This is a genomic window from Bacillus sp. 2205SS5-2 (assembly GCF_037024155.1).
GTDB lineage: Bacteria > Bacillota > Bacilli > Bacillales > Bacillaceae_K > Bacillus_CI.
The window spans coordinates 57,672-169,206 of the sequence record NZ_JAYKTS010000007.1; the positions used below are offsets into that span (position 1 = coordinate 57,672).

The 111,535-nt window shown below is 38.2% G+C and carries 112 protein-coding genes, 2 pseudogenes and 1 other annotated feature (1 of these 115 running past the window's edge); of the genes and pseudogenes, 95 read left to right on the forward strand and 19 right to left on the reverse strand.

The features are described 5' to 3' along the window. From U8D43_RS06930 to lpdA, 3 genes are all read left to right on the forward strand, one after another. Positions 1 to 546, forward strand: partial view of an alpha-ketoacid dehydrogenase subunit beta gene (locus U8D43_RS06930; RefSeq protein WP_335870450.1) — the 3' portion only. Its footprint begins 432 nt before the window's first position; 546 of the gene's 978 nt are visible here — the last part of the coding sequence; its start codon lies beyond the left edge, outside the window; the stop codon is at positions 544 to 546. A 76-nt stretch (positions 547 to 622) separates the two neighbouring features. Beyond that, positions 623 to 1,963 (forward strand): dihydrolipoamide acetyltransferase family protein, encoded by a 1,341-nt coding sequence (locus tag U8D43_RS06935; protein WP_335870561.1) that lies wholly within the window; start codon positions 623 to 625, stop codon positions 1,961 to 1,963. A gap of 4 nt (positions 1,964 to 1,967) precedes the next feature. Further along, on the forward strand, positions 1,968 to 3,377 hold the full coding sequence (gene lpdA, locus U8D43_RS06940; protein ID WP_335870451.1) for a dihydrolipoyl dehydrogenase: 1,410 nt from the start codon (positions 1,968 to 1,970) through the stop codon (positions 3,375 to 3,377). A gap of 157 nt (positions 3,378 to 3,534) precedes the next feature. Here lpdA and U8D43_RS06945 read toward each other — a convergent pair whose 3' ends face one another. Continuing rightward, positions 3,535 to 3,909, reverse strand: coding sequence for a hypothetical protein (locus U8D43_RS06945; protein ID WP_335870452.1), 375 nt, complete (start codon positions 3,907 to 3,909; stop codon positions 3,535 to 3,537). Positions 3,910 to 4,234: 325 nt separating this feature from the next. Here U8D43_RS06945 and U8D43_RS06950 point away from each other — a divergent pair, with 325 nt between their 5' ends. Together U8D43_RS06950 and U8D43_RS06955 are read left to right on the forward strand one after the other, a co-directional pair. Then, entirely contained in the window at positions 4,235 to 5,077 is an 843-nt protein-coding gene (locus U8D43_RS06950; RefSeq protein ID WP_335870453.1) for a polysaccharide deacetylase family protein, read from the forward strand. 612 nt (positions 5,078 to 5,689) lie between these two features. Next, on the forward strand, positions 5,690 to 5,806 hold the full coding sequence (locus tag U8D43_RS06955) for a GapA-binding peptide SR1P (protein ID WP_335870454.1): 117 nt from the start codon (positions 5,690 to 5,692) through the stop codon (positions 5,804 to 5,806). 317 nt (positions 5,807 to 6,123) lie between these two features. On the opposite strand, the gene U8D43_RS06960 is transcribed toward U8D43_RS06955, so the two are convergent. Continuing rightward, positions 6,124 to 7,593 carry an aminotransferase class I/II-fold pyridoxal phosphate-dependent enzyme gene (locus U8D43_RS06960; protein WP_335870455.1) on the reverse strand — a complete coding sequence of 490 codons (1,470 nt, stop codon included), beginning with the start codon at positions 7,591 to 7,593 and terminating at the stop codon, positions 6,124 to 6,126. Positions 7,594 to 8,026: 433 nt separating this feature from the next. Between U8D43_RS06960 and U8D43_RS06965 the strand changes: the two genes are divergently transcribed. Both U8D43_RS06965 and U8D43_RS06970 read left to right on the forward strand, forming a co-directional pair. Beyond that, complete coding sequence (locus U8D43_RS06965; protein ID WP_335870562.1) at positions 8,027 to 8,986, forward strand: NAD(P)H-dependent flavin oxidoreductase; 960 nt, start codon at positions 8,027 to 8,029, stop codon at positions 8,984 to 8,986. Between the two features lie 21 nt (positions 8,987 to 9,007). Further along, positions 9,008 to 9,289, forward strand: a complete 282-nt coding sequence (locus U8D43_RS06970) for a UPF0223 family protein (protein ID WP_335870456.1) — start codon at positions 9,008 to 9,010, stop codon at positions 9,287 to 9,289. 68 nt (positions 9,290 to 9,357) lie between these two features. Here the strand turns inward: U8D43_RS06970 and U8D43_RS06975 are convergent, their stop codons facing one another. Next, positions 9,358 to 9,978, reverse strand: coding sequence for a YktB family protein (locus tag U8D43_RS06975; protein ID WP_335870457.1), 621 nt, complete (start codon positions 9,976 to 9,978; stop codon positions 9,358 to 9,360). Between the two features lie 191 nt (positions 9,979 to 10,169). Between U8D43_RS06975 and U8D43_RS06980 the strand changes: the two genes are divergently transcribed. After that, positions 10,170 to 10,364: a YkzI domain-containing protein gene (locus U8D43_RS06980; protein WP_335870458.1), complete on the forward strand. Its 195-nt coding sequence runs from the start codon at positions 10,170 to 10,172 to the stop codon at positions 10,362 to 10,364. Between the two features lie 214 nt (positions 10,365 to 10,578). Beyond that, positions 10,579 to 11,367, forward strand: coding sequence for an inositol monophosphatase family protein (locus U8D43_RS06985; RefSeq protein WP_335870459.1), 789 nt, complete (start codon positions 10,579 to 10,581; stop codon positions 11,365 to 11,367). Between the two features lie 361 nt (positions 11,368 to 11,728). Here U8D43_RS06985 and U8D43_RS06990 read toward each other — a convergent pair whose 3' ends face one another. Beyond that, a complete protein-coding gene (locus tag U8D43_RS06990) occupies positions 11,729 to 11,908 on the reverse strand; it encodes a YlaF family protein (protein WP_335870460.1) in 180 nt (59 codons plus the stop codon). 120 nt (positions 11,909 to 12,028) lie between these two features. Here U8D43_RS06990 and typA point away from each other — a divergent pair, with 120 nt between their 5' ends. Together typA and U8D43_RS07000 are read left to right on the forward strand one after the other, a co-directional pair. Next, the gene (gene typA / locus U8D43_RS06995; protein ID WP_335870461.1) at positions 12,029 to 13,876 is read left to right on the forward strand and encodes a translational GTPase TypA; all 1,848 of its coding nucleotides are present in this window, start codon (positions 12,029 to 12,031) and stop codon (positions 13,874 to 13,876) included. Between the two features lie 21 nt (positions 13,877 to 13,897). Next, complete coding sequence (locus U8D43_RS07000; RefSeq protein ID WP_335870462.1) at positions 13,898 to 14,209, forward strand: YlaH-like family protein; 312 nt, start codon at positions 13,898 to 13,900, stop codon at positions 14,207 to 14,209. A gap of 663 nt (positions 14,210 to 14,872) precedes the next feature. Here U8D43_RS07000 and U8D43_RS07005 read toward each other — a convergent pair. Further along, on the reverse strand, positions 14,873 to 15,073 hold the full coding sequence (locus tag U8D43_RS07005) for a YlaI family protein (RefSeq protein WP_335870463.1): 201 nt from the start codon (positions 15,071 to 15,073) through the stop codon (positions 14,873 to 14,875). A gap of 420 nt (positions 15,074 to 15,493) precedes the next feature. Between U8D43_RS07005 and U8D43_RS07010 the strand changes: the two genes are divergently transcribed. Further along, on the forward strand, positions 15,494 to 15,946 hold the full coding sequence (locus U8D43_RS07010; RefSeq protein ID WP_335870464.1) for a PNPOx family protein: 453 nt from the start codon (positions 15,494 to 15,496) through the stop codon (positions 15,944 to 15,946). 62 nt (positions 15,947 to 16,008) lie between these two features. On the opposite strand, the gene U8D43_RS07015 is transcribed toward U8D43_RS07010, so the two are convergent. After that, a complete protein-coding gene (locus U8D43_RS07015; protein ID WP_335870465.1) occupies positions 16,009 to 16,608 on the reverse strand; it encodes a YhcN/YlaJ family sporulation lipoprotein in 600 nt (199 codons plus the stop codon). A gap of 172 nt (positions 16,609 to 16,780) precedes the next feature. On the opposite strand from U8D43_RS07015, the gene U8D43_RS07020 reads away from it, so the two are divergent. Next, complete coding sequence (locus tag U8D43_RS07020; protein ID WP_335870466.1) at positions 16,781 to 18,109, forward strand: PhoH family protein; 1,329 nt, start codon at positions 16,781 to 16,783, stop codon at positions 18,107 to 18,109. A 64-nt stretch (positions 18,110 to 18,173) separates the two neighbouring features. On the opposite strand, the gene U8D43_RS07025 is transcribed toward U8D43_RS07020, so the two are convergent. Further along, complete coding sequence (locus U8D43_RS07025) at positions 18,174 to 18,671, reverse strand: peptidyl-prolyl cis-trans isomerase (RefSeq protein ID WP_442893574.1); 498 nt, start codon at positions 18,669 to 18,671, stop codon at positions 18,174 to 18,176. Between the two features lie 223 nt (positions 18,672 to 18,894). Here U8D43_RS07025 and glsA point away from each other — a divergent pair, with 223 nt between their 5' ends. From glsA to pyc, 6 genes are all read left to right on the forward strand, one after another. Beyond that, positions 18,895 to 19,824, forward strand: coding sequence for a glutaminase A (glsA, locus tag U8D43_RS07030; protein WP_335870467.1), 930 nt, complete (start codon positions 18,895 to 18,897; stop codon positions 19,822 to 19,824). A 101-nt stretch (positions 19,825 to 19,925) separates the two neighbouring features. Continuing rightward, positions 19,926 to 20,069: a hypothetical protein gene (locus U8D43_RS07035; protein ID WP_335870468.1), complete on the forward strand. Its 144-nt coding sequence runs from the start codon at positions 19,926 to 19,928 to the stop codon at positions 20,067 to 20,069. Next, the gene (locus U8D43_RS07040; RefSeq protein ID WP_335870469.1) at positions 20,044 to 20,241 is read left to right on the forward strand and encodes a hypothetical protein; all 198 of its coding nucleotides are present in this window, start codon (positions 20,044 to 20,046) and stop codon (positions 20,239 to 20,241) included. The genes U8D43_RS07035 and U8D43_RS07040 overlap by 26 nt, the downstream gene beginning before the upstream one ends. A gap of 76 nt (positions 20,242 to 20,317) precedes the next feature. Beyond that, positions 20,318 to 20,599, forward strand: coding sequence for an Fpa/YlaN family protein (locus U8D43_RS07045; protein ID WP_335870470.1), 282 nt, complete (start codon positions 20,318 to 20,320; stop codon positions 20,597 to 20,599). Positions 20,600 to 20,739: 140 nt separating this feature from the next. Beyond that, a complete protein-coding gene (ftsW, locus tag U8D43_RS07050; RefSeq protein WP_335870471.1) occupies positions 20,740 to 21,951 on the forward strand; it encodes a putative lipid II flippase FtsW in 1,212 nt (403 codons plus the stop codon). Between the two features lie 58 nt (positions 21,952 to 22,009). Next, positions 22,010 to 25,450: a pyruvate carboxylase gene (pyc, locus tag U8D43_RS07055; protein WP_335870472.1), complete on the forward strand. Its 3,441-nt coding sequence runs from the start codon at positions 22,010 to 22,012 to the stop codon at positions 25,448 to 25,450. Positions 25,451 to 25,865: 415 nt separating this feature from the next. Here the strand turns inward: pyc and U8D43_RS07060 are convergent, their stop codons facing one another. Beyond that, positions 25,866 to 26,768 (reverse strand): COX15/CtaA family protein, encoded by a 903-nt coding sequence (locus U8D43_RS07060; protein ID WP_335870473.1) that lies wholly within the window; start codon positions 26,766 to 26,768, stop codon positions 25,866 to 25,868. Between the two features lie 454 nt (positions 26,769 to 27,222). Here U8D43_RS07060 and cyoE point away from each other — a divergent pair, with 454 nt between their 5' ends. From cyoE to U8D43_RS07095, 7 genes are all read left to right on the forward strand, one after another. After that, positions 27,223 to 28,140, forward strand: a complete 918-nt coding sequence (cyoE, locus tag U8D43_RS07065; RefSeq protein ID WP_335870474.1) for a heme o synthase — start codon at positions 27,223 to 27,225, stop codon at positions 28,138 to 28,140. A 95-nt stretch (positions 28,141 to 28,235) separates the two neighbouring features. Next, positions 28,236 to 29,306: a cytochrome c oxidase subunit II gene (gene coxB, locus U8D43_RS07070; RefSeq protein WP_335870475.1), complete on the forward strand. Its 1,071-nt coding sequence runs from the start codon at positions 28,236 to 28,238 to the stop codon at positions 29,304 to 29,306. Between the two features lie 28 nt (positions 29,307 to 29,334). Next, positions 29,335 to 31,209 carry a cytochrome c oxidase subunit I gene (gene ctaD, locus U8D43_RS07075; RefSeq protein WP_335870476.1) on the forward strand — a complete coding sequence of 625 codons (1,875 nt, stop codon included), beginning with the start codon at positions 29,335 to 29,337 and terminating at the stop codon, positions 31,207 to 31,209. Beyond that, on the forward strand, positions 31,209 to 31,841 hold the full coding sequence (locus U8D43_RS07080; protein WP_335870477.1) for a cytochrome (ubi)quinol oxidase subunit III: 633 nt from the start codon (positions 31,209 to 31,211) through the stop codon (positions 31,839 to 31,841). Before ctaD ends, U8D43_RS07080 begins: the two co-directional genes overlap by 1 nt. 4 nt (positions 31,842 to 31,845) lie before the next feature. Beyond that, positions 31,846 to 32,178 carry a cytochrome c oxidase subunit IVB gene (gene ctaF / locus U8D43_RS07085; protein ID WP_335870478.1) on the forward strand — a complete coding sequence of 111 codons (333 nt, stop codon included), beginning with the start codon at positions 31,846 to 31,848 and terminating at the stop codon, positions 32,176 to 32,178. Positions 32,179 to 32,570: 392 nt separating this feature from the next. Then, positions 32,571 to 33,482 (forward strand): cytochrome c oxidase assembly factor CtaG, encoded by a 912-nt coding sequence (gene ctaG, locus U8D43_RS07090; RefSeq protein WP_335870479.1) that lies wholly within the window; start codon positions 32,571 to 32,573, stop codon positions 33,480 to 33,482. Positions 33,483 to 33,516: 34 nt separating this feature from the next. Further along, on the forward strand, positions 33,517 to 33,978 hold the full coding sequence (locus U8D43_RS07095) for a DUF420 domain-containing protein (protein WP_335870480.1): 462 nt from the start codon (positions 33,517 to 33,519) through the stop codon (positions 33,976 to 33,978). Between the two features lie 1,051 nt (positions 33,979 to 35,029). On the opposite strand, the gene ytvI is transcribed toward U8D43_RS07095, so the two are convergent. Beyond that, positions 35,030 to 36,091 (reverse strand): sporulation integral membrane protein YtvI, encoded by a 1,062-nt coding sequence (gene ytvI / locus U8D43_RS07100; RefSeq protein ID WP_335870481.1) that lies wholly within the window; start codon positions 36,089 to 36,091, stop codon positions 35,030 to 35,032. A gap of 127 nt (positions 36,092 to 36,218) precedes the next feature. Next, positions 36,219 to 36,578, reverse strand: coding sequence for a YugN family protein (locus tag U8D43_RS07105; RefSeq protein WP_335870482.1), 360 nt, complete (start codon positions 36,576 to 36,578; stop codon positions 36,219 to 36,221). Positions 36,579 to 37,396: 818 nt separating this feature from the next. On the opposite strand from U8D43_RS07105, the gene U8D43_RS07110 reads away from it, so the two are divergent. Then, on the forward strand, positions 37,397 to 38,344 hold the full coding sequence (locus U8D43_RS07110; protein WP_335870483.1) for a CAP domain-containing protein: 948 nt from the start codon (positions 37,397 to 37,399) through the stop codon (positions 38,342 to 38,344). A gap of 247 nt (positions 38,345 to 38,591) precedes the next feature. Here U8D43_RS07110 and U8D43_RS07115 read toward each other — a convergent pair whose 3' ends face one another. Then, the gene (locus U8D43_RS07115) at positions 38,592 to 39,080 is read right to left on the reverse strand and encodes a PaaI family thioesterase (RefSeq protein ID WP_335870484.1); all 489 of its coding nucleotides are present in this window, start codon (positions 39,078 to 39,080) and stop codon (positions 38,592 to 38,594) included. Positions 39,081 to 39,349: 269 nt separating this feature from the next. Here U8D43_RS07115 and U8D43_RS07120 point away from each other — a divergent pair, with 269 nt between their 5' ends. The 4 genes from U8D43_RS07120 (at position 39,350) to U8D43_RS07135 (ending at position 41,279) form a co-directional block, all read left to right on the forward strand. Beyond that, the gene (locus tag U8D43_RS07120) at positions 39,350 to 39,760 is read left to right on the forward strand and encodes a YlbD family protein (RefSeq protein WP_335870485.1); all 411 of its coding nucleotides are present in this window, start codon (positions 39,350 to 39,352) and stop codon (positions 39,758 to 39,760) included. 302 nt (positions 39,761 to 40,062) lie between these two features. Then, a complete protein-coding gene (locus U8D43_RS07125; RefSeq protein ID WP_335870486.1) occupies positions 40,063 to 40,305 on the forward strand; it encodes a YlbE-like family protein in 243 nt (80 codons plus the stop codon). A gap of 76 nt (positions 40,306 to 40,381) precedes the next feature. Further along, positions 40,382 to 40,765 (forward strand): membrane lipoprotein lipid attachment site-containing protein, encoded by a 384-nt coding sequence (locus U8D43_RS07130; protein ID WP_335870487.1) that lies wholly within the window; start codon positions 40,382 to 40,384, stop codon positions 40,763 to 40,765. 70 nt (positions 40,766 to 40,835) lie between these two features. Continuing rightward, positions 40,836 to 41,279, forward strand: a complete 444-nt coding sequence (locus tag U8D43_RS07135; protein WP_335870488.1) for a YlbF/YmcA family competence regulator — start codon at positions 40,836 to 40,838, stop codon at positions 41,277 to 41,279. A gap of 76 nt (positions 41,280 to 41,355) precedes the next feature. Here U8D43_RS07135 and U8D43_RS07140 read toward each other — a convergent pair whose 3' ends face one another. Next, positions 41,356 to 41,667, reverse strand: coding sequence for a hypothetical protein (locus U8D43_RS07140; protein WP_335870489.1), 312 nt, complete (start codon positions 41,665 to 41,667; stop codon positions 41,356 to 41,358). 89 nt (positions 41,668 to 41,756) lie between these two features. On the opposite strand from U8D43_RS07140, the gene U8D43_RS07145 reads away from it, so the two are divergent. Beyond that, positions 41,757 to 42,032, forward strand: a complete 276-nt coding sequence (locus tag U8D43_RS07145) for a YlbG family protein (protein ID WP_335870490.1) — start codon at positions 41,757 to 41,759, stop codon at positions 42,030 to 42,032. 33 nt (positions 42,033 to 42,065) lie between these two features. On the opposite strand, the gene U8D43_RS07150 is transcribed toward U8D43_RS07145, so the two are convergent. Beyond that, a complete protein-coding gene (locus U8D43_RS07150; RefSeq protein WP_335870491.1) occupies positions 42,066 to 42,455 on the reverse strand; it encodes a DUF7147 family protein in 390 nt (129 codons plus the stop codon). A gap of 105 nt (positions 42,456 to 42,560) precedes the next feature. On the opposite strand from U8D43_RS07150, the gene U8D43_RS07155 reads away from it, so the two are divergent. From U8D43_RS07155 to coaD, 4 genes are all read left to right on the forward strand, one after another. After that, positions 42,561 to 42,869, forward strand: coding sequence for a hypothetical protein (locus U8D43_RS07155; RefSeq protein ID WP_335870492.1), 309 nt, complete (start codon positions 42,561 to 42,563; stop codon positions 42,867 to 42,869). A gap of 109 nt (positions 42,870 to 42,978) precedes the next feature. After that, a complete protein-coding gene (locus tag U8D43_RS07160; RefSeq protein ID WP_335870493.1) occupies positions 42,979 to 43,101 on the forward strand; it encodes a hypothetical protein in 123 nt (40 codons plus the stop codon). Between the two features lie 57 nt (positions 43,102 to 43,158). Further along, positions 43,159 to 43,716, forward strand: a complete 558-nt coding sequence (gene rsmD, locus U8D43_RS07165) for a 16S rRNA (guanine(966)-N(2))-methyltransferase RsmD (protein WP_335870494.1) — start codon at positions 43,159 to 43,161, stop codon at positions 43,714 to 43,716. An 18-nt stretch (positions 43,717 to 43,734) separates the two neighbouring features. After that, positions 43,735 to 44,214, forward strand: coding sequence for a pantetheine-phosphate adenylyltransferase (coaD, locus tag U8D43_RS07170; RefSeq protein ID WP_335870495.1), 480 nt, complete (start codon positions 43,735 to 43,737; stop codon positions 44,212 to 44,214). 321 nt (positions 44,215 to 44,535) lie between these two features. Here the strand turns inward: coaD and U8D43_RS07175 are convergent. The 3 genes and pseudogenes from U8D43_RS07175 to spoVV all read right to left on the reverse strand — a co-directional run. Beyond that, positions 44,536 to 45,036, reverse strand: a pseudogene (locus U8D43_RS07175) (potassium transporter TrkG); the annotation flags it as partial. Positions 45,037 to 45,166: 130 nt separating this feature from the next. Beyond that, positions 45,167 to 45,691 (reverse strand): potassium transporter TrkG, encoded by a 525-nt coding sequence (locus tag U8D43_RS07180; RefSeq protein WP_335870497.1) that lies wholly within the window; start codon positions 45,689 to 45,691, stop codon positions 45,167 to 45,169. A 930-nt stretch (positions 45,692 to 46,621) separates the two neighbouring features. Beyond that, the gene (gene spoVV, locus U8D43_RS07185) at positions 46,622 to 47,833 is read right to left on the reverse strand and encodes a dipicolinic acid transporter SpoVV (protein ID WP_335870498.1); all 1,212 of its coding nucleotides are present in this window, start codon (positions 47,831 to 47,833) and stop codon (positions 46,622 to 46,624) included. Between the two features lie 304 nt (positions 47,834 to 48,137). On the opposite strand from spoVV, the gene U8D43_RS07190 reads away from it, so the two are divergent. Together U8D43_RS07190 and U8D43_RS07195 are read left to right on the forward strand one after the other, a co-directional pair. Then, on the forward strand, positions 48,138 to 48,917 hold the full coding sequence (locus tag U8D43_RS07190; RefSeq protein ID WP_335870499.1) for a patatin-like phospholipase family protein: 780 nt from the start codon (positions 48,138 to 48,140) through the stop codon (positions 48,915 to 48,917). A gap of 5 nt (positions 48,918 to 48,922) precedes the next feature. After that, a complete protein-coding gene (locus U8D43_RS07195; protein WP_335870500.1) occupies positions 48,923 to 49,990 on the forward strand; it encodes a SepM family pheromone-processing serine protease in 1,068 nt (355 codons plus the stop codon). A 54-nt stretch (positions 49,991 to 50,044) separates the two neighbouring features. On the opposite strand, the gene U8D43_RS07200 is transcribed toward U8D43_RS07195, so the two are convergent. Next, a complete protein-coding gene (locus tag U8D43_RS07200; protein WP_335870501.1) occupies positions 50,045 to 51,271 on the reverse strand; it encodes a nucleotidyltransferase in 1,227 nt (408 codons plus the stop codon). Positions 51,272 to 51,410: 139 nt separating this feature from the next. On the opposite strand from U8D43_RS07200, the gene U8D43_RS07205 reads away from it, so the two are divergent. The 5 genes from U8D43_RS07205 (at position 51,411) to U8D43_RS07225 (ending at position 53,868) form a co-directional block, all read left to right on the forward strand. Then, on the forward strand, positions 51,411 to 51,953 hold the full coding sequence (locus tag U8D43_RS07205) for a YceD family protein (RefSeq protein ID WP_335870502.1): 543 nt from the start codon (positions 51,411 to 51,413) through the stop codon (positions 51,951 to 51,953). A gap of 65 nt (positions 51,954 to 52,018) precedes the next feature. Then, complete coding sequence (gene rpmF / locus U8D43_RS07210) at positions 52,019 to 52,192, forward strand: 50S ribosomal protein L32 (RefSeq protein ID WP_335870503.1); 174 nt, start codon at positions 52,019 to 52,021, stop codon at positions 52,190 to 52,192. Positions 52,193 to 52,438: 246 nt separating this feature from the next. Next, positions 52,439 to 53,053, forward strand: coding sequence for an enoyl-CoA hydratase/isomerase family protein (locus U8D43_RS07215; protein WP_335870504.1), 615 nt, complete (start codon positions 52,439 to 52,441; stop codon positions 53,051 to 53,053). 6 nt (positions 53,054 to 53,059) lie between these two features. Further along, positions 53,060 to 53,182 carry a hypothetical protein gene (locus tag U8D43_RS07220; RefSeq protein ID WP_335870505.1) on the forward strand — a complete coding sequence of 41 codons (123 nt, stop codon included), beginning with the start codon at positions 53,060 to 53,062 and terminating at the stop codon, positions 53,180 to 53,182. Positions 53,183 to 53,253: 71 nt separating this feature from the next. Next, positions 53,254 to 53,868 (forward strand): RsfA family transcriptional regulator, encoded by a 615-nt coding sequence (locus tag U8D43_RS07225; protein WP_335870506.1) that lies wholly within the window; start codon positions 53,254 to 53,256, stop codon positions 53,866 to 53,868. A 353-nt stretch (positions 53,869 to 54,221) separates the two neighbouring features. On the opposite strand, the gene U8D43_RS07230 is transcribed toward U8D43_RS07225, so the two are convergent. Beyond that, a complete protein-coding gene (locus tag U8D43_RS07230; protein WP_335870507.1) occupies positions 54,222 to 54,692 on the reverse strand; it encodes an N-acetyltransferase in 471 nt (156 codons plus the stop codon). A 177-nt stretch (positions 54,693 to 54,869) separates the two neighbouring features. Between U8D43_RS07230 and U8D43_RS07235 the strand changes: the two genes are divergently transcribed. From U8D43_RS07235 to pyrE, 47 genes and pseudogenes are all read left to right on the forward strand, one after another. Then, positions 54,870 to 56,210 carry an acetyl-CoA carboxylase biotin carboxylase subunit gene (locus tag U8D43_RS07235; RefSeq protein ID WP_335870508.1) on the forward strand — a complete coding sequence of 447 codons (1,341 nt, stop codon included), beginning with the start codon at positions 54,870 to 54,872 and terminating at the stop codon, positions 56,208 to 56,210. A 15-nt stretch (positions 56,211 to 56,225) separates the two neighbouring features. Beyond that, positions 56,226 to 56,441 carry a biotin/lipoyl-containing protein gene (locus tag U8D43_RS07240; RefSeq protein WP_335870509.1) on the forward strand — a complete coding sequence of 72 codons (216 nt, stop codon included), beginning with the start codon at positions 56,226 to 56,228 and terminating at the stop codon, positions 56,439 to 56,441. A gap of 216 nt (positions 56,442 to 56,657) precedes the next feature. After that, positions 56,658 to 58,175 (forward strand): acyl-CoA carboxylase subunit beta, encoded by a 1,518-nt coding sequence (locus U8D43_RS07245; protein ID WP_335870564.1) that lies wholly within the window; start codon positions 56,658 to 56,660, stop codon positions 58,173 to 58,175. 200 nt (positions 58,176 to 58,375) lie between these two features. Beyond that, positions 58,376 to 59,284 carry a 2-dehydropantoate 2-reductase gene (locus U8D43_RS07250; RefSeq protein ID WP_335870510.1) on the forward strand — a complete coding sequence of 303 codons (909 nt, stop codon included), beginning with the start codon at positions 58,376 to 58,378 and terminating at the stop codon, positions 59,282 to 59,284. Continuing rightward, positions 59,281 to 59,667 carry a DUF3397 domain-containing protein gene (locus tag U8D43_RS07255; protein ID WP_335870511.1) on the forward strand — a complete coding sequence of 129 codons (387 nt, stop codon included), beginning with the start codon at positions 59,281 to 59,283 and terminating at the stop codon, positions 59,665 to 59,667. Before U8D43_RS07250 ends, U8D43_RS07255 begins: the two co-directional genes overlap by 4 nt. Positions 59,668 to 59,748: 81 nt before the next feature. Beyond that, positions 59,749 to 61,368: a bacillithiol biosynthesis cysteine-adding enzyme BshC gene (gene bshC, locus U8D43_RS07260; RefSeq protein ID WP_335870512.1), complete on the forward strand. Its 1,620-nt coding sequence runs from the start codon at positions 59,749 to 59,751 to the stop codon at positions 61,366 to 61,368. Positions 61,369 to 61,822: 454 nt separating this feature from the next. Next, positions 61,823 to 61,954: a hypothetical protein gene (locus U8D43_RS07265; protein ID WP_335870513.1), complete on the forward strand. Its 132-nt coding sequence runs from the start codon at positions 61,823 to 61,825 to the stop codon at positions 61,952 to 61,954. A 309-nt stretch (positions 61,955 to 62,263) separates the two neighbouring features. After that, positions 62,264 to 62,695 carry a division/cell wall cluster transcriptional repressor MraZ gene (mraZ, locus tag U8D43_RS07270; protein ID WP_335870514.1) on the forward strand — a complete coding sequence of 144 codons (432 nt, stop codon included), beginning with the start codon at positions 62,264 to 62,266 and terminating at the stop codon, positions 62,693 to 62,695. 32 nt (positions 62,696 to 62,727) lie between these two features. Next, on the forward strand, positions 62,728 to 63,663 hold the full coding sequence (gene rsmH, locus U8D43_RS07275) for a 16S rRNA (cytosine(1402)-N(4))-methyltransferase RsmH (protein WP_335870515.1): 936 nt from the start codon (positions 62,728 to 62,730) through the stop codon (positions 63,661 to 63,663). Positions 63,664 to 63,695: 32 nt separating this feature from the next. Next, positions 63,696 to 64,061, forward strand: coding sequence for a cell division protein FtsL (ftsL, locus tag U8D43_RS07280; protein ID WP_335870516.1), 366 nt, complete (start codon positions 63,696 to 63,698; stop codon positions 64,059 to 64,061). Next, a complete protein-coding gene (locus tag U8D43_RS07285) occupies positions 64,058 to 66,262 on the forward strand; it encodes a penicillin-binding protein (protein ID WP_335870517.1) in 2,205 nt (734 codons plus the stop codon). The genes ftsL and U8D43_RS07285 overlap by 4 nt, the downstream gene beginning before the upstream one ends. A gap of 326 nt (positions 66,263 to 66,588) precedes the next feature. Further along, complete coding sequence (locus U8D43_RS07290; protein ID WP_335870518.1) at positions 66,589 to 68,502, forward strand: stage V sporulation protein D; 1,914 nt, start codon at positions 66,589 to 66,591, stop codon at positions 68,500 to 68,502. Positions 68,503 to 68,633: 131 nt separating this feature from the next. Then, entirely contained in the window at positions 68,634 to 70,112 is a 1,479-nt protein-coding gene (locus U8D43_RS07295; protein WP_335870519.1) for a UDP-N-acetylmuramoyl-L-alanyl-D-glutamate--2,6-diaminopimelate ligase, read from the forward strand. Next, entirely contained in the window at positions 70,099 to 70,560 is a 462-nt protein-coding gene (locus U8D43_RS07300) for a hypothetical protein (RefSeq protein ID WP_335870520.1), read from the forward strand. The genes U8D43_RS07295 and U8D43_RS07300 overlap by 14 nt, the downstream gene beginning before the upstream one ends. 2 nt (positions 70,561 to 70,562) lie before the next feature. Continuing rightward, positions 70,563 to 71,537 (forward strand): phospho-N-acetylmuramoyl-pentapeptide-transferase, encoded by a 975-nt coding sequence (gene mraY, locus U8D43_RS07305; RefSeq protein WP_335870521.1) that lies wholly within the window; start codon positions 70,563 to 70,565, stop codon positions 71,535 to 71,537. After that, complete coding sequence (gene murD / locus U8D43_RS07310; protein ID WP_335870522.1) at positions 71,537 to 72,889, forward strand: UDP-N-acetylmuramoyl-L-alanine--D-glutamate ligase; 1,353 nt, start codon at positions 71,537 to 71,539, stop codon at positions 72,887 to 72,889. The genes mraY and murD overlap by 1 nt, the downstream gene beginning before the upstream one ends. Positions 72,890 to 72,971: 82 nt before the next feature. After that, on the forward strand, positions 72,972 to 74,072 hold the full coding sequence (spoVE, locus tag U8D43_RS07315; RefSeq protein ID WP_335870523.1) for a stage V sporulation protein E: 1,101 nt from the start codon (positions 72,972 to 72,974) through the stop codon (positions 74,070 to 74,072). A 407-nt stretch (positions 74,073 to 74,479) separates the two neighbouring features. Further along, positions 74,480 to 75,262, forward strand: coding sequence for a cell division protein FtsQ/DivIB (locus tag U8D43_RS07320; RefSeq protein ID WP_335870524.1), 783 nt, complete (start codon positions 74,480 to 74,482; stop codon positions 75,260 to 75,262). Further along, a complete protein-coding gene (locus U8D43_RS07325; RefSeq protein WP_335870525.1) occupies positions 75,252 to 75,947 on the forward strand; it encodes a DUF881 domain-containing protein in 696 nt (231 codons plus the stop codon). Before U8D43_RS07320 ends, U8D43_RS07325 begins: the two co-directional genes overlap by 11 nt. A gap of 19 nt (positions 75,948 to 75,966) precedes the next feature. Beyond that, positions 75,967 to 76,698 carry a DUF881 domain-containing protein gene (locus U8D43_RS07330; RefSeq protein WP_442893575.1) on the forward strand — a complete coding sequence of 244 codons (732 nt, stop codon included), beginning with the start codon at positions 75,967 to 75,969 and terminating at the stop codon, positions 76,696 to 76,698. A 4-nt stretch (positions 76,699 to 76,702) separates the two neighbouring features. Beyond that, on the forward strand, positions 76,703 to 77,065 hold the full coding sequence (locus U8D43_RS07335; protein WP_335870527.1) for a small basic family protein: 363 nt from the start codon (positions 76,703 to 76,705) through the stop codon (positions 77,063 to 77,065). Positions 77,066 to 77,185: 120 nt separating this feature from the next. After that, the gene (gene ftsA, locus U8D43_RS07340) at positions 77,186 to 78,466 is read left to right on the forward strand and encodes a cell division protein FtsA (protein WP_335870528.1); all 1,281 of its coding nucleotides are present in this window, start codon (positions 77,186 to 77,188) and stop codon (positions 78,464 to 78,466) included. Positions 78,467 to 78,507: 41 nt separating this feature from the next. Beyond that, positions 78,508 to 79,659, forward strand: a complete 1,152-nt coding sequence (ftsZ, locus tag U8D43_RS07345) for a cell division protein FtsZ (protein WP_335870529.1) — start codon at positions 78,508 to 78,510, stop codon at positions 79,657 to 79,659. A gap of 465 nt (positions 79,660 to 80,124) precedes the next feature. Further along, complete coding sequence (spoIIGA, locus tag U8D43_RS07350) at positions 80,125 to 81,051, forward strand: sigma-E processing peptidase SpoIIGA (protein WP_335870530.1); 927 nt, start codon at positions 80,125 to 80,127, stop codon at positions 81,049 to 81,051. Positions 81,052 to 81,105: 54 nt separating this feature from the next. After that, positions 81,106 to 81,825 (forward strand): RNA polymerase sporulation sigma factor SigE, encoded by a 720-nt coding sequence (sigE, locus tag U8D43_RS07355; RefSeq protein WP_335870531.1) that lies wholly within the window; start codon positions 81,106 to 81,108, stop codon positions 81,823 to 81,825. Positions 81,826 to 82,067: 242 nt separating this feature from the next. Further along, the gene (gene sigG, locus U8D43_RS07360; protein ID WP_335870532.1) at positions 82,068 to 82,844 is read left to right on the forward strand and encodes an RNA polymerase sporulation sigma factor SigG; all 777 of its coding nucleotides are present in this window, start codon (positions 82,068 to 82,070) and stop codon (positions 82,842 to 82,844) included. Positions 82,845 to 83,376: 532 nt separating this feature from the next. Then, entirely contained in the window at positions 83,377 to 83,658 is a 282-nt protein-coding gene (locus tag U8D43_RS07365) for a YlmC/YmxH family sporulation protein (protein ID WP_335870533.1), read from the forward strand. Positions 83,659 to 83,719: 61 nt separating this feature from the next. Beyond that, entirely contained in the window at positions 83,720 to 84,541 is an 822-nt protein-coding gene (gene pgeF / locus U8D43_RS07370; RefSeq protein WP_335870534.1) for a peptidoglycan editing factor PgeF, read from the forward strand. Continuing rightward, positions 84,538 to 85,212, forward strand: coding sequence for a YggS family pyridoxal phosphate-dependent enzyme (locus U8D43_RS07375; protein WP_335870535.1), 675 nt, complete (start codon positions 84,538 to 84,540; stop codon positions 85,210 to 85,212). Before pgeF ends, U8D43_RS07375 begins: the two co-directional genes overlap by 4 nt. A 134-nt stretch (positions 85,213 to 85,346) precedes the next feature. Next, positions 85,347 to 85,670 (forward strand): annotated as a pseudogene (locus U8D43_RS07380) (cell division protein SepF); the annotation flags it as partial. A 7-nt stretch (positions 85,671 to 85,677) separates the two neighbouring features. After that, entirely contained in the window at positions 85,678 to 85,938 is a 261-nt protein-coding gene (locus U8D43_RS07385) for a YggT family protein (protein ID WP_335870537.1), read from the forward strand. 67 nt (positions 85,939 to 86,005) lie between these two features. Further along, positions 86,006 to 86,779 (forward strand): YlmH family RNA-binding protein, encoded by a 774-nt coding sequence (locus U8D43_RS07390; RefSeq protein ID WP_335870538.1) that lies wholly within the window; start codon positions 86,006 to 86,008, stop codon positions 86,777 to 86,779. A gap of 91 nt (positions 86,780 to 86,870) precedes the next feature. Then, positions 86,871 to 87,386 (forward strand): DivIVA domain-containing protein, encoded by a 516-nt coding sequence (locus U8D43_RS07395; protein WP_335870539.1) that lies wholly within the window; start codon positions 86,871 to 86,873, stop codon positions 87,384 to 87,386. Positions 87,387 to 87,431: 45 nt separating this feature from the next. Next, positions 87,432 to 87,658 (forward strand) — a binding site (T-box leader). Positions 87,659 to 87,753: 95 nt separating this feature from the next. After that, positions 87,754 to 90,519, forward strand: a complete 2,766-nt coding sequence (gene ileS / locus U8D43_RS07400) for an isoleucine--tRNA ligase (protein ID WP_335870540.1) — start codon at positions 87,754 to 87,756, stop codon at positions 90,517 to 90,519. A gap of 114 nt (positions 90,520 to 90,633) precedes the next feature. Beyond that, positions 90,634 to 90,897 (forward strand): hypothetical protein, encoded by a 264-nt coding sequence (locus U8D43_RS07405; RefSeq protein ID WP_335870541.1) that lies wholly within the window; start codon positions 90,634 to 90,636, stop codon positions 90,895 to 90,897. A 52-nt stretch (positions 90,898 to 90,949) separates the two neighbouring features. Continuing rightward, on the forward strand, positions 90,950 to 91,441 hold the full coding sequence (gene lspA, locus U8D43_RS07410; RefSeq protein ID WP_335870542.1) for a signal peptidase II: 492 nt from the start codon (positions 90,950 to 90,952) through the stop codon (positions 91,439 to 91,441). After that, positions 91,413 to 92,339 (forward strand): RluA family pseudouridine synthase, encoded by a 927-nt coding sequence (locus tag U8D43_RS07415; RefSeq protein ID WP_335870543.1) that lies wholly within the window; start codon positions 91,413 to 91,415, stop codon positions 92,337 to 92,339. The genes lspA and U8D43_RS07415 overlap by 29 nt, the downstream gene beginning before the upstream one ends. 194 nt (positions 92,340 to 92,533) lie before the next feature. Continuing rightward, positions 92,534 to 93,073, forward strand: a complete 540-nt coding sequence (pyrR, locus tag U8D43_RS07420; protein WP_335870544.1) for a bifunctional pyr operon transcriptional regulator/uracil phosphoribosyltransferase PyrR — start codon at positions 92,534 to 92,536, stop codon at positions 93,071 to 93,073. Between the two features lie 135 nt (positions 93,074 to 93,208). Further along, complete coding sequence (locus tag U8D43_RS07425; RefSeq protein WP_335870545.1) at positions 93,209 to 94,531, forward strand: solute carrier family 23 protein; 1,323 nt, start codon at positions 93,209 to 93,211, stop codon at positions 94,529 to 94,531. Between the two features lie 188 nt (positions 94,532 to 94,719). Beyond that, positions 94,720 to 95,616, forward strand: a complete 897-nt coding sequence (locus U8D43_RS07430) for an aspartate carbamoyltransferase catalytic subunit (RefSeq protein WP_335870546.1) — start codon at positions 94,720 to 94,722, stop codon at positions 95,614 to 95,616. Next, positions 95,613 to 96,893: a dihydroorotase gene (gene pyrC, locus U8D43_RS07435; RefSeq protein WP_335870547.1), complete on the forward strand. Its 1,281-nt coding sequence runs from the start codon at positions 95,613 to 95,615 to the stop codon at positions 96,891 to 96,893. Before U8D43_RS07430 ends, pyrC begins: the two co-directional genes overlap by 4 nt. After that, a complete protein-coding gene (locus tag U8D43_RS07440) occupies positions 96,890 to 97,978 on the forward strand; it encodes a carbamoyl phosphate synthase small subunit (protein ID WP_335870548.1) in 1,089 nt (362 codons plus the stop codon). The genes pyrC and U8D43_RS07440 overlap by 4 nt, the downstream gene beginning before the upstream one ends. Further along, on the forward strand, positions 97,971 to 101,180 hold the full coding sequence (carB, locus tag U8D43_RS07445; RefSeq protein WP_335870549.1) for a carbamoyl-phosphate synthase large subunit: 3,210 nt from the start codon (positions 97,971 to 97,973) through the stop codon (positions 101,178 to 101,180). Before U8D43_RS07440 ends, carB begins: the two co-directional genes overlap by 8 nt. Then, on the forward strand, positions 101,177 to 101,953 hold the full coding sequence (locus U8D43_RS07450; protein ID WP_335870550.1) for a dihydroorotate dehydrogenase electron transfer subunit: 777 nt from the start codon (positions 101,177 to 101,179) through the stop codon (positions 101,951 to 101,953). Before carB ends, U8D43_RS07450 begins: the two co-directional genes overlap by 4 nt. Beyond that, positions 101,950 to 102,885 (forward strand): dihydroorotate dehydrogenase, encoded by a 936-nt coding sequence (locus U8D43_RS07455; protein WP_335870551.1) that lies wholly within the window; start codon positions 101,950 to 101,952, stop codon positions 102,883 to 102,885. Before U8D43_RS07450 ends, U8D43_RS07455 begins: the two co-directional genes overlap by 4 nt. After that, positions 102,857 to 103,570 (forward strand): orotidine-5'-phosphate decarboxylase, encoded by a 714-nt coding sequence (gene pyrF, locus U8D43_RS07460; RefSeq protein WP_335870552.1) that lies wholly within the window; start codon positions 102,857 to 102,859, stop codon positions 103,568 to 103,570. The genes U8D43_RS07455 and pyrF overlap by 29 nt, the downstream gene beginning before the upstream one ends. Continuing rightward, complete coding sequence (gene pyrE / locus U8D43_RS07465; RefSeq protein WP_335870553.1) at positions 103,567 to 104,199, forward strand: orotate phosphoribosyltransferase; 633 nt, start codon at positions 103,567 to 103,569, stop codon at positions 104,197 to 104,199. Before pyrF ends, pyrE begins: the two co-directional genes overlap by 4 nt. 220 nt (positions 104,200 to 104,419) lie before the next feature. Here pyrE and U8D43_RS07470 read toward each other — a convergent pair whose 3' ends face one another. Further along, positions 104,420 to 106,123 carry an Rqc2 family fibronectin-binding protein gene (locus U8D43_RS07470; protein WP_335870554.1) on the reverse strand — a complete coding sequence of 568 codons (1,704 nt, stop codon included), beginning with the start codon at positions 106,121 to 106,123 and terminating at the stop codon, positions 104,420 to 104,422. Between the two features lie 179 nt (positions 106,124 to 106,302). On the opposite strand from U8D43_RS07470, the gene U8D43_RS07475 reads away from it, so the two are divergent. The 5 genes from U8D43_RS07475 to rpoZ all read left to right on the forward strand — a co-directional run bounded on the left by U8D43_RS07475 (position 106,303) and on the right by rpoZ (position 111,213). Next, on the forward strand, positions 106,303 to 108,981 hold the full coding sequence (locus U8D43_RS07475) for a calcium-translocating P-type ATPase, SERCA-type (protein ID WP_335870555.1): 2,679 nt from the start codon (positions 106,303 to 106,305) through the stop codon (positions 108,979 to 108,981). A 190-nt stretch (positions 108,982 to 109,171) separates the two neighbouring features. Continuing rightward, the gene (locus U8D43_RS07480) at positions 109,172 to 110,047 is read left to right on the forward strand and encodes a YicC/YloC family endoribonuclease (protein ID WP_335870556.1); all 876 of its coding nucleotides are present in this window, start codon (positions 109,172 to 109,174) and stop codon (positions 110,045 to 110,047) included. Positions 110,048 to 110,099: 52 nt separating this feature from the next. Continuing rightward, positions 110,100 to 110,372: an extracellular matrix/biofilm regulator RemA gene (gene remA / locus U8D43_RS07485; RefSeq protein ID WP_335870557.1), complete on the forward strand. Its 273-nt coding sequence runs from the start codon at positions 110,100 to 110,102 to the stop codon at positions 110,370 to 110,372. Beyond that, positions 110,372 to 110,986: a guanylate kinase gene (gene gmk, locus U8D43_RS07490; RefSeq protein ID WP_335870558.1), complete on the forward strand. Its 615-nt coding sequence runs from the start codon at positions 110,372 to 110,374 to the stop codon at positions 110,984 to 110,986. Before remA ends, gmk begins: the two co-directional genes overlap by 1 nt. Before the next feature lie 2 nt (positions 110,987 to 110,988). Further along, a complete protein-coding gene (rpoZ, locus tag U8D43_RS07495; protein WP_335870559.1) occupies positions 110,989 to 111,213 on the forward strand; it encodes a DNA-directed RNA polymerase subunit omega in 225 nt (74 codons plus the stop codon). Positions 111,214 to 111,535 lie beyond the last annotated feature (322 nt).

Sequence of the window (111,535 nt, forward strand, 5' to 3'; positions counted from 1 at the left end):
GTGGTTATTCCTTCGACACCTTACGATGCTAAAGGACTATTAATTTCCGCAATTCGTGATAATGATCCTGTCATTTTCTTAGAGCATATGAAATTATATCGTTCATTCCGTCAAGAAGTTCCAGAAGAAGAATATACGATTCCACTCGGAAAAGCAGATATTAAACGTGAAGGAACAGATTTATCGATTGTCGCTTATGGGGCAATGGTTCATGAATCTATTAAAGCGGCAGAAGAGTTAGAGAAAGAAGGTCATTCTGTTGAAGTGATCGATCTTCGTTCAATTGTTCCTTTAGATATTGAAACAATTATTTCATCTGTTGAGAAAACAGGTCGCGCTATCGTCGTTCAAGAAGCGCAAAAACAAGCGGGTATAGCAGCAGATGTTGTCGCAGAAATTACAGAGCGCTCCATTTTAAGTCTTGAGGCTCCAGTATTACGTGTTGCAGCACCAGATACTGTGTATCCATTCTCGCAAGCTGAACCTATTTGGCTACCTAACTATAAAGATGTCCTTGAAACTGCGAAAAAAGTTTTAAATTTCTAGCAATATTAATTGGAAGGAAATCACGTCCTTCCTCTTCCTAATTTATTCGAACTACATTACAGGAGGTTGAATGTCCTTGTCATTTCAATTTAAATTACCCGATATCGGTGAAGGTATCCATGAAGGTGAAATCGTTAAGTGGTTTGTTAAACCAGGCGATAAAGTAGAAGAAGACGATGTGCTTTGTGAAGTACAAAATGATAAAGCGGTCGTTGAAATTCCTTCTCCAGTTGCAGGTACTGTAGAGGAAGTCCTTGTTGAGGAAGGAACAGTAGCGATCGTTGGTGATGTCCTAATAAAGTTTGACGCTCCAGGTTACGAAAACTTAAAGTTTAAGGGCGATCACGAAGAAGATGACAACCAAACGGAAGAGCAGGTTCAAGCTACTGCAGAAACTGGACAAGATATAGAAAAAGCTGATGCGCCTGAACAAAAAGAAACAACTGAGGCTGTAACAGAGGAACTAAATACGAACCGTCGTGTGGTAGCGATGCCTTCTGTGCGTAAATATGCTCGCGATAAAGACATTAAAATCCAACAAGTTACAGGCACAGGTAATAATGGTCGAGTTCTTAAGTCTGACATCGACACCTTCCTAGAAGGTGGAGCAACTTCTGAATCAACTCAATCAACTAAGCCAAGTTCTGTACAAGAGGAACCTAAAACAGAGACACCTTCAAAACAAAAGACAGCTCCTATTGTTTCTGAGGGTGAGTACCCAGAAACTCGTGAGAAAATGAGTGGAATTAGAAAAGCTATTGCTAAAGCGATGGTGAACTCTAAACAAACAGCACCACATGTCACCCTAATGGATGAAGTCGATGTAACTGAACTATGGGCACATCGCAAAAAGTTTAAAGAAATTGCAGCAGAAAAAGGGATTAAATTAACTTTCTTGCCTTACGTTGTTAAAGCGTTATCAAGTGCATTAAAAGAATTCCCTGTTTTGAATACGTCTATTGATGATGCTGCAGGCGAAATCATTCAAAAGCATTACTATAATATAGGAATCGCTGCTGATACTGATAAAGGACTTCTAGTTCCTGTAGTAAAGAATGCGGATCGCAAATCCATGTTTGCCATTTCTGATGAAATTAATGAGCTAGCGTCAAAAGCACGTGATGGTAGATTAGCTCCTGCTGAAATGAAAGGTGCATCTTGTACTATTACAAATATTGGTTCTGCTGGTGGTCAGTGGTTTACCCCTGTAATTAATCACCCTGAAGTAGCAATTTTAGGAATTGGTCGAATTGCGCAAAAGCCAGTCGTTAAAAATGGTGAAATTATTGCTGCACCTGTGTTAGCATTATCATTGAGCTTTGATCATCGAATTATTGACGGTGCGACAGCTCAGAATGCACTTAATCATATTAAGCGTTTGTTGAACGATCCAGAATTATTATTAATGGAGGCGTAATGCTATGGTAGTAGGAGATTTTCCAATTGAAACAGATACTCTCGTCGTAGGAGCAGGTCCTGGTGGATATGTAGCAGCAATTCGTGCTGCTCAACTCGGACAAAAAGTAACAATCGTGGAGAAGGGGACTTTAGGTGGTGTATGTCTAAATATTGGATGTATCCCTTCAAAAGCATTAATTTCTGCAGGACATCGCTATGAAACAGCTCAACATTCTGAGGACATGGGAATCACTGCTGAGAATGTAAAAGTGGATTTCTCGAAAGTTCAAGCTTGGAAATCAAGTGTTGTAAATAAATTAACAGGCGGCGTTGAAGGATTGTTAAAAGGAAACAAAGTTGACATCGTACGGGGAGAAGCCTATTTTGTTGATGCGAATACAGTACGTGTAATGGATGATAATTCAGCACAAACGTATAAGTTTAAGAATGCGATTTTAGCAACGGGATCTCGTCCAATTGAAATTCCAACATTTAAATACTCCAAACGTGTGTTAGATTCAACGGGTGCGTTAGCATTAGAAGATATTCCAAGTAAATTGGTAGTAATCGGTGGTGGATACATTGGTACTGAATTAGGGACAGCGTATGCCAACTTTGGGACCGCTGTAACCATTCTAGAAGGTACAGATGAAATTCTTGGCGGTTTCGAAAAACAAATGTCTTCTATTGTAAAGCGTAACTTAAAGAAAAAAGGCGTTGACATTGTTACAAAAGCAATGGCTAAAGGCGTGGAAGAAACTGACTCTGGTGTTGTCGTAACCTATGAAGTGAACGGAGAAAGCAAAACCGTCGAGGCTGATTATGTGTTAGTGACTGTCGGGCGTCGTCCAAACACGGATGAACTAGGTTTAGAGCAAGCAGGAGTTGAGCTAACAGACAGAGGTGTCGTGAAAATCGACAAACAATGTCGTACAAATGTTTCTAATATCTTTGCGATTGGTGACATAGTAGAAGGCCCTCCACTTGCTCATAAAGCTTCTTATGAGGGTAAAATTGCTGCTGAAGTCATTTCTGGAGAAAAATCAGAGATTGATTATCACGGTATTCCTGCAGTTGTATTCTCAGAACCTGAACTAGCCTCAGTAGGCTATACAGAAAAAGAAGCAAAAGAAAAAGGTATTGAAGTAGTTGCAGCAAAATTCCCATTTGCAGCAAATGGCCGTGCACTAGCTCTTAATAATACTGATGGATTCTTAAAACTTGTCACAAGAAAAGAAGACGGATTAATTATTGGAGCTCAAATTGCGGGAGCAAGTGCTTCAGATATGATTGCGGAATTAGGTCTTGCAATTGAAGCGGGAATGACAGCTGAAGATATTGCCATGACAATTCATGCTCATCCTACTCTAGGCGAAATCACAATGGAAGCAGCAGAAGTAGCAATGGGTAGCCCTATTCATATTGTTAAATAATGAATAAATAAAACGATGTCTATAAATAGGCATCGTTTTTTCTATGCTGTAATACATATTTAAGAGAGTCTTTTCCGAGTTATTCTTAAAGGAAGACTTTCCCTTTTATTCGGCTTCAGTCAAATGGATTGAGGTATCTACCACGGTTACATCAAGCTTATTTGACCGTATCAAGGACAGCACTTATGGGGTGGATTATGTCTTCTTTTGAAGATTGAAGTCCATCAATTTTATAGATGATTGTGTGATCAACTATGATGACGAGAGCTGGATAAGAATGGTTAATGGACTGTTCTTTTGTTTTCATCTCAGGATTAACTACTTTCATTTTCTTCAGTTGTTCAGGATATTGACGCTTAAGTTCAATTAAGGCATCGTAATAGGGACTTTCCTTATGTAATTCTTGTTCATTTGAGTAAAATAGAATGTGGTTTTCTTCAAAAAGTTCGGTCGTTAAATTGTTCGTGCTTTGACTTACAAAACAAGCACAAAAGAGTATGATACCTATTAATATGGGAGAAAAGACTTTCATGGAAACTCCTCACTTCTGGAATCAAAATGTAAAAAAATGTCTTCGTTATTGTCTATAATAGCACATAATGAGATTGAATCTATCCGGGTAAACAATTTGTTATGAAAATGAAAAGTAGTAATACAATTCGTAAAAAAATACAAGCAGGAGACGGGGAGGGTGACAACGTTTTGAAAACAGGATTATGGAATTTAGTTCGGTAGTGGAAACGTGTTAAAACGCATAAAAGTTTTTTGGAATCTGCTTCCTTACAGATGAAATTTTCCAAAGGCTTGTTTCTTTATGATAGAATCAAATGGAACAATTAGAAAAGGATGGTCGAATAATGAAATTATTTTTAAACATGTGTTGCCTTAGCTTAATTTTGATTGTTGCATCTTGCAGTAATGAAGAAGCTGGGACGAAAAAAACAGAGTCTGATGTGAATGTTGAACAAGAAACAGAGAAAGATATTGAGGAAAACACAATAGAACAAGAAACTATCTCAGAACCTGAGGAATCTGTAGAAGAAGTGATTAGTACACCTCAATATAGATTAAATTCTAATGATTGGTCAATTGAGCCTATTTCTGAGGCCAATGATAAAATTGTTTTATTAACAATTGATGACGCACCAGATCAACATGCACTTCAAATGGCTAAAACACTAAAAGAATTAAATGCACCTGCAATTTTCTTTGTCAATGGACATTTTCTAGACACTCCTGAAGAAAAACAAGTACTAAAAGAAATCTATGATATGGGTTTTCCGATTGGAAACCACACATATTCTCATAGTAATCTACGAGATTTGAGTGAAGAGAAACAAAAAGAAGAGATCATTTCCATAAATAATATGGTTGAAGAAATTACAGGAGAACGTCCAAGGTTTTTTCGAGCTCCCTTTGGTGTGAATACAGATTATAGTAAAACGGTTGTCTCCGAAGAAAACATGTTATTAATGAATTGGACGTATGGTTATGACTGGGAAAAAGAATACCAAAATAAAGAGGGGATAGCAGATATTATGGTGAATACTCCATTATTAAGAAACGGAGCTAATCTCCTCATGCATGATCGAACATGGACGAATGAAGCTCTTGCTGAGATCGTGGAGGGGCTAAGAGGGAAGGGTTATGAAATGTTGGACCCTAATTTAATTGAAACCCCTGTCACCGATCCTGCTTGAATAGTAAAGAAGCCAATGAAGAACGTTCTTCATTGGTTTTTTAAGTTGATTAATTAGGCTGTATTCGCAAAGATTGTGGCTTTTCGAATTAGTCCCTATTTTGTGATGAAGAATGACCTCGGGCATCTTTTTGTCTATTTTAGATGAGGATCAACAGCAAAATGGAGGGTTCCATCTAACATTAGTCTTAAGGAGCCAAAATGTATCCCAAAAGAGCTATTCATATTAGGTAGCCTTAGGGCAATTTTTTTCGTATCATTTCGAATGGAATCCTACCCAAAATGGCTGTTTCTATTCGAAATTTGATTCGTTAGCAACAAAAAATACAATTAGAAGCACTAAGACAGAATAAATAGCGATTTCGAGAAAGGCAGTCCCAGGTAGCGAATCATTTCTGTTTAACTTGAAATTGTAGCAAATGGTTGTTCTATATTAAGTAGAAAAGAATATCCTATATATACTTGAATGTACTACTTTTGATTTTGAACCTGAAAAGGGATGGAAAACGTTAATATGTTATACTATTTGGGCTTGATAATCTTAATGTGTTATATTATTATGTAATTAGAAGGTTAAGCGCTTTCACATCACATGAAAAAGGGGTGTCCGAATATGGGTACAATCGTTTGTCAATCATGTTTAGGAACGATGGAACACTATGATGATGAAAAAGTAACGGTTTTATATTCAGAATGTGGTTGTGATCACGAAGCAGAATTAGATGATTAATAAATAGATAGCGGGATGAATAAAGGGGATTTTAAATAAAATTAGAAACGAGGTGATCTCAGATCACCTCGTTGTTTTTATTAGGCTGATTTCTTCGCAATGAATAGTTACTTTTCGTATCAATTTATTACTTATGATATAGCATTGTTTCGAGGCATCATTTCGTCTATTTTTGACGGAAATCAACAGTGTAATGAAGGACTTAATCAAAAATAGATGAAATAGCCACAATGTATTCGAAAAGAGCCTTATTAAGAGAAGAAATAACAAAAATTCTACACTTTTCTTCGTTGAGATTCAGGCGCGTTGGGTATTTCTTAACGAATGGCTTTATGTTCTTTAATAACACGTAGATGTTTTAAATCAAAATCCTCCGGCCCTTGTACAGGTAAGCCAGCTTCGACATTCTTTTCGATATACGTAAGATTGTCTTTTGTAATAATTTCACCTGGGATGAAAATTGGTATACCAGGGGGATAGACCATAATAAACTCAGCGATAACTCTACCAACAGATTCATTAATTGGAACCACTTCAGTTTCGGAATAGAAGGCATCTCTGGGTGTAACCGATAGTAACGGGATATCAGGTAAGAGGACAGATATAGCTCGCTGTCCTGAGTGATGTTGAAAATTGGTCGAAAGCTCTTTCAAAGCGTTCACAATAATGTCCGCTTCTTTTTGTGTGTCACCAGGGGTAATAATGCACAATATATTGTATAAATCTGACATTTCCACTTCGATATTATGCACTTCACGTAGCCATTTTTCTGCGTCGAATCCAGTGAGACCAAGGTCTTTAACAGAAATTATTAATTTAGTTGGATCATAATCGAAGGTAGCCTTAGTCCCCAGAATCTCTTCTCCAATACAATAAATATGTTCCATTTGATTAACTTGGTCTCGAATAGAGTTAGATAGTTGGATTGACGCTTCAATTAATTTTCTTCCCTCAGTGGCAAGTCTTTTTCTTGCTACATCCAGGGAGGCTAGCAAAAGGTATGAAGTGGAGGTAGTTGTTAACATGCTCAATATTGATTGGACTCGTTTAGGTGACACAAGATTTCCTTTTATGTTCAATATGGAGCTTTGAGTCAAGGATCCACCAAGCTTATGCACACTCGTGGCAGCCATATCTGCTCCAGCTTGCATTGCAGAAAGGGGCAAATCGTCATGAAAATGAATGTGAACACCGTGGGCTTCATCCACTAATACTGGGACATGATAGGAATGTGCAATTTCAACGATTTCCTTTAAGTTAGCAGAAATCCCAAAGTAGGTAGGGTTAATGACTAAGAGACCTTTGGCATCTGGATGCTGTTCTAATGCTCTAGAAACAGAATCAGTTGTAATACCATGAGAAATCCCCAGGTCTTTGTCAACTTCTGGATAAATAAAAATCGGTGTAGCACCAGAAAACACGATGGCAGACATGACTGATTTGTGAACATTTCTTGGAACGATGATTTTGTCCCCCGGTCCACAGACACTCATCACCATTGTCATGATTGCTCCAGATGTACCTTGAACAGAGAAGAAGGTATAATCTGCACCAAAAGCTTCGGCTGCAAGATCCTGTGCATCTTTAATCATGCCTTTCGGTTGATGGAGATCGTCAAGGGGAACTATATTAATTAAATCAATGGATAAAGCATTATCACCAATAAACGCGCGGAAATCAGGATCCATTCCTGCTCCTTTCTTATGTCCAGGGATATGGAATTGTACAGGTTCTTTTTTACTATGTTCAACTAATCCAGTGAACAAAGGAGTGTTGAGTTGTGACATTGTAGGACACCTCATTATTAAATAATTAGTTTTTTAAGAATTAAATGAATATTTTTTCGTTTTATGCAGGAATTTATTGAGTCAACGAGTAATCAATAGAATATCGAATGAAATTATAGCATTTAAGTTTTTTTTTGCATAGTCATATTAGTTTGTGTGAAGGGAGAGAATTTATCCTGTGCGAAAGGGTAGAAAAAAGCAATGGGTGAAGAAGTAGGGGGAATCAGTATGAATTGGATAGAACATACAAGCATTTAGATAAGGAAATAACACTCATAGGATAGGCGTTTTTTCGTATACATTGTGGCTAGCTCATAGGCTATAGACTGATACGAAAAGTAACATACTTTGCGAAAACAGCCCTCCACTAAGATAGATACTATTTTTGGTGGCAAAGCGACGGCAAACACAAAGGAGAGGGGTTGTTGGTATGATGAATTTGGAAACACCCATCACAAGGATGTTGAGGATTAAATATCCAATAATTCAGGGAGGATTAGCATATTTAGCGTATTCAGATTTAGCAGCGGCGGTTTCTAATGCAGGAGGATTAGGTCAAATAACGGCGATGAGTTTATCAACTCCGGAAGAGCTTCGTCAGGAAATTCACAAAGCTAAGCAACTTACATCGCACCCATTTGGTGTTAATTTTGCGATTGGTCAGCACGGACGACCATTTGAATCCTTTCTTGAAATAGCAATGGAAGAGAAAATACCGGTTATCACAATGACTGGAGGCAACCCAGCTCCTATTTTTGAAAGGCTAAGCGGAAGTTCAGCCAAAAAGTTAGTTCTCGTAGCATCAAAACGGCAGGCAGTAAAAGCCGAAGAACTAGGTGCTGATGCGGTAATGGTCGTAGGACAAGAGGGTGGAGGACATTTAGGCAAAGATGATGTAGGGACTATGGTTCTAGTGCCTCAGGTAGTGGATGCTGTGTCGATTCCGGTTATTGCTTCAGGCGGTATTGGGGATGGTCGAGGGTTAATGGCTGCGCTTTGTTTAGGAGCAGATGGAATTGAAATGGGTACACGTTTTATCGCTACAAAAGAATGCGTTCATGCTCATTTAAGTTACAAAGAAGCCTTGATTGACGGGAAAGAAAATGATACAGTCGTAATCAAACGGAAAATTGGTGCCCCGGCCAGAGTCATTCGAAATGAATGGGCAGATCAAATCTTAAACCTAGAACAAACTAACGCTGACTATCTGGTGCTAAAAGAGCTTATTAGCGGTGAAGCGAATAGAAGATACATATATGAGGGAAAACAAACCGAAGGATTTGCATGGGCTGGGCAAGTAATGGGCTTAATAAAAGATATCACAACAGTTCAAGAGTTGTTCGATAACATTCTCTTTGATGTGGAGAAGATTCGAGCGAGGTGGAGATTATAGCAAAGTGAAGGTGTTCAAGAAATGGAATATCAATACCCGTTTTCATTAGAATGGTCAACAGAAGAGGTAGTAGAAGTCATTCGTTTTTTTGAAACGATTGAAAAAGCATACGAAAAGGGTTGCGATCGAGAAAACGTTATGGCTGTTTACCGTCGATTTAAGGAAATAGTACCAGGGAAATCTCAAGAAAAACAGCTTTTTAAAGAATTTGAAGAAGCGAGCGGATATTCTTCCTATCATGTTATAAAAAAAACAAAAGAAGAGCCAACTGCATCACGAATAAGAATGAATCAAAAAAAGTAAGTCGGTGTCCTAGGACACCGACTTACTTTTTTTAAAAGGATGATAGGATAGATGGGCGATTAACATGTTTAGGTCATTTGGTAAAGGGGTAGTAACTTTACAAATGCATGATTTATTACATTCATCCAGTCATCCGAGCTCATTGAAACGGCTTTATTTCGTGAAATGGAAACACCGCATAATAGTTCTGCTTTCTTTACTGTTTGCAATCGATGAAATAAGTGAATTAATTCAGTTTCATTCATATCAGACATCTTGATTACATTTGGTTTTGTGTGATCGCTAGACCAGACAAAATCGGACGGAATGCTAGAGTTGATCTCATTGATTTTCTGAAGAAGGGTTGATGCGTATTCTTTTTTAAAGGGTGCTTCATAAATGACAGCAAACCAAATGAAAACATGGGTTCCCCATAACCCGATTTGAAAATGAGGGTGTTGCTTATAACCTCGTTTATTGTTAGCAAAAGCCACCCATGTGTCTTGTGGAGGATTGATTGTACGGCGTGCATGCTTAGCGACATGATAATACATATCATTCCCTGTTAAAGAGCTTAAAGTAGGTGCAAAATGCTCTCCTAAGGCTTCTAATTTGGGACGAATGGTCGATATTAACGCCTCCATTCGCGGCTCTAAACCTTCTAGTTGAAAAACGTCAAAATCTTCTTCTTTAAATCCATTAAAACTCATACTTGTGGTGTCCTCCTACGATCGAATTCAATCATCATTGTAGCATATTTCTATACTTTCGAAAAAAGAGAGGAAAACTAGGTAAATACACATTTTTGTTACCACTTCACCATAACCTCATAGTATATAGTAACTCTAGTCCTCTAAGCTCACGAAAAAAAGATCTTAACGTGGAAGGGGTGGAAAAATCCATGAAACAAGTTTTAAATAGTTCAATTAGAAAAGATTACCACAAACAAAAATTAGCGGTACTTCGTTTAGAAATGGATTATGAACTCGCAGTTTTGTTTGAAGCGATTCAACAGAAGAATGAAGTGAACAAATCAAAGTCGAAGAATAAGTTGATGAAAATCCGAAATGAATTAGTAAAACTGAACGAATTGTAAATAGAAAACGAGCCTATGGCTCGTTTTCTTGCGTATCAACTGAAATTATGTGCATGTGAGATCGAATTGAGGTGAGTATATGGAAAGAGGGTGTCAAGAAATGAAGAGATGTTACTTGAATGAGTGCCTCGTTTCTTATAAGCTTGAGCAAAGAGGTCCAATCAATTCTTTCCTATAAGGAAGAGGAAATACTATGATCGTTGGAGGGAATTCTATGTCAAACTGGAACGAAATTGATACATACGCTAAGAGATGGATCGAAGAAGCAGGGAAAATCATCAAACTATCTTTTATACAGCAGTTGAAGATTGAGACAAAGTCGAATGCAAATGATTTAGTAACAAATATGGACAAAGATACTGAACAATTTTTTATTGAAAAGATTAATGAACACTTCCCCGACCATCGAATTTTAGGAGAAGAAGGATTTGGAAATCAAATAGAAGATACAAAAGGGGTAATTTGGATAATTGATCCGATTGATGGGACGATGAATTTTGTCCATCAACAGCGAAATTTTGCTATCAGTATCGGTATCTATGAAGATGGTGTTGGTATGGTAGGCTATATTTATGATGTAGTGCACAACGAATTATATCACGCTCAAAAAGGAAAAGGGGCGTATATGAATGAGGAAAAACTACCCAATCTTCCATCGGTCGAACTTAATGAAGCGGTAATTGCCTTTAACGCATTGTGGTTAACGACCAATAAACATATGGAACCTTCTAGGCTTGCCCCTCTTGTTAGAGATGTGAGGGCAACAAGGTCTTATGGCTCGGCAGCACTAGAAATGGCTTATGTGGCTGCTGGGAGATTAGATGCCTACTTAACGATGAGGTTAGCACCATGGGATTTTGCCGCAGGGAAAATTCTTATTGAAGAAGTGGGAGGCAAGGTGACAAACTTATCGGGAGAACCTTTAGCTGTTGTTGAAAAAAGTTCATTAATCGTAGGAAAAGCCAACTTACATCACGAGATTCTTCATAATTATCTATCATGATAGACCTTGGTGCAAAAAAAGACAGCTTCTTTCTCAAAAATTTAAACAAACGAATGACTCCTTGTACTAGGGAGATTCATCTAAATCCATAAAGTGAACGATTGACTTATTAGTAAAAAATCAACTAACTAAAGAATAGGAACTTGGCATTGATATAGGATCTTCTCGTATAAATTGTTGCTACAAAACAAACTGTAAATGGAAAAATCCATTTTGACAAATTCTAACCAAGCCCCGAATTCTACCTTTTGGATAGGTTGTATGATGGTGTAAAAAACAATATTCTTCTTGAAACAGCCTAAAAAGGTCGCCAAAATATTGGCGACCTTTTGGTAATGTTAGGAAATGAATTACTAGAAGCTCATTTACTTTCTCGAAGTTTTTTTTTCGTTTTAAAACCAAAACCCATAATAAAAATCAACGAAACAATACATAAGAGTATACCTAAAAAGCTTTCTTCGCTAATGAAAATCCCAATGCCAATAATAAAAGCTGCAGCTAAAGTGGCAAAAAGGACAAATACCCATTGAATATTTTTCAAAATCAATCACCCCTTTTTTCATATTGTACATAATATATTTCAGCTTTTCTACTGTCTGTGATATAATAATCAGGTTAATAGAATGCACGTTAGAAAATCATGCAAATCAGGAGTGAAAAAATGAAACTTAGACAAGATTTACGAAATATAGCGATTATTGCCCACGTTGACCACGGGAAAACAACGCTAGTTGATGAATTGTTAAAACAATCCGGCACTTTCCGTACGAATGAACATGTCGAAGAGAGAGCAATGGATTCCAACGATTTAGAAAGAGAACGTGGAATTACTATCCTTGCAAAAAATACGGCAATTCAATATAAAGATACGCGTATTAATATTTTAGATACGCCAGGTCATGCTGATTTTGGTGGAGAAGTAGAGCGTATCATGAAAATGGTAGATGGTGTCCTTCTAGTAGTAGATGCCTACGAAGGATGTATGCCTCAAACTCGTTTTGTGTTAAAAAAGGCATTAGAACAGAAATTAACGCCAATTGTAGTTGTGAATAAAATTGACAAAGATTCTGCTCGTCCGGAAGAGGTAGTAGATGAAGTTTTAGAATTATTTATTGAACTAGATGCGAACGAAGATCAATTAGAATTTCCGGTGTATTATGCCTCGGCAATCAGTGGAACAGCTAGCGTAGATCCCGATCCTGCAAAACAAGATGAAAACATGCAGTGTTTATATGAAGGTATCATTGAAAATATTCCTGCTCCCGTAGATAACAGCGAAGATTCATTGCAATTCCAAGTAGCTCTTCTAGATTACAATGATTATGTAGGAAGAATTGGAATTGGACGTGTTTTCCGTGGAACCATGGAAGTTGGCCAACAAGTGTCATTAATGAAATTGGATGGTTCTTTTAAGAATTTTCGTGTAACGAAAATGTTTGGTTTCTTGGGGTTAAAGCGTGTTGAAATTGAAAAAGCTAATGCGGGTGATTTGATTGCCGTCTCCGGCATGGAAGATATTAACGTAGGTGAAACGGTTTGCCCAATCGATCAACAAGATCCACTACCTATTTTGCGAATTGATGAACCTACTCTTCAAATGACATTTTTAGTTAATAATAGCCCATTCGCTGGGAGAGAAGGGAAGTTTGTTACTTCTCGTAAAATCGAAGAGCGGTTGTTAGCGCAACTTCAAACGGATGTTAGTTTACGTGTTGAAAATACAGAATCACCAGATGCATGGGTTGTTTCTGGACGCGGAGAACTACACCTATCCATTTTGATTGAAAACATGAGACGTGAAGGGTATGAGCTTCAAGTATCTAAACCTGAGGTAATTGTACGCATGGTTGATGGTGTAAAAAGTGAACCAGTAGAGCGCGTTCAAATCGATGTTCCTGAAGAATATACAGGTAGTATTATTGAATCTCTTGGTTCCCGTAAAGGTGAAATGCTTGATATGGTTAATAATGGAAACGGACAAGTTCGATTAACATTTACCGTTCCTGCACGAGGACTTATCGGATATTCAACTGAATTTATGACGTTGACAAGAGGATATGGTATTATTAACCACACATTTGATAGTTATCAACCAATGCAACAAGGTCGTGTTGGTGGACGTCGTCAAGGTGTAATCGTTTCGATGGAAACGGGTAAATCTTCTCAATACGGCATAATGCAAGTAGAGGATCGCGGGACAATTTTTGTTGAGCCTGGAACAGAAATTTACGGTGGAATGATTGTTGGAGAGCATACTCGTGAAAATGACATTACAGTAAATATTACCAAAACAAAACAAGCGACAAATGTTCGTTCAGCAAATAAAGATCAAACTGTTACAATCAAAAAACCACGTATTATGTCATTAGAACAATCATTAGAATATCTAAATGATGATGAATACTGTGAGATTACTCCAGAATCAATTCGTCTACGTAAGAAAGTTCTAGATAAAAATGAACGTGAACGAGTGACGAAAAAAATGAAGCTTGCGGATAAGAACGACTAATAATAAAGGAGGGGATGAATAATGGTAGAAGATAGATTATCATTTTTTGCTTCCCTGTACCAAGTAAATGAAAATACAGAAATAGGTATGTGGCTACTGTACTTGACGATTGTGGCTCTATCCATTCTTGTTTTCAAACTAGGATTTGCCAAGAGGTTACCGGTACTTAAAGCGGTCGTTATCTACCTCTTTCTTATTTTAGGGTGTACTGTCCTTACTTTTTTAGGTATTTTCTTGCCAATTGCAGAAGGGCTTGTTGTAGCTGCGATCATTTTGATAATTTATAAAATTCGTTTGCATAACGAAAAAAAACTGCAATCAGAAGCTAAATAATACAAAAAAACTCGCCGATTTTTCGGTGAGTTTTTTTGTGAGGTAAGAAATTAGTAGTATTTGGAGGGATTTGTATCTAGCACAAAATGTGTGCGCTTTTCATATTTTCGATTCATTACAGACCCTATGTGAAGTTGTTTTCGTTTACAATGGTGCTATTGCAGTAAATATTCTATATGGGCATTTATTTCGTTCAAAATGACATTCTTTGCAAAACACATTTTAGTTAAAGAGCCTTAGGTTCACGGTGATAAGTAAATCTCTTTCGGAAGTTGATGTATAAGCTACTCAAGAAAAAAGAAAAAAATTAGTGTCCTGTCAACCAAAATAAGATGACAACTAGGTCTAAAAGGGGAGGCACAGGCTTGTTGGCTAGATATACTAATGGGGAATGAATTCCTATCGTAGGTAATGTAACCAATGGCGCAATGATGATATGGGGAAAATCAGCTTTTAGAGATAGAAAGGTAATTCCACTCGGAAGAACTGAATGAAAGAAAAACTCGATACTTTCATGGCCATTAGATGTGTTCAATGATGGGAATGAAATCAAAGGTAAGTAAAAGTGTATACACTTTCTTACTCTTAAGAGACTCCATCCCTTTCAAAAGAACACTAAAGGTGTACCGGGAAAAATACCAAGAATAAGTCCGAATAATATCATTAAAATTCTTTTGCTTCCTTAGGCGTTGCATGAAGACGAAAATTTCCTGTTTTCCTTCTCTCTTCCGTTCTCTCACTGATACGTTCACTGCAGGGAGAACACATATATGTATGTATTGGACGGTTTCTTAATCGTTTAGCTGCTAAGGTATCATCTTCGATTTGATTGATCTGATCGCAAAGAACACATTTGACTCTCATGGTAAAACCTCCATCCTTTAAGATCATTAAACATAAATAAGTATAGCATGTTTTACGAAAATACGAAAAGCAAGATCTTCTGCATGAGTCTATATTTCACTCTCAGCACATAGTATAGTATACTTAAGCTATAAGATTTTTTCTTTTAACTAGGTTGTATTCGTAATAAAAGTTTATGTAACACCTAGAAAAAACCCAAGAAAGCATGTTTTCTTTTACATTTTCTCTTGTAATTAAATTACAATGATTCTATTTGTTGGTGAAGAGCTTGTAGACTTATCTTCTTAGACTAAATTCCTTTCCTGAAAAATTCTTTTTTGGATGAAGCATCCTGCTAAATGAGTGGCATATGCTTCTTGGAACTTGTCAGATTAAATGAGAACTAAAGAGTTAGAGGATTACAATGAGAGGGGGAGAAAAATGGCTAATCGTAGTGAACCAAAATTAATACCTGCCCTATATGATGTGCTTCAAAATGAAACGTTTATCACGATCTCCTCAATGGATAGAGAGACATGTGCACCTGTTTTTCATGCGATTTCATGGGTCTATGCGAAAGATGAAGGGACATTATTAATGGCAGTTGATCAAAGATCGAGGTTGGTTGAAAATGTGATGGAAAACGCAGCTGTTACAGTGTGTTTGTTAGCAAATGAATCAACCTACTCCATTTCAGGAAAAGTTGTTGAAGTAGAACAACTGCAAGATGTACCTTTGAAACTTAGCTTATTGAAATTGAAGATAACAGAGGTTAGAGACGTAATGTTTTATGGATCGAAAATTGTGCAAGCTCCAAAATATGATAAAACCTACGATAAAGATGCAGCTGCAAGGCTGGATCGACAAGTAATGGAAGCCTTGAAAAAAGCATAGAGCTTATTTCAGGCTTCTTTTGTATCCTGAATCTAAGAACATCATCTGGAGTACTATGAAAATTAGTTTTGTTTCAAGTGGTCATTTGATTGATCTTCTTGTTCCTTATCTAATTCATTTTCTTTTTGATTATTCAATTTTTTATCTTGTTCTTCTGGTGCTTTTTCAGGGTCTGGTGTTTGAAGTAATTTCGGAATCTCGGGCATTAATCTACCGGCTATGTCGGCTAATTCATTCATAACTCCTTGGAGTGGATGACCTTCTTGAATATCTTGCCCGAGTTCTTTAAGTCGTGCAGTGATATCTGGATCTGCAACAACTATCGCTTCAGCACCATAAGGATCGTTTTTTAAGCTTTCAGCCACTGAATATTTAAGACTCCCGACATCTGACCGTTCTAAATCTTTATCAACATCAATCCCAACAATGGCATATCCTCCTAGAGCCACAGCAGTAGCACTCTTCACGTTTGGAATAGAAACGGCTAATTCTTCTAAGTGTTTTGACACCTTTCTACTTTGTTCACGGTCTTCCACCTTAATATTGCTATCATTGACGGATATTGGCTGTTTGTTATCCTTTACTTGGTTTTCTTTGCTTTGGCTGGTTGAACACGCTGTTAATAAGATTAGCGCTGTTATCAAATATAAACAAACTTTCATCTTTTTCCTCCTAATAGAAACTTTAATCTATATGATTAGTGTGTAATTATCTTCTATCTTTATTCGTTGTTTCATATATTTTAACAAGTCGTCCAAAAGCTACGAAAAAAATAACCTGTTAGAAAGGGGCTACATACACTAGTAATAGAAATGAGGAGCAGGGGGCATCGATTTGAGTAAAATTTATGTATTAGATACCAATGTCTTGTTACAAGATCCTTATGCGATCTTTTCCTTCCAAACAAATGAAGTCGTTATTCCAGCTGTAGTACTTGAAGAAGTGGATTCCAAAAAAAGGTATATGGACGAAATCGGTAGAAACGCAAGACATGTATCCAAGTTAATTGACGGTTTTCGAAAGCAAGGAAAACTTCATGAAAAAATACCACTTCATAATGGTGGAACGATTAGAATAGAATTAAATCACCGCTCTTTTCAAGAATTGGAAGATATATTTGTTGAAAAAACGAACGATAATCGCATCTTAGCAGTGGCGAAAAACTTATCGAATGAAGAAGGAGATAAACCGAACGGGAAATCCGTCATTCTTGTGAGTAAAGATACTTTAGTTCGTGTAAAGGCAGATGCGCTTGGGTTACAGGCGGAAGATTTTTTAAATGATCGTGTTATTGAAGATAGCGACAGTTACTTTGGATTTAAAGAAATTTATGTACAAAGAGAATATTTAGATAAATTTTATGAAAAAGGGGAGCTCTTAATCAGTAAGATCAGTGAAATTCCCTTTTATTCACAGCAATTTTTACTATTGAAAGATTCACTAGGTAGTTCTTCCTCAGCTATCGGGATTGTTGATCCTAGTGGAAAAACACTGAAAAAACTCGTCTATGATCATGATCCTATTTGGGGGATTAAACCGAGGAACGTACAGCAGACGATGGCCCTTGAATTGTTGCTGCGAACAGATATACCGCTCGTGACTCTAGCGGGTAAGGCAGGCACAGGGAAGACGCTTCTGGCGCTAGCTGCAGGTCTTTTGCAAACGGAAGACTTTCAGGCATACAAAAAACTCCTTGTTGCTCGGCCAATTGTTCCAGTGGGAAAAGATATTGGATTTCTTCCAGGAGAAAAGCAAGAAAAGTTACGCCCTTGGATGCAACCGATTTTTGACAATTTAGAATATTTATTCAACACGAAAAAACCAGGAGAACTGGATAATATTTTGGCAGGAATGGGCTCAATTGAAGTTGAAGCCCTCACCTATATTCGAGGGAGAAGTATTCCGGAGCAGTTCATCATAATCGATGAAGCTCAAAATTTAACGAAGCATGAAGTGAAAACCATCTTAACGCGAGTAGGTGAACGAAGTAAGATCGTGTTAATGGGAGATCCAGCGCAAATAGATCATCCTTACCTGGATGAATACAATAACGGTTTAACTTATGTGATTGAGAAGTTTAAAGAGCAGCAAATTGCAGGTCACATTAAGTTACTTAAGGGTGAACGTTCAGGTTTAGCACAGTTAGCAGCCGATTTATTATGATGGCAAACCACCCTTCATATTTATATGAAAAAACCGTCTCATTGTGCATGAGCCGGTTTTTTGGTTAGGCTATAATGAAGGATTTTACATTTTTTATCGGTTTTTCTTGGTTAGTTCCGTCTTTAAAATAAACATGTACAGGACCATCCTCTGTTAGAGGTTTTCCTTTATTCGAAAAACAAAGAATAAAGTCCATAGCAGTTTGGAGCGGAAAACTAACCGAGTCGTTATCGGTTTCGATAATAAATGTTTGAGCACCTTCTTGTGGAGACGCATTTTGAATAAAGGGCTTTAATGGTATTCCGAAAGTTGAGGATAATAATCGTTGTTTTTCGTATTTTTTTTCTGATTTTAAGGTCGGGGGATAGGTCGCCCCTTCCTGAATTTCTCGTGACCAATGCTTTGAAATGGCTTTCGTATATTCTTCTAGCTCATCTTTTTCCTCTAGACTCTTTTCAAAGAAATCTTCGAGCTCTTTTTTTCGATCATCAAAGATCCACACAGTCGGATCAAGTGTGATCGGATAATCCACTTTTCCAGTAAAACGAATGATCATTTCCAAATCAAATCTCTTCCTTTCTTGATGTCACTCATGAGACGGGGGTGGGCTTTTAAGCGGTTACTTATTGACAGAACAAGCATAACATAGGCAGAAATCAATGTATGTGTTATCTATAGAATTATAGCGCGTTTTTAGGGAAGAGAAAAGGGAAGTATCTCTTTATCATAATAGGGTAAAAGAAAGGAGAGTATGAATAGTTCTGAATGGAGAAAGGTGGTAAATAATGGATTGTCAAACAAATGAAGAACTAAAAAGACTGGTGGAAAAGGCTAAACCTTTTGCGGAAAGAGGAAAGGTAGCTGATTATATTCCAGCTTTAATGGAAAGTAATGCTTATGATCTAGCGGTATCGATATGTTATCTAGACGGTACGACCTTTTTTGCAGGAGAGTATTTAAAAAAATTTACTTTACAAAGTATTTCGAAAGTGATTACCTTAGCATTTGTATTGATGGACAATGGCCCGGCAGAGGTGTTTCAAAAAGTGGGAATGGAGCCGACAGGTGATCCCTTTAATTCCATAGTAAAGCTAGAGGCGAATAAACCTTCTAAACCACTAAATCCGATGATTAATGCAGGAGCATTAGCCGTTACAAACATGATCAACGGAAAAGACCACGAAGAAAGATGGGAACGGTTGATCCAATTTGTTCAGTGCTTAATCGGAAGTGAAGGAGTAACGTACAATGAAAAAGTGGCAAAATCTGAATTCGAAACGGCTTTCTTGAACCGTTCTTTAGGATATTTTATGAAACAATATGGCGTAATTAGAGGGAATATTGAGGACCTCCTTTACCTTTATACAAAACAATGTGCAATTGAACTCAATTGTTTGGAATTAGCAACTATAGGGGCTGTATTTGCTAATGATGGAAAAGACCCTGTTACGGGAGAGGTGAAAATACCAACTAGTATTGCTAGGATATGCAAGACCTTTATGGTGACATGCGGTATGTACAATGCTTCTGGTGAATTTGCTATTAAAGTAGGGGTTCCGGCAAAAAGCGGTGTTTCAGGAGGAATCATGGGTGCGGTTCCACAACAATGTGGGATTGGAATTTTTGGTCCAGCACTAGACGAAAAAGGAAACAGTGTTGCGGGATTAGAAATGTTACGACTAATGAGTCAGCGTTATCAATGGAGCATCTTTTAAGAAAGCTGTTTTCGAAAAGATTGTTGCATTTGACCCCGAGTCCCTAGCCACTGAAGCTGGATCGAGAAAAGCGGAAGTGGCTGTCCTGCGGCGTCAGGCAAATGAAGAACTCGGAGGTGATGCCTGAATCGCTGGAGGGTTATTCATTTGACCCCGAGCCGCAAGCCACTGAAGCTGGATTGAGAAAAGCGGAAGTGGCTGTCCTGCGGCGTCAGGCAAATGAAGAACTCGGAGGTGATGCCTGAATCGCTGGAGAGTTATTCATTTGACCCCGAGCCGCAAGCCACTGAAGCTGGATACGTCTGTTTTTTATGGAAATCAGCAGTACAAAGGGTATTCCATCTACAATCAGATGAAAAAGCCACAATGTATACGAAAAGAGACTTTAAGAATAACTGTAGATTTTACCCTGTCTAGCTCTTGCAATTTTATTCGTTTCAGGATAAAATTTTGATATGATTGGCTATTTGCTCGGAAACAAGGGGGGATCACTGTGGCGTCTGAAATGACAATAAATCATCGAGAGAAAGCCTACGAATTATTAAAGCTCGATGCAGATAAAATTTTACAGCTAATCAAGGTCCAGATGGACAACTTAACGATGCCTCAATGTCCTCTTTATGAGGAAGTGTTAGATACGCAAATGTTTGGGCTATCTCGCGAAATTGAGTTTGCCGTTCGCCTTGGCTTAGTGGATGATACAGATGGAAAAGAATTGATGGGTTCACTAGAACGTGAATTGTCTATTTTGCATGAAGCTTCAACAAAAAAATAATCCTATTTAATAAAAAACTCAAACAGTGCAATGTGGTTGTTTGAGTTTTTTTGTACAAAAGGAGAAGGAATTAAAAAAGAAAGCAGGATATCAGCGAAAATTATAGAATTATAATATTTAGAAAAGGGAATGAAATCTGAATGTTTAAAAAAATAATGAGATCCTATGACTACTCACTTGTGATCGTTTATGCCCTTCTTTGTATTTTTGGTGTGGTAATGGTTTACAGTGCAAGTATGGTCACTGCTGTCACGAAATATGAACTTCCTAGCAGCTTTTTTTACCAAAGACAGTTGCTGTTTGTCATTGTAGGGTTTTTGGCTTTTATCGTAGCCGCTATTTTCCCTTACAAAGCATTTAAGTTTAACAAAGTCCTGATACCGGTCCTATTGTTAACCGTCTTATCATTAGTGGCCGTACATTTTGTCGGCGACAACACTAATAATGCACAGAGTTGGATTTTGATAGGTTCTTTTAAGCTACAGCCTTCAGAATTTGCGAAACTTTCTATTATTATTTATCTATCTGTTGTTTATGCTAAAAAACAGAACTATATTAATGAGTTTAATAAAGGAGTAGCACCACCGATTGGGATTCTCATTTTTATTTGTACGCTCGTCTTTGTACAGCCTGACTTTGGTACAGCGGCAATTATATTTTCTATAGGGTGTTCTGTTATTTTAGTGTCAGGTGTAAATGGGAAATCTTTGATTAAACTGATTGTGTTAGCAATTCTTTTCGCTGTGGCATTTTCACCTATTATTCTATTGAAAAAAGATAGTATCGTTACAGAAGAACGATTAGGAAGAATAAGTGCGTTTGTAGATCCCTTTTTAGACCCAGAAGATAACGGCTATCAATTGATTAATTCCTATTTTGCGATTGGAAATGGTGGGGTCGAAGGAGTAGGTTTAGGAAAAAGTGTTCAAAAGCTTGGTTATCTACCTGAGCCACATACAGATTTTATTATGGCAATTATCTCAGAAGAACTCGGATTGTTTGGAGTAGCATTCGTTTTACTAGGGATTGGGTATATAGTGTTGAAAGGTATATACATAGGGTTTAGGAGTAAAGACCCGTTCGCAACTATGCTGGCCGTTGGTATTAGCTCAATGATTGGGATTCAAACCTTCATAAACCTAGGGGGGGTCTCTGGGCTGATTCCCATTACCGGTGTTCCGCTCCCTTTTATTAGTTACGGAGGCTCGTCCTTGCTCCTTCTCTCATTATCAATGGGTCTATTAGTAAATGTGTCGATGTTTATCAAGTATGAAGAAAAATATAAACCAGTCAAATCTCAAGAGAAAACGGTACCGCAACCAAGTCTTGAACGATTTACGCGTAATTCTTAAAAATCTAAATTGGAAGAATTGTATTTTCTTCAAGAACTTACACAGGGGAGAGGATTAAATGAGTACATTCAAAAAAGTATTAGTTGCTAACAGAGGTGAAATCGCTATTCGTGTCTTTCGGGCGTGTACCGAATTGAATTTACGAACGGTCGCCATTTATTCAAAAGAAGATTCAGGTTCTTTTCATCGATATAAAGCCGATGAAGCGTATCTAATCGGAGAAGGGAAAAAACCAATTGATGCATATTTAGACATCGAGGGTATTATCAGAATCGCCAAAAAGGCAGAAGTTGATGCGATTCATCCTGGTTACGGATTTCTATCTGAGAACATCCTATTTGCAAGAAGATGTGAAGAAGAGGGAATCACTTTTATTGGCCCTACGAGTCAGCATTTGGATATGTTCGGAGATAAGGTGAAAGCCCGTAAACAAGCGGAGTTGGCAGAAATTCCTATTATTCCAGGAACAGGAGGACCGATTAAAGGTTTAGAGGATGTCGTTTCATTTGGAAAAGAACACGGATATCCAATTATCATTAAAGCAAATCTTGGCGGTGGTGGCCGAGGGATGAGAATTGTTGAGAGTCTGGAGCAAGTACGTGAATCATATGATCGAGCCAAATCAGAAGCTAAAGCGGCATTTGGAAGTGATGAAGTTTACGTTGAAAAGTTCATACAAAACCCTAAGCACATCGAAGTTCAAATCATTGGAGATATGGAACAAAACCTTATCCATCTATATGAGCGAGATTGTTCCGTTCAGCGCCGCCATCAAAAGGTCGTGGAGGTTGCTCCTAGTGTAAGTCTTCCTGTCGAATTACGTGAACGAATTTGTGAAGCTGCTGTTAAACTCATGAAGAATGTAGATTATTTAAATGCAGGAACCGTTGAGTTTTTAGTATCAAACAATGAATTTTATTTTATTGAAGTCAATCCACGGGTTCAAGTAGAGCATACGATAACTGAAATGATTACTGGAGTCGATATTGTCCAAACGCAGATTTTAGTTGCACAAGGATACTCTTTACACGGAAAGGAAGTAGGTATCCCCCATCAAAAGGACATATCGACACATGGCTTTGCAATTCAGTCACGTGTGACTACAGAAGATCCACTCAACAATTTCATGCCAGATTCTGGAAAAATTATGGTATATCGATCAGGAGGAGGGTTTGGTGTTCGGCTTGACGCAGGAAATGGATTTCAAGGAGCGGTGATAACACCTTTCTATGATTCCCTTCTTGTAAAAGTGTCGACGTGGGCCCTAACCTTTGAACAAGCATCATCAAAAATGGTACGTAATTTACAAGAGTTTAGAATACGGGGAATAAAAACTAATATTCCATTTTTAGAAAATGTCGTGAAACATGAGAATTTTCGAACGGGAAATTACGATACATCCTTTATAGATGACACACCTGAATTATTTATCTTTGCTAAACGTAAAGACCGCGGAACGAAGATGCTAAATTATATTGCAAATGTAACAGTTAATGGGTTCCCAGGAATTGAAAAACAAAAAAAACCGGTATTTACTAAACCAAGAATACCTACTATTCCTGCAGGTAAAACAATCACGAAAGGTACGAAGCAAATCCTGGATGAACAAGGTCCTGATGGATTAATGAACTGGGTTAGAAATCAAGAATCCGTGCTATTAACGGATACGACGTTTCGGGATGCTCATCAATCGTTATTGGCTACTCGAGTACGAACTAGTGATTTAACTCATATTGCGAATGAAACTTCTCATTTATTGCCGAATCTCTTCTCAATGGAAATGTGGGGGGGAGCGACCTTTGATGTTGCTTATCGTTTTTTAAAAGAAGACCCATGGATGCGGTTGTTAACCCTTCGCGAACAAGTACCAAATGTTCTTTTTCAGATGCTCCTTCGTGCTTCTAATGCTGTTGGGTATAAAAATTATCCTGATAACGTCATTCGTGAATTTGTGGAAAAATCCTCTCTTGCAGGAATTGATGTATTCCGAGTGTTTGATAGTCTAAACTGGGTTAAAGGGATGGAAGTAGCGATCGATGCAGTTCGTCAATCAGGAAAGGTTGCAGAAGCAGCGATTTGTTACACAGGAGATATACTCGATCCTACCCGGTCAAAATACGATATTCAATATTATAAGCATTTAGCAAAAGAGTTAGAAAATCAAGGCGCACATATGTTAGCTATTAAAGATATGGCGGGATTATTAAAGCCAGAGGCAGCATATCGATTGGTAACTGAATTGAAAGAAACCGTCACATTACCTATTCACTTACACACGCATGATACGAGCGGAAATGGAATTTATATGTACTCAAAAGCGATTGAAGCAGGCGTAGATGTCGTAGATACAGCGCTTAGTACGATGGCAGGATTGACTTCTCAACCTAGTACAAACACTCTTTATTATGGACTGAAAGGTTCTAATAGGGCACCTCAGGTAGATATTCAGTCACTCGAAAGTCTTTCTTACTATTGGGAGGATGTTCGGAAATATTATAAAGATTTTGAAAGTGGTATGATGTCTCCTCATACGGAAGTGTATGAGCATGAAATGCCTGGTGGTCAATATAGTAACCTCCAACAGCAGGCAAAAGCTGTTGGACTGGGTGATCGTTGGGAAGAGGTAAAGGGGATGTATGCTCGTGTCAACCACTTGTTTGGAGATATTGTGAAAGTAACTCCTTCCTCAAAAGTAGTAGGAGACATGGCACTTTTTATGGTTCAAAATGATTTAAGTGAGAATGATGTGCTTGAGAAAGGTGAAAAAATCAATTTCCCGGACTCTGTTGTTGAACTGTTTGAAGGATACTTAGGACAACCATATGAAGGTTTTCCAGAGGAATTACAAAAAGTCATCCTAAAAGGAAAGGAACCAATAACGGTTCGTCCAGGAGAGCTGCTGGAAGATGTTGATTTTTCAGCTATTAAAGAGAAGCTCTTCCATGATCTTCAACGCCAAGTAACAAGTTTTGATGCCTTAGCCTATTCATTGTACCCAAAGGTATTTATGGACTACTGTCAAACAGTTGACCAATTCGGAGATGTGTCGGTCTTGGATACACCAACCTTTTTGTACGGAATGAAGTTAGGTGAAGAAATAGAAATAGAAATTGAAACGGGTAAGACGTTGATTGTCAAGTTAGTTTCAATTGGACAACCACTTGCAGATGGTACTAGAGTGGTTTATTTTGAACTAAATGGGCAGTCCCGAGAGATCATCATAAAAGATGAAAGTGTAAAAACAACAGCTGTTTCAAAATTAAAAGCAAATCCAAAAAATGAAAATCATATTGGAGCCACCATGCCGGGAACAGTCATTAAAGTGATTGTGGAAAAAGGAGATGAGGTAGACAAAGGAGAACATTTAGTTATTACTGAAGCCATGAAAATGGAAACAACAGTTCAAGCTCCTTTCAGAGGGAAGGTTCGTGACGTGTTTGTGAAAAGTGGAGATGCAATTTCACCAGGAGACCTTCTGATTGAAATTGAAAAAGCATAAGAAAAAAGGACCCTTATTATATTAATAAGGGTCCTTTTTTGCTTCTTCGCTATTTAGTATTTAGTTCAAACAACTATGTAGGTTTCAGAACTCAATCAATTATTCTTGTAACAGGTGGTGAATGCTGAGCGAGCAATTGAACTCATTCCCTTGTCCGGTTTGGTTTTTCGCTTGTTTTAATCAATATGTAGAATCCTGACATTAAGCTAAAATGGTAGCATCAATTGAACCCTAGAAAATTGTCTTGTCAACACTAAATAGCGAAGAGCCCCTTTTTTCTTATGCTTTTTTTCATGATAAGGCATAACTGTGACTTCGAGCCGATAGTGTCTAGTAAGACAATTGCTTAATGAACAAGTCGTACCTCCTTACTATTAAAAAAACACGTGGAATTTATTCCTCGTGTTTGAAAAAATTATGAGCTTTTACTTCGTGATGCCAGTAAAATAAAGTAACACAGTAGCCCAAATAACAATGAAATAAATAATGCGTGCGCAAGAGCAATTGGGAGTAATAGTTTCGTTAATACAACGAGCACACCAGCTATAGCTTGGAGTGACACTAGAATAAATGCGATGATCCAACCCCAATAAATTACTTTTTGGTTTTTATATTGTTTGATTGCGACAATCATGATATATAAAATCCAAAGAAAAATCAGACTTGCTGCTGTTCTATGCCCCATCTGTACCCACTCATACATATTAGATGGAAATGAAGGCGAGGTATTATCACATAATGGGACATCGGGACAAACGAGACTAGACTTAGTGTGTCTAACTAGAGCGCCTGTATACACTACTAAATACGTGTATATAGTGAGAGCAAAAATATGAAATTTCATTTTTTTATCGATCACTAATTTGTGAGCATCGAATTTTTGATCCACTTCAAAAATAAGAAGGGTTAATAATAGTACCGCAGCAAATGAAATTAGTGAAATACCAAAGTGAAGAGCAAGCACAAAGTCATTTTGCCCCCACATAACCGCAGCTGCACCAATTAATCCTTGAAGCAAAAGGAATGAAAATGAGAGAATAGAAAGAAATTTCGTTTCTCTTTTATATCCAATCGAACGCCAAGAAAAGACAGATAGTGCTAACACTAGAAGTCCTACGCCGCCGGATACTACACGATGAGCTAACTCGATGATGGTTTCAATTGGGATCTCTTCTGGTATAATCTGTCCATGACATAACGGCCATGATTTTCCACACCCCATTCCAGAATCCGTTTTGGTTACCAAAGCACCCCCAAGAAGCACGAATAGCATACCAACAGTTGTAATGACAGAAAGCCATTTGATACGTTTATTCAAATAGAGTCACCTACTTATAATTGAGTTTGAAAAATAGTTTGCTAGAAAAATAAAATGTCGCTTTTAAGATGATACCTAATCTACATAAGAAACACAACCAATAAAATGTGACAGTTGTCAAAAAAACATTGCCAAGGCAACTACTCAAAAGAGATGATAAAACTAGAAATCGTTCAGCACTCCTATTTTTTGTAAGCGTTTTAATAGAACGTATGTTAAAATGAGGATTGTAATTTATATAAAACCCTCTATAATATATCGAAGACACAGTTTCGCCATAATTATTTCATCATCTCTTCACAAATAAATCTTTATATATGGTTTAATAAGTTCACAATGGTGGATTGTGCACTATTTATTAAGTGTACTTTTTGGAATTTAGCGTTCTTCCTAGAAAAGAATGCTATAATCCATTATAGTATAGGTAGAATGCCTAAAGGAGAGGGGGGAGAAAATGTCAAACAGCCGTTTTGTGACAACTTCCATACAGGAAACAGATATACCTCATTCAAGTGCTTGGCAGGATTTTTTAGCACTCATCAAAATAGGAATTGTTAACTCCAATTTGATAACCACTTTTACAGGACTATGGTTAGCTCTCCATTTTTCAGGAGCTCACTTCTTAGAGTCACTAGATATCATGTTTCTTACATTGATAGGTTCTTCCTTCATCGTAGCGGGTTCATGTAGTATTAATAACTATTATGACCGAGATATTGATCACTTAATGGAAAGAACAAAGGAAAGACCAACTGTAACTGGGAAAGTTAGTGCTGGGAAGGTTTTGACCCTTGGATTCGCTTTGATTATTATTGGATCAGTTCTTTTGTTTATGACAACAATTATGGCAGGTATCATAGGATTAATTGGTGTTTTCAGCTATGTTGTTTTATATACTATGTGGACAAAAAGACAGTATGTGAGTAATACAATAGTTGGCAGTGTGTCTGGAGCAGTTCCTCCATTAATTGGTTGGGCGGCTGTAGATGGAAATTTAGATATTATGGCTTGGGTGTTGTTTTTAATCATGTTTATTTGGCAACCACCTCATTTTTACGCGATTGCGATGAAGCGTTGTGAGGAGTATAGAAAAGCCAAAATACCAATGCTTCCAGTCATTAAAGGGTTTGCAGTAACGAAGAGACATATCGTGTTATGGGTACTCGCTCTGCTACCGTTACCATTTTTTCTATTAGATCTCGGTGTTGTTTTTGTCACATTAACCACCGTTTTAAATATTGGATGGCTAATAATTGCCTTAATGGGGTACAAAATGAATGATGACATTAAGTGGGCAAGAATCAATTTTGTTTATTCATTAAATTATTTAACAATTGTTTTTGTTTCCATGGTCATCGTAACCGTTATTTAAATAAGGGAATTCTTTCTACCAAGAAATCCATATACATTCTTTCAGTCCTTGTTAACCAAACAGAACACATTACGAAAGAGGGGTTTGATTAAGCTATGAAAGCAAGGCTACCAAAATGGCGTTTAATGGCAATGTTAACGACATTATCGCTACTTTTATCAGGCTGTGGTGAACCATTTCTATCCACATTACAGCCCGCTGGTGAAGTTGCTCAAACACAATATGATTTAATGGTTTTGAGCACACTCATTATGGTTGGCGTTATTGTAGTTGTTACTATCATCTATGCAATTGCAATTATCCGTTTCCGTCGTAAAAAAGGGGACGAAAACAAAATTCCTAAGCAAGTAGAGGGAAGTCACACTTTAGAGTTAGTGTGGACGATTATTCCAATCATTCTACTACTTATTCTTGCAGTTCCAACAGTTGCAGCAACATTTAAACTTGCTGATACTTCAGGCATTGACGCTGTTGATGAAGAAGGTAATAAAGAAGCACTAGTAGTAAATGTGCGTGCTAATCTTTATTGGTGGGAATTTGAATACCCAGATTTAGGAATAGTGACAGCGCAAGATTTAATCGTTCCAACAGATGAAAAAGTCTATTTCAACATTGAAGCATCGGATGTAAAGCACTCCTTCTGGATTCCGGCTGCAGGTGGAAAAATTGATGCAAATGTGGACGGTGTCAACACGTTCTATCTAGAATTTGATGATGCAAAAGCGAATGAAGCTGGAAACCTTTTCTACGGAAAATGTACTGAGCTTTGTGGACCATCACATGCCATCATGGACTTTAAAGTGAAAGCACTGGATCGCACAGAGTTTAATGAGTGGACGACAGCGATGCAAAATTCGGAAGAAACCGTACCAACTTCAAAAGTTGCACAACAAGGACAAGAAATCTTCCAAAATAATTGCTTAGGATGTCATGCTACCTCATCTACTGCGGGTGCTGGAGCTGTTGGACCAAACTTAGCGAACTTTGGAGAACGTACTCAAATTGCAGGTTGGTTAGATCATGATAAAGAAACGCTAAAAGACTGGATTAAAAATCCACAAACACTAAAACCAGGAAACAAGATGCCTGGATTTGAAAAAACATTAAATGATCAAGAATTAGAAGCTCTTTCAGAATATTTAATGGGCTTAAAAGTTTTAGATTAATCAAGGTAGTGAAAAGGGAGGTAAAATTGTGAGTAGCTATGCACAGAAAAAAGGCTTCCTTGGTACCATTTGGGAATTCCTGACGACGGTTGACCATAAGAAAATTGCGATTTTGTATCTAATTGCAGGTGGATTCTTCTTCGTCGTAGGTGGTATCGAAGCTCTTATTATTCGCATCCAGCTTGCTGTTCCTAACAGTGATTTTATAAGTGCGAATCTTTACAATGAAATCTTAACAATGCATGGAACAACGATGATTTTCTTAGCCGCCATGCCTCTTGTATTTGCGTTTATGAATGCCGTTACTCCTTTGCAAATTGGGGCACGTGACGTTGCATTTCCATTCTTAAATGCACTAGGTTTTTGGCTGTTCTTCTTCGGAGGAGTGTTTTTAAATATGTCTTGGTTCCTGGGCGGGGCTCCTGATGCGGGTTGGACATCTTATGCATCACTTTCGCTTGCTTCTCCAGGTCATGGAATCGATTTTTATGTTTTAGGATTACAAATATCTGGGGCAGGTACTTTGATAGGGGGAATCAACTTCCTCGTAACAATTATTAATATGCGTGCACCTGGGATGACGTATATGCGTATGCCGTTGTTTTCTTGGACAACTTTTGTCACATCTGCGTTAATTTTATTTGCATTTCCGCCGCTAACAGTCGGATTATTTCTTTTAATCTTTGACCGGATGTTTGGGTCGAATTTCTTTGTTGTGAACGCAGGAGGGAACACGATTATTTGGGAGCATTTCTTCTGGATATTTGGTCACCCTGAAGTATACATCCTTGTATTACCTGCTTTCGGGATATTTTCAGAAATCATCCCAGTGTTTTCTAAAAAACGCCTATTTGGTTATTCTTCCATGGTTTTTGCTACAGTTTTGATTGGTTTCTTAGGTTTCATGGTATGGGCTCATCATATGTTTACAGTGGGGCTTGGTCCAATCGCAAATGCAATTTTCGCGGTGGCGACTATGGCGATTGCCGTACCTACAGGGATTAAAATCTTTAACTGGCTATTGACAATGTGGGGAGGAAGTATTTCTTTCACAACACCTATGCTTTATGCAGTGGCCTTTATACCGTCATTCGTAGCTGGTGGAGTTACAGGAATCATGCTATCTGTTGCAGCAGCTGATTATCAATATCATGATACGTATTTCGTTGTTGCGCATTTCCACTATGTAATCGTTGGGGGAGTAGTATTTGCTTTACTAGGAGGCGCCCATTTTTACTGGCCGAAAATGTTTGGAACTATGTTAAACGAACTTCTTGGGAAGATTTCTTTCTGGTTGTTCTTTATTGGTTTCCATTTCACATTCTTCATCCAACATTTCTTAGGTTTAATGGGAATGCCGCGTCGTATTTGGAAATTTTTACCTGGACAAGGATTGGATTTTGGAAATTTAATTAGTTCAATTGGTGCAGGGTTTATGGGCGTTGCCGTCATTATCTTGTTAGTCAACGTTATCATGACTTCTGTTAAGAATGAAAAAGTTGGCAATGATCCATGGGGAGATGGTCGTACAATTGAATGGGCGATCCCATCGCCACCACCATTTTATAACTTCAAGCAACTCCCATTAATTCGTGGTCTTGACGCTTGGTGGATTGAAAAAATGGATGGAAAAACGGAATTAACACCTGCAGAACCAATTGGTGATATTCATATGCCAAATAACTCGTTTTTACCGTTTGTCATTTCTTTTGGCTTATTCGTCGCTGCATTTGGTGCAATGTATCAAGTGGATGATAAAGTTTGGGCGATTCCGGTTCTTATTATCGGCATGCTCATTACTCTTGGAGCAATGTTTGTTCGCTCTATTAAAGATGATCATGGCTATCATATTCATAAAGAAGATTTGTTAGATGATACTAATGACAAGGGAGGTAAGGCATAATGCATGTAGATGAAAAATTCACGCCAAGGACTTGGCCTGCATCGCCTGAGAAGCAAACCCTTGAAGCTAAAAATAAATTTTTGGGATTTTGGTTCTTTCTTGGAGGAGAAACAGTATTATTCGCCTCATTATTTGCAACTTACCTTGCATTAAAGGATAAAATTGTTCCTGGAAGTGATCAACATCTTGCTGCAGAGCTATTTGATTTACCACTAGTTTTTGTCGCAACGATGCTTCTTTTGACCAGTTCCCTAACGAGCGTATACGCTATGTATCACATGAAGAATTATAACTTCAAAGGGATGCAAGCATGGTTGTTGGTGACGGTTCTTCTAGGATTTGGTTTCTTATGCTTAGAAATTTACGAGTTTTATCATTATGTACACGAGTACCATCATACCTTTACTAGTAGTGCATTTGGTTCGGCTTTCTACACGCTAGTGGGCTTTCATGGTGGGCACGTTGTTTTCGGTTTGTTATGGATCATTACGTTAATGGTGCGTAATGCTAAGCGTGGATTGAATCTTTATAATGCACCCAAATTCTATCTAGCTTCTCTATACTGGCACTTTATCGATGTTGTATGGGTATTTATCTTTACAGTAGTATATTTAATGGGATTGGTGGGATAAACTGATGGCGAATTTACAATCAAACTCAGGTAACCCAAGTGTTGACTATGAATATCGTCGAAAGAAAAATGCAGAAGATATGAGAATGCAGGTAATTTCCTTTGCGATTATGATTTTTTTAACACTGATTGCCTTTATGACAGTAGCTGCTGATATGTCTAAATGGTTCATCATTCCATTTATCTTATTACTAGCTGCAATTCAAGTCATTTTCCAGTTGTATTATTTTATGCATATGAGTCATAAAGGTCATGAAGCACCTTCTTTATTCCTTTTTTCAGGAGTATTTGTTGGCTTTGTTACGATTCTTGCTTTTACTACAATCATCTGGATTTAATAAAAAAGCCAACCGATTGAGGTTGGCTTTTTTATTTGGAAATACACCTTTTATCTGTTATTTCATAGGAAATATCTTAAAACGTCTAGCGAGCCGTAAAGAAGATTACAAGTTGAAAGGAGGAGGAAAAGTTATATAAGTGTTTAGGTACAATGTTTGAAAAGAGCCCCTACAATCCCGCTAGAAGCCGTGTTTAGTAACTATGCGCAGGTAGTGAGCCGGTAACGTTAAAGCTCAAAACTTCTTTGATGTTCATCCGGATGCTTGCCGCCTCAGTGAGAGACAAATCTGCATTCTAAGTGTTCATGATTTTGTCATCTGCTTTTGTTGAAGTGCGTGACCTTGGAGGGTATAATAGTAGGGAATGATTTTAGAAGAAGAGGTGAAGATCAATGCCTTTAGAGATATTTGGATTTTTGGCTTTATGGAGTCCTTTCTTTTTGGTAGCGGTTATTTTTGTAACGGTCGTGTATTTTTTAATTACAACGGTTTGGAGAAAGGATTTTAAAGATAGTGAGCCGTTAATGAAGAGTCAAGCAATTACGTTTGTTCTGGCAATGGTCTTATTATATACTCTCAAGGGGTCTCCGCTTGATTTATTAGGACATATTATGTTTTCTGTTCATATGATTCAAATGGCCTTTTTATATTTAGTTATACCGCCATTATTAATTGTTAGTATTCCTAATTGGTTGTGGAAGGCTATTATTCAGCTTCCTGTCATAAATAAGCTTTTCCCATTTTTCACTAAGCCAATTCTAGCATTAATTTTGTTTAATGGAATGTTTTCTTTTTATCATATTCCTCTCATATTCGATACAATTAAGCTAGATGAAACTCTTCACGGAATTTATACGACTGTTTTGTTCTTATCTGCTATTTTTATGTGGTGGCCAATGATGAACAAATTGCCAGGTCACTATCAATTGAGTGGTCTGAAAAAAGTAGGCTATTTGTTTGCAGATGGAGTCTTACTGACGCCGGCTTGTGCTCTTATTATTTTTGCAGACACACCAATGTATCAAACTTATTATGATGCTTCAGTTTGGATGCAAGCCCTAGCCTTATGTGTGCCGACAAGTACACTTGATGGATTGAGCTTGGCAGGTCCTGAACTATTCACTAATATGCCTGTTCAAGAAGATCAACAACTAGGCGGTGTACTGATGAAGATTATTCAGGAAATTGTTTATGGCGTTGTTTTAGCTCAGCTTTTCTTTCAGTGGTTCCAAAAAGACCAAGAAGAAGCAGCTAGACTAAATGAGGAAATTGCTTCCGGGGACAACCCTGAAATTATTCGATAAGAAATAGGATTTATAGAGAGAGAGGAATTTTAATATGGATTTACCTATTCTTCCAACGATAAGCACAACATTTATTGTTTTAAGTGCTATCACTGTGGCAATTGGTTGGGTACAAATTAAGCAAAGAAAAATTGAACAACATAAAAAAACGATGTTCACAGCTGCCATTTTTGCTCTTACCTTCTTTATTATTTACTTAAGTAGAACTATTTTTGTAGGAAATACTTCGTTCGGAGGTCCAGACTCAGTTAAAATCTATTATACAATCTTTTTGATTTTCCATATTTTCTTGGCGACAAGTGGAGCAGTGTTCGGCATTGTTACTATATGGTCAGGTTATAAAAGTAATTTAACTCGTCATCGGAAATTAGGACCTATCACTGCTATTATTTGGTTTTTTACAGCAACAACTGGAGTGATGGTCTACTCCTTGCTTTACCTATTGTATAAAGGTGGGGAAACAACTTCCGTATTAAAAGCTATATTAGGGTTTTAGCAAGGCTTGTCTTTTACAGACAAGCTTTTTTCTATACTTAGTTCGGTAGTTTTCAAGCGTGAGTTACACGGGAGAATTTTCACGAAATATTAAGGTTGTTTTCACAGGTATATAGACTGAAAAAATATTAGGTATCAGTGTTTCATATCGTATTTCTTTAAATAAGGCTGTTTTCGCAAAGTTTGTTGCTTTTCGAACCAGTCAATAAACAGTGATATAGCTTTGTTTCGGGTATCATTTCGTATATATTTGATGGAAATCAACGTGTAATGGGCGATTTCATCAAAAATCAGGTGAAATAGCCACAATGTATACGAAACCCCCATGTCCTCTCAGACACCGCAATTGATGAAAATAGGGATATAGCGGTTTAATCTTAATCGATTCAGTCAAGCATGATGAGGCAGGTACTAAGAAGATCTTAGTACCTGAAAGAGACACAAGGTGACAACCATTACCGACTGTAAGACGATGACATGGCGATGCATCAAGCGGAAATATGTATTGTAATGAGTGTTTATCTTTCACAATCAACATTATGAAAGTGCAGGTGAAAATCAAGAGAGCTACAAAAAAGAATTCTGTCTACTTTTTAAAAGATGGATTAGCCATTTTTGAGAGGAGGCTTTTTTGTGCCAAAATCAGCATCAAATCCCGTTTTCGTATAAAAAGAGCCTTAAATAAAATCGGAAATAAAATGTAGTATTCTACTGATTAGTAAATTAATTTGCATCCTTTTATAGGAAAGGCTGTTTTTGCAAAATTTGTGGCTTTTCGGGTCAAGTTTTTATCTATGATATAGCCTTGTTTCAGGCATCATTAGATCTATTTTTGATAGAAATCATCATTGAGATGGAGGGATTAATCAAAAATTAGTTCAAAAAGTCATAATGTGTACGAAAAGAGCATTTATAAACAGGAATAATGGACATCTAGGGTAGGAACGGAGAAAAAGAATGTTAAATTCTACATATTTTACATGCATTTAAACTCAATCTCGGATACAACCGTAAATAATACACCAAAAAAAGGAGCTTTTTTAAGCTCCTTTTTAGATTTTAAAATTAAATTTAATAATGCCAGCTTCTTTAGAGGAATTGAAAATAATGAGAATCAACGGCCCTATAATGAACCCAAGAACCCCAAAGAGTTTTAATCCTAGATACATTGCTATGAGTGTTGCTAGGGGTGATAGGCCGATATGGCTTCCCATTACTTTTGGTTCGACTGTTCGACGGATAATCAATAAGAGTGTCGCCAAAATAGCAAGTTTTGTTCCCAAAGCGATATCTCCAGTCATTAAATGAAAGAGCGACCACGGTCCTAGAATGACAATTGAGCCTATTATTGGAACGAAATCCACTAACCAAATGATAACAGACATGACTAAGGCCACTTCTGGTGATATGAAGAGTAAGCCGATAAAAGAAACAAAAAAGATTATTATACTAACTAAAAATTGTGCTTTAAAAAATCCAAACACAACATAAGATAATCGCGAGGTCATAAAACTAACTTTGTCAGCTGTACGCTCTGTTAAATGTGAATAAATACTCTCTCTAATTCTTGGCAAATCAATCATGAACAAAAATAGAGCAATTAAATAGACAATAAAATTCACTAAATAATTTGGGATATAGGATAAAAATGCACTTATCTTTTCTAGGTTTAAGTAATCTTGTGTTAAGTTAGATTGGAGATCCTTAAGAAAAGTCTCAATGTCTGTTTGTACACGATCGATAATTTCAGTCGGAAAGTCCTGTGATGCTTTTTCAAATTTTTGACCATAGTCCACCCAAATGTTTGAAAGTTCATTCAAGTAGATGGGGGCATCTTCCACTAGTTTTATACCTTCGCCAATGACTTTTGTTGCCAAAAAGAAACCAGAAAGACCAATGAAAAAAATAAAAAGTAAAAAAACAAGTAAAACCGCTAGTCTTCTTTTTATGGAAGTTTTTCTTTGAAGTAGGTTGACGGCTGGTTCTAACAACAAAGCGGTTATACTAGCTGTTAATAAGGGCACAGAAACAGGTAGAATATAATAAAGGACAATGACTGCAAATACAATCAATACTGTCACAAAAAACGTTTTTTTTGTAAATAATTTGGTCAATAGGAGACCCCTCTCTAAACAGTCGTTCTATTTCTTATTATAGTAAATAGAAAGGATCTTGAACAGTGTATTAATACTATATTGTAATAAAAATGCAACACAGCTAAAAACTGTGTTGCAAAATTGATTAATGGGCGATTTCGCTAACTTCTTTGACTACTGCATCAATTAATTGTTGACATGATTTTTGGAGGTGCTGTGGGAAATGTTCATTTTCACCGTACTCAACACCATGAGGATAATAATGTTTTCCGAGTAATGGGGTCATTAGTTGAATGGATGCTTCATGGGCACCAACGTCACCTTCAACGGTGTGACCTTGTACACGGAAGTAAAACGTACCTTCTTTGATTTCGAATTTACGATCATAAGTTACTCGTTCATAATCCCATTGACCTTCTCTTAATAGTCCGTGTGAACGCATAATTTCATCTAAGCGATTCATGTCCGCTTTAAGTGTCTCAATGCCGGTATTTTCAAATTTCATGGCTTTCCCTCCTACAATGGTTAGAAAAGATTTCTATTGATTAATATAAAATCATCACTACTAATAATAGTGTATAATTCTCTATCTTGCAATGGTGAATCGTTTCAAGACGAGCAAGAGTATGAAAAAGATAATGATAAACTTGATAGGTATAATGTTAAAAAGGCTCAATCTAACTATTAAAATTCATTCGTGGTTGGAGTATGAACAACACATTAAGAAGTATGAAGGATTATAGAGAAAAATGTCGAATAATAAAATAGTGGATATAGAAAGGCCGATTCGATAGACATTTAACCATAGAAGCTCTAAGATGTCCTGAATTTCGTTTTAGTTATTTTGGGATAATGATAGGAATGGTAATTGCCATAGTTGTTGTTTGATTTAGACCTATCCGTATCTATTCACCTAAAAAAGTGAATGTTATAATATTATATAAGTTCATGACTTTTTGATGAAAGTTAATGTACTTGGATATTCCAATATAACGTTTACGTCCGCAGTGATTGTTAACAAAGGCACTTTTTGTATACATTGTCGCTGTTCCACTTGCTTTTTGATTGATTCCTCCATTTCTCTGCTGATATTCATCAGAACAGACGAAAAGGTCCGTCACAAATCAGGTAAATATTAACCTTGTTTAATTAACCACCCTTGGAGAAAATAAGGAATTCCACGAATGGATATTTCATTAATAATGAAAGGAGTGAGTTCCGTTTAAAAGATTTATTAGAATTTTATTTGCACTAATAGTAATTATTTTAATTAGTATTTATTTAAATATTCAATCCAATAATGATGCAGTAATTCTAGATCCGTTGTTAACAATACCGAAAGAAGATAGTACTTTAGAAATTGACAAACAAAGACCAGAAGAATTAAGACCCCAAAAAGGTATTTCTACTTTTATTGGAAAAGATATTTCTACTTTTACGAAGCAATACGGTGAGCCAGTACGAAGGGATCGTTCTGCATATGGTTATCAGTGGTGGGTGTATAGCGAGGATCCTTATCAATATAAGATGGTCGGAGTCGAAGAAGACAAAATTGTCACAATTTATGCCCTTGGCCCAGAAGTAGATGTTGCTCCTTTTACTTTAGGGCAAAATCTTGAGGACATATATCGTTTTACAATTATTGAGACCGAGATTTTTCTAGAAGGGAAAGAGGGCTCTTATCGTTTTGATTTATCAGAAGAAGATTTAACGACAAGATTATTAATTGATTTCGGAGAAGTTTTTGCTCAAGTTTATGTAGATAAATTGAGTGGAACCCTAACTAGTGTCCGATACATGGATAAAGAAACGCTAATTAATCTACGTCCTTATGAAATGGTTTATCGGGGGAGTTTAGTTGAAACAACACTTGAGGTTGATGAGTGGGGGATGGTTGAATTAGGAAATGAAAAGCAAATTTATGAAATTACAAATATTGTACGCTCTCTTTATGATGTCTCATATGTCCAATGGGATGAAGTGGCTGCAAGTGTAGCTAAACAACATAGTCAAGATATGTTTCAAGAGGAGTATTTTGATCATATCTCTCCGACGTTTGGGAGCCTTGGAGATCGGTTGAAAGCAGGAGAGGTTGAATTTCAATCTGCTGGAGAAAATATTGCAAAACTTTACATGGATGGGGCAGATGCAGTACAAGGCTGGTTAAACTCACAGGGGCATCGTGAGGCATTACTAGAAGAAGATTTCACCCATTTAGGAGTTGGAGTATATAGAAAGTACTACACGCAAAATTTTATTCAAAAGGAATGATGAAATCTAACCAATCCTGATTGGAGTCGAGTTATCATCTTTCTTCGGCTCATTTCCTTTACACAGAGTCAATTTCATCTGATTTTTGATTGAACCCTCTATTTCTCTTTTGATTTCCATCAAAAGTAGAGGAAAAGCTACCCCGAATCAAAGCTGTATCATTGGTTACAGACTGGTATGAAAAGCAACAAACCTATTAAAAACGCTTGGATATATCCAAGCGTTTTTAATATATATTAGTGAAGAATTATTTTCTCTTTTTTAGAATAAAAAAAGAAGCAGTACTATGTGCTATGACTTTATCTTCGTCATTCAACACCTTCCCTTCAACCATCATTGTGTTTTTCCCTTGATGAATGACGTGAGCTTTTGCTCTCAGAGATCCATATTTTCCTGGAGATAAATAATGAATTTGTAGACTAGAAGTAACAGCACCATAGTCTTTAGGAAGAAACTGATTGGCTAATGTTCCCATGGCTGAATCGACTAAGGTGGCTGTAATTCCCCCATGAACGATACCTAAAGAATTATGGGTTAAAGCTGTAATTGGTATAGATACCTCACAGCTTGTTTCATCAAGGCTAGCGTTCATTTGTAAAAGCCCACCGATATACGTAACATTTTTTTGTCTCTTTTTATTCAAAAATCCTTCCAATAGAAGGGATAGAGCTTTCTGTTCTTCATTATTCGCATCTTTCAAACAATCTTCAAATTGTGAGTGTAATTTATTCTCCATATTTCCTCCAATATACATTTCGACATCATCCTACATTATCATATCAGAGATTTTAACATGTTGCTAAGACCAAACCTATCTGTTTAATACACACTATTGTGTAAGGATAATAAAAAATTCTGAAGAGGATAAGATTTCATCCTCACTCGTTTAATGTCCCTGGAAAACTTGGATGCATAAACGGATCGAGATGAGGTTACTGGGCACCATTTATCTTCATTGTCATATGCTAAAGTAATGATAATTTATAGAGTAAGGAGGCAGAGATGATGGGAAAAAAAGAATTGCATCCCTCTGTTTTGGAGTTCAAAAAATTTGTGCAAAATCATCCCTCTCTTGCAAAAGAGGTTCACAGTGGTCGATCTACTTGGCAGGAGCTATTTGAAGATTGGTATTTATTCGGGGAAGAAGACCCAAAATGGGATCCTTTTAAGAAGGAGGGGAGTAGCGAGAACCAAGCTAAAGAAAAAAATGAAAATAAGGGATTGATGGATCAGCTTTCTGGAATACTTCAAAAAATGGAACCCGATCAAATTCAAAATCATATCTCCAATTTAAGTCAGGCATTAGGTGCGATTCAGGGCGTTTTGACTCAATTTTCATCGTCAAACTCTTCGTCTACACAGGTAAAAACAGAGCCAAAATCTCGTCCCAATCCTTTTTCCTTTAACAAAGATTGATCACGTATAAAAAACAGACGCTTTTGGATACCGTAGATCGTCTAGTGCAATTGGAGAGGGATAGGGTTGTTTCAGCATCCTTTCAAAAATGATCCCCTGGAATCTGTGGATGAGAAATTCCACCCTTTTAGCTGATAAGAAGTGCCTCTTGTTTTTTTGCACGATAGTAATCCTCTTTTCTTTGGCGAGAGATGACTCCATTGAATAAAAACTCTAGGCGCTGGAATGAATACCTTCAGCTAGGGATTATATCTGTATGTGCCAAGTTCTCGAAAAAAAGTCAGATAGTAAGAGGTGATTAGATGAGAAAAGATGTCCTCGAGGTTATATATTCTAGTGGAGACTTAAAAAACTACTTAAGGGAACAACCAAATTGGTATCGTAAACTGACAAGAAACCCTGAAGAAATAAATCTATTTCAAGTATCTGCCATCCAGTATTATAAAAAAACGATCCCCCATCAAGTTGAAAAATTTTCGAATGGTGTCCAAATGGCTTCGATGATGATGGGGATGTTTCAAGCAATGAATACGCCAGGAGAGTAAACGTTACTTCTTAGCGATTTTTTTGGAGAGTATTTTATCTATATTTTGCACACCATAGAAAGAAGGAGTGGTGCAATTGAAGAAAATATTCTTCATATTTATTCTATTAGTCCTCACAGGTTGTCAACAAAGGGTTCCTGAACCAGAATCAGTTGCTGCACAAACGGTAATAAATCGCAATGTACAGAATGATAGGGCAAACTTTCAAGTTTCACATATTGTACAACAAAATAATGTTTATATTGAATGTAGGTTAAAAAATATTTCCTTCTCTGGACAGAAAGGAAAACAGGCAGGGAAAATTATTGTTAATGTAAATGGAAAACGAACTGGTGAGTACCGTACTGCGGCGTTCGTGGTGAAAAATTTACCGAAAGGGAACCATTTCTTGAAGCTAAATGTCCTATCACTTGATGATAAATTGCTGGCACAAAAGCAGTTTTTTGTCTGGGTTCCCTGATGAGTACTCTAGAAAAATTCGCTAATCTATTGAAAACATGCTAAAATATGTGGCATGGAGGTGAGCACCTTTGCTTGCTACATTAGAAAGAGTAGAAATTCTACAATCATCAGAAGCGTTAGCAGAAATGATTTTGCAATCAGCAGAAGCGGATTCCTTTCGTGCATGTTATTATAGACTAAATAATACAACTTCTAGCCAAAGAAGGATTCGTAAATTTACTGAATTGAAGGAATTATATGAAGAAGTTCAGCGTTTTGGTCGCTACCATCCAGATTATCAGCGTGTTATGAAAGAGATTAGAGAAGTAAAACGTGAGATGGACCTTGACGAACATGTAGCGAACTTCCGAAAAGCTGAAAACGACCTTCAACATTTATTGGATGAGGTAAGTTTGCTAATCGGTCGTTCTGTTTCTGAACATATAAAAGTACCAACAGGCAACCCTTTTTTCCAAACTTCTTCTTGTGGAGGAGGATGTGGAACTGGAGGAGGATGCAGTTGTTCTGCTTAAGAGAAGAGCTATCTTCTCTTTTTTTTCTTCTCTATTCTTTTGGAGAAAAGAATAGGTTGTAAGTGGATAAAAATAACTATCTTAAACGAATACAATCATCGCATAAATTACCACAACAAAACATTTTTTCTTGTGGTACGTAAAAACGGTGACGATATACATAGAGTTCTATCTTTTTCCGGACGAAAATCGTGTCGCAATGTAAACGAAATCCTTTCATAGTCCGCCCCGCACATCTTTTAATCCCTCTTTCTAATTTCGCTTGTTCAAGCTCCGTTTTGATATAGAGAAAGGGGATACCTGCAGCTTTTTTCCAGTAAACTTCTTCAATAGATTCTAGATTTTTGAGATGAAGGATAAACGCTTCCCATATTGGTTCTAAATCCATGAGTTTCATTCCTTTCAGTTAGTTGCAGTTTAGTATAAAGCTATGCTAGACTAAATGAAAAATAGACAGTTCGGTAAGGGGTTAAGGTCATGTTGACTGAAAGACAAGGAATCGTTGTTTGGTTATATAATTTAAAACATGCCAAAACGCTGAGAAGATTTGGTCATGTTCATTATGTATCTAAAAAATTAAAGTATGTAGTCATTTATTGTGATCGGGAAAGCGTAGAAAGTGTGATGGATAAACTTTCACATTATTCCTATGTAAAAAAAGTAGAACCATCTTTCAAACCGTATATTAATACAGAATATGAAAATTCCAAGCCAGATAAAGCAAAGGAATATGATTATAAAATAGGACTGTAAGAAAAAGGAGAGGTTGCCCTCCCCTTTTTTACTTTATTTTAATGGAGATAAGTAATGATTAAGTCGTAAAATTCCGATTAGATATTGATAGAATAACTCTGTCTCAGCAAACTGAGTAGACGACTTAACTTCTAATTCGATAATGTGTTTACCGATCTCTTGTGATAATTCTTCAAATAATTGAAATCGTTTATTTTGTAACTCATGAGGACTTGGAATGCCTTCACGACATGTATATAGTGGCTGGAATTCACCTTCAATCGTGGGCTTTAAGATGGTCACTAACGAACATACCGCCCGGTTATTTACGATGGTATGAAGTGCAAGTAAGTGCTGAACGCGGTGTTGATTGGCTTTTGTTAATTCAATTAACTCATATATATCTGAATAACCTTCTCCTAACTCAATAAAACGTTGAATCAATGATGTTCTCTCCTCTATCCATTCTTTTTTGCAATGCTAATGATTAATACTTTATCATTCCCTACATAAAATGAGAAGTAAGATCATTGAAAGGTTGTGGTAAAAATGGTTTGGGTTTTTCTTTTTCTTTTACTGGCCCTAGGAATTGGTTATGTATGGCCACTTTCAACAGTTTCCGTACAACAAACTCATATTCCACATTCTTTTCTTTTTACATCAATATTGTCCACTCTTGCCATTCACGGTATCCTTTCTTACGTCCAAGAGGAAGACCTAGAGGAAGCAACTGTGGCATCGTTAGAAAACCTTCTTGTTGAGAAAGAAAAAAATTTCACACAACAAGAATGGCGGGACCTGGTTTTTGATCATTGTTCAATAAATCAATTTGTTGATGATGTCGAATTGGATCTCTAAGACCAAAGTGAGTAAACATTAAAAAACCCTGCAGAAAATTCTGCAGGGTCCTTCCATTTCCTTTTCAGGACAGAAGGCAAAGGGAGAGGAGAAACCGGAGGAAGAACTTATGGGGAAACGTAAGTCTTCTCCGCGGTTGGCAACAACATCAGTTTGGATGTTGTTACTGTTAGTATGGCCTTTTGAACCGTATTTATACGTAAAGTTTTTGATTTTAGAGAACCGTGGCTAAAATTAATTATATATGGTAGGATATATAAGAAATCTGATAGGTTGTGGTGAAGAATGAATGAGAGTAATAGCTGGAACATGTAAAGGAAGGCCATTAAAGAGCGTACCAGGCATAAGTACTAGGCCGACCACTGATAAAGTAAAAGAATCAATTTTTAATATGATTGGCCCTTATTTTTCTGGTGGAACAGCTTTAGATTTATTTGCTGGAAGTGGTGGTCTTGGAATTGAAGCACTTAGTCGTGGAGTAAATCAGGCTATTTTTGTCGATCGTGAACCGAGAGCTATCACGACGATTAAATCGAATGTAAGCCTCTGCTCCTATGAAAATCAAAGTGAAATCTATCGCAATGATGCAACAAGAGCATTAAAGGCGATTCTAAAACGAGAAATAACGTTTGACTACATATTTTTAGATCCACCCTATAAAAAACAGAAGCTTGAGGAACTCCTTGCTTTTATCGATCATCATAAATTGTTAAATGAAAACGGTTACGTTGTGTGTGAGCATAGCAATGAAGTCAGTTTACAGGAGCAAATAGAAAGACTTGAGCTAAGTCGTTTTGAAAACTATGGACTTATTTCTGTCTCGATATATAGAATTCAAGCAGAGTAGTTGGGAGGAAGCGGAAAAATGGGGAGCATTGCAGTATGTCCAGGAAGCTTTGATCCTGTGACATTGGGGCATTTAGATATTATTTCTCGGGGAGCAAAAGTGTTCGAGAAGGTTTATGTCGTTGTTTTAAATAATTCATCGAAAAACCCTTTGTTTACCGTAGAACAAAGAATGGAACTTATACGAAAGGTAACGAAAGACCTTCCAAATGTTATAGTTGATTCTTTTCAAGGTCTATTAATCGATTATGCCAAGAGCGTTCAAGCTAATGCCATTATTCGGGGGTTGCGAGCGGTCTCTGACTTTGAATATGAGATGCAAATTACTTCGATGAATCGGGTCTTAAATGATGAAATCGAAACCTTTTTCATCATGACAAATAATCAATATTCCTTCTTAAGTTCTTCTATTGTAAAAGAAGTGGCCAAGTATAAAGGTGATATTTCCGTGCTAGTTCCAGAGCCAGTAGAAGCAGCTTTAATCGAAAAATTCAAATAGAGAGGAAGGAGTCTAAACTCCTTCCTCTCTATTTGTTTAAAAAGCTACTGAATCTAGAAGTCTTTTCCACTAGTAAGATTTAACCTCAATCGGCAAGAAGAGATAATTTTTATTATGGTCAAAGGCTGTTAATTTTGGCCATCGACACCCACCAGTCATCTCCACAAAACTGTTGGGCTTAATCCCAGGTCTGTTTAAAGAGAGAGTCATCAGTCCGAAAACAAAAAATGTTATTTAAACAGCAATTTAGCCCTTTTTTAGCCAATAATCACATTTTCTTTAGGAAAGCGATAGAACCTTTTGTAGGTTCGCCACGAAGTATCAACAAAAATGAAAAGATTCCAATCCTTCCGACAAACATAAAAAAATGATAACAAGTTTACCTAAGACAGATAAATAGGGGGTTATCCCTAAGGATAAGCCTGTCGTTCCAAAATCAGAAAACACTTCAAAGGTAATTGCTAAGATGAAGAAAGGTTCGATTGCAACTAATATAAGAATCGAAATAATACAAATAAAAATTGCAGTATTAACGATAATAAAGGATTTAAAGGCATCTTCATTATCGATTTCTCGATCGAATACTTTTATTCTATCTTTGCCTCTTGCAAACTGAAAAATACTTAGGATCACAACGGCAAATGTTGTTGTTCGAGTTCCACCTCCAACAGAACTAGGTGAAGCCCCAATAAACATCAATATGCAGAGAAAGAGAAGTGTTGCAGGAGAAAGTAAACTAATATCCATGGTTGCGAGCCCTCCATTTCTTGCGGTGATGGATTGGAACAATGCATAGAAAAATGTCTCTTGCCACGTTTTACCTTCAAAAAATAAGGTTGTTTTCGCAAAATTTGTTGCTTTTCGAATCAGGTTACAATCTATGATATAGCTTAGTTTCGGGCATCATTTCGTCTGTTTTTGATGAAAATGAACAGTGGGATGGATCATATAGTCAAAAATCAGATGAAATAACCACAATGTATACGAAAAGAGCAAAAAATAAAGAGTATTCAAGCAAATAGATTCCAAGTCCTCCGAGAACAACTAATAAATAGAATGTTGCGGTCGTTAACTTTTCATAAAGTGAGAAGCGATAAGGAATCTTCTCTTTGTGAAAAAGATATTCTTTTGTTGCAATAAGAATTGAAAAACCTATCGCTCCTAGAATAAGCAATAGGATATTGATGAATTGTACAAAGTAATCATGTGCATACGGAACTAGAGAAGATCCAGTAATATCAAATCCGGCATTGGTTGTTGCACTTATAGAAGCGAATAGACCTTGTAAAAAGGCTTCCTGCCATGATGAATAATATTGAAGAAAATAATCACCTAAGACCACTCCGCCAAATAATCCAATGGAAACGAATAGAAGTAAAATCCATCGAATTAATTTTACAAGTCCAGATAAATCGGATCGGTTTTGGTCTGTCATAATGAGTTGACGTTCTTTTAAGCCACTCTTTTTTCCAAACAATAATCAAACCAATGTCCCAAGAGTCATGATGCCGGTTCCTCCAAATTGAAGAATAATCAGTAGGAACACAATTCCAACGAAACTAAATGTGTCCTCTGTAGGAACGACGGTAAGTCCTGTCACGCTAAATGGCACTCACACTGGTGAAGAGTGCATCAATGAAACTCCAGGATGCAGCTGGTTTGCGGGTAATTAGAAGACTTGTAAAGTCATTGAAACAATAATGGCCAACAAATAAATAAAAACGATCATTTGAACTGTAGGTATTCTAGAAATATTTTTCTTTTTCACTGACAAAAATGACATGGTTATTCCTCCGCTTTAGCTTTATTTATGCAAATGAATTTTTCTCCAAGGCTGTTTTGGCAAAGATTTTGACTTTTCTTATAAGAATGAATCCTTTGACTTGTATGACTTCGTGCTCTTTTCCTAATGAATAACCCTCCATTTTAAGATAAACAGTAAGAAAGGAATCGAAAAAACCTTATTGCCTGTTTTTTCTTGTGCCGATAGCAACAAAGTTTACGAAAAGAGCCTACTCCAAATAGCTTATTGAGAAAGTATCCAATTTGCTCTGATTGAAATCTATAAAAAAAATCAGAAAAATTATCGTAGTCCTATTGTTTTCGTAAGGTTGTTTTCGCAAAGGTTATTGCTTTTCGAATCGTTAATTATCTAGGATATTGCTTTGTTTTGGGAATCATTTCGTCTGTTTTTGATTGAAATCAACAGAAAAATGGAGGATTGAGTCAAAAATAAGGTGAAGTATCGACAATATATGAGAAAAGAGTAAAATAAAAGAGGCGGGAGTTTTTATCATGCTAAATTCAAGAGCCCCATTCCAAAGAAAATAGCAGGAAGACTGATCGATAAGGTAGAATTTCATATTCGAAGAACAAAGAACTTTGCTAAAATCAATATCGTAAAGGGCTAGCCCTTCTTTAGAAAGTTACGATAATAGTATAGAAAAACATATCCTATCAAGAAAATAATGGTTACTAGGGGTCCAATAGTAAGAAATGTATCCATCAATGCGGGAATGTTGAAAGTCGTATTTTTAAACACTGGGATAATTAGAGGGGAGTCTATTCCAAAATAATGTTGATAGACTGGTTTCCACAGAATCCATGAGATGATGGCGGCAAAGAATCCATGAAGAATACGAGCAATGAAAAAGGGTTTAAAACGAATGTCTGTTTGAGCCAAAATACTGGCAACTTGAGCTTGGACACTAAATCCACTGAAAGCAAGCAGGAAACTGACAATTGTAACCTGATACATTAATGCCACGGAAGTTTTGCTTGTTAATTGACTGCCTAATGTAATTTCAAATAAACCAGAGATAAAGGGAGCACTCAATGCACTTGGAAGCTGAAAAAGAGAGAAAATATACGTAATAAAAATGGCCAGAATCGTTGTTATTTGAATGTGAAGTAATATAGCATTGAGCACTGAAAATAGGATGATAAATCCACCAATCATTAACAAGGTTTGAATGGAGGACATAACCGCATCTCCTAAAAGCTTTCCGAATGGACGCTGATCATTTAATCGTGTCTGATGGAGAGTGAGAATGGCACTCCTTATGGAAAGGGTTTGTTTGGCATAGCGAATTTGCCGGTCTTCCTTAGCTCCATAGAATCGCATAACCACACCGACAAATATATTACCTATGTAATGAGATAAGGCTAAAATGACGCCAATATGGACATTGTTAAAAAAACCAACGGATACGGCACTAAATATGAACAATGGGTTAGACGAATTGGTAAACGATACTAGGCGTTCAGCCTCTATTTGAGAAATCTGCCGTTCCTGGCGGAGGCGAGCGGTTAATTTTGCCCCTGAGGGAAAACCGGAGGCCATCCCCATTGCCCAAACAAATCCACCAGCTCCAGGTACTCGAAAGATAGGTCTCATCAATGGTTCCAAAAGTACTCCGATAAAGCGAACTACTCCAAAACCAATTAGGAGTTCAGAAACAATGAAAAAGGGTAACAAAGACGGGAACACAATTCTCCACCACATGTCTAATCCTCTAAGGGAAGCATTAAATGCTACTACTGGAAATGCAATGAGAGATACGGCTAAACCAGTTGCCGATATCGCAAGAAAGAGCGTTTTTGCTAAAGACCTATTCAAAAGGAGTGCCTCCTCTACATATTCGTTGTGGATTAGGAAAACAATGATAAAATAAAACTAATAAGTGATATTTTTAGCAGGATAGGGATTGCTTTCCTGCTGATGGTAATTGAATCAATCAGCTCAGACTAGCACTTGAATTCCTGTTTCATCATATTATTTAAGTATAGAAAGACTTATTGGAAATGTGCATAGATCTAAAAATAATGGGGGATACTTGTCCCCATATTATTCAATATACTCATATCCAACTGAAATAGACCATAAGATGAAGTGGGTAAGTGCAAATAGGGGAGTGATAAACATGACTAGGCCCCAAATCGGGCTTGCATTAGGATCAGGTGGAGCAAGGGGATTTGCTCATTTAGGGGTACTCAAGGTACTTAAGGATCATCATATCCCAATTGACTACATTGCCGGAAGTAGCATGGGGGCATTGGTAGGTGCTTTTTATGCAACAGGTCATCAGATGGAAGATCTATATAAGCTCTCTACTGCGTTCAAACGAAAATATTTTCTTGATTTTACGGTCCCAAAAATGGGCTTTATCTCTGGGAAACGTATAAAAGAATTCATTCATTTATTTACTCATCAGAAAAATCTTGAAGATCTATCGATCCCGGTTTCGGTAGTGGCAACAGACTTAACACACGGAAAGAAAGTGATTTTTACTGAAGGTTCAATTGCTGAAGCAGTGCGTGCAAGTATTTCTATTCCCGGAATTTTTGTTCCAGAAAAAAAGGATGGCAGGATACTGGTAGATGGTGGTGTGATCGACCGGGTGCCGGTATCTGTTGTAAAAGAAATGGGTGCGGATATTGTGATTGCAGTGGATGTATCTCATGTGAATAAGGAAGCAGAGTTGAATAATATTTATGATATTATTATGCAAAGCATAGATATACTTCAACTTGAAATTTTAGAAAATCGGGTCATCCATTCGGATGTAATGATACGTCCTCATGTGGAGATGTTCAGTTCCAAAGCATTTACCAACATAGAAGAAATGATTGAGGTTGGGGAACAAGAAGCAAAGAAGCACATCCCTCAAATTCAAACTTTAATTGCAGCATGGAAGGGGTGAAAAAAATGTCAAAAAAGAATTGGAATCGAGTCATTATCGTTGGATTGGTCTTTTTCGTCTTTTTATCTTTCTATCAGTTGCCTTTTTATATTACTAAACCGGGTGGTGCTCATGAATTAAGCGAGATTGTTGAAGTAACAGAAGGATTTGAAGAGAAAGGAAGCTTTTACATAACGACGGTTCGAATGGGGAAAGCAAATGTGTATTCGTACCTTGCTGCGAAAGTCATTCCTTATCAAAAAATTTATGAAGAAGAAGATATTAGAAGACCAGAAGAATCGGATGAAGCTTATTCGACGAGACAATTATACTATATGGAAAATTCAACCCTAAACGCCGTAGTGACAGCTTTTGAGGCTGCTAATAAACCTTATGAGGTTTTGTATCAAGGTGTTTATGTATTAAATGTATTACCAGATTTTAACGTATCAAAAGTGCTGAGACCGGGCGACCGAATTACAGAAATTGAAAATCAAGCTTTTTCATCTTCCCAAGAATTAATTCAGTTTGTCAAGAGCAAAAAAGCTGGAGACACTATTAAAGTAACCTTTACTCGAGAGGAAGATTCCTACGAAGAAATTGTGACATTGCAAAGCTTACCAGATGGAAGTGTAGGGATGGGTATTGAATTGGTTGATGATAAAAACCTTACATCTACACCCGAAGTGATGTGGAACACAAATTCGATTGGCGGTCCATCGGCAGGACTATTGTTTAGTTTAGAAATATATAATCAACTTGTTCCTTCTGATATTACCAAAGGGTATGAAATAGCGGGAACAGGTACAATATCCCAAGACGGTGTTGTTGGGAGAATTGGTGGAATTGAACAGAAAATCGTGGCAGCAGATGAAGCAGGAGCGGATATTTTTTTAGCGCCTAATGATGTATTATCTACTGAGGTACAAGAGAAGTACCCAGATCTAGAATCCAATTATGATGCTGCTGTAAAGACGGCTAAAGAGATAGACACTAATATGAAAATAATACCCATTAAAACGTTTCAAGAGGCGTTAGAATTTTTAAAAACTTTAGAAGATAAAAAAGAGTATTCTAGAAAAAGGGAACATTAATCAACTTGTTCGTTAATTGATTTATCCCCCTTCCTGAACAGGAAGGGGATTTTTTTAGAGACGTTCTTTAAGGTAAATAGGAGGTTGAGAAAAATCTTTTAAAATCATTTGTTTCTGAACTTGAGCTTGATGGTAACCAAGTGCATACAATTTAGATGCACGAATATCTAAGGAGGCATCTACCGCTTTCACAGATGAAAGTTTACTAATCAGTGGTAGAGCCAAGCTCTTTTTGACAGAGTTCAAATACTTTCTGCCATTCTCAGACATGCCGAGTAGTCGAATGTAAGAGGGGGTTTGATTTGTTTTCCTTATTTCTTCTTTTGTTGCGTTCATCAGCGTATGAAGAAAAATGCGTTGAAGGCGGGTCCATGTATAGCGTTTCGTTTTTACCTTCTCCATTAAATGGTGAAAATTATTTGCCGTAGTGACTTCTCTTAGGATTCGATGCTCAATCCCTTCTTCCATTTCATAAATGTATGAAAGCTCTTGGGCGTTTGTAGTCAAAAGTTTATACTGAAGTAAAGGCCAAAATTCTTCCCAGCTTAGTAGTTGATTGTAGTTTCTGAGGTAACGGTTGAGCTCTTCTTTTGTTTCTATCGGAACAAAATTTTCAACAGAATCTATAGAAAAAGAATTTTCTTTTAATGCTTTTCGAATTGATGTGGCTGAAGCAATTTTAGAAGAATTGAATTCTTCATCATGATACCCAGCCTTCGTTCGCTGAATGGTTAAAGGTTCAATGTTTGCGCCAATCTTTCGCTTCGCTTCAATATAATGATACCCTAAAATATTATTAGGTTGGGAAAGATCGACAGCTCTTTCATGCAAATTCAATGAATGAAATGCAGCCGATAGAGCAGAAGGGTAGCTCATACCCTTCGATACATTTGTTGCAATATGATCGTCATATTTTGACCGCTGTAGTTGAATTTGCTCAGCGGTATAGATAAAGGACTCTAAATTACCAGATTCACTTCCAAAACAGAAACTTTCGCACTTCATAGCTTCTAAAATGGAGATTGCTCCAAAGGCAAAAGTCTCGGCCTTTTGCGTAGCAAACGCATAAGGCAACTCTATGACAATGTCGACTCCTGCTTTTAAGGCCATATTTGTTCTTGACCATTTTCCGACTAATGCCGGTTCTCCTCTTTGGAGAAAATTCCCACTCATAACTGCAATTACGATATCTGCGTTTGAGCTTTGTTTAGCGGATTGTAAGTGATGTAAATGTCCATTGTGAAATGGATTATACTCGACAACTACGCCAGTTGCTTTCAAAAAAATCACTTCCTTTAAAATATTTGACAAACCCTAATAATTACACGTTATAATTTCTATACTAGTGTTGTAAAGAGTGTAAAGAAAAAATATTGACAAAGTGTATTTAGAAAGCTATAATTACCTTTGTTGCCTTGAGGTGAGTATATTGAAGTGGTCAACAATTCAACTACAAAAGTTTCGCGACAAGGGCTTACATCTTAATGATGAAGTAGTAGTGGAAGAGGTAAAGGATATACAACCAGATATTCGTAGTATATCACCAATCCTTGTAACTGGAAGAGCGGATATTAGCTCAGAAAAAGTTACCTTTCATTTACACTTAACCGGTAAGATGATATTACCTTGTTCTCGTACATTAGAAGATGTTCAATTTCCAATTGATATCTCAACGAATGAAACCTTTTTACTTCGACCATCTGATTATGTTGGATCGGATGAAGAAGAAGTGCATATGATTCAAGGAGATTTGATCGATTTAAAACCGGTCATTCAAGAGCTTATTGTCCTTGAGGTTCCTATGCAAGTGTTCAGCGATAAAGCGTTAGAAAAGGATTTACCTTCAGGGAAGGATTGGGATCTAGTGATTGATGAAAATCAACAATATGCTCCTGATTCAGAACAGAAAAAAGTAGATCCCCGTCTGGCAGACTTAGCGAAATTTTTTGATAAAGACTCTTAATTAGCGAAGAACCAGCAAGAACTGGCCTTCATAACAACACGAATCTCTTTAAGGAGGTGGGAAGAATGGCTGTACCTTTCAGAAGAACATCCAAAACTGTTAAACGAAAGCGTCGTACACATTTCAAATTGCATGTACCAGGTATGGTAGAATGCCCAAACTGCGGTGAAATGAAGCTTGCTCACCGAGTGTGCAAAGAGTGCGGAACGTATAAAGGAAAAGACGTTGTAAGTAAATAATGTCTGAAAAAACCGTAAAGAGACCATGGCTCTTTGCGGTTTTTTTTCTTTGTTAAAATAACAAAAAATTTAAAATAATTCATGTGTTTAACGCCAATAGTTCTGCGCCTGCTTAAATAAATCGATTTTTGGATTTATTCTCCTGATTCAAAAGTAGAAAAAAACTATTGAAAGGGCAATTTGTTTATAAGGAGTAAGCAGGGTAGTGGGTTAAGGTTCGTAAACATTTCGAAAGAGGGAATAAGTATGGGAGAGTATGTAATCGAAACAGACAAGGGAATTTTGCAATTTACAATTAATCGCGAGAAAAAAAGAAATGCGATAAATTATGAAGTCATGAGGGGACTAGAGCAAGTTTTAGACAAGGCAAAGAATCCATCTATAAAAGCACTTGTAATTAAAGGGTCTGGAACGAAAGCTTTTTGTTCAGGTGGAGATTTGTCTGCGTTTCATCAGCTATATTCCAAGGAAGATGCTTTTGGAATGTTATCAAAGATGGGGAAAATACTTTATTCATTAGCGACGCTTTCAAAACCGACTTTTTGCTACATAAACGGGCTAGCAGTCGGTGGAGGGGCGGAAATTGCCACTGCTTGTGACGTCGTAGCTATACATGAAAATGGAAAAGTTGGATTTGTGCAAGGAACCTTAGGTATCACAACAGGGTGGGGGGGAGGAACACTCTTATTTCAAAAACTACAACAAGAGAAAGCGATGGAGATGCTACTATCTTCTACCTTATACGAGCCTAGTGACCTAAAGAAGATGGGCTTTGTCCAACAAATAGTAGAGTCTGAAAACGAGGCACTGGAATATTTTTCAGTTTTTTTGCATCATTCTGCCCAAGTCTTGGAGGCATAAAAAAAAATGAAGAATGGAAATAGAGAAGACCCATTCGGGAGAATGATGAAAGAAATTGATCGTTGCTCCGTTCTCTGGTCTAGTGACGAACATCATGAAGCGGTTGTGAAATTTATGAATAAAAAATAAATTCCTTCGTCTATCTACTCTAGTAGCTGCATATTTATAAGATATGAAGCAGAGAGAAGGAGTGATAGACATTGTCATCCACTAGACAAGACGCCTGGAGCCAAGATGAGGACTTGTTATTAGCTGAAGTGGTATTGCGTCATATTCGCGAAGGAGGAACTCAACTCCAAGCATTCGAAGAAGTTGGTCAGAAACTATCCAGAACAGGAGCAGCTTGTGGATTTCGTTGGAATTCTTTTATTCGAAAACAATACCGCTCTGGGATTGAGTTGGCAAAAAAGCAAAGAAAAGAGCAAAAAATGAAGGGAATTCCTTTGTCTGGTGTTCAAGAAACACAAGACAAGGAAAGTAGTCAGCCTATTAAGAGCACTAGTTTTCCTTCGCTCGGCGAAATTACTTCGTACTTAAACTATCTTGAAAGTACAAAGGATCGAGAACAACAACTTGCAAAGGAAAAAGCACTTTTAGAAGAACAGGTGCAGTCATTAACAGATGAGTACACACTTTTACAAAAAGACTATCAACAAGCGAAGCATGAATTGAGTATGTTAAAAGAAGACCACCTCTCTCTCCTATCTTTCTTAGAAAAAGCGAGGAAAATGGCCATTCACTCCGAAGAAGAAAGTGAAAAAGTGAAATTCCAAATGGATAAAAACGGAAATTTGCAACGGTTATCCAAAAAATAACTACACCTGAGGGGTTCTAGGGTGTAGTTACCTGTTTATACAATATGATTCTCTATCCTTTCGTTCATGAAAAACAATGAATACTGTACCTAGAATCCTGTTTCGTTAAGAACGGGATTTTTTTGTTGTGAGAGAAAACGGTGTGTCTAATCGAAAGGCCGTTTTTGCAACAGAATATCCCATTAAAATTATAGGTGTCAGTGAGTCTTTTTGTGTTTTTTATGGCAACTACCGAAGAAATAAGGGATCCCCTCGAAAATAAATGAAATATCAATAATGGAAACGAAAAGAGCCTACCATAAAGAATAGCTAATTCGCCCTGAAGTCTCTTTGAATTTTTGGAAGGAAGTAAATTAAAGCTCTGATACACCTTTGGGGTCCCAAACGATAGGGTTCTCTCCTCGATCTCGTTCTAAATCATAGGAAATTGTTTTGAATCCCATATGCTCCCAAAAAGCTTTCGATTGATTGCGAGAATTTGTTTTAATGGGCAATTTATAGGATTTTGCAAAATCAACAAGTTCTTTTCCGTAGCCTTTTCCTTGATAGAGTGGAAGGACTTCTAATTTCCATAACTCCAGAAAATTTTGTGGAGGATCGAAGTATTGATCAAATCGCTCATTTCTTTGGTATAAGCTCATTCTTGCGATTAGAGTATCTCCAAAATAGATTCCATAGAAGGGAGATTCACTATCATTTTCGATGATGTTCTCTTGTAAGTCATCAAGCATGGAAAGTTCTTGTAACCCATATTCTTTAAATTTTTTAAATTCTTCTAAAGTTTTATAATTAATTTTTAATTTTTCAACATGCACTTGGGTCATTGTTTTTCCTCCATTCTTCTACCAAACTTTCCTATTTCTCTTTTATTATAGTACAAATAAACAAAAAATTCTGCAATATTTTCGGAAAGCGTTTACAATAAAAGAAGGAATTTTGATTTAAAGGAAGAAAAGTTATAGAGGGGTAGATTTTTTGAAAGATAAAAAGGAGGATGTACCTTGCGAAAAGTGTTAGTTGCCAATCGAGGAGAAATAGCTTCAAGAATTATCTCAACCTGTAAAGAAATGGGTATGGAAACAGTAGCGGTGTATTCTGATGCCGATAAAGACCTTCCGTTTGTAGGGCAAGCAGATAAGGCATACCGAATTGGAGAAGCTCCTGTCAATAAGTCTTATCTGAATATGGAAGAGATATTAAGAATAGCGATAGAAGAAAAGGTGTGGGGCATTCATCCTGGATATGGCTTGCTATCTGAGAATGCGCTTTTTGCCCAAAAAGCAGCAGAACTTGGTATTGTATTCATTGGTCCTCATTTTAAAACGCTCGAAAAGATGGGTGATAAAATACAATCTCGTAAAGCGATGAATGAGGCTGGTGTACCTGTTGTACCTGGAAGTGAAGAGGGGATATCTTCTCTTGCAGAAGCGAAAGGGTTTGCTGAAACAATCGGTTACCCTGTCATGTTGAAAGCTAGTGGAGGCGGTGGGGGAATTGGGATGATTCGCTGCGAGAATGAACAAACGCTCACTCAAAATTTCCAGTCCACTAAAACAAGAGCCAAAGCTTATTTTGGAAACGAAGAAGTTTTCATTGAGAAGTGTATTGAAAATGGGCGTCATATTGAGGTGCAAATTTTTGCAGACCAGCACGGTAATGTCGTTCACCTGTTTGAGCGGAACTGTTCCATTCAACGTCGAAACCAAAAGGTGATTGAAGAATCTCCCTCACCATGTCTTTCCGCTACTACTAGAGAAAAAATGTTCGATGCTGCGGTTAAAGCAGCTCATGCTGTTGATTATCTCAATGCAGGAACGATTGAATTTCTAGTAGATGAAGCAGAGAATTTCTACTTTTTAGAAATGAACACAAGACTACAGGTTGAACACCCAGTGACGGAAATGATTACAGGGCTGAATCTAGTGAAATGGCAGTTGCTCGTGGCAATGAATGAACCTTTGCCTCAACCGTCTCAGCAAGCCATTATGGAACAAGGTCATGCGATGGAATTTCGCGTCTACGCGGAAGATCCTCGAACTTTCATGCCTTCTCCTGGGAAGATTGTCAATATCAAATGGGGGGAAATGGATGGTATAAGGATCGATGCGGGGTATCGATCAGGCAACACAGTCACCCCTTTCTATGACCCGCTTGTAGCCAAATGCATCGTCTTTGCAAATACAAGAGAAGGCTGTTTAGACAAGGCTAAAGAGTTTTTTAGAAGCACAAGTATAGAAGGTATTAAAACGAATTTGCCTCTTTTTCAGGAAGTGTTACAAGAAGAAGCGTTCACTGATGGGAACTATACAACGAGTTGGTTAATGAGTCATAAAAATCAATAATTGGAGGAAATAAACATGAAAGAAATTACAGCAACGATGGCAGGAACAGTCTTAGAAGTGAATGTGACGAGTGGAGAAGAAGTTTCATTTGGTCAAGAAGTCTTAAAAATAGAATCCATGAAAATGGAGATTCCTATTGAGTCGACTTTGGGTGGAAAAGTGGAGGAAATTAAAGTTAATATTGGGGATTTTGTAAATGAAGGGGACGTTTTATTTTTAATTAAAAGCTAAGGCTCTTTTCGCATACTTTGTTGCTGCCGTATACAAAAAGGATGGAAACACTCTTTTCATTCCTCATTTCGGGTTGAAAATGATGCGAAAAGATGCCCGAAGTCAATCTTCAACACCAATTGAGGGATAATTCGAAAAGCCACAATCTTTGTGAAAACAGCCAAAGCTAAAGAGAACAAAGGGGGAATTTAGGTGACAACTTCTAAGTTGGAAGAAATGACTTTGAATGAAAAAAGAGAGCAAGTAAAAGCAGGAGGACACCCGAAATATCATGAAAAACTAAAAGAACAAAACAAACTCTTTGTGCGGGATCGTCTTTCACTTTTATTCGATGGTGGGGAATACGAAGAAGATGGTATATTGGCTAATTTTAAAGAATCAGATCTTCCAGCTGACGGTGTGGTAACCGCAATAGGCGAAGTAAAGGGCCAAACCGTTTGTGTGATGGCAAATGACTCCACGGTAAAAGCGGGATCTTGGGGATCTAGAACGGTTGAGAAAATTATTCGGATTCAAGAAACCGCTCTAAAATTGAAAGTACCGATGTATTATTTGGTGGATTCAGCAGGGGCACGAATTACCGACCAGCTTGAAATGTTTCCTAACAGGCGTGGAGCCGGTAGAATCTTTCATAATCAAGTCAAGCTCTCAGGAATGGTGCCTCAAATCTGTTTGTTATTTGGACCATCAGCTGCTGGTGGTGCCTATATTCCAGCTTTTTGTGATATTGTCATCATGGTTGAGGGGAATGCCTCGATGTATTTAGGGTCCCCACGTATGGCAGAAAAAGTTATCGGTGAAAAGGTAACCTTAGAGGAAATGGGCGGAGCACGGATGCATTGCTCGATAAGTGGTTGCGGTGATATGCTTGTTTCATCTGAAGAAGAAGGGATTTCGGCGGCCAGAAAATATTTAACATACTTTCCGGCTAATTTTCATGAACGAGCTTCTGAAGTGGATAGTGTCTCTCCAAAAGAAGGGAAGCATCTTGAAAACATTATTCCTAAACATCAAAATGCCCCTTTTGACATGTATGAGTGTATTGATACAATAATTGATGAAGGAAGCTTTTTTGAAATCAAAAAACTTTTTGCGCCTGAAATGATAACAGGGCTAGCTAGATTGAATGGAAAGGTTGTTGGAATTGTTGCAAATCAGCCTAAAATGAAAGGTGGCGTCCTCTTCGTGGATTCTGCCGATAAGGCGGCCAAATTTATAACCTTATGTGACGCTTTCCATATTCCGCTTCTCTTTTTAGCAGATGTACCAGGGTTTATGATTGGTACTAAGGTAGAACGAGCTGGTATTATTCGTCATGGTGCTAAACTTGTTGCTGCCATGAGTTCAGCAACGGTTCCGAAAATTTCGGTTGTCGTTCGAAAAGCGTATGGAGCAGGCTTGTATGCAATGGCAGGTCCGGCTTTTGAACCTGATTGCTGTATTGCATTGCCGTCGGCTCAAATCGCAGTAATGGGACCAGAGGCTGCGGTTAATGCGGTGTATTCAAATAAAATTGAAGCGATCGAAGACCCAAAAGAAAAAGTACAATTTGTTCAGGAAAAGCAAAAGGAATACCAAGAGCACATTGATGTTTATAAATTAGCATCCGAATTAATCATCGATGACATTGTTGAACCGAATGAGTTAAGAAGTGTTCTTAGTCGCCGCTTTGCATTATATTCGACAAAAGAAGTGGTATTTAGTGAGCGGAAACACCCTGTTTATCCTGTCTAATTAAAGCCTCAACGTATGATATGAACTTTCATATCATGCGTTTTTTTATTTATGCACAAGACAAAGAAAGCTAAATATGTCTATAATTAGAGTATTAAGAATAATTAAGAATCAATCAGGTCAAGTTTTTAGTAAGATTAATTGAATGAACGTCATGGGTTCGTTACATTACCTATAGATTATAAAAAAGGAAGAGAATGATGTTGAAAATTGCCATTGTTGGTTCTGGAGCGATTGGAATGCTCTATGCCGCGTATTTACAAGAAAGACATTCAGTTACCCTCTTTACCCGCAGACAAAATCAAGCTAAGCAATTGAATGAAAAAGGACTGACACTTACGGTTTCAGATACCTCTAGAAAAGTAAGGATTACAGCTATGCCGTTTTCTACAATGCTTCAACAAAATGACTTTGAGGTGGTGTTTATTACTGTAAAACAGTATCAACTCGATCAAATTCTCCCTACTCTTCACGACTTAGCTCCTGAGACGACGTTAATTTTTTTGCAAAATGGAATGAATCATTTGCAGAATTTGAGCAACCTTCCAGCTCGAAGTATTTTTGTTGGGACTGTGAGTCATGGAGCAACACGTCTTGATGATACGTCTGTATCTCATAGAGGGGAAGGGAAGACGAGCCTTTCCGTCTTTAAAGGAGAGAAGGACCCCGTTTATTCGTCCATAAATCTTTTTGAGAAGGAGTTCCCTTTTGAGTATGCGTCAAATTACAACACTCTTCTACTCGAGAAACTGGTTATCAATTCGGTAATCAATCCATTGACAGCGCTTTTTAAAGTCTCTAACGGTGAGTTAGTTGAGAATCCGCATTTTTTTTCAATTGCTCAGGATTTATATAGGGAACTTGAGGTAGTGTTTGGGGATTTATCAGATCTATGTTCAATGGAGAAAATTGTTACTGTGTGTCAAAATACGTATCACAATCGTTCTTCCATGTTGGCAGATCTTGAGAACGGAAGGCAAACAGAAATCGATGCAATTCTTGGATTTGTTCTTCTACAAGCAGAAAAGAATAAGAGCACTCTTCACCTCATTCCGCTATTAGTGAAAAGTATTCAAGGAGAGGAGTTAAAGAGGGGGAAGCGAATATGACACTTATTTTTTCATCTGTTGGTGGTTTTTTGGTTACGATGCCCTTTTTGGTGTATTTTTTTGTCTTTATTATTATGAAACAATCCACTAAGAACCACCGAAAAGCTGTTAATGTTGCGATTGATACATCAACAGTGTTTTTGTTCTTTTCTGTTCATTTTATCATTTTGACTATTTGGGAGCGTTCTTATATATGGTTGCTTGTGCTGATGATGCTAGTGATGGCAACCTTGTTCGTTTTGATGTATTGGAAAGTGAAAAAAGAAATAATATTTCCTAAATTATTTAAGGGATTATGGAGAGTGAGTTTTTTGTTGTTAAGCTTAGCATATGTTTTTTTGCTTTTATACGGGGTAGTGTCTAGAATTCTCATGACCATTTAAGCAAGTTTTTTTCTTTTATTAATAGAGAATGCTATACTGATATTTAGCATTTTAGAAGCAAAGTAAAGGAGTTACAACACTATGGAACTGGAGAAGTTCTCAATTCCGGCAACAAATCGTTTTGCCTCACTATACTTACACCAGGAAAAGCCTGTTACCGATTATTTTCATTATGACCTAAGTCAATCTTCTCTTTATGAACAGAGGGTCAAAGACCTAGAGATGCGGGATTTTCAACGAAGAAAACTAGCAAAATGTATCGAAGATTATATGAACCCCTTTCCTTCGTCAGAAAAAGTGAATGATTCCTTACGGAAATTAAAAACAAATGGAGTTGTTGTGATAGGTGGCCAACAGGCCGGTCTCTTAACTGGTCCACTTTATTCTATACATAAGATTATTTCTATTATTGTGCTTGCCAAACAACAAGAGCAAGCGTTGAATGTACCAGTTATCCCAGTCTTTTGGATTGCTGGTGAGGACCACGATTATCAAGAGATTAATCATGTGTTTGCCTTTGATGAAGGAAAGTCTTTTAAACTGAGTTATCCGGAAAGCAACTTGGAAAAACAGATGGTCTCCTCGTTAGAATTTGATAAAGATAAAATGAGTAATTGGATTCGGTCCGTATTCGAGCACTTCGGCGAAACATTCTACACGAATGATTTATTGAAGTTTATTGAAGTTGCGATTGAATCGACAACTTCAATCGTCGACTTGTTTAGTTATATTGTTATGGAACTTTTTAAAGATGAGGGACTATTGATTATTGATTCTGCAAACCCATCATTACGTGAAATAGAAGCCCCTTTCTTTCGACAATTACTTGAAAAACATTCAGCCATTACGGGCAAACTTCTCCTTCAACAAACCCAAATCCAAGACGATGGATTTCAACCGATGATTGAAGCGTCCAAACAAAGTATGAATTTGTTTGTACAACATAAAGGAGAGCGGCTTTTGCTAGAGATGACTCCAAATGGGGGTGTAGGGAAAAATACTCAGATAAACTGGAGTATGGATCAGTTGCGTTTACTTTTAGAAGAGAGTCCTCATATGTTTAGTAATAATGTTGTTACTCGACCATTAATGCAGGAATGGTTATTTCCGACATTGGCCTTCATAGCAGGACCAGGGGAAATCGCTTATTGGGGAGAATTAAAGAAGAGCTTCGAAGAAATGGACTTAAAGATGCCTCCGATAGTCCCGAGGCAAAACATTACATTTGTAGAGCGGGAGATTCAACAGCTGTTAAGAGAACTTGATAAAGAAGCGGACTTGGTTATTCGTGACGGATTAAAGAAAGACAAAGCTGCGTTCATTGGAAGTATAAAAGATGAAGAGTTACAGACTTACCTTGATCAAACAAAACAATTTCTTGCTCAACAGTATGAGAATATAACCTTGAGAGCTGAAACAATAGAAAAAGGCCTGATTCCGTTAGTTGAAAAGAATCTTGCAATTCATCTTAATCAACTTCATTTTTTAGAGAACAAGATTGAAAAGAGTATTCTATTCAGAGAAAAGGTAGTTCTCGACAAATATGACCGGATTACTGCGGCACTTCTTCCTGAGGATGCGCCACAAGAAAGAGTTTGGAATGTATTTTACTTTCTTAACAAATATGGAGAATCTTTTGTTACAGATTTGTTAGATTTACCTTACACATGGGACGGAACGCATAACTTGATTCATGTTTAATCAAGTTTGAGGGAGATGCCTGCGCATTTTATTCAAAGATTGAATTCGTATAAAATGTTGCTATTGAATTCAATTGTCGATATTCGTACTGTTTTCGTTCGGAAAAAATTCATAGAAATCATTCAAATTAATAGAAGATACCCATCTGTGAAAAGCAAGAATTTTGCGGAAAAAGCGCTAATTAAAGAGGGTGTTCTTTCGTTCTTTTTCCATGTCATCCCGTTATAAACAAGTGAACTAGATCGGTGAAAAGATAAAAACTTATCCACAAGTGGATAAGTTTTTTGTTTTACATAAGGCTGTTTTTGCAAAGATTGTGGCTTTTCGTTTCAGTTAATCATCTGTGATAGCTTTGTTTCGGGCATCATTCACGAAAAGTGGAAGTGGCTGCCCAGGGACGGCAGGCATCTGGCAGAACACGTAGTGAAGCCTGCTTCACGCAGTGGTCTGACAAATGCCCGAGTCCCTAGCCACCGCAGCTGGATCACGAAAAGCGGAAGTGGCTGCCCAGGGACGGCAGGCATCTGGCAGAACACGTAGTGAAGCCTGCTTCACGCAGTGGTCTGACAAATGCCCGAGTCCCTAGCCACCGCAGCTGGATCACGAAAAGCGGAAGTGGCTGCCCAGCGGCGTTAGGCAAATGAAGAACTCGGAGGTGATGCCTGCATCGCTGGAGGGTTATTCATTTGACCCCGAGCCGCAAGCCACTGCAGCTAGATCCGTCTGTTTTTGATAGAAATCAACAATGAAATGGAGGATTTAGTCAAAAATTAGATGAAAAAAGCCAGAATGTATACGAAAGGAGCCTTACATAAAAATGCCAAGATATTCACAAAAAGAAGTGGTGAAAAGTGGGGGGATGTGGTAAAGTTATGGGTGAAAGTGGGGGTAGCTTATGTTCATGGGAGAATACCATCATTCGATTGATCAAAAGGGACGACTTATTGTTCCCGCGAAATTCCGTGACCACTTAGGTGATTCTTTTGTGATAACTCGTGGATTGGACCAATGTTTGTTTGGATATCCTCAGGATGAATGGAAGCTACTAGAAGAAAAGTTAAAAGTATTACCACTTACGAAGAAAGATGCTCGTGCTTTTACTCGATTTTTCTTTTCAGGTGCTACAGAGTGCGAATTGGACAAGCAGGGAAGAATTAATTTGCCGTCAACTCTCACAACGTATGCGAAACTTGAAAAAGAGTGTGTGGTTCTTGGTGTTTCCAATCGAATTGAGATTTGGAGTAAGACATTATGGGAAGACTACTTTACACAATCAGAGGACTCCTTTGCAGAGCTTGCCGAAAATATGATTGGAATTGATATTTAAGGCGAATTATTCGATTGGAAAGGTTGAAAAACATGTTTACTCATACAACAGTGTTATTAAAAGAGACAGTAGATGGTTTACACGTTAAGCCAAATGGGATTTATGTGGATTGTACGTTAGGCGGAGCAGGTCATAGTGAATACTTACTTTCTCAACTAAATCCAGATGGACATTTATTTGCTTTCGATCAAGATGAAACGGCCCTTAATTATGCCAAGATGAAATTAGCTCCTTATGAAGCTAAAGTGACTTTCATTCAGTCGAATTTCCAGCATATTAAAAGAGAATTAAATGATAGAGGAATTGAAAAAGTTGATGGGATTTTATATGATCTTGGAGTTTCATCTCCTCAGTTAGATACCCCCGAGCGTGGATTTAGCTACCATCATGATGCCCCGTTAGATATGCGAATGGACCTTGAAGGAGATGTGTCTGCTTTTGATGTGGTGAACGAGTGGTCATACGAGAAGCTCGTTCGAATCTTCTTTCAGTATGGAGAAGAAAAATTTTCTAAACAAATTGCCCGGAAAATTGAAGCAGCTCGAGAACTAGCTCCGATTAATACCACAGGAGAATTGGTGGATTTAATAAAAGAGGGAATACCCGCTCCAGCAAGGCGAAAAGGTGGCCATCCAGCGAAAAGAGTCTTTCAGGCAATTCGAATTGCAGTAAATAATGAATTGGGTGTTTTTGAAGATTCTATTAAGCAGGCTATTGATCTCCTGAAAAAAAACGGAAGAATCAGTGTAATTACTTTCCATTCATTAGAAGACCGAATTTGTAAATCGGTATTTAGAGATTTAGCAAAAGGTCCAGATCTTCCGCCGGGTTTACCCATCATACCTGAAGGGTATCAGCCAACAGTAAAGCTCGTAACCAGAAAGCCGATTTTACCCTCGGAAGAAGAGTTAGAGAGCAATAATCGGGCTCGGTCTGCAAAGTTAAGAATTGCAGAAAAAAATAAATGATAGCGAAAATGGAGGAGAGAGGGGAAATCTAAATGAGTAATCTTGCGAGAAAATATCAAGATCAAACCGTCACTCATGTTCAACCATCTAAACAACCAACCTCAAAACCCCGAGTTGCAAAAAGATTGTTTACAGCCGGAGAAAAACTACTTTTCTCGATTCTAATTGCCATTGTCAGTTTTTTGGCTGTTCAAATAGTGACTACTCAGGCAGCGATTTATGAGGTGAATAAAGGCATTCAAGAGGTGGAATCCTCGATTGAATCACAACAAAAGGTTAATGAAAATCTTAAAGTTCAAATAGGTGAACTAAGCGAGTATGACCGAATTTTAGAAAAAGCAAAGCGGTCAGGATTAGATTTAAAGGAAGAAAATATTAAGGTTGTTGAATCACGATGATGAAGAGAAGAGTTGCGAGGAAAATAGGAGCAGGAATATTGTTTTCGATATTCGGTCTGCTCTTTTTTTTATTAATTGTTAGGTTTGTAACTATACAAGTAACAGGAGAAGTGGAAGGCCGAGTGCTTTCTGCTGAAGCGGCAGAGAAATATGCGAAAAACCGCATATTGGAATCAAAACGCGGAACGATTTACGATCAAAATGGTCAAGTGATAGCAGAAGAATCCACTTCCTACAAATTAATTGCGGTTTTAGATAGTTCTTTAACAGCAGATATTGAGAACCCAAATCATGTGACGGATCCACGAAAAACTGCTGAGATTTTATCTCAATATATTGAGATGAGCGAAACCGGAATTTTTGCGCGTTTAACAAAAAAAGGTGCAAAACAAGTTGAGTTTGGGGCTGCTGGAAGGGACATTCCTTCTTTCATTAAAAATGAATTAGCTGAGAAGAACCTTCCGGGAATTTCATTTATTGAAGAATCAAAACGCTTCTATCCAAATGGTACATTTGCCTCTCACTTAATTGGATTTGTAATGAGCGAAGAAGTCGACGGCAAGATGGTCACGTCAGGGAAGATGGGGATAGAAAGCAGCTTGAACGACATGCTCTCGGGTGTAGACGGAAAAATTCAATATGATTCGGATAAATGGGGGTATCTTCTTCCAAACGGAGAAGAATTAATGACTCCACCTCAGGATGGGTTTGATGTTCATTTAACACTTGAAAACAAAATTCAGACCTTTTTAGAAGACGCCTTGAGCCGAGTTGAGGCAGAGTATAAACCAGAAAAAATGATCGCTATTGTCGCAGACCCAAAAACAGGCGAGATTTTAGGAATGGGTCAGCGTCCAACCTTTCATCCTGATACAAGGATTGGGTTAGATAATTGGAAGAATGAAGTTGTCGAAGCTTCCATTGAACCTGGTTCGACGATGAAATCATTTTCTTTAGCTGCAGCTGTTGACTCAGGTTCGTTCAACCCAAATGCAACGTATCAATCGGGTACCTATTATGTTGGGGACGTACCAATTCGGGATCATAACTACGGAAATGGTTGGGGCGTAATCACGTTTCTTGAAGGTGTGCAACATTCTTCTAACGTTGCCTTTGCGTATTTGCTGGAATTAATGGGCGAAGAAACTTACCGTGAATATTTAGATCGTTTTCATTTTGGTGTGCCAACAGGAATTGAATTACCGAATGAAGCATCAGGTCAAATACTCTATCATTACCCAATAGAGAAAGTGACCACCGTCTTTGGGCAAGGAACAACATTGACACCGCTGCAAATTATACAAGCGGAATCGGCAATCGCAAATGATGGAAAAATGATGAAGCCCTATGTCATTCGAAAAGTTGTGAACCCTAGCTCCAATGAAATTGTTAAGGAAAACAAACCTACTGTTGTTGGAGAACCTATTTCACCTGAATCAGCTAAATTAGTTCGTGAATACCTTGAAACGACTGTGACCTCTCCTGATGGGACTGGGAAATATTTTGATATTGAAGGTTATCAAGTTTCAGGGAAGTCAGGGACCGCACAAATTGCAGATCCTAATACCGGGAAATATCTAGATAAAAGTGGATCAAGAACAGATTACTTGTTTTCTTTCCTGGGGATGGCTCCGTCAGAGGATCCACAGTTGATCGTGTATGTTGCGATTCAACAACCGAATTTTCCTGGTGATGAATTTGGTTCTATTCCAGTGTCGAAGGTGTTTAATCCTGTAATGCAAAACTCTTTAAAATACTTAAACATTGAACCTGATGAGTCTGTTGATACGAATGAAGTCACTATTCCAGACATTCAGCGACGCTCGGTTAAAGATATCTCGAAAAAACTAACTGACCTTTCATTAGAGCCAGTTATTATTGGGAAAGGCTCAACGATTAAAGACGTCTATCCAAGTAGTGGGGAGAAGGTTCTATCCGGAGAAAAAGTGATTATCAAAACAGAAGGTGAGGCTATCATTCCCGATATGACGGGTTGGGCATTGCGTGATGTATTAAAAGTAGTGAACGCAACGGGACTACGCTTTAATATGACCGGAAGTGGTTTCGTCGTAAAGCAGAATTTAGCTAGTCAATCAACTATACAAAAAGGAGATTTGTTGACAGTAACCCTAGAAACACCTCTGCAAAGTATGCAAAATTCAAGTAGTGAAGTAGATTTGGAGTCTGCTCCACTTAACTAAAAGCTGCCTTTCATTAGGTAGCTTTTTTGCTTGGATATTAGTGAGGGTGAGGTCATTACAAGGTTGGGCGGACGGTTATAAATTTCTATATGTAGATGCGGCTTCTAGAGGCTTAAGGCATGTGTAACTACATAGGATCTACTCCGTGAAAAGCCATTTGTCTAGCACGCCAGGGAAACTACTTCCACTTTTCGTTAGTCTAGTTGTTTTGCTGTTTTTTGTCTTCGACGAATAGTGTTTCACAGTATCGGTAACTTACACCGTTCCTTTTTCATATCTCATTTGGTACAAGCATATATTGAACTGATAGGATGAGGAGGGACAAGATGAAGAGAGTATCAAATGTTACTGTTAGAAAGCGGTTGACTTATACGTTTCTGATAGGGATTATGATCTTTGCTGTGATTGATTTTCGGCTTGGGTATGTTCAATTTTTCTTAGGAAATGAACTGACCGGTTTAGCGAAGGATTCGTGGAGTCGGAATATTCCTTTTGAACCGGAGCGAGGAAAAATACTTGATCGGAATGGAGCAGAATTAGCGACTAATCAAAGTTCTCCGACGGTTTACGTGGTGCCGAGACAAATTGAGGACCCCGTCAAAACAGCGGAAATTTTGGCTGCTACCTTAAATATGTCAAAAGAAAAAGCTTACGGACATATCACGAAAAAGACTAGTATTGAACGTATTCCAGAAGGAAGAAAAATTTCTTATGAAAAAGCGCAAGAAGTTGAAGATTTAAAATTGAAAGGTGTTTATATTGCCGAGGATTCAACTAGATACTATCCAAATGGTAGTTATCTTTCTCATGTTCTAGGTTTTGCGGGAATAGATAATCAAGGGTTAATGGGTTTAGAGAAATACTACGATAAAGAATTGAGCGGGGAAAGAGGGTCGGTTCAATTTTATGCCGATGCTAAAGGGAAAGGAATGCCAAACATGGCAGACGATTTTGCTCCACCGGTTGATGGTCTAGATTTGCGATTAACGATCGATAAAAAAGTACAAACCATTATGGAACGGGAATTGGATAATGCGCAAGCGCTATATGATCCCGATGGTATCATCGCCATAGCGATGAACCCTAACACCGGTGAGATAGTAGCAATGTCTTCTCGACCGACTTTTGATCCGGCTAACTTTCAAGAAGTGCCCCAAGAAGTGTATAATCGGAATTTACCGATTTGGAGCACATACGAGCCGGGCTCCACCTTTAAAATTATCACGTTAGCAGCAGCGATTGAAGAAGATTTGGTGGACTTAGAAAATGAACATTTTTATGATCCGGGTTATACCGAAGTCGCAGGATCAACCCTGCATTGCTGGAGTCGAGGAGGTCATGGGGATCAGACATATTTAGAAGTTGTCCAAAATTCATGTAACCCAGGTTTTGTTGAACTAGGGGAGCGGCTAGGGAAAGAGACGCTATTTAAGTATATTGAAGATTTTGGTTTTGGAGAAAAAACCGGCATTGATTTACAAGGGGAAGGGACGGGCATATTATTTGACCTTGACCGAGTAGGTCCTGTTGAACTTGCGACAACCGCATTTGGGCAAGGGGTGGCTGTAACGCCGATTCAACAAGTAGCGGCCGTTTCTGCGGCTGTAAATGGTGGCACCTTGTATCAGCCTTATATTGCCAAAGAATTAGTGGATCCTCAAACAGGGGAAGTGGTGATGAGAAATTCGCCAATTGCCAAACGACAAGTCATTTCAAAAGAAGCTTCCGATGAAATTCGCCATGCCTTAGAAAGTGTTGTAGCAGTTGGAACTGGTCGTGGTGCGTTTGTCGATTCTTATCGGGTAGGTGGAAAAACGGGAACCGCACAAAAAGTCGACGAAGGAAAATATCTTGAGAATAATCATATTGTTTCATTTATGGGAGTCGCCCCAATGGATGACCCTCAAGTGGTGGTCTATTTAGCGGTCGATAACCCGAAAAATACCGTTCAATTTGGAGGCGTTGTTGCGGCTCCAATCGTAGGGAATATGATTGAAGATATAATGTCTGCCCTTGAAGTTCAGCCACGTAAAGATCAAATTGAAAAAAAAGCAAAATGGGATGATGTCCCACTAGTGGAGGTTCCTGACCTCAAAGGCTTAACGAAAAAGGAATTGTCTCAACAACTTTACAATTTAAATTTAGATATTTCAGGAGAGGGGGATAAGGTAGTCACGCAATCTCCTCTTCCCGGTGTAAAGGTAGAAGAGAGAAGTACTATTCGAGTTTTTCTCCAATAGATAAGTTTATGGGATAATGCCTAGCCCTTTCCGAATAAGCTATAAGTAAAATATGAAAATGCATCATAGCTTTCAAGAACGTTTTTTTGTAAAATAGAATGGGCTGCTTTTTAAAATGAGGAGTTGAAACGATGAAACTGCATACTTTGATCAAAGTATTGCCTTTGTACTCTCTGCACGGAGCAGGAAACCCCCTTATTCATCAACTTAAAGACCATCATTCGGATGTAAAACAAGGCGACCTCTTCTTTTGTATAAAAGGTGAAAAAATCGACAGTCATGATTTTGTGAATGAAGCGGTTGAGTCTGGAGCGGTTGCGGTTGTAACTGAGAAACCTCTACTCAACAACGTTCCTTGTCTCGTTGTTGAGAATACAAGAAAAGCCATGGCTATTTTGGCAGATCACTTCTATGGGCAGCCAAGCAAGAAGCTATCCTTAATCGGCATTACCGGAACAAATGGCAAGACCACCACGTCGCATATGATTGAAAAAATATTACGCGATGCATCCAAGAAAACCGGATTGGTCGGTACTTTGTATAGTCGAATCGGTTCAGAAGAAACGACTATGTCGAATACCACACCTAATAGTTTGTATTTACAACCCTTTTTTTCAAAGTTAGTACAAGAACAGGGGACTCATGCCATAATGGAAGTGTCCTCCCACGCTTTAGTTCAAGGTAGGGTGCATGGGTGTGATTTTGATGTGGCAGTGTTTACGAATTTATCACAAGATCACCTCGATTATCATGGTACGATGGAAGAGTATCGATATGCAAAGGGGTTATTATTTTCTCAATTAGGGAATTCCTATAGCACGAGTCGTCCGAAGTATGCGATATTAAATATAGATGACCCAGAGGCTGGTTTCTTTTACCAATCAACAGCCGCTCATGTCCTCACCTATGGTATTCGGAATAATGCGGACTTTATGGCGAAGAATATCGATATGAATCAATATGGTACAACGTTTACGTTGCAAACACCTTCTGAGGAAAGAAACGTGACGGTTCCGATCGTTGGTGAATTCAACGTTTATAATCTACTAGCTGCCATAGCCGCGGGGTATATCGAGAAAATTCCTTTGGGGAAAATGGTTGAAAGCATGAAATCCTTCAGTGGAGTAAAAGGTCGTTTTCAATTAATTCAAGAAGGCCAAGACTTTATGGTTATCGTGGATTATGCGCACACACCTGCCGGGTTAAAAAACGTACTTGAAACGATTAAAAAGTTTGTAAAAGGGAAAGTATGGGTTGTCGTTGGTTGTGGAGGAGATCGAGACAAACTAAAAAGACCTCAAATGGCTCTAGTTGCCTGTCAATTCGCTGATCATGCCATTTTCACCACAGATAATCCTAGAACTGAAGATCCACTCCGTATTATCAAAGATATGGAAAGGGGAGGAATTGTAGGGAAGTATACGTCAATCGTCGATCGGAAACAGGCGATAACCACTGCCATATTACAAGGGGAAAAATCCGATGTAATTATTATCGCAGGAAAAGGTCATGAAAGTTATCAGCTCATTGGAACAGATGTTTTAGAATTTGATGATGTGTCCGTGAGTCAGGAAGCTCTTAAAGAGCTTGTAGAGTATGATCGGAATTGAACAAATACGAAAATTTTCAGTGAAAGAACATGGGTTGAAAGAGCAGAGAATTTGCTTTCATACCCTTTCACTAGATGAAGAGACAAAGATGCCGAAAGGATTATTTTTATCGAATGATTGTACAAAGATAAAAACAGCAATGGAAAATGGCTGTATTGCAGTTGTTATTTCGGCAGATCAAGCCCTTCCGCGGTGGCTTCCTAATCACTTTCCAGTCTTTATTGTTGAACATCCAGTAACATTTCTATTCTTATTATTACAAGACTATAAGAAAATATTGCAGAAAGAAAAGTGGGAGAAGATGACGAAATTGGTTGTTAATAAACAAGTTTTACTAAAATTAAACAGAAATACAAACAATAAACAAAATACAAACAATAAACAAAATACAGTGGACGAAGTCATTACAATGATGAACTTAGTTACTCAGCTAGAAAGGAGGGGGTAGACATGTTAGAGCAAGTGATCATTTTTTCCATTGTGATGGCGTTTTTAATCACTGTTGTCTTATCCCCTCTCTTTATTCCTTTTTTACGACGACTAAAGTTTGGCCAAAGCATTCGGGAAGAAGGACCGAAATCACATTTGAAAAAAACGGGTACTCCAACGATGGGTGGCGTCGTCATTCTCTTATCGATTGTGATTACGACCTTCGTTATGACGTTGAAATTTTCAGCTCCAGGAGTAGAAATGTATTTACTCTTATTAGTAACTTTAGGTTTTGGCTTACTAGGATTTTTAGATGACTTTATCAAAGTGGTAATGAAGCGAAATCTTGGGTTAACCTCTAAACAAAAATTAGTTGGTCAAATTGTGATCTCAATCATTTTCTATGTGGTGTTTGTGCAAAATAGTTTTTCAACTGAAGTAAGTATTCCATTAACGAATATGTCGCTCGACTTGGGATGGTTTTATGTCCTATTCATTATATTTTGGTTAGTCGGATTTTCAAATGCTGTGAACTTAACGGACGGTCTCGATGGTTTAGTATCAGGCACGGCAGCCATTGCCTTCGGCGCATTAGCGGTATTAGCGTGGAGCCAGTCGCAATATGATATTGCAGTCTTTTCTGTGGCTGTAGCTGGTGCTGTACTTGGTTTTTTAGTGTTTAACGTTCACCCTGCAAAAGTATTTATGGGGGATACAGGATCACTCGCGCTTGGTGGTGCCTTTGCCACGATAGGAATTTTATTAAAAGTTGAAATCTTATTAATCTTGATTGGTTTAGTGTTTGTAGTTGAAACGATGAGTGTCATATTACAAGTAATTTCCTTCAAAACTACTGGAAAAAGGATTTTTAGAATGAGTCCTCTTCACCATCACTATGAGCTTGTAGGATGGTCTGAATGGCGGGTTGTAGCCACGTTTTGGTTAGTAGGGTTAGTATGTGCAGTGTTAGCTATTTATATCGAGGTGTGGTTGTGATGAGAGAAACGACAAAATATCAGCACAAAAAAGTATTGGTTTTAGGATTGGCGAAAAGCGGTGTCAGTGCGGCTAGATTGCTTCACAAGCTCGAAGCGTTTGTTACAGTCAATGACTTTAAAACATTACCAGAAAATCCAGAAGCAAAAGGGTTGTTAGCTGAAGGAATAAAAGTCATTTGCGGCGGACACCCGATTGACTTATTGGATGAAGGATTTGAGTACATAGTGAAGAATCCAGGAATTCCCTATACCAACCCTATCGTTGCGGGTGCACTGGCTAAAGGGATTCCTATTTTAACAGAAGTTGAGTTAGCCTACGAAGTATCAGAAGCACCGATGATTGGCATTACAGGGACGAATGGGAAAACGACAACAACTACTCTTATTTATGAAATGTTACAAGAAGCTCAAAGAAGTCCGTTAATAGCGGGTAACATAGGTACAGTTGCCTCTGAAGTTGCTCAAGAGGCAACTGAGAAGAATACGATGGTGGTTGAATTATCATCCTTCCAATTGATGGGAATTGAATCATTCCGTCCCAAAATTGCAGTTATGACAAATTTGTATGAAGCACATTTAGATTATCATGGAAGCAAAAGGGAGTATGCGAAAGCCAAAGAGAATATTACTAAAAACCAGACGGAAGAAGATTTTTTGGTCCTGAATGCAGACCAACCCGCCTTGAATGAGTTATTTCAAGGAAGTCTTGCTAAAACAGTGTTTTTCTCAACGGAAACAACTTTGAAGCGAGGAGGCTATATAAAAGACGGATCGCTTTTTTATAACGAAGAAGAAATTATTGAATTAGAGAATGTAGTTCTGCCAGGAAAACACAACTCAGAAAATATTCTGGCCGCTATTTGTGTTTGTAAAATCCTAGGGGTGGAGAATGAGGCGATAGTCTCAATCTTAACCCAATTTGCCGGGGTGAAACATCGAACTCAATTTGTAGCAGAACGATTCGGGAGAAAATTTTATAATGATTCAAAAGCAACAAACTCGCTCGCAACCAAAAGTGCTCTCTTAGCATTTGAGCAACCAGTCATTTTACTAGCAGGTGGATTAGATCGTGGTCAAAGTTTTGACGAACTGATTCCCTATTTAAAAAATGTAAAGGGAATGATCACCTTTGGTCAAACATCAAAGAAATGGGAAGAAACTGCAGTGAAAGCAGGGATAGATCAGATTATTTCTGTCGATAATGTAGGAAGTGCCGTCCCTGCAGCTTATAATTTATCTGCAGAAGGAGATGTCATCTTATTATCTCCAGCTTGTGCTTCGTGGGATCAATACAAAACTTTTGAAGAACGTGGTGACATGTTTATTCAAGCGGTGCATAAACTAAAATAAGGGCTTGTCTCTATTTTCTTATTCTATTTTTAGTAGGAAGGGACATTAACCTGGCTCTAATCTGTGTATAGAGGTGTTTATTGTGCCCGTAAAAAAATCAAACCCAGATTTTGTTCTACTTCTTGTAACACTTGGATTATTGTCTCTTGGTTTAATCATGGTTTATAGTGCTAGTGCAGTATGGGCAGAATTTAAATTTGGGGATGAATTCTTTTTCGTAAAACGTCAACTATTGTTTGCAGGGGTAGGGCTTGTTGCCTTGTTCTTTGTTATGAAAATAGACTACTGGACTTGGAGAAATTGGGCAAAAATCGCAGTGATTGTTTGTTTTATCTTATTGGTTGCGGTATTAATACCTGGAATTGGAATGGAGAGAAATGGATCGAGAAGTTGGATTGGGGTAGGTGCTTTTTCCATTCAACCTTCAGAATTTATGAAACTTGCCATGATTGCCTTTTTAGCTAAATACTTGTCTCAAGACCAAAAATATATCACCTCTTTCCGAAAAGGTGTTCTTCCTTCGCTATTGTTAGTTTTTACAGCTTTTGGACTAATTATGCTCCAACCTGATTTAGGTACAGGCACGGTAATGGTAGGGACTTGTGTGGTTATGATTTTTATTGCTGGTGCCAAAATTTCTCACTTTGCTTGGTTAGGTGTGCTTGGTTTACTTGGATTTGTTGGGTTGGTCGCATCAGCACCATATAGAATGAAGCGAATTACTTCATTTTTAGATCCGTGGGAAGATCCTCTAGGAAGTGGTTTTCAAATGATTCAATCCCTATATGCAATCGGACCGGGAGGGTTATTTGGCTTAGGATTAGGTGAGAGCAGGCAAAAATATTTTTACCTTCCTGAACCTCAGAATGACTTTATTTTTGCAATCATTGCGGAGGAATTAGGTTTCATTGGAGGTAGTTTCGTTCTCTTGTTGTTTGCCCTATTGTTATGGAGAGGAATTCGGATCTCCTTAGGTGCAACAGATTTGTTTGGAAGCTTTCTTGCAGTAGGAATCGTTTCCATGGTTGCCATCCAGGTTATGATCAATGTAGGAGTAGTAACCGGATTAATGCCAGTCACAGGGATAACACTTCCATTTTTAAGTTATGGTGGTTCCTCCTTGACGTTGATGCTGGTTGCAATAGGTGTTTTGTTAAATATTAGTCGGTATTCACGTTTCTAGGAAGGGGGCTAAATTGTTCCCTTTTTCTTTTTTTGTTCGACGACAATCATTACATTTCGGTTACATTCGTCAAAAACCACTATAGTCGGGTTTAAATTATAGTAAGATAAGGAACATATTAGAGGTTGCTCATCTGATTTGATTCTTTTTATAGCATGATTGGGATTCCAACAGCTATGAAATCCCTATTCTTATATACTCAAGTAGATCAATTGAAGTAGACAGAAAGAAGTTTTATAGGAAAATACATAAATCCTCTTTTAACCTTATCCTCCTTCATATAAAATAAAGGTAATTACACTAAAAAAGTACGTGTTTATTGCCAATAAGCAAAGGTCAACTTTCGAATATTGTTGTCCTTCCTTTTTTTAGAGGTAGGAAGAACTTTTTTAGGTGGAGGGAACAAGATGGAGAAAGGAAAAATTGTTTCTCTTGAGGATCGAATTCCGAAATTAAAACAAGCAAGAAAAAAGAAAACGAGTCGACGCTTAACTTTTTTATTAACTTTGTTTTTTCTTCTTATTGCATCAGTTGTTTATATACAGTCTCCCTGGAGTCAAGTAACTGATATTTCAGTTGAAGGGAACAAGATGGTAGATGCTGCCTTTATAAGGGACGAGTCAAGCATAGAAATTGGATCGAGCGTGTGGAAAGTGAATAAGAAGGAAGTGGCCAAAGAAATCGAATCTTTGTCTGAAGTGAAAACAGCTTATGTTGAATTTAATCTTCCTAATTCGTTTACGATTGTAGTCGAAGAATATAAGCAAGAGGCGGTCTTATTAAAAGATAATGTTTTTAAGCCTGTCCTAGAAAGTGGGCAAGTTCTAGACGTTGAGTATGAAATGACAGTGCCAATGCCTGTGCTTCGTCAATTTGATAAGAAAGAAATTATTAATGATATTGTGCGCCAGTTACAGCAAATTCCTCAGGATATTAAATACCGTATTTCAGAAATTATCTACTCGCCTAAGGAAACGGATACGTATCATATCACATTGTATATGAATGATGGATACGAAGTTAGTGCTACGATTCGCACACTTGCAGAGAAGTTAGTGCATTACCCGTCAATTGTAAATCAAATTGATGCAGGAGCACAGGGGGTCATTGATTTAGAGGTAGGTTCGTTTTTTCAAGAATATGAACAAGAAGCACCACAAGAAGATGAGGGAATAAGTAATGAAGAGTAAGTATGTTATTTTGTCTTTTGTTTGTCTAGTATTAGGGTTTATGCTGTCTTTTTCTTATAGTCAAACTCGCCAAAATGAAGAAGAGCACCATTCTCCGACCAGTTTGCAATGGAGAGAAGAAGATAATTTAAGAACTCAAATTATCTCTCAGTCAGAAACCAATAATATGTTACAAGATGAGCTTTTTCAAAAGCGAAATGAAGTTAGCGAGCATGAAAATGAATTATCAGAAGAAGAAGAAATCTTTTTCAATTTAGTAGAGGATGCGAATAAGTACCGTCTTTTTTTAGGGGAAGTAAAGGCGAAGGGACCTGGTGTAAAAGTTATTTTAGCTGATGGCGATTATAACCCTAGCGAAGAAAATGTTAATAACTATATTGTTCATGAACACCATGTATTTAAAGTAATAAATGAACTATATATATCAGGGGCCACTGCGGTTGCGATTAATGGGAAACGATTATCTCATAGTTCTTATATTATTTGTAATGGTCCTGTTATCACGGTTGATGGTGAACAGTTCCCTGCTCCTTTTGAGATTACGGCGATTGGAGAGCCTGACTTTTTGCAATCGGCCTTAAACATCGTAGGCGGTGTAAAGGATCAACTAGTAAATGATAATATTGTTTTTAGTTTAGAGATGAAAAGTACTATTGTAATGGATCCCGTTATTACAGAGTCATGAGGGTTTAGATAAGGGCAAGGTGAACCATTTGGGACAAAGAAATAAGCTTAGTTTTACAGTTATATCGATTATCATTGGCTTTATGATCGCCATTCAATTTCGCACTGTTAAGGAACCACCCATACGAGATACGCGTGATATTTGGGAATTAAGAGAAGATCTCGTGAAGGAAAAGGAAATGCACTCCACGCTTTTACGTGAAATGCGTTCCATTGATGAAACAATTGAAAAGTATGAAACGGAGAGACAAACAAGTAAAGAGTTGGCCTTACGCGACACTTTGAATGAATTAAAAATAAAAGCAGGCTTGACGGATATGATAGGTCCAGGTATTCTTCTTTCTGTCGAGCCAGTGATGAAAGATATGATACCTGGGCAGAAAGTGTTTTCCGTTTCGCCTCAATTATTAAAAAGGTTGATCAATGAGTTAAATCAATTTGGTGCTTCTCATTTGGCGATAGATGAACAACGGATTATTAATACATCGGTGATTCGAGACATCAATGGAGATACAACGGTTAATGGTGTATCCCTTTCTTCCATTCCATTTGAGATAAAAGTGATAACAAAAGATTATGAAAGTGCAGAGAAATTGTTTAAGCAAATGCAGGTTTCCAAGGCAATAGAAGATTTTTTTATAGATAATCTTCAAGTCTCTATTTCCTCACCAAAACAGGAAATTAAATTACCTTCATATGACAAGTCGATTCGTATTCGGTTAATGGAACCAGTCGAACAAGGAGGAAATTAGTTACATGTGGTTACCCTTCATTGGGCTTCTGCTTGGAGTGTTTTTTGGTCTCCTGACTGACTTACGCATTCCGGAGGAGTATTCAAATTATTTATCAATTGCTGTTTTAGCGGCATTAGATACTCTATTTGGTGGTTTACGAGCATACTTACAAAACACGTATGATGAAAAAGTATTTGTATCAGGGTTTTTCTTTAATATCCTATTAGCTGCAAGTTTAGCTTTTCTAGGGGTTCATCTTGGTGTAGACTTATACTTAGCAGCAGTTTTTGCCTTTGGAGTAAGACTTTTTCAGAATATTGCTGTGATTCGAAGATTGCTTTTAAGTAAATGGGGTACAAGTAGTCAAAAATCAGAAAAAAATTAACGATTTTAAAAGGGAAAATTCTATATATGACGAATATTTGTAATGTAAGATATACTCAATATGGAAACTTGTGAATTGTTGTTCAACGTTTCTCAGAATTATTAAGGAGGTGCCATAAGAATGAACAGCAATGAAATATTTATTAGTCTAGACATCGGTACATCCGCAGTGAAAGTAATAATTGGTGAAATGGCGAATGATGCGTTGAATATTATCGGTGTTGGGAATGTTGAATCGAAAGGAATCCGTAAAGGCTCTATCGTCGATATAGATGAAACCGTGCAGTCGATTAAAAAAGCAGTCGAACAAGCTGAAAGAATGGTTGGAATGAAGATTAACCAAGTGATTGTCGGAATCTCAGGAAATCATGTAACTCTTCAATCTAGCCAAGGTGTTGTAGCCGTTTCAAGTGATAACCGAGAAATTACCAATGAGGATGTAGCGAGAGTTTTAGATGCTACTCAAGTAGTATCGATTCCTCCTGAAAAAGAAATTATTAATACGATCCCTAAACAATTTATTGTGGACGGATTAGATGAAATTAATGATCCAAGAGGAATGATAGGTGTTCGCTTAGAAATGGAGGGCACAATAATTACGGGGAGCAAGACGATTTTACATAATACACTGCGCTGTGTTGAAAAAGCAGGCCTCGAAATTACCGACATCGTTCTCCAACCTCTTGCTGCAGGTTATGTGGCACTTTCAAAAGATGAGCAAAACTTAGGCTCCGTTCTAGTTGATATTGGTGGTGGATCAACTTCCGTAGCAGTTTTTGAAGGAGGGCATTTAAAACAAGTGCTGGTTCTTCCGGTTGGTGGTGAACATTTAACAAAGGATCTGTCTATTGGACTTCGGACCTCAACAGAAGCTGCCGACCAAATTAAGAAAAAGCATGGACATGCTTTTTATGATATGGCAAACGAGGAAGAAGTATTTAGTGTTCCGATAATAGGTAGTGATCAACATCAGCAATTTAACCAACTAGAAATTTCTGATATTATAGAAGCAAGACTGGAAGAAATCTTTGAGTTAGTCATTCATGAGCTGAAACGAATGGGAGTAAACGATTTGCCTGGTGGGATCGTTTTAACAGGTGGTTCGGCAAATATTCCTGGTATTCTTGAACTTGCTCAAATTATTTTTCAGAACTCAGTTCGAGTGGCTGTTCCTGACTATATTGGCGTGCGTGATCCGCAGTACACAACTTCTATAGGTTTAATCAAGTATTCGTATAGAAGTGCAAAATTACAAGGAAGAAGTGTGAGTGGAGCAACAATGCCAGTAGAACAGAGTGAGAATAGACAAGTGAAAGCACATGAACCAACTAAACAACCAAAGCAAGAAGAAGAAAAGATCTCTTCTCGAATGAAGAAGTTATTCGGATATTTCTTTGAATAGGTTTTTATATAGGAAATATCAACGAATTAGGAGGATTTGTCATGCTGGAGTTTGATACAAATTTAGATCAATTAGCGACAATAAAAGTGATTGGGGTTGGCGGCGGCGGGAACAATGCTGTAAACCGTATGATTGAGCATGGAGTACAAGGGGTAGAGTTTATTGCCGTTAACACTGATGCCCAAGCGTTAAACCTTTCAAAAGCAGAGATTAAAATGCAAATTGGTTCAAAACTAACAAGAGGATTAGGTGCAGGAGCAAATCCAGAAGTTGGTAAAAAGGCTGCTGAAGAAAGCAAAGAGCAAATTGAAGAGGCCCTTGAAGGTGCTGATATGGTATTTGTTACCGCTGGAATGGGCGGTGGAACCGGAACTGGAGCTGCACCTGTCATTGCTCAAATCGCTAGAGATTTAGGTGCATTAACAGTAGGTGTAGTGACAAGACCATTCACATTTGAGGGAAGAAAGCGTGCTACGCAAGCTGCCGGTGGAATTTCATCTATGAAAGAATCCGTGGATACACTGATTGTAATTCCAAATGATCGATTACTAGAAATTGTTGATAAAAGCACTCCGATGTTGGAAGCTTTCCGTGAAGCAGATAATGTTTTACGCCAAGGGGTTCAAGGTATTTCAGATTTGATCGCTGTTCCTGGATTAATCAACTTAGACTTTGCTGACGTGAAGACAATCATGTCTAACAAAGGTTCAGCTCTAATGGGTATTGGAGTAGCTGCAGGTGAAAATAGAGCGTCAGAAGCTGCGAAAAAAGCTATTTCTTCACCTTTGTTAGAAACATCAATTGATGGTGCACAAGGTGTGTTAATGAACATTACTGGTGGTTCAAACTTAAGTTTATACGAAGTACAAGAAGCAGCAGATATTGTAGCTTCTGCCTCAGATCAAGAGGTGAACATGATTTTTGGATCTGTTATTAACGATGATCTAAAGGATGAAATCGTTGTGACAGTGATAGCAACTGGATTCAATGAAGTAGCCATTCAACAAACGAAAACATCTCGTCCATCGATTGGTCAGGTTAAACAACCCCCATCAAGTGGAATAAGAGAAAATAAACGTGAAGATTTATCTACGACTGGACAAAATACCGAACCTAAAAATAATTCTCAACAAGGAACAGAAGAAGCACTAGACATTCCAACATTCCTGCGTAACCGCAACCGTCGTCGATAATTTTAAAAAGCCGAGGAAGAGAAAATTCTCTTCCTTGGCTTTTTTATATTAGGCTTTTTTATTGGGAAAAGTGCACGAAGTCAACTATATCAAGGATTTTATTCCTAGAAAAATAGCCATAATTTTTGCGAAGACAGCCTTGTATTTAAATAAGGATATGAACTAGTAGAAATCGATTTGGATGCGTCTACTATTATATTTTGTTGTTGTAAATTGTGTAGGCTCGGTGGCTTAAGACTGACTACTAATTCTATAGTCTTACAATAAATGGATTAGACAAAATTCGGTTGAATCAGAGGAAAATTCCGTCATTTCTCATACAAAAACTGACACCTTTTGATTGCGGGTTTACGTTATACTTGCTCTAATCAATGACTGTCTTCCATCCTAAAGTAAAGAATTTTATTATCGAAAATAAACTATGAGTGGTAAAAAATGAGCGAAAATGAAAAGGGAGGGGGAAGATTGGTTGTTTACTTAGATGTTATTTGGCTTCTCAACGTCCTTTTCGATACGATGCTATTATGGATGATTAGTATCTTTCTGAAAAGGGAAGCGAAATGGTGGCGTTTGTTCCTTGGGGGATTGCTAGGATCGATTATCATAATAAGTTATGTGACACCATTTGCCGCTTATGTTAATCATCCGATAAGTAAACTATTATTCTCAATTGGAATGATTTATGTGGCGTTTGGTTTTAAACGTCCTCGCTATTTTATAAATAATTTACTTATGCTTTATTTTGTAACTTTTCTGTCAGGTGGATTCTTGATGGGGATGCATTTCTTTATTCAATGGGATGATGAAATGTATACTTCTGTATTAAAAGGATCTGTGCAAGGTTTTGGAGACCCCATATCATGGATGTTTGTAATGTTTGGACTACCTGTGGCTTGGTACTTTTCGAAGAGTAGGGTGGAAAGTCTAGAGTATGCCCAAATACAATATGACCAAATCGTTACGATAACCGTATTCATCAACTCCCTTCAATTCAAGGTAAAAGGATTAGTCGATAGCGGAAACCAACTACAAGACCCATTGTCCAAAAGTCCTGTGATGATTATTTCAATTAGTCAAATAAGAGATTCTTTTCCAGAAGATTTGTTGAAGATAATACGTTCTACAGATGAATTAATGAGTAGCGAAAGTGAACTAAGTCCTGAGTGGACAGACAGAATCCGTTTTGTTCCTGCTCGATCAGTCGGAAGAACTAACCAGTTACTTGTGGCCTTTAAACCAGATACAATTCTCATCGAAAAAGGGGAAGAAAAATGGAGGGTCGTAAAGGGGCTAGTCTCATTTACAGAGGAGACACTTTCTGCAGATGATACGTTCACTTGTATTGTCCATCCGAAAATGGTGTCAGGTCCTTCAGTGCAAAGCGCATCCTAGTCATCATTGTGCAGGTGTATCCTATCAGCTGGAAAATAAGAAGGAGGGCAAACGATGAAAAAACTGCGTCTGAAATTAATGTATTGGTGGTATAAGGTTCTTATTAAACTTGGATTAAAAACAGATGAAATTTATTATATTGGAGGAAGCGAAGCTCTTCCACCGCCCCTTTCGAAAGAAGAAGAAGAAGTTTTATTAAAAAAACTTCCGAATGGAGACAAAGCAGCTCGAAGTATACTAATCGAACGCAATTTGCGACTAGTGGTGTATATTGCGCGTAAGTTTGAAAATACGGGAATCAATATTGAGGATTTAATTTCTATCGGGACGATTGGACTAATAAAAGCGGTCAACACATTTAATCCGGAGAAGAAAATCAAGTTGGCTACTTACGCGTCGAGGTGTATTGAAAATGAAATTTTAATGTATTTACGAAGAAATAATAAAATACGGTCAGAAGTGTCATTTGATGAACCGTTAAACATTGATTGGGATGGAAATGAACTGTTACTTTCCGATGTATTAGGAACAGATGATGACATTATTACAAAAGATATTGAGGCCACAGTTGATCGAAAGCTTTTATTTAACGCTCTTCATCAGCTAAATGATCGGGAAAAACAGATTATGGAGCTTCGCTTTGGATTAAATGGCGATGAAGAAAAGACACAAAAAGATGTTGCAGATCTGTTAGGTATCTCCCAATCCTATATATCGCGTCTAGAAAAACGAATAATTAAAAGGTTAAGAAAAGAGTTTAATAAGATGGTATAAAAAAAGAGCTATGTAGCTCTTTTTTTATTTTCATGAATTAGATTTATTATCGAAAATCCAAAAGAAACTAAGCCTTTCCGGTCATTCAACGAGTAAAAATAAATTTTTTTTTCAAGTATAAAAGAAGATAAGCGTTACTACTGTGATAGATGGCTGGATTAAGCAAATCGTCTTAATGCATAATTTTCCCTTCAAAGGAAATACTGAACTTTGAACATCAGCTCCTGCAAGGAGGGAAAAGAATGACACGCAATAAGGTAGAGATTTGTGGAGTAGATACTTCAAAGCTTCCAGTTTTAAAAAACGAAGAGATGAGAATCCTTTTTCGCCAAATGCAATCTGGTACTTATAGTGCGAGAGAAAAACTTGTCAATGGAAACCTTCGTTTAGTATTAAGCGTAATACAACGTTTTAATAATCGGGGAGAAAATGTAGATGACCTTTTTCAAGTCGGATGCATTGGATTAATGAAGTCAATCGATAATTTTGATTTAGGTCAAAATGTACGCTTTTCAACCTATGCAGTCCCTATGATAATCGGTGAAATACGCCGCTACCTACGTGACAACAATCCTATTCGGGTATCACGCTCCTTAAGAGACATCGCTTATAAAGCTCTTCAAGTGAGAGAGAAACTCATGGCCCAAACTTCTAGAGAACCAACGGCAGAGGAAATTTCGAAAGTGTTAGACGTTCCTCACGAAGATATTGTCTTTGCGCTAGATGCCATTCAAGACCCAGTTTCCCTGTTTGAACCTATCTACAATGATGGAGGCGATCCAATCTTTGTAATGGATCAACTAAGTGACGAAAAAAATCGTGATATTCAGTGGATAGAGGAAATTGCACTTAAAGAAGGTATGAGAAGGCTGAACGAAAGAGAAAAGTTGATCATCCGTAAACGCTTTTTCCAAGGAAAAACACAAATGGAAGTAGCCGAGGAAATTGGAATTTCCCAAGCCCAAGTATCACGTCTAGAAAAAGCAGCAATAAAGCACATGAACAAAAATATACAATAAAAAGCGAAGGTGGCTAGCTAGGGACGATAGGCATCTGTCAGAACACGCAGTGAATCCCTTTTCACGAAGTGGGCAGACAAATGCCCTAAGTCCATATTCACCGGAGCTAGCCAAATAAAAAGCGAAGGTGGCTAGCTAGGGACGATAGGCATCTGTCAGAACACGCAGTGAATCCCTTTTCACGAAGTGGGCAGACAAATGCCCTAAGTCCATATTCACCGGAGCTAGCCAAATAAAAAGCGAAGGTGGTTAGCTAGGGACGATAGGCATACGAGGTCCTGTTGCTACCACTATTCTTCAACTTGTAGGCCATACAACTTAGATCGTGAGAAGGTTTTGACCTTGTTAGTGTTGACGATTTTATAGCTGTCTCCGGTTAATGTATCATTTATTTTATGGTTTACAGCATGTCTAAATACCTGTTTAGAATTGATTTATGAATAAGAAAAAGAAGGAGTGGAGAGGGAAGGTCTGCTCCTTCTTTTTTTTGCATATAATCAAGTAAGACAGTTTTTGGGAAGAGGGGAACGAGTTGGTACGAATATCAGATTTTCAAACGAAGGATGTAGTAAGCGTATCAGACGGGAAAAAATTAGGGAATATTGGAGATATTGAAATTAATTTGGATACGGGAAAGATAGAAGCGATTGTAGTAGGTGGGACTGGGAAATTGTTGGGTTTTTTTGGTCGAGAAGAAGAAATTGTGATCCCGTGGACGGCCATTGTTAAAATCGGAGCAGATGTTATCTTAGTTCGTTTTAAAGAATCCCATTATTTACAAGGGAAATTAGACCAACCAAAAGAATCCACTTAGGAGAGTCGAGACAAGGCTCTCTTTTCTGTGTTAAACTAAAAAAAAACAGTGAGGTAAAAGGATGGAACCGTTCACAAGGTATGGGAAGAAAACGTTTATATTGTCGAGTTGGATGGAGAATTCTTCCTCTTTAATTGCAGGATTTACCACGAAAGAAGATGGGACGAGTTTGGAGCCATACTCTTCGTTAAATCTTGGTTTCCATGTTGGCGATCAACAGAATTTGGTCGTGGAAAATCGGGAGAAAGTCGCTGAAGAGATTGGTTTTCCTTTATCACTTTGGGTAGGAGCAGAGCAAACTCACGGAGATCAAATTCAAGAAATACCTCAAAAACACTTGGGGAGAGGTGCAGAGAATTATACTACTTCCTTAAAGGGAACAGATGGACTATACTCCGCAGAAAAAGGTCTTCTGCTTACGTTAGCATTTGCTGATTGTGTACCTATTTACTTCTTTGCTCCGAAGAGTCATTTAATTGGCATCGTCCATGCAGGTTGGAAAGGAACCATTGGCCAAATCGCCCTTAAAATGGTAGATAAATGGGCTTCAATGGGTGTGGCAATGTCAGATATTCAAGCCATAATTGGTCCATCAATTTGCAAAAATTGTTATAAGGTGGACGATAAAGTGATAAAAGAAATCGATAAAATAGTGACGAATATAGACGAAACGTATTATACTGTAAAAGACAAGGGACAATATTTATTAGATTTAAAACAAGTAAATCATGCTATTCTGTTAAATAGTGGCCTCTGTGAAGAGAATATTGTTACATCGAGTCTTTGCACATCTTGTCATTCTTCTAGCTTTTTTTCTCACAGACGTGACCGAGGAAAGACCGGGAGAATGCTAGGATTTATAGGTTGGAAGGAGTCGTCATGAGCGTATCAAAGAACTTAGTACGTATAGAAAAAAACATAAAAAAAGCATGCTTAAATTCTGGCCGACATGTAGAGGATGTAAAAATCATTGCTGTGACAAAATACGCCTCCATCCAGCGAACGCAAGAAGCAGTAGATGCTGGTCTACATCATTTCGGCGAAAATAGAGAAGAAGGTCTACTTGAAAAATACGAAGGAATCAACCAGGATGTTCATTGGCATTTTATCGGATCACTGCAAACTCGAAAAGTGAAAAACATAATAGAGAAAGTGAGGTATATTCACTCTCTAGATCGTATGTCATTAGCAAAAGAAATTCATAAGCGTTCGAAAAAGCCGATCTCCTGTTTTGTACAAGTGAACGTATCAGGGGAAGAATCAAAACACGGTCTAGCACCAGAAAATGTGGTAGACTTTATAAAAGAGTTGCAGCCGTACTCCAATATTATTGTCGAAGGATTAATGACGATGGCTCCCCATATTAGCAATGAAGATCGTTTGCGTACATATTTCCAGTCTCTTAGAAAGGTACAGCGAACTGTGCAAAATTTGCAACTTACCTATGCGCCCTGTAAAGAGTTGTCAATGGGTATGTCGAATGACTATGAAATTGCAATTGAAGAAGGTGCGACCTTTGTTAGAATTGGAACAGCATTAGTCGGAGATGAATAGGAGGAGAAAATATGGGAATCAAAACAAATATTAAAAAATTCTTCTTCCTTGAAGATGAAGAAGAATATATGGATTCTATGGAAGCAAACGCAAGTCAATCGGATGAAATGCATTCGTCACAATCAAGCTCCCAATCTAAGCAAAATGTTGTGAGTTTACAAAGTCTCCAAAAATCATCCAAAATGGTATTAGTAGAACCAAGAATCTATGCGGAAGCACAAGAGGTAGCGGATCACTTGAAAAATCGCCGTGCAATCGTTGTGAATCTTCAACGGATATCTCAGGATCAAGCGAAGCGGATAGTTGATTTTTTAAGTGGAACTGTATACGCTATAGGTGGAGATATTCAGCGAATAGGAACAAATATTTTTTTGTGTACACCGGATAATTACGAGGTTTCTGGGAATATCACAGAGTTTCTAAAAGAAGAAGATCTACAACAAGAATCGAGGTGGTAACATAATCATGGATTTTGTCTTCAGTATCCTTTTTCAAGTAATATCATTATACAACTGGGCGCTCATTATTTATATTCTATTGTCCTGGTTTCCAAATGCAAGAGAGAGTTCCGTCGGCCAATTTTTAGCGAGAATCTGTGAGCCGTTTCTTGAGCCATTTCGTCGTATTATTCCACCGCTTGGGGTGATTGATATTTCTCCTATCGTTGCGATTTTTACACTTCAATTTGCTGCAAGAGGACTAGCGTCGATTGCTAATATGTTTTAAGCTAAGCGTCATAACAGGGAGTAGCTAATATAGCGCTTCCATTTATTTTTCAGGTAAGGAGAGAATCGTGAATTTATATCAACATTTTCGTGAAGAAGAAAGAGCTTTTGTCGATTATGTTTTGCAGTGGGTGCAGGAAGTAGAAAATCAGTATGCCCCAAGGTTGACTGATTTTCTAGACCCTAGACAGCAATTCATTGTTACCTCCATTGTTGGAAATAGAGAGGATATTCTTATCGCATTCGGTGGAGGTAGTGAGCAGTCTGAGAGGAAGCGATGTCTACTCTATCCTTCGTATTTTGAACCACAAACAGATGACTATCAAACCGCTTTATTTTCAGTAAGTTATCAGCGGAAATTTATTACTTTAGAACATCGCCAAATGCTTGGGAGCTTAATGTCTCTTGGAATTAAACGAGAGAAATTCGGTGATATTGTGCTCCGAAACGGAGATATTCAATTTTTTGCTGTAAAAGAACTTGCATCTTATATTGAAATGAACCTGACTCACATCGGGAAAGCTGGTGTGAAGGTCACGTCATTGCCACCTGAGGAAGCCATAACAGCTGATGAGGAGTGGGTTGAAGTTGTGAAGACAGCTTCCTCTTTACGACTTGATGTGGTGTTGTCAACAGTTATCAATATGAGTAGAAGTAAAGCTCAATCGCTCATCACATCAGGTAAAGTGAAAGTAAATTGGCAAGAAATAGAATCGGTTTCCTTTACTTGTGATACTGGTGATGTACTTTCTATAAAAGGTTTTGGAAGAGTGAAGATACTATCACTAGATGGAAAAACAAAAAGAGAAAAGTGGAGAATGACTGCTGGATTTTTAAAATAAATTAAGAAATTTACAGGAATTTGTCCACAAACTGTCGAAACATCAGTATAATGTAATAGATACTTATACGAATCGCAGTGGAGGTGGCAGCATGCCCTTAACACCATTAGACATTCATAACAAGGAATTTAGTCGTGGATTCCGTGGCTATGATGAAGATGAGGTAAATGAATTTTTGGATCAAATTATTAAGGATTTTGAAATTTTGATTCGTGAGAAGAAAGAATTAGAAGAAAGTCTACATAGTATGACGGAACGTTTAGGTCACTTTACGACAATTGAAGAGACTCTGAACAAGTCGATTATCGTAGCCCAAGAAGCAGCTGGCGAAGTACGCAATAACTCACAAAAAGAAGCAAAATTAATTGTAAAAGAAGCGGAAAAGAATGCCGATCGCATTGTTAATGAATCATTAACAAAAGCGCGTAAGATTGCAATCGAAATTGAAGAGCTGAAAAAACAGTCAAAAGTTTTCCGAACTCGTTTTAAAATGTTAATTGAAGCACAATTAGATTTAATCCAAAATGATGATTGGGATCAATTAATGGAGTTTGACTTAGATGCAACTGAGTTAAAAGCACTTCAAGAAGAGGACTCTCTTACTTGACGTTCTATGGCATCTTTCATATAATAAATTCAAAATTACTATAGGAAATCTGCAGAGATAGGGACAGTACCATTCTCAAAAACTTTTTTAGCGAGTCGTGGAGAGTGAAAGCACGATAAGGCAGAGGAATGGAAGATCACCCTTGAGCCCCACCTTGAACCGTCGATGGATGAAATAGAGGTTGGCGTTTTGTTCACGTTACGAATCAAGAAAGTGGATCAGCTATGGTCTATTAGGGTGGTACCACGGGAATGTAAGCTCTCGTCCCTTTTTGGGATGAGGGCTTTTTTATTTGTTTAAAAAGTGGTTGAAATTCTGTTTCCATAGGTAAAATGAAAGGTAGCAGATAGTTTTAGGAGGAATGGAAATGGAGTATAAAGATACATTATTAATGCCAAAAACGGAATTTCCGATGCGCGGGAATCTTCCGAAAAGAGAGCCAGAAATCCAGGCGAAATGGGAAGAAATGAACATTTATCAAAAGGTTCAAGAACAGACAAAAGATCGTCCATTGTTTGTGCTTCATGATGGACCTCCTTACGCGAATGGTGATATTCATATGGGTCACGCAATGAATAAAATTTTGAAAGATTTTATCGTGCGATTTAAATCGATGAATGGTTTTCAAGCTCCTTATGTTCCTGGCTGGGATACACACGGACTACCGATTGAACAAGCATTAACTAAAAAAGGCGTTAAACGAAAAGAAATGACAGTCGCTGAGTTTCGCGAATTGTGTGAAAAATACGCGTATGAACAAGTGGAAAGCCAGCGCGAACAATTTAAACAACTTGGTGTTCGCGGAGACTGGGATAATCCTTACATTACGTTAAAGCCGGAATATGAAGCAGAGCAAATTAAAGTTTTTGGTGATATGGCGAATAAGGGCTATATATACAAAGGATTAAAACCTGTGTACTGGTCTCCAACATCAGAATCGGCACTAGCAGAAGCAGAAATCGAATATCAGGATAAGCGGTCTCCATCGATTTATGTGGCATTTGATGTTACCAACGGAAATGGTGTGTTAGAAGAGGGGACCTCATTTGTGATTTGGACAACAACGCCTTGGACTATTCCTGCTAACTTAGCGATTGCTGTGAATGAGAATCTTACTTATGTAGTCATTGAAGTAGATGCTAAGAAATATGTTATAGCTAAGGATTTGCTTAAAGAAGTTTCGGAAACGATGGAGTGGCAAAACGTTGCGATCGATAAGCAAGTGAAGGGCTCTGAACTAGAACACATTAAGACGAAACATCCTTTATATGATCGTGAGTCAGTCATTGTTTTAGGTGATCACGTCACGACAGAATCAGGCACAGGGTGTGTTCATACAGCGCCAGGACACGGTGAAGACGATTTCCAAGTAGGAAGAAAATATGGATTAGACGTTTTATGTCCAGTTGATGAAAAAGGGGTCATGACGGACGAAGCTCCAGGGTTTGAAGGATTGTTTTATGATAAAGCCAATAAGCCAATTACTGATAAGCTTCAAGAAGAAGGAGCGCTCATCAAGATAGACTTTATTACCCATTCTTATCCGCATGATTGGCGAACGAAAAAACCTATTATTTTCCGGGCAACCGCTCAGTGGTTTGCTTCAATAGATTCTTTCCGTGATGAGCTTTTGACAGCAGTAAAAGAAACGAAATGGGTACCAGCATGGGGAGAAACTCGTCTGTTTAATATGGTAAGAGACCGTGGCGATTGGTGTATTTCTCGCCAACGAGCATGGGGCGTTCCGATTCCGGTGTTTTATGCTGAAAACGGTGAGCCTATTATCACAGATGAAACGATTGCTCATGTTTCAAATTTATTTAGAGAAAATGGATCAAATATTTGGTTCCATCGTGAAGCCAAAGATCTTCTTCCAGAAGGATTCACCCATGAAGGAAGTCCGAATGGGAAATTCACAAAAGAACAAGATATTATGGATGTTTGGTTTGATTCCGGTTCTTCACATCAATCCGTATTAGAAGCAAGGTCAGATCTGCAAAGACCAGCTGATTTATATTTAGAAGGATCCGATCAATATCGTGGTTGGTTTAACTCTTCTCTAACAACAGGAGTAGCTGTTACAGGCAATGCGCCATATAAAGGAGTATTGTCTCATGGATTTGCTCTTGATGGTCAAGGACGAAAAATGAGTAAATCATTGGGGAATGTGATTGTTCCTTCTAAAGTGATGAAACAGTTAGGTGCGGATATTTTACGACTTTGGGTAGCGTCTGTGGATTATCAATCAGACGTAAGAGTTTCCGATCCGATTTTGAAACAAGTGGCAGAAGTATATCGGAAAATTCGTAACACCTATCGTTTCCTGCTTGGTAATTTAGCCGATTTCGATCCTGCTCAGCATACGGTTGCTTATGAAGACCTACGTGAGGTAGATCAGTTTTTATTGATCCGATTGAACAACGTAGTTTCAGAGGTAAAGAATGCGTATGAACAGTATGAATTTGCGAACATTTATCATACAGTGAATAATTTCTGCACGTTGGATTTAAGCTCTTTCTATTTAGATTTTGCAAAAGATGTACTCTATATCGAAGCGGCTGATCACCAAGACCGTCGGGCAATGCAAACCGTTCTGTATGAATCATTAGTTTCTCTAACAAAGCTTATGAGTCCGATTCTTTCTCATACAGCGGACGAAGTGTGGTCCTTTATTGCAGGTGTGTCTGAGGAAAGTGTTCAATTAGTAGATATGCCAGAAGTAAAGCACTATGACAATTGTGAGGACATCATCAAAAAATGGGGGAATTTTCTAGATCTTCGTGATCAAGTATTGAAAGCACTTGAAAAAGCTCGAAATGAAAAAGTGATTGGAAAATCACTTACTGCGAAAGTAACGCTTTATGTTGCGGAAGAAACAAGAGCGTTGTTGAATTCCATTGATGAAAATCTTCACCAATTATTTATTGTTTCTACTTTCGAAGTAGGAGGAGAATTATCAGCTGCTCCAGAGGAGGCGATGAGATTTGAAAATGTCGCAATCATGGTCGAAAAAGCAGAGGGTGATACATGTGAACGTTGCTGGACGGTAACGACTGAGGTAGGTAGTGATACATCTTATGAAACACTATGCCCTCGCTGTGCAACAGTTGTGAAAGAAAATTATATAAACTAAATATGATCGAAGAAAAAAGCAGATGAGAACATTCTCATCTGCTTTTTTTGCTATATCTTACATCGTGTGAAAAGTGGGCATTTACCCATACTAAGAGAAAATGGAGGGATGCAGATGGTTCACGATCAATTAAGACGAGAGCTAGAAGAAAATTTATATGAATTAATGCAAGCCACTTCCGATAATAAAATTGTTCAAAAGCTCATTGAAGAAGAACAGAAAGACTTAATGAATGTACTTCATTCTTGGATTCATACGTCGCGCTTAAAAGAAGAAATGGTCGAATACTACCCTTTTGATGAAAAGCAATGGGAACGTTATGGGAAAAAATCATTTATAGAAATTCCTACTAATGAGAATATTTTTCAAAATCGATGATAATGTGCTAAAATGCAAAGGTAATACTTTCTAGAGATATGGGGGTACCTTTGTGGTATATTATGTTATTGCTTTATTCGTTGTTCTTTTAGATCAATGGACGAAATGGTTAATTGTCCAAAAAGTGAACCTTGGTGAAAATATTGAAATCATTCAAGATTTTTTCTATATCACATCACATCGAAATAAGGGAGCCGCATGGGGAATGCTACAAGGTCAGATGTGGTTTTTCTATATTATCACGATCATTGTGATCGGCGGAATTGTTTATTACATGCAAAAAGAGGCAAAGGGGAAAATGTTGTATAGCGTAAGTCTGGCTTTTATATTAGGAGGAGCAATCGGAAATTTTATCGATCGAGTCTTTCGTAAAGAAGTCGTTGATTTTATCAATACGTTTATCTTTTCGTATGATTTCCCCATTTTTAATATTGCCGATGCTGCCCTAACCGTTGGCGTAGCGCTATTGATTATCGTGTTATTTAAAGAAGAGAGAGAAACGAAGGAGAATACGCATGGAAAGAATGGAACATCAAATACTTGAAGAACAAAAGGGACAGAGAGTGGATAAAGTCTTGTCAACTATTAGAGAAGATTGGTCTCGTTCTCAAGTCCAGAACTGGATTAAAAAAGGACAGGTATTGCTAAACGGATCACCTGTTAAACCGAACTACAAATGCTCAGCAGATGATGTGCTTGTTATCGAGGTACCGGATGCAGAGGAATTAGATGTTGTACCAGAAGAAATGGAGTTAGACATCTATTTCGAAGATGCCGATGTGGTTGTGGTAAACAAACCAAAAGGAATGGTAGTTCACCCCGCACCAGGACATCCTTCAGGTACCCTTGTGAATGGATTAATGGCCCATTGTACAGATTTATCTGGTATTAACGGAGTATTACGTCCAGGGATTGTGCATCGGATCGACAAAGATACTTCAGGTTTGCTGATGATTGCGAAAAATGATTTTACTCATGAGCGTCTGGTAAACCAACTTGTCGCAAAAACGGTGACTCGAAAATATCGAGCCATTGTGCACGGTGTGATTCCCCATGACTATGGAACAGTTGATGCGCCAATCGGTCGTGATACGAAAGATCGCCAAAGTATGACGATTGTGGATCAGGGGAAACACGCAGTGACCCATTTTGAAGTTCTACAACGATTTAAAGATTTTACCTTTGTGGAATGTCAATTAGAAACGGGGAGGACCCACCAAATTCGTGTTCATATGAAGTACATTGGTTTTCCTTTAGCAGGAGATCCAAAATATGGTCCGAAGAAAACGTTAGATATCGAAGGACAAGCTCTTCATGCTGGTGTACTTGGATTTATTCATCCACGTTCGGAAGAATATGTCGAGTTTGAAGCACCTCTTCCGGCTTCTTTTGAAAATCTATTGCAAAATCTTGAGAAGAACGTTGACAATCAACCTTCTTGATTATAGAATAAGGTTAACTTAATATGAACCTTTAAACGTAGTCCAGAGAGGCTAAGAAGGAAACGGATTAAGATAGATGTATGGCATCTATTTCTGAATTTGTCTACCTATGCCCCTCTTGCACATGTAAGAGGGTTTTTTTTGTAAGAAATCTCTGAAATACGGGTTAACTTTATCGAGAAGGAGGGGGAGAAATGACACAAAAAGCAGTTGTTTTAGATTCACCATCAATTCGAAGAGCATTGACAAGAATTGCCCACGAAATTATTGAAAAAAACAAAGGCGTCCAGAATTGCGTGCTTGTTGGTATAAAAACAAGGGGCATTTACCTAGCTGAAAGACTCGCTGATAGAATTTTTGAAATAGAAGGACAAGCCATTCCAGTTGGCGAAGTGGATATCACGCTTTATCGAGATGATTTAACGAAAATTACTGAAAATGAAGAACCAGAAGTAAAAGGCTCAAACATCCCAGTGGATATTAATAATCAAACCGTTATATTAATTGATGATGTTTTGTATACGGGCAGAACCGTCCGAGCAGCAATGGATGCTGTGATGGATGTGGGGCGGGCTTCACAAATTCAGCTCGGAGTTCTTATTGACCGAGGCCACCGAGAATTGCCGATTCGAGCCGACTATGTTGGGAAAAACATCCCTACATCCAGTAACGAGCGTATCGAAGTAGCGTTAGTCGAAGTAGATACTGAAGATAAAGTAAGCATAAATGAATAATAACCCTTTTAAGGGCAGTCCAGAGAGGCTGACAAAGGGAGTAAACGAAAGTGGCGTACACTTTCTTTCTCCTACCCTCTTTGTCAGATTTTAAAGCAAAGAGGCTTTTTTTCGCCAAAAAGAGGAGGAACAACAATGGAAAAAAACAGAGAAGATATCCTAGATATACGGGAAGTACCAAGTATAGGGAAATGGATCACCTTTAGTATTCAACACTTATTCGCCATGTTTGGAGCCACTGTCCTCGTCCCTTTCTTAGTAGGATTATCACCGGCGGTCGCCTTAGTATCAAGTGGACTAGGAACGCTTGCTTACTTAATGATCACAAGAGGAAAAATACCGGCTTATTTAGGATCATCCTTCGCTTTTATCGCACCGATACTTGCAGCAAAAAGCTTAGGAGGACCAGAAGCAGTCATGATGGGAAGTTTTCTAGCAGGTCTTGTATACGGAATCGTGGCATTGTTTATTTATCAATTTGGAGTGAAATGGATTACGAGAATATTGCCTCCAATCGTTGTCGGACCTGTTATCATTGTCATCGGTTTAGGACTTGCAGGGACGGCTGTCAATATGAGTATGTATGAAAACCCTGGTGCATTACCAGCGGATCTTGTTTATAGCAACACACACTTAATGGTAGCACTAGCTACACTAGCCATTACCGTTATCTGCGCCATTTTTTTACGAGGCTTTCTCGGCTTAGTACCCATACTTGCTGGAATTGTAGGCGGGTACCTGATTGCTTTTTTCGCAGGGTTAGTCGATTTAAGTGGTGTCCAACAAGCTAGTTTTATTGAAATACCCGCATTCATTATTCCATTTGTAGATTATACGCCAAGCTTTTCCTGGACTATTGTGGGTCTGATGGTACCAGTTGCGATTGTTACCCTTGCTGAACATACAGGGGACCAAATGGTTTTAAGTAAGGTAGTCGGGAAGAATTTTATCGAAGAACCAGGCTTACACCGATCGATATTAGGGGACGGGGTGGCAACCGTAATTGCTTCTTTATTAGGAGGACCACCAAATACAACATACGGGGAGAATATTGGCGTCTTAGCGATCACTCGTGTCTTTAGCGTCTTTGTTGTCGGAGGAGCAGCCGTTCTGGCCATCCTATTCGGATTCATCGGAAAAATCTCTGCACTCATCAGTTCCATACCTACACCTGTCATGGGTGGAGTATCGATTCTCCTTTTCGGAATTATTGCTTCGAGTGGTCTAAGGATGTTAATTGATCATAAAGTAGATTTAGAGAATAAGCGAAATTTAATTATCTCCTCTGTCATTCTAGTAATCGGGATTGGGGGAGCCTTTGTACAAATTTCGGAAGAATTATCACTATCTGGAATGGCTTTAGCAGCCATCGTTGGGGTGGTATTAAACTTAGTGCTTCCGGGAAAAGAGAAATCTCAAGATTCACTTCTTCAAGAAAAAGATCAACATGTCGCATAAAGTCACCTTTTAAGCTGAGTCCAGAGAGACCAAGAAGGGTGTTACAGTGGGGTTCATGGATAAAGGGGTTTTCTTGTTATGAGAAGGCATTTTTAACCTACCTACTTGAACACCCTGACTATAGTCAGGGTGTTTTTTTGCAAAAGTTAGGTTTATAAGAAAAGTGTGATGAAAGAGGAGGAGAAACAGTGACTTCATTATTAACAATGAAAGATCTAACTGTAGAAGAAATTGAAGAAATATTAGCGGATGCGGAACATTTTAAACAAGGGGGAAAATGGGCGCTAAATCAGGAAACATATGTAGCAAATTTGTTTTTTGAAGCGAGCACAAGAACGAAGTGTAGTTTCGAAATGGCCGAACAACGCTTGAATTTAAAAGTCCTCTCGTTTGAAACAGGAACATCTTCTGTCGCAAAAGGTGAAACACTCTATGATACAGTCAAGACATTAGAGGCCATCGGTGTCAACGCGGTAGTGATTCGACATGGTCAGGATCGTTATTTTGAGGATCTGCAAGGAATTAATATTCCGATATTAAACGGAGGAGATGGATGTGGAAATCATCCAACGCAGTGTTTACTCGATTTACTTACGATTCAAGAAGAGTTTGGAACATTTGAGAAGGTAAAAGTGTCTATTATCGGTGATATTGCACATAGTCGAGTGGCCCGATCAAATGCTGAAGCACTAACAAAACTTGGAGCCTCCGTTACGTTCTCAGGACCACCTGAATGGTTTCAAGATGAGTTTTCTCAATATGGTCACTTTATTCCACTTGACCAGGCTACACGAGAGTCTGATGTTGTTATGCTTCTACGCATTCAGCATGAGCGCCATATCGGAACTGCTTCTCTTTCCAAAGAAGAGTATCATGCTCGTTACGGCTTAACAGTGGAAAGAGAACAACAAATGAAACCAGGAAGTATTATTATGCATCCTGCACCGGTTAACCGCGGTGTAGAATTAGCAGATTCACTTGTAGAATGTGATCGATCAAGAATTTTTCCGCAAATGGAAAATGGTGTTTATGTGAGAATGGCTGTCTTAAAAAGAGCGTTAGAAGCGAGAGGGGAAATGAAATGAACTGGTTTATCCAAAACGCTACCTTAGTGAATAAACAGAATGAAACCATCCCTACAAATCTGAGAATCGAAAATGGGGTCATTAAAGAAATTGGTCCCGATTTAATTCCAGAAGAAGAGCAAATATGGGAGGCAAGAGGTCGACTACTATCTCCAGGATTTGTGGATTTACATGTTCATTTGCGTGAACCAGGCGGAGAAAAGAAAGAAACCATTCAGACAGGGACGTTGGCGGCTGCCAAAGGCGGATTTACGACGATCGCTGCAATGCCGAATACCAGGCCTGTTCCTGATAGTGTTGAACATCTTGAGAGTCTTCAAAAGAAAATTAACGAAGATGCCCACATCCGAGTCCTGCCTTATGCTGCAATTACTGAACGGCAACTAGGAGTTAGCCTTACTGATTTTTCAGCACTAAAAAATAGAGGAGCGTTTGCTTTTACAGATGATGGAGTCGGGGTCCAAGATGCCAACCTTATGTTGCAAGCTATGACACAAGCCGCAAGTGTATCGGCAAGCATCGTTGCTCATTGTGAAGAAAATACGCTTATTCATGCCGGGGCCGTTCATGAAGGGAAATTTTCTACTAGAACAGGAATTCCCGGAATTCCCTCAGTATGTGAGTCGGTTCAGATAGCTAGAGATGTGTTGTTAGCCGAAGCGACTGGATGTCATTATCATGTCTGTCATATATCGACTAAAGCTTCTGTGCGGGTGGTCCGTGATGCCAAAAAAGCGGGTATTCCAGTTAGTGCAGAAGTAACCCCTCATCATCTATTATTGTCAGAAGAAGACATTCCTGGAGATGATGCCAACTATAAAATGAATCCACCTCTCAGAAGCAAGGGAGACCAAGAGGCACTGATAGAAGGGATTTTAGATGGGACGATTGATTTTATCGCCACGGATCATGCACCACATACTGAAGGAGAGAAAAAGGAAGGAATATTATTAGGTCCGTTTGGCATTGTCGGTCTCGAAACGGCTTTTCCTCTTTTATATACCTCTTTTGTGAAGAGAGGAATTTTCACCTTAAAACAGCTTGTTGACTGGTTAACTGTGCGACCGGCGGAGGCGTTTAAGTTACCCTATGGAACGATAGAGGTAGGAGGAATCGCTGATTTCACCCTCATCGACCTTGAAACAGAAAAAAAGGTTGATCCAACCAAATTTGTTTCAAAAGGAAAAAACACTCCATTTACCGGTATTTCTTGTCAAGGTTGGCCTGTCGCGACTTGGAGTAATGGAAATTTAGTATGGAAGGATGAGCTAGCATGAAACGACAGTTACTTTTAGAAGATGGAACTACTTTTATAGGAGAAGGATTTGGAGGAGATTGTGAATCGGTAGGTGAAGTGGTCTTTAATACGGGGATGACGGGCTATCAAGAGATATTATCCGATCTATCGTATTGTGATCAAATCATTACGTTTACCTACCCTTTAATTGGAAATTATGGAATCAACCGAGATGACTTCGAAAGTTTTCATCCAGCCATTAAAGGAGTTGTCGTTCGTGAAAAGATGGATGATCCGTCAAATTGGCGAAGTGAAGAGAGTTTACATCATCTTCTTAAGCAAAAAAACATCCCAGGAATTTCTGGAATTGACACGAGAATGCTAACGAGAAAAATTCGGCAACAAGGTACAATCAAAGGCCTAATCTGTTCTGCTGAGGTAGACAGGGTAAGCTTATTAGAAAAGCTCCGAGCCACTACTCTCCCTAGAGACCAGGTGAAAAGAGTATCTACTAGAACTTCTTACGCTAGTCCAGGAAGAGGGAAGAGAGTGGTGTTAGTGGATTTTGGAATGAAGCACGGCATATTAAGAGAATTGAATAAACGAAACTGTGATGTCATAGTGGTGCCGTATAATACAACAGCGGAGGTGATCACAGCATTAAAGCCAGATGGTGTGATGCTATCAAATGGTCCGGGAGACCCAAAAGATGTTCCAGAAGCGATTGAGATGATTGAGAAAATTATGGGGAAAGTACCTCTGTTCGGTATTTGTTTAGGGCACCAGTTGTTTGCTCTTGCAAACGGTGCAGACACGTTTAAGATGACTTTCGGGCACCGAGGATCGAATCACCCTGTCAAAGAATTATCAAATGGAAAAGTGGCCATTACTTCACAAAACCATGGATACGCTGTCAAAAAAGAATCGTTATCCAACACACTTCTAGAAGTGACGCATCTGGCACTCAATGATGGAACCGTGGAAGGACTTAGACATAAAGATGCACAAGCATTTACTGTGCAGTATCACCCTGAAGCTTCGCCCGGTCCAGAAGATGCGAATAAATTATTTGATGACTTTATCCACCTAATGGAGCAAGTAAGAAAGGAGACTCAACATGCCTAAACGAACAGACATTCAAACGATTTTAGTAATAGGTTCTGGTCCCATTATCATAGGTCAGGCAGCTGAGTTTGATTATGCGGGAACTCAAGCTTGTATTGCCTTAAGAGAAGAAGGATATCGCGTGATTCTAGTGAACTCAAACCCTGCAACGATCATGACAGATGCTGAAATGGCAGACAAAGTTTATATTGAACCCTTAACCCTAGAGTTTGTGAGTAGGATCATTCGAAAAGAGCGACCTGATGCCATTCTCCCAACTCTTGGTGGTCAAACGGGACTCAATCTAGCTGTGGAGCTTGCTCAAGCAGGCGTGCTCGAAGAATGTTCAGTGGAAATTCTCGGAACGAAGCTGACAGCAATTCAACAAGCTGAAGATCGTGACCTCTTTCGGCAATTAATGAATGAGTTAGGTGAACCCGTTCCAGATAGTGAAATTGTTCATAATTTAGATGAAGCTTTGGCATTTGTTTCGCAGATAGGATTTCCTGTTATTGTGAGACCTGCCTACACACTAGGCGGTACGGGAGGAGGCATCTGTCATCATGAAAATGAGCTCATTGACATCATATCTTCTGGCTTAAAATATAGCCCCGTTTCACAATGTTTAGTTGAAAAGAGCATTGCTGGATATAAAGAAATTGAATACGAAGTGATGAGAGATGGAAGTGATCATTCCATTGTAGTTTGTAATATGGAAAACGTTGATCCGGTGGGCATACATACCGGTGACTCGATTGTCGTTGCCCCGTCTCAAACGCTCTCTGATCGAGAATATCAAATGTTAAGAAACACTTCGTTAAAAATTATTCGTGCACTCGGCATTGAAGGGGGCTGCAATGTACAGCTGGCACTGGACCCGCATTCCTACCAATACTACATTATTGAAGTGAACCCACGCGTAAGTAGGTCCTCAGCACTAGCCTCTAAGGCGACGGGGTATCCAATAGCTAAATTAGCAGCAAAGATTGCGATCGGGCTAACATTAGATGAAATGGAAAACCCGGTAACAGGTAAAACGTATGCTTGTTTTGAACCAGCTTTGGATTATGTTGTCACAAAGGTTCCGCGTTGGCCCTTTGATAAATTTGAATCGGCTCAACGTCATTTAGGGACACAAATGAAAGCAACAGGAGAAGTAATGGCGATTGGTCGATCATTTGAAGAATCATTGCTCAAAGCGATTCGCTCACTCGAAAGCAATGTTTATCATTTAGAACTAGAAAAGGCTCATGAATTTGAAGATGCACTAATTAAAAAGCGGATTCGTAAAGCGGGAGATGAACGATTGTTCTATATTGGCGAAGCGTTAAGAAGAGGAAAAACGATCGAAGAGGTTCACGATTGGAGTCAGATTGATTTGTTCTTTTTACGGAAACTGAAGGGGATTATTGATTTTGAGGACAAGATTAGTAAAAACGTCTTCTCTCGTGACACTGCCTACGAAGCAAAGCGATTAGGTTTTTCTGATAAAACGATTGCCTCACTTTGGCAAGTCACAGAGAATGATGTTTGCGCTTGGCGAAAGCAACAAGATATCGTTCCTGTTTTTAAAATGGTCGATACGTGTGCAGCCGAATTTGAGTCCGAAACCCCTTATTTCTACGGAACTTACGAACAAGAGAATGAATCGATCGTCACGAACAAAGAAAGCGTCATAGTGCTAGGGTCCGGACCCATTCGAATTGGTCAAGGAATTGAATTTGACTATGCTACGGTACATTCAGTATGGGCAATCAAAGAGGCAGGGTATGAGGCTATCATCATAAATAATAATCCCGAGACGGTTTCAACGGACTTTAGTATTTCTGACAAATTATATTTTGAGCCCTTAACGATCGAAGATGTAATGCATATTGTCGATCTTGAAAAACCCAAAGGGGTAGTGGTTCAATTTGGTGGACAAACTGCGATCAATTTAGCGGAAGAATTAGTCCGAAATGGAGTCAAAATATTAGGCACTGCACTTGAGGATTTAGATGCTGCAGAGAACAGAGATATTTTTGAACAAACACTAGGTCACTTAAATATCCCTCAACCAGAAGGGAAGACGGCATTTTCCGTAAATGAAGCTATTATCATTGCAAATAAAATCGGCTATCCTGTGCTCGTGAGGCCTTCTTATGTGCTAGGTGGAAGAGCGATGGAGATTGTGTATCAAGAAGAAGATCTTTTTCAATACATGACCCATGCCGTCCAAGTGAATCCCAAGCATCCCGTGCTAATTGACCGGTATTTGATGGGGAAAGAAATTGAAGTAGATGCCATTTCAGATGGAGAAACAGTCGTCATTCCAGGTATCATGGAGCATATTGAGCGGGCAGGTGTTCACTCAGGAGATTCCATTGCGGTGTATCCGCCCCAAAAATTGACGGTTCAACAGAAGGAACAAATAGTTCAATATACGACAAAGATCGCCAAGGGTTTAAACATTATCGGCCTATTAAACATCCAATATGTGATTTCAAAAAATGAGGTGTACGTGTTAGAAGTCAATCCACGTTCATCTCGAACGGTTCCCTTTTTAAGTAAAATAACAGGAGTACCAATGGCGAATATCGCCACCAAAGTCATTCTAGGAGAACGTCTTCTCGAGATGGGGTATACCTCAGGGCTTATTGAAGAAAAAACGGGTGTGTATGTTAAAGTGCCTGTGTTTTCATTCGCCAAATTACGAAGAGTAGACATCACTTTAGGTCCAGAAATGAAATCGACAGGTGAAGTCATGGGAAGAGATGCGACTTTAGAGAAAGCCCTATATAAAGGCATGGTAGCCGCCGGAATGGAAATTAAAACCCACGGAGCTGTTTTATTGACGGTCGCTGATAAAGATAAAGATGAAGCGATCGGTCTTGCTAGGCGTTCTATGAATATCGGGTATCAAATTCTAGCAACCAAGGGGACCGCAAGCTATCTCCAACAAGAAAATATCGCAGTGAAAGAAGTCGACAAAATCGGGGCAAGTGGTCCTACGTTATTAGATGTGATACAAAGTGGTCAAACGCAACTCGTCATCAATACTTTAACCAAAGGGAAGCAGCCTGCTCGAGATGGATTTCGCATTCGGAGAGAGTCAGTGGAAAACGGAATCCCTTGCCTCACTTCGCTAGATACTGCTGAAGCAATTTTGCAAGTGATTGAATCTATTACCTTTGCAGCGGATCCATTAGCTCTTACGGATCGAACCAAGGTGGTGTTGACGTGATTAGAAAAGAATGGATGACCATCATACATCATGGTGAAATTGCGCTGAATATTTTTGAATTGGTTCTTGAAGGTGAACTCGTCCAAGAAATCGCTCAACCAGGTCAATTTGTTCATGTGAAGGTGGGAGATATTGAGCCACTTTTAAGGCGGCCCATCAGCATCGCAGCCGTTGACTACATGAAAAAGCAATGTACGCTCATTTACCGGGCGGATGGAAGAGGAACAACTCTTCTTTCCTTGAAAAAACCAGGAGAAACGATTGATATTCTTGGTCCTCTAGGAAATGGATTTCCAGTAGGTGCGAGTGGATTGGGAAAAACTGCCCTACTTGTGGGCGGGGGGGTTGGGGTGCCGCCCCTCTATGAACTCTCAAAACAGCTTGTCAATAAAGGATATCATGTGATTCACGTGCTTGGTTTTCAAGGTAAAGAAGTTGCTTTTTATATGAAAGAATTCTCTTTATTAGGACCTACCTATGTTGCTACAATTGATGGAAGTCTCGGCCTTCAAGGATTTGTAACGGATTGCATTCGGGAGATGAAGCTTGATTTTGATGAATTTTATGCGTGCGGCCCTCAATTGATGTTGAAAGCAATGGAAGCAGAGTGGGGAGATAAAAAAGGTTTTCTATCTTTAGAAGAAAGAATGGGTTGCGGAGTAGGAGCTTGTTTTGCCTGCGTATGCCATCTTCAGCAAGATCCAGAGGGTAAAAGTTATGTGAAAGTGTGTAGTGATGGACCGGTCTTTTCGGTCGGGGAGGTAGTGCTATGACATTAGGTGTAGATTTACCCGGTTTAAGTTTAAAGAATCCAATCATGCCTGCATCAGGATGTTTTGGGTTTGGACGAGAATACAGCCAGTTTTATGATTTAAGCAGCTTAGGGGCTTTAATGATCAAAGCAACGACCGAGGAAGCGAGATTTGGAAATCCAACTCCTCGTGTCGCAGAAACCGCCTCAGGTATGTTAAATGCGATTGGTCTTCAAAATCCCGGTTTAGATCATGTGATTACTCACGAGCTACAATGGCTAAAGCAGTATGACGTGCCAATTATCGCCAATATTGCAGGTTCATCCACTGAAGAATATGTAAGTGTAGCGAATGCGATTTCAAGTGTAACGAATGTTCATGCTCTAGAGTTAAATATTTCATGCCCAAATGTTAAAACAGGAGGGATTGCATTTGGAACCGACCCAACGGTTGCGAAAGAATTAACGAAAGCAGTGAAAGCTGTTTCGTCAGTTCCTGTGTATGTGAAACTCTCGCCGAATGTAAGTTCCATCGTTGATATGGCTAAAGCGGTGGAAGAGGGAGGGGCAGACGGGCTTTCGATGATCAATACATTGATTGGGATGAGATTGGATCCACTATCAGGAAAACCAATCATCGCTAACGGGACCGGCGGGTTATCAGGTCCTGCAATTAAACCAGTGGCCATCCGCATGGTTTATGAAGTGAGTCAATCCGTTTCTATTCCTATCATCGGAATGGGGGGTATTCAAAATGCGGAGGATGTCATTGACTTTATCTCTGCAGGGGCAAGTGCGGTTGCTGTAGGAACGGCCAATTTCGTCGACCCGTTTGTGTGCCCAACCATCATTGAGGAATTACCAGCTCTCTTAGCTTCACTTGGGGTTGACCATGTTTTAGATTTAAAAGGAAGGAGTTGGAATAATGAATCGAGAGCTTATCATCGCGCTTGATTTTCCAAATTGGGAAGAAACTGATTATTTTTTGCAAAAGTTTGATCGACCACTCTTTGTTAAAGTAGGGTTGGAATTATATTTGCAAAACGGGCCGAGGATCATTGAAGAGCTGCAAAAACAAGACCATAAAATCTTTTTAGATTTAAAGCTTCATGACATTCCGAATACAGTAAAAAAAGCGATGAAAGGATTAGCTCGGTTAGGGGTTCAACTGGTCAATGTACATGCTGCTGGTGGAAGGGAAATGATGGAGTCAGCACTGGAGGGATTAGATCAAGGAACAGATTCTTCGCTTCAACGGCCTATAATTGTGGCGGTCACACAGCTTACCTCAACATCCCAACAGCAAATGCAATCGGAACAAAACATCGTTTGTAGTTTGGAAGATTCGGTTTCGCATTATGCTAATCTTGCTCAATATGCCGGGATAGATGGAGTGGTTTGTTCCAGTCGTGAAGTTCCTCTTATCCAAAAAAATTGTAGAAATAACTTTTTAACTATTACCCCAGGTATACGCTTGCGGAGGGATGATTTGGGAGATCAGGTTCGGATTGCTTCCCCCTCTGAAGCTAGAAAGCTAGGAGCTAGTTCGATTGTGGTTGGGCGCAGTATAACAAATGCTCATCATCCGCAAGCTGCTTTTCAGGAAATATTGGAACAATGGGAGGGAAAAGGTCAATGAAAAGAATTCTTGCAGAAAAATTATTAAATATCGGGGCGGTTTCCTTGCGCCCCAATAACCCGTTTGTGTGGTCTTCTGGTCTAAAATCTCCTATCTATTGTGACAACCGGTTAACCTTATCATACCCTGAATTACGCCGAGAGATTGCTAAAGGGCTTGCGGAACTTATTGACGTACATTTTCCTAAAACAGAAGTGATTGCAGGAACAGCAACTGCGGGTATTCCTCATGCAGCATGGGTCAGTGACCTACTTAATCGACCGATGTGTTACGTCCGTTCACAGGCTAAACAACATGGAAAAGGGAAACAAATCGAAGGAATGGTAAGGGAAGGACAAAAAGTAGTGGTGGTAGAAGACCTGATTTCAACTGGGGGAAGTGCTGTGAATGCGGTACAAGCCTTACGAGAAGCTGGTTGTGAGGTAGTGGGGGTTGTGGCCATTTTTTCATATGAACTAACAAGCGGCATAGAAAACATGAAAAAACATGAAATTTGTTCCTACTCATTGGCTGATTTTACCTCTTTAATCCAAGTTACACGCGAAAAAAACCTGATTACTGATGTGGAGGAAAAGACTTTAGCAGAATGGAAAGATAATCCTGATCAATGGAAAGTTCCTTTTGAATAGTAAACCTTAATTCAATAAGGCTGTATACGAAATGAGCCTTTTGAAAAGAGCTTTCAATACTAACGCTGAAAATATGAAAGATACACTATCTATTTAGAAAATTCAGTGGTGATGAATACCTAAATCTTAAACAATTCACGTTACTTTGAAAGAAAGTCAATATTCTAAAAAACATCCATAAAAAAATGCGAGCATCTTAATTTAAGATGCTCGCATTTTTTTATTTTTTTAATTTCCGAACGATATCAATCTCAGGTGTGACATAAAGAGTTTGCTGTTGGTCGTATATCACGAAGCCAGGTTTAGATCCATTCGGTTTTTTGACATGTCTCACTTGTGTAAAATCAACTGGGACGGAACTAGAATCTCTGCTTTTACTGTAATATGCTGAGAGAATGGCTGCTTCTGTTAATGTTTTCTTTGTAGGTTCACTGTTCTTGATGACAACATGTGATCCTGGAATTTCCTTTGTGTGTAGCCAAATATCACTTTTATGAGCAAATCGGGTGGTTAAATATTCATTTTGCTTATTGTTTTTTCCGACAAAGATAGAGTCACCATCAGAAGAGGTGTATTCTTCTAGCTGAGGCTTCTTGTTTGTTGGTTTCTTTTTTTTCGAAGTTTTTTGACGGATATAACCCTCTTCGACTAATTCTTCTCGCATTTCTTCAATGTCTTTAGGCGAAGCACTTTCTATTTGTTGAACTAACAAATCAAAATAACCAATTTCTTCTTTTGCTTTTTCGATTTGATCGGCCACGATGCCGATGGCTGTTTTGGCTTTTTGATACTTAGTGAAATACCGTTGCGCATTATCACTCGGGCTTTTTAAAGGGTCTAACTCAACCGTGATTGTGTTGGCGTCCTCATCATAATAATTCACGACTTCAATAGACGACATTCCTTTTGAAACTGAAAAGAGATTCGCGGTTAAAAGCTCCCCTTTGAGCTGATATTCATTGGCGTTATTGGCAAGTTGAAGGGTTTCTTCCAATTTTTTAATTTTGGTTATGTTTTTATCACGTTCATTTTTCAAGAATTTTTCAAGATCATTTCCTTGTTGTTTAACTCGGTCTCGTTCGGCTTTTTGATAAAAGAAGCGGTCAAGCATTAGACTCAATGTTGGAAAAGACTCTTGTTCACCCTCTAAATGAAGGAGGGGAATGCAATGAAAATTCTCTTTTTGACCATATGTAATGGTTGGAGAATATTGTTTCTGTTTTAATAATTCTAGGACATTAATAAAAGCAGTAGGCAAAGAGTTCCGGTTCGGTAAACCGGCTCTGTGCAAGATTTCTTTTGCTAGGAGCGGTGAGACGCCAGCAAATGACTGAACTAATTGTTTATCAAGTTTGCCACTATTAAAATCTAATTTAGATAATAAATCATCACTCGAAACGGTTAATGGGCTATTCTTCTCTTGTGCAGGTGGAAATGTATAAAGTTGACCTGGCAGAATGGCTCGGTGTGAGTTAACGGCAAATGAAACATGCTTAATGCTATCTAAGATCATATTTCGTTCTTTATCGACTAAAATGATGTTACTGTGTCGCCCCATGATTTCGACAATGACTTGTTTGACTGATTCATCCCCAATTTCATTTCTTCCTCTAACTTCAAAAATAATCATTCTTTCCAATGAGGGTTGATGAATTTTTTCAATCGTATATCCTTCCAAATGCTTTCTTAATAACATGCAAAACATGGGTGGGGAGCTGGGATTTTCATACGCTTCTTTCGTCAATTGGACTCTTGCATAATTAGGGTGGGCTGACAAGAGAAGACGGTGATTTTGACCTTGTGCTCTTACAACAAAAATTGTTTCATTTTGATAAGGTTGATGAATTTTACTAATTCTCCCTCCAGTTAACATCGAAGTGAGTTCTTCTGTCATCGCTTTTGTAAATAAACCATCAAACGACATTTAACTACATCCTTTACTTCAAATTTATTTGATACCTGCCTTCAGCTTTAGGGTGAAGCCCTAATTCTAGCAGAATAGATTTCGTTCCCTCTCTAAATCATATCATTTTTTGGGACGAGTCTGAATATGATTGCTATGAGAAGGACAACTTTCGTGACTAAAGGAGAGTGAAATCGTGAATGAAATTTCATGAAATGGACAAACGGGATATTGAAAAAGGACTAGCTACGAACTACAACGAAGGTTTGTCATCTGAAAGAATATCGACTATCAGAAAAAATGTGGGCTTCAATGAATTAACGGAGGGAGAAAAGCAATCTTTATTCTTACTTTTTGTAAGTCAGTTTAAAGATTTTATGGTTTTAGTCTTACTTGGTGCAACGCTGATATCTGGTTTGCTTGGTGAATACATTGATGCGATTGCGATTATTGCTATTGTTTTTATAAATGGAATATTAGGGTTTTATCAAGAACGTAAAGCAGAAAGATCCCTTCAGGCTCTCAAGCAATTGTCATCCCCTCAAATTTTAGCTTTACGAGATAATCAGTGGAGAAAAATCCCTTCTCGAGAAGTTGTTCCTGGTGATATCGTTAAGTTTCAGAGTGGAGACCGAATTGGAGCGGATGTTCGACTGATTCAGGCGATCAATCTTGAAATAGAGGAGTCTGCTTTAACCGGTGAGTCTGTCCCTGTGGTAAAACAAACAGAAGCCCTTCAGGTCGATCATGTCGATTTAGGTGATATGGTAAATATGGCTTTCATGGGAACGATGGTAACGAAAGGGCATGGAGTAGGTGTGGTGACGTCAATAGGCATGAAAACAGCAATGGGACAAATCGCAGACCTATTACAATCTGCTCAATCGATGGAAACACCTCTACAACGAAGATTAGAACAACTAGGAAAAATCTTAATAACAGCCGCTTTATTGTTAACGCTCTTAGTGGTCAGTGTTGGGATACTTCAAGGTCAAGACATGTATACAATGTTTCTAGCGGGAGTTTCCTTAGCTGTTGCAGCAATACCAGAAGGATTGCCGGCCATTGTAACTGTAGCATTATCACTTGGAGTCCAAAGGATGATTCGGAAAAAGGCGATTGTTCGAAAGTTACCTGCAGTGGAAACACTTGGGTGTGCATCGGTCATTTGTTCAGATAAAACCGGGACGCTTACTCAAAATAAAATGACGGTAACACATTTATGGAGCGGAGGTCAAACCTTAACTATTTCTGGAACAGGTTATGATCCAGAAGGTTGCTTTTATGAAGGGGAAAATCGGTATTATCCATTAGAACACCCTTCTTTTCATAAACTTCTTTCATTTGGTATGCTATGTAATCATGCCAATTTACAAACAAAAGATGAAGAGTACACGATTGACGGAGACCCCACTGAAGGAGCAATGCTTGTTGCCGCCCTAAAAGCAGGATTAAATCAATCAAATCTTACAAACCAATTTACTATCGAAAAAGAGTTTCCTTTCGATTCCAGCCGAAAAATGATGAGCATCATTGTACGAGATGAACAGGAGAAACGCTATATTATTACCAAAGGTGCTCCAGATGTTCTCTTACATGAAAGTGAATCGATTATCTGGAATGGTCGAAATCAGTACTTAAATAGTGAATATACAAATTATGTGAATAAAGCAATCACAGATTTAGCTCAAGGAGCATTAAGAACGATTGCGGTAGGATATAAAGCATTACATTCAAAAGAAAATTATGTGAAAGAGTATGAAGTAGAAAAAGAGCTCACCTTTCTTGGACTTCAAGGCATGATGGATCCCCCTCGTCCAGAAGTAAAACAAGCGGTCAAGGAATGTCGTGATGCTGGAATCAAAACTGTAATGATAACAGGGGACCATGTGTTAACCGCAAAAGCCATTGCCAAGCAGCTTGGGATAATAAAAGAGAAAGAAAAAGTGTTGGATGGAAAAGCCCTCTCACTACTGGATGTTAAAGGGTTAGAAGAGGTCGTAGATGATGTGGCTGTCTTTGCACGTGTTTCACCTGAACACAAACTGAAAATAGTGAAAGCTCTTCAAAATAGAGGACATGTTGTTGCGATGACTGGAGATGGAGTCAATGATGCTCCTGCTATAAAAGCTGCAGATATTGGAATTGCTATGGGAATAACCGGAACAGACGTGGCAAAGGAAGCTTCTTCCCTGGTGTTATTGGATGATAATTTTAACACCATCAAAGCTGCTATAGGGGAAGGTCGAAACATCTATGAAAATATCCGTAAGTTTATCCGCTATTTGCTCGCTTCAAATGTTGGAGAAATTCTTGTTATGCTGTTTGCTATGTTATTAGCCCTGCCATTACCACTAGTTCCCATTCAAATCCTTTGGGTTAACCTTGTTACAGATGGACTACCAGCGATGGCACTAGGTCTGGATAAGCCGGAGGAAAATGTAATGAAACAGAAACCACGACACCCCAGAGAAGGAGTGTTTGCCCGAGGCCTAGGCTGGAAAGTGGTCTCGCGTGGCTTCTTAATTGGAACAGTCACCTTATTTGCTTTTATTTTGTCGTACAATCAGCACCCGAATAACCTTCCCTACGCTCAGACAGTTGCGTTTGCTACTTTAGTAATGGCACAATTGATTCATGTTTTTGATTGTAGAAGCGAACGGTCTGTTCTAGCAAGGAACCCTTTCGGAAATAAGTATCTTGTCTGGGCGGTTTTTTCCTCCCTTGCTCTAATGATCATTGTCATTTACTCACCTGCACTCCAGCCCATCTTCCATACGGTTTCAATATCATTGAAAGATTGGCTCTTAATTTTAGGATTAAGCTCATTACCGACATTTTTATTAGCAGGAACAATTTTTGCAAGTAAAGCGAAGTAAATTATGTTATAATTCAAAAGGTAATAGAGAGGTAACCTCTATTACCTTTTTTGTTGACAAGAAGCCATTATAAGGGAGAAAAACCTTATGAGGTTTTCTGATAAAGTCTATCTTCTAGTACTAAGAGTAGAGAGCCATATACCCTACTGTACTGACTGAATGAAGATGCAGAAATGGATGTGATAGCCTCATGGTAGTTAGTATGACTGGATTTGGACGAAGTGTTAAATCCATTGATAATGCTAAAGTGACAGTTGAGATGAAAAGTGTAAATCACAGATATAATGAATGTTATATTCGTATGCCTAGACAATTACTGAAAATGGAAGATAAATTGAAGAAATCCATCAATCAAAACATCAAAAGAGGCAAAATAGATGTTTATATTTCAATTGAAGGAAATGTTCTCGTTCATCGGAAAATAAAAGTAGATTGGGATTTGCTCAATGACTACACGCAAGCCATTCAAGAAATTCAAGAAAAGCTTAGTATTTCTACTTCTATTCAATTGAGTGATATTTTAGAGAAGGATGAAGTCCTCGTGATACAAGAAGTGGAGGAAGAAAATTCTGAAATTGAATGCCTTGTGGTAGAAGCCACAAAAGAAGCAGTGCAGAATCTCTATATTATGCGAAAATTAGAAGGTGACGCACTATATCAAGATTTATGTACTTACATATCTTCTTTCACTGCTATTCTTGGGAAGGTGAGAAATCTCGCGCCAACAGTGATTACGCAATATAAAGAGAAATTAGAATCCAAACTTCAAGAATTGACTAATGGCACGGTAGACGAAGGTAGAATCTTATCAGAGGTAGCTTTATTTGCTGAAAAAGTGGATATCGCCGAAGAAATCTCTCGATTACACCATCACATCAAACAGTTTTCTGATACAGTTAAGAGTGAAGAACCTATCGGACGAAAATTAGACTTCATTTTACAGGAAATGAATCGTGAAGTGAACACAATGGGGTCTAAAAGCAATGATGGTGGATTGTCTGCCCTAGTAGTAGATTCAAAAGCGATCATTGAAAAAATGCGTGAACAAGTACAGAATGTTGAATGAGGGTTTAACATTAGAATGACAAGGTCAAACTAGACCTGAATGGAGGAGCACATTGTCTATTAAGTTGATTAATATTGGCTTTGGGAATATTGTTTCTGCAAATCGAATTGTTTCAATTGTTAGTCCTGAATCTGCGCCGATTAAGAGATTAATACAGGATGCACGAGACCGTGGGGCGTTGATTGATGCTACATATGGAAGAAGAACACGAGCTGTCATTATTACAGATAGTGATCATGTCATCTTGTCTGCCGTTCAGCCTGAAACCGTAGCACATCGTTTAACAGATAAAGTAGACATGGCAGAAGAAGGGCAGGGTAAATAATGAAAGAAAAAGGGTTATTAATCGTTCTTTCAGGTCCATCTGGAGTGGGAAAAGGGACGGTTAGAAAAGCGGTTTTTTCTGAACAGGATACCAAATTTGAATACTCAATCTCAATGACCACTCGCGCTCCTCGTGAAGGAGAAGTGGATGGGGTAGATTATTTCTTCAAATCAAGAGAAGAATTTGAACGGCTAATTTCACAAGAGAAGCTGTTAGAATATGCGGAGTATGTGGGCAATTTTTACGGAACTCCTGTTGACTATGTTCGCGAAACACTCGATTCGGGAAAAGATGTGTTTCTTGAGATTGAAGTTCAAGGAGCCAAACAAGTTCGGGACAAATTTCCTGAAGGACTGTTTATATTTTTAGCTCCGCCTAGTCTATCTGAATTAGAAAATCGAATTGTGACAAGGGGAACAGAAAGCGAAGAATTGATTCGCAATCGAATGAATGAAGCACGAAAAGAATTAGAAATGATGGATCTATACGATTATGTTGTAGAAAATGACGAAGTAACAAAAGCCGTGGACAGAATTAAATGTATCGTTATTGCAGAACATTGTCGTAGAGAGCGTGTACAAGGTAGATATATTAAAATGTTGGAGGCGGAATAAAAATGTTATATCCTTCTATTGATGCGTTAATGAATAAAATTGATTCAAAATACTCTTTGGTCAGTGTTGCGGCGAAGCGAGCCCGTAGCCTTCAAGAAGATGGGAAAGAAAAATTAACTTCTTATGTTTCTGAGAAATACGTAGGGAAAGCGTTAGAAGAGATACATGCTGGCGAATTATCGATGAAAGAAAGAGAATTAGATGCAATCTATTCAGATGAAAAATAACAACCTATTTATAGGTTGTTATTTCTTTTTAAAAGCTGTTTTGACAAAGACTGTTGCATTTTGTACTAGTCTTAAAACTGTAACCTAGATTGGTTTCGGGTCATCTTTTCGTGATTTTTTGACTGAAATATCTGCAAAAGTAGATATTTACCCCAAAGGATGGATCAATAGCAAAATGAATACGAAACCCCATGTCCTGTCAGACACCGCAATGAATGAAAATGGGGTCTAGCGGTTTAATGATGCATTAAACTGTTCATCCTGTTAATGCAGGTCTGAGGTCGCCTCTTTTTTGGTGGATAAAACCCCGTTTACGAAACCG

What these genes read in the sequence shown, in the direction of transcription:
- lpdA (WP_335870451.1), top strand. Translation starts at nt 1,968, where the DNA reads ATGGTAGTAGGAGATTTTCCAATTGAAACAGATACTCTCGTCGTAGGA.
- U8D43_RS06945 (WP_335870452.1), bottom strand. Translation starts at nt 3,909, where the DNA reads ATGAAAGTCTTTTCTCCCATATTAATAGGTATCATACTCTTTTGTGCT.
- U8D43_RS06950 (WP_335870453.1), top strand. Translation starts at nt 4,235, where the DNA reads ATGAAATTATTTTTAAACATGTGTTGCCTTAGCTTAATTTTGATTGTT.
- U8D43_RS06955 (WP_335870454.1), top strand. Translation starts at nt 5,690, where the DNA reads ATGGGTACAATCGTTTGTCAATCATGTTTAGGAACGATGGAACACTAT.
- U8D43_RS06960 (WP_335870455.1), bottom strand. Translation starts at nt 7,593, where the DNA reads ATGTCACAACTCAACACTCCTTTGTTCACTGGATTAGTTGAACATAGT.
- U8D43_RS06965 (WP_335870562.1), top strand. Translation starts at nt 8,027, where the DNA reads ATGAATTTGGAAACACCCATCACAAGGATGTTGAGGATTAAATATCCA.
- U8D43_RS06970 (WP_335870456.1), top strand. Translation starts at nt 9,008, where the DNA reads ATGGAATATCAATACCCGTTTTCATTAGAATGGTCAACAGAAGAGGTA.
- U8D43_RS06975 (WP_335870457.1), bottom strand. Translation starts at nt 9,978, where the DNA reads ATGAGTTTTAATGGATTTAAAGAAGAAGATTTTGACGTTTTTCAACTA.
- U8D43_RS06980 (WP_335870458.1), top strand. Translation starts at nt 10,170, where the DNA reads ATGAAACAAGTTTTAAATAGTTCAATTAGAAAAGATTACCACAAACAA.
- U8D43_RS06985 (WP_335870459.1), top strand. Translation starts at nt 10,579, where the DNA reads ATGTCAAACTGGAACGAAATTGATACATACGCTAAGAGATGGATCGAA.
- typA (WP_335870461.1), top strand. Translation starts at nt 12,029, where the DNA reads ATGAAACTTAGACAAGATTTACGAAATATAGCGATTATTGCCCACGTT.
- U8D43_RS07000 (WP_335870462.1), top strand. Translation starts at nt 13,898, where the DNA reads ATGGTAGAAGATAGATTATCATTTTTTGCTTCCCTGTACCAAGTAAAT.
- U8D43_RS07005 (WP_335870463.1), bottom strand. Translation starts at nt 15,073, where the DNA reads ATGAGAGTCAAATGTGTTCTTTGCGATCAGATCAATCAAATCGAAGAT.
- U8D43_RS07010 (WP_335870464.1), top strand. Translation starts at nt 15,494, where the DNA reads ATGGCTAATCGTAGTGAACCAAAATTAATACCTGCCCTATATGATGTG.
- U8D43_RS07015 (WP_335870465.1), bottom strand. Translation starts at nt 16,608, where the DNA reads ATGAAAGTTTGTTTATATTTGATAACAGCGCTAATCTTATTAACAGCG.
- glsA (WP_335870467.1), top strand. Translation starts at nt 18,895, where the DNA reads ATGGATTGTCAAACAAATGAAGAACTAAAAAGACTGGTGGAAAAGGCT.
- U8D43_RS07035 (WP_335870468.1), top strand. Translation starts at nt 19,926, where the DNA reads ATGAAGAACTCGGAGGTGATGCCTGAATCGCTGGAGGGTTATTCATTT.
- U8D43_RS07040 (WP_335870469.1), top strand. Translation starts at nt 20,044, where the DNA reads ATGAAGAACTCGGAGGTGATGCCTGAATCGCTGGAGAGTTATTCATTT.
- ftsW (WP_335870471.1), top strand. Translation starts at nt 20,740, where the DNA reads ATGTTTAAAAAAATAATGAGATCCTATGACTACTCACTTGTGATCGTT.
- pyc (WP_335870472.1), top strand. Translation starts at nt 22,010, where the DNA reads ATGAGTACATTCAAAAAAGTATTAGTTGCTAACAGAGGTGAAATCGCT.
- cyoE (WP_335870474.1), top strand. Translation starts at nt 27,223, where the DNA reads ATGTCAAACAGCCGTTTTGTGACAACTTCCATACAGGAAACAGATATA.
- coxB (WP_335870475.1), top strand. Translation starts at nt 28,236, where the DNA reads ATGAAAGCAAGGCTACCAAAATGGCGTTTAATGGCAATGTTAACGACA.
- U8D43_RS07080 (WP_335870477.1), top strand. Translation starts at nt 31,209, where the DNA reads ATGCATGTAGATGAAAAATTCACGCCAAGGACTTGGCCTGCATCGCCT.
- ctaF (WP_335870478.1), top strand. Translation starts at nt 31,846, where the DNA reads ATGGCGAATTTACAATCAAACTCAGGTAACCCAAGTGTTGACTATGAA.
- ctaG (WP_335870479.1), top strand. Translation starts at nt 32,571, where the DNA reads ATGCCTTTAGAGATATTTGGATTTTTGGCTTTATGGAGTCCTTTCTTT.
- U8D43_RS07095 (WP_335870480.1), top strand. Translation starts at nt 33,517, where the DNA reads ATGGATTTACCTATTCTTCCAACGATAAGCACAACATTTATTGTTTTA.
- U8D43_RS07105 (WP_335870482.1), bottom strand. Translation starts at nt 36,578, where the DNA reads ATGAAATTTGAAAATACCGGCATTGAGACACTTAAAGCGGACATGAAT.
- U8D43_RS07115 (WP_335870484.1), bottom strand. Translation starts at nt 39,080, where the DNA reads ATGGAGAATAAATTACACTCACAATTTGAAGATTGTTTGAAAGATGCG.
- U8D43_RS07120 (WP_335870485.1), top strand. Translation starts at nt 39,350, where the DNA reads ATGGGAAAAAAAGAATTGCATCCCTCTGTTTTGGAGTTCAAAAAATTT.
- U8D43_RS07125 (WP_335870486.1), top strand. Translation starts at nt 40,063, where the DNA reads ATGAGAAAAGATGTCCTCGAGGTTATATATTCTAGTGGAGACTTAAAA.
- U8D43_RS07140 (WP_335870489.1), bottom strand. Translation starts at nt 41,667, where the DNA reads ATGGATTTAGAACCAATATGGGAAGCGTTTATCCTTCATCTCAAAAAT.
- U8D43_RS07145 (WP_335870490.1), top strand. Translation starts at nt 41,757, where the DNA reads ATGTTGACTGAAAGACAAGGAATCGTTGTTTGGTTATATAATTTAAAA.
- U8D43_RS07155 (WP_335870492.1), top strand. Translation starts at nt 42,561, where the DNA reads ATGGTTTGGGTTTTTCTTTTTCTTTTACTGGCCCTAGGAATTGGTTAT.
- U8D43_RS07160 (WP_335870493.1), top strand. Translation starts at nt 42,979, where the DNA reads ATGGGGAAACGTAAGTCTTCTCCGCGGTTGGCAACAACATCAGTTTGG.
- rsmD (WP_335870494.1), top strand. Translation starts at nt 43,159, where the DNA reads ATGAGAGTAATAGCTGGAACATGTAAAGGAAGGCCATTAAAGAGCGTA.
- coaD (WP_335870495.1), top strand. Translation starts at nt 43,735, where the DNA reads ATGGGGAGCATTGCAGTATGTCCAGGAAGCTTTGATCCTGTGACATTG.
- U8D43_RS07190 (WP_335870499.1), top strand. Translation starts at nt 48,138, where the DNA reads ATGACTAGGCCCCAAATCGGGCTTGCATTAGGATCAGGTGGAGCAAGG.
- U8D43_RS07195 (WP_335870500.1), top strand. Translation starts at nt 48,923, where the DNA reads ATGTCAAAAAAGAATTGGAATCGAGTCATTATCGTTGGATTGGTCTTT.
- rpmF (WP_335870503.1), top strand. Translation starts at nt 52,019, where the DNA reads ATGGCTGTACCTTTCAGAAGAACATCCAAAACTGTTAAACGAAAGCGT.
- U8D43_RS07215 (WP_335870504.1), top strand. Translation starts at nt 52,439, where the DNA reads ATGGGAGAGTATGTAATCGAAACAGACAAGGGAATTTTGCAATTTACA.
- U8D43_RS07220 (WP_335870505.1), top strand. Translation starts at nt 53,060, where the DNA reads ATGAAGAATGGAAATAGAGAAGACCCATTCGGGAGAATGATGAAAGAA.
- U8D43_RS07230 (WP_335870507.1), bottom strand. Translation starts at nt 54,692, where the DNA reads ATGACCCAAGTGCATGTTGAAAAATTAAAAATTAATTATAAAACTTTA.
- U8D43_RS07240 (WP_335870509.1), top strand. Translation starts at nt 56,226, where the DNA reads ATGAAAGAAATTACAGCAACGATGGCAGGAACAGTCTTAGAAGTGAAT.
- U8D43_RS07245 (WP_335870564.1), top strand. Translation starts at nt 56,658, where the DNA reads ATGACTTTGAATGAAAAAAGAGAGCAAGTAAAAGCAGGAGGACACCCG.
- U8D43_RS07250 (WP_335870510.1), top strand. Translation starts at nt 58,376, where the DNA reads ATGTTGAAAATTGCCATTGTTGGTTCTGGAGCGATTGGAATGCTCTAT.
- U8D43_RS07255 (WP_335870511.1), top strand. Translation starts at nt 59,281, where the DNA reads ATGACACTTATTTTTTCATCTGTTGGTGGTTTTTTGGTTACGATGCCC.
- bshC (WP_335870512.1), top strand. Translation starts at nt 59,749, where the DNA reads ATGGAACTGGAGAAGTTCTCAATTCCGGCAACAAATCGTTTTGCCTCA.
- U8D43_RS07265 (WP_335870513.1), top strand. Translation starts at nt 61,823, where the DNA reads ATGCCCGAGTCCCTAGCCACCGCAGCTGGATCACGAAAAGCGGAAGTG.
- mraZ (WP_335870514.1), top strand. Translation starts at nt 62,264, where the DNA reads ATGTTCATGGGAGAATACCATCATTCGATTGATCAAAAGGGACGACTT.
- rsmH (WP_335870515.1), top strand. Translation starts at nt 62,728, where the DNA reads ATGTTTACTCATACAACAGTGTTATTAAAAGAGACAGTAGATGGTTTA.
- ftsL (WP_335870516.1), top strand. Translation starts at nt 63,696, where the DNA reads ATGAGTAATCTTGCGAGAAAATATCAAGATCAAACCGTCACTCATGTT.
- U8D43_RS07285 (WP_335870517.1), top strand. Translation starts at nt 64,058, where the DNA reads ATGATGAAGAGAAGAGTTGCGAGGAAAATAGGAGCAGGAATATTGTTT.
- U8D43_RS07290 (WP_335870518.1), top strand. Translation starts at nt 66,589, where the DNA reads ATGAAGAGAGTATCAAATGTTACTGTTAGAAAGCGGTTGACTTATACG.
- U8D43_RS07295 (WP_335870519.1), top strand. Translation starts at nt 68,634, where the DNA reads ATGAAACTGCATACTTTGATCAAAGTATTGCCTTTGTACTCTCTGCAC.
- U8D43_RS07300 (WP_335870520.1), top strand. Translation starts at nt 70,099, where the DNA reads ATGATCGGAATTGAACAAATACGAAAATTTTCAGTGAAAGAACATGGG.
- mraY (WP_335870521.1), top strand. Translation starts at nt 70,563, where the DNA reads ATGTTAGAGCAAGTGATCATTTTTTCCATTGTGATGGCGTTTTTAATC.
- murD (WP_335870522.1), top strand. Translation starts at nt 71,537, where the DNA reads ATGAGAGAAACGACAAAATATCAGCACAAAAAAGTATTGGTTTTAGGA.
- U8D43_RS07320 (WP_335870524.1), top strand. Translation starts at nt 74,480, where the DNA reads ATGGAGAAAGGAAAAATTGTTTCTCTTGAGGATCGAATTCCGAAATTA.
- U8D43_RS07325 (WP_335870525.1), top strand. Translation starts at nt 75,252, where the DNA reads ATGAAGAGTAAGTATGTTATTTTGTCTTTTGTTTGTCTAGTATTAGGG.
- U8D43_RS07335 (WP_335870527.1), top strand. Translation starts at nt 76,703, where the DNA reads ATGTGGTTACCCTTCATTGGGCTTCTGCTTGGAGTGTTTTTTGGTCTC.
- ftsA (WP_335870528.1), top strand. Translation starts at nt 77,186, where the DNA reads ATGAACAGCAATGAAATATTTATTAGTCTAGACATCGGTACATCCGCA.
- ftsZ (WP_335870529.1), top strand. Translation starts at nt 78,508, where the DNA reads ATGCTGGAGTTTGATACAAATTTAGATCAATTAGCGACAATAAAAGTG.
- sigE (WP_335870531.1), top strand. Translation starts at nt 81,106, where the DNA reads ATGAAAAAACTGCGTCTGAAATTAATGTATTGGTGGTATAAGGTTCTT.
- sigG (WP_335870532.1), top strand. Translation starts at nt 82,068, where the DNA reads ATGACACGCAATAAGGTAGAGATTTGTGGAGTAGATACTTCAAAGCTT.
- pgeF (WP_335870534.1), top strand. Translation starts at nt 83,720, where the DNA reads ATGGAACCGTTCACAAGGTATGGGAAGAAAACGTTTATATTGTCGAGT.
- U8D43_RS07375 (WP_335870535.1), top strand. Translation starts at nt 84,538, where the DNA reads ATGAGCGTATCAAAGAACTTAGTACGTATAGAAAAAAACATAAAAAAA.
- U8D43_RS07385 (WP_335870537.1), top strand. Translation starts at nt 85,678, where the DNA reads ATGGATTTTGTCTTCAGTATCCTTTTTCAAGTAATATCATTATACAAC.
- U8D43_RS07395 (WP_335870539.1), top strand. Translation starts at nt 86,871, where the DNA reads ATGCCCTTAACACCATTAGACATTCATAACAAGGAATTTAGTCGTGGA.
- ileS (WP_335870540.1), top strand. Translation starts at nt 87,754, where the DNA reads ATGGAGTATAAAGATACATTATTAATGCCAAAAACGGAATTTCCGATG.
- U8D43_RS07405 (WP_335870541.1), top strand. Translation starts at nt 90,634, where the DNA reads ATGGTTCACGATCAATTAAGACGAGAGCTAGAAGAAAATTTATATGAA.
- U8D43_RS07415 (WP_335870543.1), top strand. Translation starts at nt 91,413, where the DNA reads ATGGAAAGAATGGAACATCAAATACTTGAAGAACAAAAGGGACAGAGA.
- pyrR (WP_335870544.1), top strand. Translation starts at nt 92,534, where the DNA reads ATGACACAAAAAGCAGTTGTTTTAGATTCACCATCAATTCGAAGAGCA.
- U8D43_RS07425 (WP_335870545.1), top strand. Translation starts at nt 93,209, where the DNA reads ATGGAAAAAAACAGAGAAGATATCCTAGATATACGGGAAGTACCAAGT.
- pyrC (WP_335870547.1), top strand. Translation starts at nt 95,613, where the DNA reads ATGAACTGGTTTATCCAAAACGCTACCTTAGTGAATAAACAGAATGAA.
- U8D43_RS07440 (WP_335870548.1), top strand. Translation starts at nt 96,890, where the DNA reads ATGAAACGACAGTTACTTTTAGAAGATGGAACTACTTTTATAGGAGAA.
- carB (WP_335870549.1), top strand. Translation starts at nt 97,971, where the DNA reads ATGCCTAAACGAACAGACATTCAAACGATTTTAGTAATAGGTTCTGGT.
- U8D43_RS07455 (WP_335870551.1), top strand. Translation starts at nt 101,950, where the DNA reads ATGACATTAGGTGTAGATTTACCCGGTTTAAGTTTAAAGAATCCAATC.
- pyrF (WP_335870552.1), top strand. Translation starts at nt 102,857, where the DNA reads ATGAATCGAGAGCTTATCATCGCGCTTGATTTTCCAAATTGGGAAGAA.
- pyrE (WP_335870553.1), top strand. Translation starts at nt 103,567, where the DNA reads ATGAAAAGAATTCTTGCAGAAAAATTATTAAATATCGGGGCGGTTTCC.
- U8D43_RS07470 (WP_335870554.1), bottom strand. Translation starts at nt 106,123, where the DNA reads ATGTCGTTTGATGGTTTATTTACAAAAGCGATGACAGAAGAACTCACT.
- U8D43_RS07475 (WP_335870555.1), top strand. Translation starts at nt 106,303, where the DNA reads ATGAAATTTCATGAAATGGACAAACGGGATATTGAAAAAGGACTAGCT.
- U8D43_RS07480 (WP_335870556.1), top strand. Translation starts at nt 109,172, where the DNA reads ATGGTAGTTAGTATGACTGGATTTGGACGAAGTGTTAAATCCATTGAT.
- gmk (WP_335870558.1), top strand. Translation starts at nt 110,372, where the DNA reads ATGAAAGAAAAAGGGTTATTAATCGTTCTTTCAGGTCCATCTGGAGTG.
- rpoZ (WP_335870559.1), top strand. Translation starts at nt 110,989, where the DNA reads ATGTTATATCCTTCTATTGATGCGTTAATGAATAAAATTGATTCAAAA.